The sequence below is a fragment of the Streptococcus suis YS56 genome (genome assembly GCF_000440115.1).
Lineage (GTDB): Bacteria > Bacillota > Bacilli > Lactobacillales > Streptococcaceae > Streptococcus > Streptococcus suis_L.
The window spans coordinates 1-115,343 of sequence record NZ_ALMY01000081.1 but is presented as its reverse complement, the minus strand read 5'-3'; the positions used below and the strand labels follow the sequence as shown (position 1 = coordinate 115,343).

Annotated in this window: 114 protein-coding genes, 2 pseudogenes and 1 other annotated feature (1 of these 117 running past the window's edge); of the genes and pseudogenes, 66 read left to right on the top strand and 50 right to left on the bottom strand. The window is 38.9% G+C overall.

What is annotated here, in order from left to right; genetic code table 11:
- The 6 genes from SST62_RS0110450 to lanM form a co-directional block, all read left to right on the top strand.
- Positions 1-133, top strand: partial view of an Abi family protein gene (locus SST62_RS0110450; protein WP_017768987.1) — the 3' portion only. Its footprint begins 935 nt before the window's first position; only the last 133 of its 1,068 coding nucleotides appear in the window; the start codon falls outside the window, past its left edge; it ends in the stop codon at positions 131-133.
- Between the two features lie 53 nt (positions 134-186).
- Positions 187-429, top strand: a complete 243-nt coding sequence (locus tag SST62_RS0110445; RefSeq protein ID WP_002936408.1) for a hypothetical protein — start codon at positions 187-189, stop codon at positions 427-429.
- A 341-nt stretch (positions 430-770) separates the two neighbouring features.
- Positions 771-1,130: an SAG1252 family conjugative relaxosome accessory protein gene (locus tag SST62_RS0110440; RefSeq protein ID WP_024394064.1), complete on the top strand. Its 360-nt coding sequence runs from the start codon at positions 771-773 to the stop codon at positions 1,128-1,130.
- Positions 1,131-1,139: 9 nt separating this feature from the next.
- Entirely contained in the window at positions 1,140-1,505 is a 366-nt protein-coding gene (locus SST62_RS0110435) for a MobC family plasmid mobilization relaxosome protein (RefSeq protein WP_024394063.1), read from the top strand.
- On the top strand, positions 1,492-3,357 hold the full coding sequence (locus SST62_RS0110430) for an SAG1250 family conjugative relaxase (RefSeq protein ID WP_029187300.1): 1,866 nt from the start codon (positions 1,492-1,494) through the stop codon (positions 3,355-3,357). The genes SST62_RS0110435 and SST62_RS0110430 overlap by 14 nt, the downstream gene beginning before the upstream one ends.
- 131 nt (positions 3,358-3,488) lie before the next feature.
- A complete protein-coding gene (gene lanM / locus SST62_RS0110425; protein WP_029187299.1) occupies positions 3,489-6,434 on the top strand; it encodes a type 2 lanthipeptide synthetase LanM in 2,946 nt (981 codons plus the stop codon).
- A 122-nt stretch (positions 6,435-6,556) separates the two neighbouring features.
- On the opposite strand, the pseudogene SST62_RS01000000111760 reads toward lanM, so the two are convergent.
- Positions 6,557-7,753 (bottom strand): annotated as a pseudogene (locus SST62_RS01000000111760) (IS110 family transposase).
- A gap of 420 nt (positions 7,754-8,173) precedes the next feature.
- On the opposite strand from SST62_RS01000000111760, the gene SST62_RS0110410 reads away from it, so the two are divergent.
- The 17 genes and pseudogenes from SST62_RS0110410 (at position 8,174) to SST62_RS0110330 (ending at position 25,991) form a co-directional block, all read left to right on the top strand.
- The gene (locus SST62_RS0110410; RefSeq protein ID WP_024394060.1) at positions 8,174-10,291 is read left to right on the top strand and encodes a peptidase domain-containing ABC transporter; all 2,118 of its coding nucleotides are present in this window, start codon (positions 8,174-8,176) and stop codon (positions 10,289-10,291) included.
- A gap of 1,647 nt (positions 10,292-11,938) precedes the next feature.
- On the top strand, positions 11,939-12,127 hold the full coding sequence (slmA, locus tag SST62_RS0110405) for a salivaricin M family lantibiotic (protein WP_024394059.1): 189 nt from the start codon (positions 11,939-11,941) through the stop codon (positions 12,125-12,127).
- A gap of 15 nt (positions 12,128-12,142) precedes the next feature.
- Positions 12,143-12,325 carry a salivaricin M family lantibiotic gene (slmA, locus tag SST62_RS0110400; protein WP_024394058.1) on the top strand — a complete coding sequence of 61 codons (183 nt, stop codon included), beginning with the start codon at positions 12,143-12,145 and terminating at the stop codon, positions 12,323-12,325.
- 80 nt (positions 12,326-12,405) lie between these two features.
- Positions 12,406-12,588 (top strand): salivaricin M family lantibiotic, encoded by a 183-nt coding sequence (gene slmA, locus SST62_RS1000000112450; RefSeq protein ID WP_024394057.1) that lies wholly within the window; start codon positions 12,406-12,408, stop codon positions 12,586-12,588.
- A 93-nt stretch (positions 12,589-12,681) separates the two neighbouring features.
- A complete protein-coding gene (gene slmA / locus SST62_RS0110395) occupies positions 12,682-12,858 on the top strand; it encodes a salivaricin M family lantibiotic (protein ID WP_024394056.1) in 177 nt (58 codons plus the stop codon).
- A 263-nt stretch (positions 12,859-13,121) separates the two neighbouring features.
- The gene (locus SST62_RS0110385; protein ID WP_024394055.1) at positions 13,122-13,856 is read left to right on the top strand and encodes an ABC transporter ATP-binding protein; all 735 of its coding nucleotides are present in this window, start codon (positions 13,122-13,124) and stop codon (positions 13,854-13,856) included.
- A gap of 11 nt (positions 13,857-13,867) precedes the next feature.
- Positions 13,868-15,889, top strand: a complete 2,022-nt coding sequence (locus SST62_RS0110380; RefSeq protein ID WP_029187297.1) for an FtsX-like permease family protein — start codon at positions 13,868-13,870, stop codon at positions 15,887-15,889.
- A gap of 86 nt (positions 15,890-15,975) precedes the next feature.
- Positions 15,976-17,550, top strand: coding sequence for a sensor histidine kinase (locus SST62_RS0110375; protein ID WP_024394053.1), 1,575 nt, complete (start codon positions 15,976-15,978; stop codon positions 17,548-17,550).
- Complete coding sequence (locus SST62_RS0110370) at positions 17,531-18,127, top strand: response regulator transcription factor (RefSeq protein ID WP_029187296.1); 597 nt, start codon at positions 17,531-17,533, stop codon at positions 18,125-18,127. Before SST62_RS0110375 ends, SST62_RS0110370 begins: the two co-directional genes overlap by 20 nt.
- 78 nt (positions 18,128-18,205) lie before the next feature.
- Positions 18,206-18,421 (top strand): helix-turn-helix domain-containing protein, encoded by a 216-nt coding sequence (locus SST62_RS0110365; protein ID WP_024395821.1) that lies wholly within the window; start codon positions 18,206-18,208, stop codon positions 18,419-18,421.
- 273 nt (positions 18,422-18,694) lie between these two features.
- Positions 18,695-18,835: a hypothetical protein gene (locus SST62_RS01000000111755; RefSeq protein WP_032499446.1), complete on the top strand. Its 141-nt coding sequence runs from the start codon at positions 18,695-18,697 to the stop codon at positions 18,833-18,835.
- A 98-nt stretch (positions 18,836-18,933) separates the two neighbouring features.
- Positions 18,934-20,508, top strand: coding sequence for a recombinase family protein (locus SST62_RS0110355; protein WP_029187295.1), 1,575 nt, complete (start codon positions 18,934-18,936; stop codon positions 20,506-20,508).
- Positions 20,508-22,124: a recombinase family protein gene (locus SST62_RS0110350; RefSeq protein ID WP_029187294.1), complete on the top strand. Its 1,617-nt coding sequence runs from the start codon at positions 20,508-20,510 to the stop codon at positions 22,122-22,124. Before SST62_RS0110355 ends, SST62_RS0110350 begins: the two co-directional genes overlap by 1 nt.
- Positions 22,117-23,553 (top strand): recombinase family protein, encoded by a 1,437-nt coding sequence (locus SST62_RS0110345; protein WP_029187293.1) that lies wholly within the window; start codon positions 22,117-22,119, stop codon positions 23,551-23,553. The genes SST62_RS0110350 and SST62_RS0110345 overlap by 8 nt, the downstream gene beginning before the upstream one ends.
- 109 nt (positions 23,554-23,662) lie before the next feature.
- A pseudogene (locus SST62_RS01000000111750) lies at positions 23,663-24,007 on the top strand (8-oxo-dGTP diphosphatase); the annotation flags it as partial.
- A gap of 201 nt (positions 24,008-24,208) precedes the next feature.
- Positions 24,209-25,018, top strand: a complete 810-nt coding sequence (locus SST62_RS0110335; protein WP_079267489.1) for a transporter substrate-binding domain-containing protein — start codon at positions 24,209-24,211, stop codon at positions 25,016-25,018.
- 172 nt (positions 25,019-25,190) lie between these two features.
- On the top strand, positions 25,191-25,991 hold the full coding sequence (locus tag SST62_RS0110330; protein ID WP_029187290.1) for a transporter substrate-binding domain-containing protein: 801 nt from the start codon (positions 25,191-25,193) through the stop codon (positions 25,989-25,991).
- Positions 25,992-26,118: 127 nt separating this feature from the next.
- On the opposite strand, the gene glgB is transcribed toward SST62_RS0110330, so the two are convergent.
- From glgB to SST62_RS0110305, 6 genes are all read right to left on the bottom strand, one after another.
- Positions 26,119-27,957: a 1,4-alpha-glucan branching protein GlgB gene (gene glgB, locus SST62_RS0110325; RefSeq protein WP_029187289.1), complete on the bottom strand. Its 1,839-nt coding sequence runs from the start codon at positions 27,955-27,957 to the stop codon at positions 26,119-26,121.
- A 72-nt stretch (positions 27,958-28,029) separates the two neighbouring features.
- Positions 28,030-29,475 carry a glycogen synthase GlgA gene (glgA, locus tag SST62_RS0110320; protein ID WP_024385259.1) on the bottom strand — a complete coding sequence of 482 codons (1,446 nt, stop codon included), beginning with the start codon at positions 29,473-29,475 and terminating at the stop codon, positions 28,030-28,032.
- A gap of 8 nt (positions 29,476-29,483) precedes the next feature.
- On the bottom strand, positions 29,484-30,599 hold the full coding sequence (glgD, locus tag SST62_RS0110315; protein WP_009909890.1) for a glucose-1-phosphate adenylyltransferase subunit GlgD: 1,116 nt from the start codon (positions 30,597-30,599) through the stop codon (positions 29,484-29,486).
- A 12-nt stretch (positions 30,600-30,611) separates the two neighbouring features.
- Complete coding sequence (locus SST62_RS0110310) at positions 30,612-31,739, bottom strand: glucose-1-phosphate adenylyltransferase (protein ID WP_029187288.1); 1,128 nt, start codon at positions 31,737-31,739, stop codon at positions 30,612-30,614.
- The gene (locus SST62_RS1000000113030; protein WP_266578767.1) at positions 31,726-31,854 is read right to left on the bottom strand and encodes a hypothetical protein; all 129 of its coding nucleotides are present in this window, start codon (positions 31,852-31,854) and stop codon (positions 31,726-31,728) included. Before SST62_RS1000000113030 ends, SST62_RS0110310 begins: the two co-directional genes overlap by 14 nt.
- Positions 31,855-31,902: 48 nt before the next feature.
- On the bottom strand, positions 31,903-32,814 hold the full coding sequence (locus tag SST62_RS0110305; RefSeq protein WP_029187287.1) for a LysR family transcriptional regulator: 912 nt from the start codon (positions 32,812-32,814) through the stop codon (positions 31,903-31,905).
- Positions 32,815-33,028: 214 nt separating this feature from the next.
- Between SST62_RS0110305 and SST62_RS0110300 the strand changes: the two genes are divergently transcribed.
- From SST62_RS0110300 to SST62_RS0110230, 15 genes are all read left to right on the top strand, one after another.
- Complete coding sequence (locus SST62_RS0110300) at positions 33,029-33,802, top strand: dihydroorotate dehydrogenase electron transfer subunit (RefSeq protein ID WP_029187286.1); 774 nt, start codon at positions 33,029-33,031, stop codon at positions 33,800-33,802.
- Positions 33,803-33,811: 9 nt separating this feature from the next.
- Positions 33,812-34,753, top strand: a complete 942-nt coding sequence (locus tag SST62_RS0110295) for a dihydroorotate dehydrogenase (RefSeq protein ID WP_029187285.1) — start codon at positions 33,812-33,814, stop codon at positions 34,751-34,753.
- A gap of 164 nt (positions 34,754-34,917) precedes the next feature.
- On the top strand, positions 34,918-35,613 hold the full coding sequence (pyrF, locus tag SST62_RS0110290; protein ID WP_029187284.1) for an orotidine-5'-phosphate decarboxylase: 696 nt from the start codon (positions 34,918-34,920) through the stop codon (positions 35,611-35,613).
- Positions 35,606-35,932 (top strand): inorganic diphosphatase, encoded by a 327-nt coding sequence (locus SST62_RS0110285; protein ID WP_029187283.1) that lies wholly within the window; start codon positions 35,606-35,608, stop codon positions 35,930-35,932. Before pyrF ends, SST62_RS0110285 begins: the two co-directional genes overlap by 8 nt.
- 137 nt (positions 35,933-36,069) lie before the next feature.
- Entirely contained in the window at positions 36,070-36,702 is a 633-nt protein-coding gene (pyrE, locus tag SST62_RS0110280) for an orotate phosphoribosyltransferase (protein ID WP_014637891.1), read from the top strand.
- Between the two features lie 108 nt (positions 36,703-36,810).
- Positions 36,811-37,737 carry a glycosyltransferase family 2 protein gene (locus SST62_RS0110275; protein WP_029187282.1) on the top strand — a complete coding sequence of 309 codons (927 nt, stop codon included), beginning with the start codon at positions 36,811-36,813 and terminating at the stop codon, positions 37,735-37,737.
- Positions 37,738-37,746: 9 nt separating this feature from the next.
- Complete coding sequence (locus SST62_RS0110270) at positions 37,747-38,400, top strand: uracil-DNA glycosylase (protein ID WP_002939547.1); 654 nt, start codon at positions 37,747-37,749, stop codon at positions 38,398-38,400.
- Between the two features lie 39 nt (positions 38,401-38,439).
- A complete protein-coding gene (locus tag SST62_RS0110265; protein WP_029187281.1) occupies positions 38,440-39,708 on the top strand; it encodes a dihydroorotase in 1,269 nt (422 codons plus the stop codon).
- A gap of 130 nt (positions 39,709-39,838) precedes the next feature.
- Positions 39,839-41,953, top strand: coding sequence for a cell surface ecto-5'-nucleotidase Nt5e (gene nt5e, locus SST62_RS0110260; protein ID WP_032499450.1), 2,115 nt, complete (start codon positions 39,839-39,841; stop codon positions 41,951-41,953).
- A 51-nt stretch (positions 41,954-42,004) separates the two neighbouring features.
- Positions 42,005-42,652 carry a Maf family protein gene (locus SST62_RS0110255; protein ID WP_029187279.1) on the top strand — a complete coding sequence of 216 codons (648 nt, stop codon included), beginning with the start codon at positions 42,005-42,007 and terminating at the stop codon, positions 42,650-42,652.
- Positions 42,653-42,703: 51 nt separating this feature from the next.
- The gene (locus SST62_RS0110250) at positions 42,704-43,192 is read left to right on the top strand and encodes a YkgJ family cysteine cluster protein (protein WP_002936504.1); all 489 of its coding nucleotides are present in this window, start codon (positions 42,704-42,706) and stop codon (positions 43,190-43,192) included.
- 99 nt (positions 43,193-43,291) lie between these two features.
- Positions 43,292-44,143 (top strand): ribosome biogenesis GTPase YlqF, encoded by an 852-nt coding sequence (gene ylqF, locus SST62_RS0110245; RefSeq protein ID WP_014636964.1) that lies wholly within the window; start codon positions 43,292-43,294, stop codon positions 44,141-44,143.
- Positions 44,130-44,903, top strand: coding sequence for a ribonuclease HII (locus SST62_RS0110240; RefSeq protein WP_029187278.1), 774 nt, complete (start codon positions 44,130-44,132; stop codon positions 44,901-44,903). Before ylqF ends, SST62_RS0110240 begins: the two co-directional genes overlap by 14 nt.
- Before the next feature lie 2 nt (positions 44,904-44,905).
- The gene (locus tag SST62_RS0110235; RefSeq protein WP_029187277.1) at positions 44,906-45,916 is read left to right on the top strand and encodes a YdcF family protein; all 1,011 of its coding nucleotides are present in this window, start codon (positions 44,906-44,908) and stop codon (positions 45,914-45,916) included.
- A gap of 8 nt (positions 45,917-45,924) precedes the next feature.
- Positions 45,925-47,241: a glucosyltransferase domain-containing protein gene (locus tag SST62_RS0110230; RefSeq protein WP_029187276.1), complete on the top strand. Its 1,317-nt coding sequence runs from the start codon at positions 45,925-45,927 to the stop codon at positions 47,239-47,241.
- Positions 47,242-47,617: 376 nt separating this feature from the next.
- On the opposite strand, the gene trhA is transcribed toward SST62_RS0110230, so the two are convergent.
- The 3 genes from trhA to SST62_RS0110215 all read right to left on the bottom strand — a co-directional run bounded on the left by trhA (position 47,618) and on the right by SST62_RS0110215 (position 49,112).
- Complete coding sequence (trhA, locus tag SST62_RS0110225; protein WP_029187275.1) at positions 47,618-48,268, bottom strand: PAQR family membrane homeostasis protein TrhA; 651 nt, start codon at positions 48,266-48,268, stop codon at positions 47,618-47,620.
- Positions 48,258-48,704 (bottom strand): DUF1836 domain-containing protein, encoded by a 447-nt coding sequence (locus SST62_RS0110220; RefSeq protein ID WP_029187274.1) that lies wholly within the window; start codon positions 48,702-48,704, stop codon positions 48,258-48,260. Before SST62_RS0110220 ends, trhA begins: the two co-directional genes overlap by 11 nt.
- Positions 48,705-48,800: 96 nt before the next feature.
- Positions 48,801-49,112, bottom strand: a complete 312-nt coding sequence (locus SST62_RS0110215; protein WP_029187273.1) for a rhodanese-like domain-containing protein — start codon at positions 49,110-49,112, stop codon at positions 48,801-48,803.
- 129 nt (positions 49,113-49,241) lie between these two features.
- On the opposite strand from SST62_RS0110215, the gene SST62_RS0110210 reads away from it, so the two are divergent.
- From SST62_RS0110210 to SST62_RS0110095, 23 genes are all read left to right on the top strand, one after another.
- Positions 49,242-49,853 (top strand): sugar O-acetyltransferase, encoded by a 612-nt coding sequence (locus SST62_RS0110210; protein ID WP_029187272.1) that lies wholly within the window; start codon positions 49,242-49,244, stop codon positions 49,851-49,853.
- A 144-nt stretch (positions 49,854-49,997) separates the two neighbouring features.
- Complete coding sequence (dprA, locus tag SST62_RS0110205; RefSeq protein ID WP_029187271.1) at positions 49,998-50,840, top strand: DNA-processing protein DprA; 843 nt, start codon at positions 49,998-50,000, stop codon at positions 50,838-50,840.
- A gap of 92 nt (positions 50,841-50,932) precedes the next feature.
- The gene (gene topA, locus SST62_RS0110200) at positions 50,933-53,026 is read left to right on the top strand and encodes a type I DNA topoisomerase (RefSeq protein ID WP_029187270.1); all 2,094 of its coding nucleotides are present in this window, start codon (positions 50,933-50,935) and stop codon (positions 53,024-53,026) included.
- A 137-nt stretch (positions 53,027-53,163) separates the two neighbouring features.
- Positions 53,164-53,298, top strand: a sequence feature (ribosomal protein L10 leader region).
- A gap of 26 nt (positions 53,299-53,324) precedes the next feature.
- Entirely contained in the window at positions 53,325-53,819 is a 495-nt protein-coding gene (rplJ, locus tag SST62_RS0110195; RefSeq protein WP_002936486.1) for a 50S ribosomal protein L10, read from the top strand.
- Positions 53,820-53,884: 65 nt separating this feature from the next.
- Complete coding sequence (gene rplL, locus SST62_RS0110190; protein WP_002936483.1) at positions 53,885-54,250, top strand: 50S ribosomal protein L7/L12; 366 nt, start codon at positions 53,885-53,887, stop codon at positions 54,248-54,250.
- 207 nt (positions 54,251-54,457) lie between these two features.
- Positions 54,458-55,792 carry a methylenetetrahydrofolate--tRNA-(uracil(54)-C(5))-methyltransferase (FADH(2)-oxidizing) TrmFO gene (gene trmFO, locus SST62_RS0110185; RefSeq protein ID WP_024390388.1) on the top strand — a complete coding sequence of 445 codons (1,335 nt, stop codon included), beginning with the start codon at positions 54,458-54,460 and terminating at the stop codon, positions 55,790-55,792.
- A 119-nt stretch (positions 55,793-55,911) separates the two neighbouring features.
- Positions 55,912-56,145, top strand: coding sequence for a type II toxin-antitoxin system RelB family antitoxin (gene relB / locus SST62_RS0110180; protein ID WP_029187269.1), 234 nt, complete (start codon positions 55,912-55,914; stop codon positions 56,143-56,145).
- Positions 56,138-56,416, top strand: coding sequence for a type II toxin-antitoxin system RelE family toxin (locus SST62_RS0110175; RefSeq protein WP_029187268.1), 279 nt, complete (start codon positions 56,138-56,140; stop codon positions 56,414-56,416). Before relB (SST62_RS0110180) ends, SST62_RS0110175 begins: the two co-directional genes overlap by 8 nt.
- A gap of 170 nt (positions 56,417-56,586) precedes the next feature.
- On the top strand, positions 56,587-57,411 hold the full coding sequence (locus tag SST62_RS0110170; protein WP_029187267.1) for an alpha/beta hydrolase: 825 nt from the start codon (positions 56,587-56,589) through the stop codon (positions 57,409-57,411).
- A 27-nt stretch (positions 57,412-57,438) separates the two neighbouring features.
- Complete coding sequence (locus SST62_RS0110165; protein ID WP_029187266.1) at positions 57,439-58,185, top strand: esterase family protein; 747 nt, start codon at positions 57,439-57,441, stop codon at positions 58,183-58,185.
- A gap of 17 nt (positions 58,186-58,202) precedes the next feature.
- Positions 58,203-59,369, top strand: coding sequence for an ATP-grasp domain-containing protein (locus SST62_RS0110160; protein WP_029187265.1), 1,167 nt, complete (start codon positions 58,203-58,205; stop codon positions 59,367-59,369).
- A gap of 139 nt (positions 59,370-59,508) precedes the next feature.
- On the top strand, positions 59,509-59,649 hold the full coding sequence (locus SST62_RS01000000111745) for a hypothetical protein (protein ID WP_032499444.1): 141 nt from the start codon (positions 59,509-59,511) through the stop codon (positions 59,647-59,649).
- A gap of 12 nt (positions 59,650-59,661) precedes the next feature.
- Positions 59,662-60,045, top strand: a complete 384-nt coding sequence (locus SST62_RS0110150; RefSeq protein ID WP_029187264.1) for a NisI/SpaI family lantibiotic immunity lipoprotein — start codon at positions 59,662-59,664, stop codon at positions 60,043-60,045.
- A gap of 19 nt (positions 60,046-60,064) precedes the next feature.
- Positions 60,065-60,967 (top strand): ABC transporter ATP-binding protein, encoded by a 903-nt coding sequence (locus tag SST62_RS0110145; protein ID WP_029942751.1) that lies wholly within the window; start codon positions 60,065-60,067, stop codon positions 60,965-60,967.
- 1 nt (position 60,968) lies between these two features.
- On the top strand, positions 60,969-61,715 hold the full coding sequence (locus SST62_RS0110140; protein WP_029187262.1) for an ABC transporter permease: 747 nt from the start codon (positions 60,969-60,971) through the stop codon (positions 61,713-61,715).
- Position 61,716: 1 nt separating this feature from the next.
- The gene (locus SST62_RS0110135) at positions 61,717-62,487 is read left to right on the top strand and encodes an ABC transporter permease (RefSeq protein ID WP_029187261.1); all 771 of its coding nucleotides are present in this window, start codon (positions 61,717-61,719) and stop codon (positions 62,485-62,487) included.
- A 67-nt stretch (positions 62,488-62,554) separates the two neighbouring features.
- The gene (locus SST62_RS0110130) at positions 62,555-63,307 is read left to right on the top strand and encodes an ABC transporter ATP-binding protein (protein ID WP_029187260.1); all 753 of its coding nucleotides are present in this window, start codon (positions 62,555-62,557) and stop codon (positions 63,305-63,307) included.
- On the top strand, positions 63,308-65,278 hold the full coding sequence (locus tag SST62_RS0110125; protein WP_029187259.1) for an ABC transporter permease: 1,971 nt from the start codon (positions 63,308-63,310) through the stop codon (positions 65,276-65,278).
- Between the two features lie 90 nt (positions 65,279-65,368).
- On the top strand, positions 65,369-65,620 hold the full coding sequence (relB, locus tag SST62_RS0110120; RefSeq protein WP_029173101.1) for a type II toxin-antitoxin system RelB family antitoxin: 252 nt from the start codon (positions 65,369-65,371) through the stop codon (positions 65,618-65,620).
- Positions 65,604-65,870 carry a type II toxin-antitoxin system RelE family toxin gene (locus SST62_RS0110115; protein ID WP_029187258.1) on the top strand — a complete coding sequence of 89 codons (267 nt, stop codon included), beginning with the start codon at positions 65,604-65,606 and terminating at the stop codon, positions 65,868-65,870. Before relB (SST62_RS0110120) ends, SST62_RS0110115 begins: the two co-directional genes overlap by 17 nt.
- Positions 65,871-65,911: 41 nt before the next feature.
- Positions 65,912-66,577, top strand: a complete 666-nt coding sequence (locus SST62_RS0110110; RefSeq protein WP_029187257.1) for a DNA-binding response regulator — start codon at positions 65,912-65,914, stop codon at positions 66,575-66,577.
- Entirely contained in the window at positions 66,574-67,515 is a 942-nt protein-coding gene (locus SST62_RS0110105) for a sensor histidine kinase (protein WP_029187256.1), read from the top strand. Before SST62_RS0110110 ends, SST62_RS0110105 begins: the two co-directional genes overlap by 4 nt.
- A 319-nt stretch (positions 67,516-67,834) precedes the next feature.
- The gene (locus tag SST62_RS0110095) at positions 67,835-69,307 is read left to right on the top strand and encodes a phosphoglucomutase (RefSeq protein ID WP_032499442.1); all 1,473 of its coding nucleotides are present in this window, start codon (positions 67,835-67,837) and stop codon (positions 69,305-69,307) included.
- A gap of 62 nt (positions 69,308-69,369) precedes the next feature.
- Here SST62_RS0110095 and xerS read toward each other — a convergent pair whose 3' ends face one another.
- The 6 genes from xerS to SST62_RS0110065 all read right to left on the bottom strand — a co-directional run bounded on the left by xerS (position 69,370) and on the right by SST62_RS0110065 (position 74,678).
- Positions 69,370-70,440 (bottom strand): tyrosine recombinase XerS, encoded by a 1,071-nt coding sequence (gene xerS, locus SST62_RS0110090; protein ID WP_029187254.1) that lies wholly within the window; start codon positions 70,438-70,440, stop codon positions 69,370-69,372.
- A gap of 194 nt (positions 70,441-70,634) precedes the next feature.
- The gene (locus SST62_RS01000000111740; protein WP_228376867.1) at positions 70,635-71,039 is read right to left on the bottom strand and encodes an AAA family ATPase; all 405 of its coding nucleotides are present in this window, start codon (positions 71,037-71,039) and stop codon (positions 70,635-70,637) included.
- Between the two features lie 59 nt (positions 71,040-71,098).
- The gene (locus SST62_RS0110080; protein ID WP_029187253.1) at positions 71,099-71,764 is read right to left on the bottom strand and encodes a SatD family protein; all 666 of its coding nucleotides are present in this window, start codon (positions 71,762-71,764) and stop codon (positions 71,099-71,101) included.
- Between the two features lie 193 nt (positions 71,765-71,957).
- A complete protein-coding gene (gene ffh / locus SST62_RS0110075; RefSeq protein ID WP_029176721.1) occupies positions 71,958-73,532 on the bottom strand; it encodes a signal recognition particle protein in 1,575 nt (524 codons plus the stop codon).
- A gap of 12 nt (positions 73,533-73,544) precedes the next feature.
- Positions 73,545-73,877 (bottom strand): putative DNA-binding protein, encoded by a 333-nt coding sequence (locus tag SST62_RS0110070; protein WP_002935001.1) that lies wholly within the window; start codon positions 73,875-73,877, stop codon positions 73,545-73,547.
- 102 nt (positions 73,878-73,979) lie between these two features.
- The gene (locus SST62_RS0110065; RefSeq protein ID WP_002943214.1) at positions 73,980-74,678 is read right to left on the bottom strand and encodes a GntR family transcriptional regulator; all 699 of its coding nucleotides are present in this window, start codon (positions 74,676-74,678) and stop codon (positions 73,980-73,982) included.
- Between the two features lie 275 nt (positions 74,679-74,953).
- Here SST62_RS0110065 and guaA point away from each other — a divergent pair, with 275 nt between their 5' ends.
- Positions 74,954-76,504 (top strand): glutamine-hydrolyzing GMP synthase, encoded by a 1,551-nt coding sequence (guaA, locus tag SST62_RS0110060; RefSeq protein WP_029187252.1) that lies wholly within the window; start codon positions 74,954-74,956, stop codon positions 76,502-76,504.
- A gap of 255 nt (positions 76,505-76,759) precedes the next feature.
- Here the strand turns inward: guaA and SST62_RS0110055 are convergent, their stop codons facing one another.
- The gene (locus tag SST62_RS0110055) at positions 76,760-77,449 is read right to left on the bottom strand and encodes a hypothetical protein (RefSeq protein ID WP_029187251.1); all 690 of its coding nucleotides are present in this window, start codon (positions 77,447-77,449) and stop codon (positions 76,760-76,762) included.
- 44 nt (positions 77,450-77,493) lie between these two features.
- Positions 77,494-79,887: an LPXTG cell wall anchor domain-containing protein gene (locus SST62_RS0110050; protein WP_029187250.1), complete on the bottom strand. Its 2,394-nt coding sequence runs from the start codon at positions 79,885-79,887 to the stop codon at positions 77,494-77,496.
- Between the two features lie 165 nt (positions 79,888-80,052).
- On the opposite strand from SST62_RS0110050, the gene SST62_RS0110045 reads away from it, so the two are divergent.
- Positions 80,053-80,367 (top strand): helix-turn-helix domain-containing protein, encoded by a 315-nt coding sequence (locus SST62_RS0110045; protein ID WP_029187249.1) that lies wholly within the window; start codon positions 80,053-80,055, stop codon positions 80,365-80,367.
- A gap of 80 nt (positions 80,368-80,447) precedes the next feature.
- Here SST62_RS0110045 and mcrC read toward each other — a convergent pair whose 3' ends face one another.
- Both mcrC and SST62_RS0110035 read right to left on the bottom strand, forming a co-directional pair.
- Entirely contained in the window at positions 80,448-81,497 is a 1,050-nt protein-coding gene (gene mcrC / locus SST62_RS0110040; RefSeq protein ID WP_029187248.1) for a 5-methylcytosine-specific restriction endonuclease system specificity protein McrC, read from the bottom strand.
- Entirely contained in the window at positions 81,494-83,191 is a 1,698-nt protein-coding gene (locus SST62_RS0110035; protein ID WP_029187247.1) for an AAA family ATPase, read from the bottom strand. The genes mcrC and SST62_RS0110035 overlap by 4 nt, the downstream gene beginning before the upstream one ends.
- 194 nt (positions 83,192-83,385) lie before the next feature.
- Here SST62_RS0110035 and SST62_RS0110030 point away from each other — a divergent pair, with 194 nt between their 5' ends.
- Together SST62_RS0110030 and SST62_RS0110025 are read left to right on the top strand one after the other, a co-directional pair.
- A complete protein-coding gene (locus tag SST62_RS0110030; RefSeq protein WP_029187246.1) occupies positions 83,386-84,174 on the top strand; it encodes a hypothetical protein in 789 nt (262 codons plus the stop codon).
- Between the two features lie 119 nt (positions 84,175-84,293).
- Positions 84,294-85,151 (top strand): hypothetical protein, encoded by an 858-nt coding sequence (locus SST62_RS0110025; protein WP_029752299.1) that lies wholly within the window; start codon positions 84,294-84,296, stop codon positions 85,149-85,151.
- A 28-nt stretch (positions 85,152-85,179) separates the two neighbouring features.
- On the opposite strand, the gene SST62_RS0110020 is transcribed toward SST62_RS0110025, so the two are convergent.
- The 13 genes from SST62_RS0110020 to SST62_RS0109955 all read right to left on the bottom strand — a co-directional run bounded on the left by SST62_RS0110020 (position 85,180) and on the right by SST62_RS0109955 (position 96,102).
- Positions 85,180-85,527, bottom strand: a complete 348-nt coding sequence (locus SST62_RS0110020) for an HIRAN domain-containing protein (RefSeq protein WP_024378649.1) — start codon at positions 85,525-85,527, stop codon at positions 85,180-85,182.
- Between the two features lie 21 nt (positions 85,528-85,548).
- On the bottom strand, positions 85,549-86,298 hold the full coding sequence (locus SST62_RS0110015; protein ID WP_029187245.1) for a DUF6287 domain-containing protein: 750 nt from the start codon (positions 86,296-86,298) through the stop codon (positions 85,549-85,551).
- A 16-nt stretch (positions 86,299-86,314) separates the two neighbouring features.
- Complete coding sequence (locus tag SST62_RS0110010; RefSeq protein WP_029187244.1) at positions 86,315-87,073, bottom strand: SDR family NAD(P)-dependent oxidoreductase; 759 nt, start codon at positions 87,071-87,073, stop codon at positions 86,315-86,317.
- Positions 87,074-87,175: 102 nt separating this feature from the next.
- Entirely contained in the window at positions 87,176-87,775 is a 600-nt protein-coding gene (locus SST62_RS0110005; RefSeq protein ID WP_002934990.1) for a lysozyme family protein, read from the bottom strand.
- Positions 87,776-88,750, bottom strand: a complete 975-nt coding sequence (locus tag SST62_RS0110000; protein ID WP_029187243.1) for a nucleoid-associated protein — start codon at positions 88,748-88,750, stop codon at positions 87,776-87,778.
- Complete coding sequence (glyA, locus tag SST62_RS0109995) at positions 88,750-90,009, bottom strand: serine hydroxymethyltransferase (protein WP_029187242.1); 1,260 nt, start codon at positions 90,007-90,009, stop codon at positions 88,750-88,752. Before glyA ends, SST62_RS0110000 begins: the two co-directional genes overlap by 1 nt.
- Positions 90,010-90,022: 13 nt before the next feature.
- Positions 90,023-90,454, bottom strand: a complete 432-nt coding sequence (locus SST62_RS0109990) for a GNAT family N-acetyltransferase (RefSeq protein ID WP_029187241.1) — start codon at positions 90,452-90,454, stop codon at positions 90,023-90,025.
- Between the two features lie 86 nt (positions 90,455-90,540).
- Positions 90,541-91,023, bottom strand: coding sequence for a hypothetical protein (locus SST62_RS0109985; protein ID WP_029187240.1), 483 nt, complete (start codon positions 91,021-91,023; stop codon positions 90,541-90,543).
- Between the two features lie 22 nt (positions 91,024-91,045).
- Positions 91,046-91,645: an L-threonylcarbamoyladenylate synthase gene (locus SST62_RS0109980; protein WP_029187239.1), complete on the bottom strand. Its 600-nt coding sequence runs from the start codon at positions 91,643-91,645 to the stop codon at positions 91,046-91,048.
- Positions 91,632-92,465: a peptide chain release factor N(5)-glutamine methyltransferase gene (gene prmC / locus SST62_RS0109975; protein ID WP_029187238.1), complete on the bottom strand. Its 834-nt coding sequence runs from the start codon at positions 92,463-92,465 to the stop codon at positions 91,632-91,634. Before prmC ends, SST62_RS0109980 begins: the two co-directional genes overlap by 14 nt.
- Positions 92,465-93,544 (bottom strand): peptide chain release factor 1, encoded by a 1,080-nt coding sequence (gene prfA / locus SST62_RS0109970; protein WP_015646857.1) that lies wholly within the window; start codon positions 93,542-93,544, stop codon positions 92,465-92,467. The genes prmC and prfA overlap by 1 nt, the downstream gene beginning before the upstream one ends.
- Before the next feature lie 279 nt (positions 93,545-93,823).
- Positions 93,824-94,405 (bottom strand): thymidine kinase, encoded by a 582-nt coding sequence (locus SST62_RS0109965; RefSeq protein WP_012028098.1) that lies wholly within the window; start codon positions 94,403-94,405, stop codon positions 93,824-93,826.
- 383 nt (positions 94,406-94,788) lie between these two features.
- The gene (locus tag SST62_RS0109955) at positions 94,789-96,102 is read right to left on the bottom strand and encodes an excalibur calcium-binding domain-containing protein (RefSeq protein ID WP_029187236.1); all 1,314 of its coding nucleotides are present in this window, start codon (positions 96,100-96,102) and stop codon (positions 94,789-94,791) included.
- 134 nt (positions 96,103-96,236) lie between these two features.
- On the opposite strand from SST62_RS0109955, the gene SST62_RS0109950 reads away from it, so the two are divergent.
- Positions 96,237-96,419, top strand: coding sequence for a 4-oxalocrotonate tautomerase (locus SST62_RS0109950; protein WP_002934978.1), 183 nt, complete (start codon positions 96,237-96,239; stop codon positions 96,417-96,419).
- A 49-nt stretch (positions 96,420-96,468) separates the two neighbouring features.
- On the opposite strand, the gene lepA is transcribed toward SST62_RS0109950, so the two are convergent.
- From lepA to SST62_RS0109860, 17 genes are all read right to left on the bottom strand, one after another.
- Entirely contained in the window at positions 96,469-98,301 is a 1,833-nt protein-coding gene (gene lepA, locus SST62_RS0109945; RefSeq protein WP_029187235.1) for a translation elongation factor 4, read from the bottom strand.
- Between the two features lie 281 nt (positions 98,302-98,582).
- Positions 98,583-99,254 carry an HIRAN domain-containing protein gene (locus SST62_RS0109940; protein ID WP_029187234.1) on the bottom strand — a complete coding sequence of 224 codons (672 nt, stop codon included), beginning with the start codon at positions 99,252-99,254 and terminating at the stop codon, positions 98,583-98,585.
- Positions 99,255-99,359: 105 nt separating this feature from the next.
- Complete coding sequence (ndk, locus tag SST62_RS0109935; protein ID WP_029187233.1) at positions 99,360-99,773, bottom strand: nucleoside-diphosphate kinase; 414 nt, start codon at positions 99,771-99,773, stop codon at positions 99,360-99,362.
- A 22-nt stretch (positions 99,774-99,795) separates the two neighbouring features.
- Positions 99,796-100,383 (bottom strand): ribosome biogenesis GTP-binding protein YihA/YsxC, encoded by a 588-nt coding sequence (yihA, locus tag SST62_RS0109930; RefSeq protein ID WP_029179053.1) that lies wholly within the window; start codon positions 100,381-100,383, stop codon positions 99,796-99,798.
- 53 nt (positions 100,384-100,436) lie between these two features.
- The gene (clpX, locus tag SST62_RS0109925) at positions 100,437-101,663 is read right to left on the bottom strand and encodes an ATP-dependent Clp protease ATP-binding subunit ClpX (protein ID WP_024411303.1); all 1,227 of its coding nucleotides are present in this window, start codon (positions 101,661-101,663) and stop codon (positions 100,437-100,439) included.
- A gap of 197 nt (positions 101,664-101,860) precedes the next feature.
- On the bottom strand, positions 101,861-102,373 hold the full coding sequence (locus SST62_RS0109915) for a dihydrofolate reductase (protein ID WP_024405715.1): 513 nt from the start codon (positions 102,371-102,373) through the stop codon (positions 101,861-101,863).
- A gap of 336 nt (positions 102,374-102,709) precedes the next feature.
- Positions 102,710-103,549 (bottom strand): thymidylate synthase, encoded by an 840-nt coding sequence (locus SST62_RS0109910; RefSeq protein ID WP_029187232.1) that lies wholly within the window; start codon positions 103,547-103,549, stop codon positions 102,710-102,712.
- 51 nt (positions 103,550-103,600) lie between these two features.
- Entirely contained in the window at positions 103,601-103,903 is a 303-nt protein-coding gene (locus SST62_RS0109905) for a hypothetical protein (RefSeq protein WP_029187231.1), read from the bottom strand.
- Between the two features lie 12 nt (positions 103,904-103,915).
- The gene (locus SST62_RS0109900; protein WP_029187230.1) at positions 103,916-104,194 is read right to left on the bottom strand and encodes a hypothetical protein; all 279 of its coding nucleotides are present in this window, start codon (positions 104,192-104,194) and stop codon (positions 103,916-103,918) included.
- A 124-nt stretch (positions 104,195-104,318) separates the two neighbouring features.
- Positions 104,319-105,278 carry an ROK family glucokinase gene (locus SST62_RS0109895; protein ID WP_029187229.1) on the bottom strand — a complete coding sequence of 320 codons (960 nt, stop codon included), beginning with the start codon at positions 105,276-105,278 and terminating at the stop codon, positions 104,319-104,321.
- A 91-nt stretch (positions 105,279-105,369) separates the two neighbouring features.
- Complete coding sequence (locus tag SST62_RS0109890; protein WP_029187228.1) at positions 105,370-105,705, bottom strand: hypothetical protein; 336 nt, start codon at positions 105,703-105,705, stop codon at positions 105,370-105,372.
- Positions 105,706-107,574 (bottom strand): ABC-F family ATP-binding cassette domain-containing protein, encoded by a 1,869-nt coding sequence (locus tag SST62_RS0109885; RefSeq protein WP_029187227.1) that lies wholly within the window; start codon positions 107,572-107,574, stop codon positions 105,706-105,708.
- Entirely contained in the window at positions 107,567-108,778 is a 1,212-nt protein-coding gene (locus tag SST62_RS0109880) for a CCA tRNA nucleotidyltransferase (protein ID WP_029187226.1), read from the bottom strand. Before SST62_RS0109880 ends, SST62_RS0109885 begins: the two co-directional genes overlap by 8 nt.
- On the bottom strand, positions 108,775-109,542 hold the full coding sequence (gene dapB / locus SST62_RS0109875) for a 4-hydroxy-tetrahydrodipicolinate reductase (protein ID WP_029185022.1): 768 nt from the start codon (positions 109,540-109,542) through the stop codon (positions 108,775-108,777). The genes SST62_RS0109880 and dapB overlap by 4 nt, the downstream gene beginning before the upstream one ends.
- Before the next feature lie 8 nt (positions 109,543-109,550).
- A complete protein-coding gene (locus SST62_RS0109870) occupies positions 109,551-110,393 on the bottom strand; it encodes a DegV family protein (protein ID WP_029187225.1) in 843 nt (280 codons plus the stop codon).
- 1 nt (position 110,394) lies between these two features.
- Complete coding sequence (locus SST62_RS0109865; protein ID WP_029187224.1) at positions 110,395-110,769, bottom strand: DUF1149 family protein; 375 nt, start codon at positions 110,767-110,769, stop codon at positions 110,395-110,397.
- A 149-nt stretch (positions 110,770-110,918) separates the two neighbouring features.
- Positions 110,919-115,343, bottom strand: a 4,425-nt coding sequence (locus tag SST62_RS0109860) for a ZmpA/ZmpB/ZmpC family metallo-endopeptidase (protein ID WP_029187223.1), incomplete at its 5' end; no start/stop codon positions are given.

Below are 115,343 nucleotides of genomic sequence, written 5' to 3'. Positions count from 1 at the left end.
GTCCATAGAAACTAAGAATTTTTGGAATAAAAAATTACAAAAGCTTCTGGAAGAAAGTAATCAAGAACAAGTGGATTTGAGACACTATGGTTTTCCAAAAAATTGGATGGATTTATTGGCAATAAAGATATGATAAGTGCTTAGATGGACACGGACTAAAAAATAGATTAGAACGGAGGTAAAGTATTGAATCTTATTTCAATCAAAGAATTTGTCGAATTGACTATCAATAATAATCCAGACATCAATCCCAAAGAGCTTGAAGAAACCTTGCGTGCAGTACTTGAAGAAAAAGAAGGAGGGGCAAGGTGTATGAATTGTGGATCTCCTATTTGGGTAGCAGGGAGTGCACTGGTAGGGAGCTACATGTGCTTCACGTGTCTAACAGGTGAAGCCGATGGTAGTGATGATTTTGAAGTTTTAGGTTAAGCTATTTCATTTCAGAAATTTTTCGAGAGCCAAATGGCTCTTTTTCTTTTCCTGTGATAATTTTTTCAGCTCTCTCTTGTTACACTCTATCTAGTTTTAGAAAATCAACCCTTGACTTTTTCTTGGGGGTTTGGGGGCGAAGCCACCATGTTTTCTTATCGTCGGCTGACCAACCTGTAAGGTTTGGGTTCAGCTGGCGATTAGATTTTAGGTTATTGTGGACACAATAACTGAGCTCGCAAAGACCGAACAAGGAACGAGTTAGGTCTTTCGAGGGGTGTCTGACAATGTCAGGCTGCCTCACATTGTCAGACAATGCCTGATTTGAAAGGATGGATAGAATGAAACAAGATATTAGGCTCGTTAGAAAGCAGTTTAGAATGACGAGACAAGAAGAAAAACAGATAAAAGAGATGATGAAAGATCAGCAGATAGAGAGTTTTTCAGAATTTCTTCGGCATAACCTCTTTAAAACTGATGACGATGACAAAAGTATTGAGATGTGGTTTTCCCTATGGCAATCACAAAAGTTAGAACAGGTTAGCCGTGATTTATATGAGGTACTAGTCATCGCTAAGCAAAATCATCAAGTGACTCAAGAGCATGTTTCAATCTTATTGACCTGTGTTCAGGAGTTGATTGTGGAAGTAAGCCAATCACATTCTCTAAGTCAATCATTTCGTGATAAGTATATGAGATAAGAGGTTAGTATGGAATATCGTTACAGAACCAACTTGAAAAAAGTCTTTTTAACAGATAGTGAATTAAAACAACTGAATAATCGTATTGCAGAAAGTAGGAGTAAAAATTTTTCCGAATATGCTAGAAAAGTATTGCTTAATCCAAACATGACATTTTTAACAATTGACACTTCAAATTATAAGGAACTCGTTTTTGAATTGAGAAGGATTGGAAATAACATCAATCAGATTACACGTGCGATTAACCAAAGTCATCTCATTTCTCAGGAACAACTAAAAAGTTTGAGTCAAGGGATTGACGAGATGATTTCTGAAGTTGAGAAAGAGTTTCATATGAATGTTAAAGCGCTAAAGGAGTTTCATGGTAGTCACTAAACACTTTGCGACTCATGGGAAAAAATATCGTAGACGCTTAATCAAATATATTCTCAATCCTGAGAAGACCAATAATCTTGAATTCGTTTCTGATTTTGGAATGAGTAATTACTTGGACTTTCCAACTTATGAAGAGATGGTCAAGATGTACAATATCAATTTCATCAATAATGATGAATTGTATGATTCGAGAAATGACCGTTTGGAAAGAAAACAACAAAAAATTCATGCCCATCATGTGATTCAATCTTTTTCTCCTGAGGACAGCCTCACTCCTGAAGAAATTAATCGTATTGGCTATGAAACAGTGAAAGAATTGACTGGTGGAAATTATCGCTTCATCGTAGCTACTCATACAGACAAGTTACATACCCATAATCATATACTTATCAATTCTGTTGATCTCAATTCAGATAAGAAACTCAAATGGGATTATGCCCAGGAGCGGAACTTACGGATGATTTCTGATCGTATTTCTAAAATGGCTGGTGCAAAAATTATTGAGAAGCGTTATTCCTACCGAGATTATAAAAAATATAGGGAATTTAGTCATAAGTTTGAATTGAAACAACGTCTCTATTTTTTGATGCAGCAATCTAAAGCGTTTGATGATTTTTTAGAGAAAGCAAAGCAGCTGCATGTCCAGATTGATTTTAGTCAGAAGCATAGTCGTTTTTTGATGACTGATAGAACAATGACAAAACCAATTCGAGGTCGCCAACTTAGTAAACGGGACTTATATGATGAAGAATTTTTAAGAACACATTTTGCCAAACAAGAGATTGAAAGTCGTTTAGAATTTTTATTAGAGTCTGTTCATTCACTAGAAGAATTGCATGTAAGAGCAAAAGAGTTGAATCTAACCATAGAGTTAAAACAAAAAAATGTGATTTTTACCCTAGAAGAAGATGGTCAAAAGATTACTCTAAGCCATAAAAAAGTTAGTGATAAGAAATTGTACGACATTCCATTTTTTAACCATTACTTTGAAGACAAAGAGGCAAGAGATATTCAAGCATTAGAAAATATTCAGGAAGATTATCAGACTTTTCAAGAGAAGCAGCATAAGGAGAAAGTCTCCGCAGAAGAAATCGAGGAAGCCTTCAAGAAATACAAGGAAAAACGAGATGCCGTTCATGAGTTTGAAGTTGAACTTACGGATAATCAGATTGAGAAATTAGTTGATGATGGTATCTATATCAAGGTTTCATTTGGTATCAAACAAAGTGGGCTCATCTTTATTCCCAACTATCAGTTGGATATCCTAGAAGGAGAAAATCAGAAAAAATATAAAGTTTACATTCGAGAAACGTCCTCTTACTTTGTCTATAACAAAGTAAACTCGGATAAAAATTGTTTTATCAAAGGGAGAACTTTAATCAGGCAATTGACCAACGATAGCCAAAAACTCCCTTATAGACGACCAACTTTAAAAAGTCTTCAAGAGAAGATTTCTGAAATTAATCTTATGATTGAACTGTCTAACGCAAACAAACAATACCAAGAAATCAAAGATGAGTTTGTATTAGAAATTGCAGAGCTTGATATGAAGCTGGAAGAAACACAAGAAAAAATCGCCACCTTGAACAAGATGGCAGAAGTATTTATTAATCTGAAGAGTGAGGATCACGAAAGTAAGAAATTAGCTAAGTACGACTTCTCTAAAATGAACATGACAGAATCGATAACTCTAGATCAGCTTAATAAAGACATACTGATAATGCAACAGGAATTTGATAAAGAAATTGATGAATATGAGGGATTAGCCAGAAAGTTAGAAACATTTGTAAAAGTGTTAAATATAGGAGGAACTCTTAAACTCAAACAACGAGATAATATTTCAATGGAGTAAAAAGGTTTGTTGATGACAATAAATATAAATTTTTAAAAATAGATTTCTCTCAATCTCAAAAGTGCATAGAATACTCATTATCATTACTTGAAAATTTGATAATCTTAAAGTAATTATAAGGAGGAATTACTATGTCAGCAATTACAGATAAATGGATAAAACTATTTAATAATGTCAATAATTCTCAGGAGTTAGATACATTTTTAAAGAATGTTTCAGGGAAAGGGCTCAATGAATGGGAACAACTATATAATGACTATGATGAAAGTAAAAATTTACTTATTGAAGAAGCATTAGAACAATGTGAATGGATTTTATATATTCCACAGCAAAGGCTTAAGACTAGAATTAATTGGTTAGATTTATATAAACCATTGTGTTATAAATATGTCCAAAAGATTTATAGTATTGTTGAAACTAAGAATTATATTTCTGATAAACAGACTTTTATAGAAAGTATTGAAGAATATTTTTTTGATATTTGTATGAATATCAGTTATCGTACAGTTGTCTTAGAAATTAATGATTTACGCAGAAATTCAAAACTTCTGGGGGAGAGTAGAGAGGATAGATATAAATACTATATAGATATTTTATTGCGAGATAAAGAGTATATTGTTGATTTTTATAAAAGATACCCAATGTTATATGAGGTATTAGATCAAAAATTAAAAAATATAAGTTTTTATATCCAAGAAATTTTAAATAATTTAGAAGACGACATTCAAGATATTCAGAATTATTTTAAAGTATCGGATTTACAATTATTCAAAATTAATTTTAATGCCGGTGATACTCATTCTAAAGGTAAGACAGTTTGTATATTAAATTTCAAAGATAAGGATATTGTGTATAAGCCTCGTAATATGATATTGGATGTTAATTTAAAATTATTTGCAGAAGAATTTGAAAAGACATTTGGAATCTCGGATACATTATTTATCCCTAAGACTTTAATTAAGAAAGGATATAGCTATGTAGAAATGATTGAAATTCAAGAATGTTCTACTTTAGAAGATGTTAAAATATATTTTGAAAATATGGGGAAAATTTTAGCATTTTTACATTTGTTTGGTGCAAAAGATTATCATGGAGAAAATGTATTAGCGTCCGGGAGATTTCCTTATTTAATCGATAATGAAACAATTCTTCATTTTAGCGAAAATGAGAAAATTAATACATCTGTACATAAAATGTATGACTTTGTAGCTAACTCAGTATATAGTACAGGTATTTTGCCAATGACACTATATTCAATTAATAATAACAAAGGAATGGAAATAGGTGCATTAAATTCTGGAGCAAGAAGAGAATCTCCTTATTTAACTCATAAGCTGTCTAATGTTGGCACTGATGAAATCAGAATTGAAAAAGTTTTTAAAGAGGTTGGAAGCTTTCCTAGTACTGTTAGATACGAGGGTGAGAATATCTCTTGTTCTAATTATTTACCTCAAGTTCAACAGGGATTTGAAGAGATTTATAGAATCTTTGTTGATAATAAGTCAGTTATCTCAAAAATGATTAAGAAATATTTTAATAATTGTGAAACGAGATACATTTATAGGAATACTAATATATATGTACAATTACTAGAGACAAGTCATCACCCAGAACTATTAAAAAATCGTTATGATTTTGAAATGTATTTTCTTAGATTATATGAATATGGTGATATTTCAAATGAATTTGATAGTAAAATGATTCATGATGAGATTAATCAATTGAAAAATGATGATGTTCCGATTTTTTATTCCGATTCATCTAATAATAATATTTCAAATGGAGTTAAGGAGTATATTTTATCACTTGAGGGTGAAAGTATTGTAGAGAAAATTTTAAATAGAATAAAAATAGCATCTACTTCAAACTTAGTTCGTCAGAAGAGAATCATTAATATGTCTTTTATGGGAACAGAATTATTTGTAAAAAATATTGAACCACTTAAAAGAAAAGACTTTGGAAGAGAATTATTTGTAAAAAGACTATTATCTAGTAGGTTTGAACATGATGGCGAAATTAGTTGGTTAGCAATGCTAGCTATGGATAAAAATTATGACATATCACCTATGAAGTATGATTTATATTCAGGTACAGCAGGTATTTTACTTGGAATCAATAGTTTAGAAATCAAGGAGTTAGAAGAACTTTTTTCTGGAGTAATGAAATACACTGTTAACTACATAAAGGATTTTAGTTCTGATATTACGTATCAAAATATTGGGGCTTTTACTGGAATTTATGGCTATCTATATGCATTGTGTGTATTAAAGGAGAGTAATAAAGATATTCCTTTAGAGATTGAAACATGTATCTTTGAAACCATTTTTAGAACTAAAGATATAGTTTCAAATTTAGATAATTTGGATATTATAGGTGGGATTTCTGGTATTTTAGGTGTTTTATTGAAAGTCAATAGTACATTTAAAGGAAATTTAGATATATTAAATTTAACAGATAAGTTGATGAAACTAATTGTTCAACGTCTGCTTAAAATATATGCTGAAGAAGGGGGCTGGATTTCAGAAGATCCAGGGTATGCTCACGGGAATTACGGTGTAATTGTTCAGTTATATAAATATAGTTTAAGTTTAAGTACAGATTCAAATATTAGAAAAATGATTATTCAGTGTGTACAAGACTATTTAAGGAAAGAGAGAGAGGAGCTAGATCACAATAGAGTTCTAAAATTAAGAAAAAATGCTAAATACTACTCATGGTGTAATGGTATTGTTGGTATTGTAAAAGCTAAGCATTATTTGTTAATTAATGGGTTATCAGACAAATTGTTATCTGAAGAAGTGGAATATTACAGCAAAGATATACTAACTAATGGATTAAATTTGGATAATTCAATTTGTCATGGGAATGTGGGTAATTTGGTGATTTTGGATTCAATTTTACCTGTTCAAACTAATCAATTTGAAAATGCGATACATCAGGAAAGCAATCAATATTTATTAGAAAAAATGACCTATGAAACTGATGATTGGGGTGTTTTGACAGGTGAAATGGGAATATTGATGGCTAATTATAAGGCAGGTAGAAAATGTCTTAATGAATTGCTATTATTAAATTAAGTGGTAAAAAGTTAATAGAAAGTTGATTAATTTTTAGTTGATTTTTTAGAAAAAAGGGTGCACTAAAAACACCTAGCGAAAAACGTTTTTTCGCCAGCTTATCCAAGGACATGTGCCGATAATCACTTATCTTCCATAAGCCTCCTTGGTGGCGTATAGAGTTGGCGGTTGCGTAGTAGCGCATCCACCAGACGCACAAATTTTCTAGCGGTTAAGACGATGGCTCGTTTGTGTTGATGTTTAGGAACTTCTTGATACTTCTTCATATAAAAGGTTTGATACTCACTATCATGTCGCCTCACCGAGTTGGCGGCTTCAACTAAGTAATAGCGAAGATAGCGATTGCCTCGTTTTACAAGTTCCGTATTTTGAGAGTTAGTGTTCCCAGATTGATACTGTTTCCAATTCAATCCTGCATATTTAGCGACTTGAGGATGATCTCTAAATCGCTAAATCTGTCCAATTTCAGCGATAATTCCTGCAGCGTAAACTTTACCAACACCAGGCATAGAAGATAAACACTGGTATTCGGGAATAACTTCTACCATGTCTTCAATAGCTTTATCAATATCCTTAATCATTTGTTCCAGATTTCTGATTTCTCGAGCTAATAGCCCAAGAATGACATTGACAGAATCCTGTTGGAGTTTAGAGAGACGATAAGAACCACGAATGACCGCTTGAATAGCTTTCGCTAGCTTTTCAGTAGCTTTGAATCATCCTCTTCCTAGTTTCTGGAGAAATTCTGCCAGATCTTCGAGAGCAATAGTGGCTAATTCGTCTAGGGAGTAGTCTTCTGTCATAAGAGAGATGATTGTACTAGACCAGAGATTGGTCGAGAGGTTCTCATTCTTGATTTCAGTTGATAAGGTATTGCACTTGTAGTAGATGTTCTCAATAAAGTGCTACTTGGTCTTGGTCAACTGCTCAATGAGTTGAAGCCTGGTTCTGGTCAAGTGCTGGAGCGCCATGTATTTCTCTTCCTTGAGAAAAGCAGGTGAGAATCGCTCGATACGGAAATAATCGGCAATATAGAAGGCATCAAGGGTATCATTCTTGTTTTCTTCAAAGGCTTCCCATTTCTTAATCTTATTGGGCTGTTCGACCATGACCTCAACCTTTAGAGCTTTCAAGTCGCTGTCTTCATGAAAGAACATGGCAGGGTGAAAGCTGTAGAGACTGGTGGCTTCCAAACCAATGACGATGCGTTCAAATGAATAGGAGTCATTGAGTTCAAGAATTTGTTTCTTGATTTCAGAAGCACCTACTAGGTCATTGGGAAGAGAAGCTGTAAAGGGAGTTGTTGTATCACTAAGCATGATTCAGACATCTAATTTGGTAGAGTTAACATCTAAACCGACAAAACATTTCATTTGGAAGGTCTCCTTTCATTTGTATTTGGAAAGTTTCTTGACTACTGTAAGGTTCCCCAGAAACACGTTGGACCAACAGCCTCGCATAAGAGAATTCTAATCACTAGCTCACCTGCCGCCTGTACGCTACTACGTACAGAAGTGAGCATAATGGAAACAGCTAGTGTGTTGGAAGTAGGAACAACGCTTGGGTAACAGACTTTAAAATGAAGTCTAAGCAACAAGGAGGAAAAGAAACAACCATGAGTCCATTCCATGACTCTATTGTTCTGGAAAACCTTGCAATAGTCAAGTTAACGTTTTTACAATTATTAAAAATTTGGAATTGAAAAATCCCCATAAACTTATTTTACGAGGAGGAATGTAATGAAGAGAAGAGTACCATTTATAGAACAGCATCAAAAAACAGAGTGCGGTTTATGTTGTGTAGCAATGGTATCAAGTTATTTTGATCATGAGATTTCTGTCAAAGCTTTACGTAATATTCAAGAAACCGGAAGGGATGGAACAAATTTTGGAAATTTAATTGATATATTAGAAAATATTGGATTTTCTATTAAGTCGTTTCGTTATCCTAAAGAACAAGTTGAAAATTTCTCTAAAATTTTGACTCCAGCAATTGCCTTATGGCAAAGTAAACATTTTGTAGTAATTGAGAAGGCAAATGAAAAATTTGTATGGATTGTCGATCCAGAGCTTGGTAGAATTAGATATAGTTTGGAAGAATTTTCAGAAGGTTTTTCAGAGTATCTAATCAGTATAGTAGATAGTTCACAAGTATCTAGTAGAAAGAGTAAAGAAAACTTTCAAGTAGTTTATAAACAGTTGTTAAAAACTTGGTCATATTTTATTCCATTACTTTTTTTAACACTAGGTAGTTATGGAGTAAATTTTATTTTTCCTCTATGGATGCAACAAATTTTAAACGAAGTATCGCAGGGAGTATTTATTAAACAATTCGATTTATTACTTAGATTCTTAGGTTTTGTCTCCATATATTTTATTATCATGTTGTGCCAGAGATATTTTGCAATTATATTAACAAGTACTATTGATGAGGGACTAAACAATAGTGTGATAAGTAACCTATTTAAATTACCTTATAAATTTTTTTCTACTAGAAGTAGCGGAGATTTAATCTACTCAATAAATGGTTTGTCTAGAATCAGACAGTTATTTACAAATCAGTTTATACTTGGGATTTTAGATATAGGGTTTGCTATTTGCATTTTAATCTATTTTGCTAGATTTAATTATATTATATCCTTATTAGCTATTCTATTGCTTTTTTTGAATCTTTCTATATTATTCTTGACCAAACAGAGTTTAGAACAAAGAAATAAGTCATTTATAATTTCTCAAAATGACTTACAGAATAAACAAATTGAAATGGTTTATTCTATGATGGGAATTAAAATGGAAGGTTTTGAAGACCAGACATATAAGCAGTGGAAGAGTTTATTTGATAAAAATATATATAGGTATAAATGTAGCGAAATTTTTTCAGGATTTGTGAATTCGTTATTTACTATTATCACATTTATTTCACCTTTTGTATTGCTATTTGTTTCCTTACAATCAAATAGTAGTGTTGGTATAGGAAGTGTATTTGCACTTTATTCTTTAAGTACTCTTTTATTCAGTAAAACTAATAATATTTTTGAAACAGTAGTATCATTTTATAATAGTAAAACGTTTTTAGCTAGGATAGTTGAAATTTTAGAAGAAGACATGGAGGAAAATGGACAATTAAAATTTGATTTAAAAGGTGATATTGAATTAAGAAATGTATCATTTTCATATACAAAAGATAGTAAAAAAGTTTTAGAAAATATTTCTTTAGAAATAAAACAAGGAGAGCAGGTTGCAATTGTCGGATCATCTGGTTCTGGAAAAAGCACTCTATCTAAGTTATTAATTGGTCTATATCCAGCAAGTTCAGGAAAAATATTGTTTGATAATATAGATTATGATGAATTTGAGAAAAAATACTTACGTCAACAAATTGGAATTGTGCCTCAAGATATGACGCTTTTTAATAAAACTATTCTTGAAAATATTATAGGTGATAATATTATTTCACAAGAAGAAGTAGAGGAAATTTGTAAATTAGTAAATATTCACGATGAAATCCAAAATATGCCTATGGGGTATCATACGATAGTTTCGGAGATGGGATTGAACTTGTCTGGTGGGCAACGTCAAAGAATTATTTTGGCTAGAGCATTAGTCAAGAAACCTCGAATTATGCTCTTAGATGAAGCGACAAGCTATTTAGATAATGTAAACGAAAAACAAATAATGAGAAAATTTAAAGAGCAGAATATTACTATAATTTTGATTGCACATCGTTTATCTACAATTATTGACTCTGATCAGATTTTTGTTATGGACAATGGAAAAATTTCTGAGAGAGGGACGCATAGAGAGCTATTAAATAATAGAGATGGTTTATACAGTCAACTTTATCAAATGAATTATTAATTTTAATAAAAAATCTCAAGTTTAAGTTATTTTGCATCAAATGAGTTGATTATGCTTATCATTTGTATCATACTTCCAAGAAAAGTAAGAATAATCTTATGTTTCAGAGATATGGAGTTTAATTTTATAGTATCACTTACTAACAATATTGGAAAATGTAAAAAAAATTGAAAAGAATCCTACTTCGTCAAGGATAGTGAGTGATTTACCATAACATACGAGAGAATCAAGATGGTTCTCTCTTTTTATTAGATTTCCTGCAAAACAAAATAATTATTTAGAATTTTAGAAAATTTTGCAAAACCTCATTTGTCAAATTAAGTTAGATATTTTGAAATAACTCAGAAAAACTTGGTGTAGAGTTTGGTAGTTCAAGGATTTTCTAGAAATTAGATTTCTTTTACCGATTATAGCTGATAATAATTCTTGGGAAATCTTATTGAAGGCTATCTGATTTGGAAGCCCATGTTTCCGTAGTGAGCCAGGATGTTCATTGAAGCCTCGTTAACCAAGGGGTTGTATTGACCCCAAAAAGTTGGATACTTAATAAATGCTTGCTAGACTTTAAAATCTCGGAAATCTCTGTTACAATAGTCATAAGTTTTATATCTTTCTAAGGGAATGTGGTGTTCTCCTAGGATATAGGACTTTTTTCGTTTTGTAAAGGTGTTTCCGAGATTTATTTTACACTAACTGAGAGTATACTGTCATTTGGGAGAGCGTAATCGCGTGAAACTTGTCTTAAAGAATAGCTCTGAAGGGACACTGTATCCATTATTTCTTTAACTCAAGAGAGTAGTATGTATTTTTGGTCTTTTTGACCACTTCAATACCATAGCGGTCCATCAAGCGAATCAGATACTTCAGTCCACTGACGTTGACATCAAATTGGCTACAAATCTGTGACCAACTAACTCCTTGTTTTTTTAGCTTGTATATCTCTAATTTATCCTCATGGGTCAATTGGAGATTTTTCGTTATCGGTGATTGTCTTGTATAATCTTAGCTTATGTAAATAGGCTCTTAGAACTTCTTTTTGTTAGTGTATTCTCATTGGGAAAATGTTTTAGAAGATAGGTGGTATATTTTTCTAAATCAAGCTTATGTTGCTTGGTAATTGCCAAGAGGTTCATAATGATATTTCTCTGAAAGAATAGCCAATTTTGTTAGTCAAATTGCCATAGATTAATACCTTATTCAAAATGGTTTCTATTGTTTCTTGATTGAGAGCTTGAAACAAGGTAAGTTTTAATTTAATTTTCTAATACGAACTTTAAGAACAGATTATTTTTGTTTTTCTGATAACAACGACAAGATTGTGGAATTTCCAAAGAAATACTCCATTGTGACATCAATATAGCCTCCAACTTTAGCAGTATGCTGAAGGTGTGAGAATTATGATAGATACATTGTCATAGAGCTAAATTGATTGTTCCATTTTAATTGTTCAAGCTAGCTTGACATAGATAGAAAAAGATACTTCACACGGAGTCTATTACTATATTAGAATATATAGCTAATCAATCTGTATTGTCATTTTTAAAGCGTTCAATATTATTGCACGATTTACTCATTACTAAAGCTATTTAACGATGTATACTTAGTAGTGTAAAGATGATCATCTAAAAAAAGAAAGGAGAGTTGTTTATGACTAAAGATATTCATAAACGTGAAGAAATTGATAGTCTTGATTTTGAAGTAAACGAGCAAGAGCTTTCAGGCAAATCAGGTTCAGGCTGGTTCACGGCAGTTCAATTAAGTCTAGCAGGTCGTTGCGGTCGATGGTTTACGGGTTCATTTGAATGTACTAGTAACAACGTAAGTTGTGGTAAATAAAAATAGGAGAAAACGATGGAAAACAAGAAAATGTCATCAGAGATTGATAATTTGGATTTTGAAGTAAAAGAACAAGAACTTTCGGGTAAATCAGGTTCAGGCTGGTTTACGGCAGTTCAATTAAGTCTAGCAGGTCGTTGTGGTCGATGGTTTACAGGTTCATTTGAATGTACTAGTAATCATGTAAAATGTGGTTAACTAAGGATTAGAAAATTTTATTCTGATAAATAGAGTTTGTTAAATTTACTATAAACAAGGAAAGTTTTGCGAGGGACAATATGAAAAATAAGCAATATAATTCAGAAATTGACACTTTAGACTTTGAAATTAGCACTCAAGAATTGGAAGGAACTTCTGGTGCAGGAGGCTGGTATTCAGCATTTAAAATGACTCTGGCTGGTCGCTGCGGTCGATGTTTCACATGTTCTTATGAATGTACAAGTAATAATGTTAATTGTTAATTTAGGAAGTATATATGTTTCTTGAGATGTGTAAACTTTCCTTGTTATAGTTGACAGAGATAGAGTTAAATGATAAATTATAGGAGGAACAAAATGAAAGAAAATTATGTAGAAGTTGATAGCTTGCGTCATGAAATTGACAATCAAGAACTATCAGGTAATTCCGCAGCTGGATTCAGAACTGCAGTTCGAATGACTAGTCAAGGTCGCTGTGGGTGGGCTTTCACTTTTTCTTATGAATGTACATCACCAAATGTCCGCTGTGGATAGAATGAACAAGATTGGAGGGTAAGATGGAAGGAATTATTGGAACACTTGAGTTTTATGCTCCCGTATTGATTTTAGGAGTATCCATTATTGGTGTCGTCTACGTTATGAAAAAACGGAAAGAACGGAAATGATGTATATTTAAAAAGCCATACTAGTTTATGGCTTTTTTACTTGTCTTTAGAGAGATTATGCACGAATTACTCATGATATTAAAGAACAGATTGATTATAATAGTCTTGTAAAATAGAAATGGAGGAATACTTATGTCACAATTAGTTGTAAAAAATTTAAATAAAGAGTTTGGGGAGGGAGATAGTCTAGTTCATGCTTTATCGGATGTTAATCTCTCTGTAAAGACAGGAGAATTTCTTGCTATCATGGGAGCAAGCGGCAGTGGAAAAACAACTTTGTTAAACTGTATTTCAACAATTGATAAGCCGACGTCAGGTGATATTTCCTTTGAGGGATTTGATATAATCAATGCAACAGATAATCAGTTGGCAAACTATCGCTCACAAAATATTTCCTATATCTTTCAATCTTATAATTTAGTTGAAACTTTAACAGTTTATGAGAATATTGTCTTACCGTTACAGATTCAAGGAAAAAAAGTTTCTGATTGTCATTTAAAAATAGAAAATATCCTAGAAAAATTATCAATTGGTCAATTACGAAATAAATTTCCCAATCAATTATCAGGAGGACAAAGACAGCGTGTTGCAACTGCACGTGCTCTAATTGACGAATCTAAACTGCTTATTGCAGATGAACCAACAGGTGCTTTAGATTCGGCTAACTCAGAAAATTTAATGGCTCTTCTGCAAGATATTAATCAAGATTTTGGCATTACCATTTTAATGGTGACACATGATCCAGCAGCAGCTAAGTATTCATCACGGATTATTCTGTTAAAGGATGGGCAAGTTACAGCAGATATGTACCGCCACTCTTTATCAAATGAAGAATATTTACAAGAAATTTATAAACATACACGATAAGGAGAAGTAAGATGTATCCAAAATTAATTCTTAGAAATGTTCAAAGAAATTTACAGACATACACAGTTTACTTTCTTAGTTTGACGTTAATTTATAGTCTACTCTATGCATTTAATGCTTTGCCAAATCATCCTGTCATGCAAAGTTTATCAGGTGCTAAGGAGATGATGACAACCATTATGACACAATATATGGGGCTATTATCTTACGTTGTATTGAGTACAATTGCTTTTTTAGTTGTTTACTCCACTGGTTTCGTATTAGGCCGAAGAAAACAAGAGCTAGGTCTATACGCAACATTGGGGATGAAAAAACGTCATATTGTAGGAACGCTTTTCTGTGAGACAATGGTTGTTAATCTGTTTGCTTTGCTTGCAGGATTTATTTTAGGGTTAGGAGTACTGATTGTTCTAGCACATATTGCCTCTAATTTTTTTATGGGGAATTATTTTGGTAATATGTTTTTCCTAGACATGAAATCAGTGAATTTACTAGGAATATCATATTTAGCAACAAGTGTAATTATTGGTGTGATGGACATATTTACCTTTAGAAAGCAAGCTATTATTTCTCTTATTCAAGAAAATGGTGTTAAAAGTTCTATTTTTTCGAAAGGAGAAACAAAGTGGCAAGTGCTATTATTTATCTTATCGGCACTAGTTATTTGCTTTGGATGTGTCTATCTATCAGACTATACTCATATTTCAATTCTTAGAAATTGGGGAATGTTACTTATAACACTGTTTGTACTAGTTATATTTATTTTTTACAGTACATTAAGCCATTCTTTGATCCGCTTAACTTATTCATTGCCAAATTGGTATTTCAAGAAATATAATTCATTTAAACTCAGACAACTATCTAAACAGGCAGATCGTAATTCGGTGACTATATCGGTATTATCGCTTTCCTTGACATTAGCAACTAGCTTATTGATTTTTAGTGGTAGCGCCTACAGTTCATTGAGTAATGATTTAAATAAATTTATTCCTTATGATATTGATGTGCAGATGTTTAAGGGAGAAAAATACCATTATAACAATATAGATGTAAAGAGTAAGTTAAAAGAAGATGGTTTTGACTTTTCGATTATTGATAAAGAGTTTGAGTATCCAACTTATATAAGTGAATTGACTTATAAAGATATTATTGATACAAGCAATTTATGGGATTTAGATAAAGAATTAGGAGATTCGTTCGTTAATATTGTTTCGCTTACTGATTACAATTCTTTATTAAGACTTCAAGGGAAAAAAGAAGTCAGTTTGTCAGACAATGAATTTTTAATAAATGCAAACTATAAAGGCACTAGGAAGCAGATTAGGGAATTTCTCTCTAAAAATAACGAATTGACTGTTTCCGGTGTAAAGTTAAGGTCAAGTTCTAAAAGTGCTTTGGAAAATGTTTATTTTGTTACTACAGTAGAAAATAATGATCGAGGGACATTGATCGTTCCTGATAAAGTAGCGAAAAAATTGACTGTTAACAGTTTACATTATGTAGCCTTATATAAAAAAGGGATTGATAAACGAAATGTTGAATCATTTTTAGAGAACTGGATTGAAAATTATTATTTTACGGATCAAGAAGGAAATCAATCTGATTTTGTATATCAAACAAAAGTTCGATCAGCAGAACTATATCTAGGATTTATGGGAGTCATTGTGTTAGTTCTAATTTTTGTGGGAGTTATTTTTACAGTCATCACATTGAGTATTCTGTCGTTGCAGGCTTCTACAAATGCATTAGAAAGCGTTAATGATTACAATATACTTTATTTACTAGGAAATCAAAGAAAGCAAAATAAAAAAATTATTTTTCAACAGATTCTTGCCTATTTTCTAATCCCGTTGCTAATAGCTGTTCCATTGAGTTATTCACTTAGTAACAGCTTATTAGGCTACTTTGAAAATTTCGCGAATACGACAGTTGTCATTGATGCAAAATATTTATTGTTTATGATTGGCTTATTTGCAGTTTATATCTATTTTACCTATAAAGTTTGTTTAAAGGCTAGTAATCAGACCCGATGAGTGAAAACCAGAATAGGATATTAGCTATCCTTATTCTGGTTTTGTGATATAATGATAATAAAAAATCATAGTAGGAAATTTTAAATATGAAGACGTGGTTAAAGAATATTTCTGATAACTCACTATTGTTATGGTGGATCACTTTAATAAATCATTTTATATTAATGATTTATATATACCTTCAAATTCCATTTGACTTTTCATCAACTTTTACTCAAAAATTTGCAGTTGTTTTTATTATTTTGTTGATTATTTCTACTTACATTTGTAATTTCTTAAAGTTTAAATATAGTGAATTGAAGTTGTGGCTATTACTATCGCTATTTTTAATTAGTTGGCAATTGGCTCTGAATTTGAATGTTGAACACACATTATTCCATTTTTTAGATTTACTTCATCCCATTAATTCTTTTCTATTAGTTTATAGTTCAGTATCTATTATTTTGTTAGGTAAAAAAATAGGTGAGGAACTATTTTTTGTAACTTTTATTGTTATAATTATTACAGAGATATCTTATTTTTTTAGCAAGCCCCTCTTTTTATTTTTATCTATATTTACATCATTTTTCATTTCTTACTTACCTATTATTCTGTTAATGATGTATAAAAAAGAGTTGAAATCTTTTTTAAATTACCAGAGGAAAAATTTAACCTTCCTTTCATTTTTCCTACCAGTTACTTATATTATTTTATATATTAATACGACTGATATTGGTATTTTAAACTTTTTATGGTATGTAGAAATTCTTTTGGTACTTGTTGCGTTCCACTTGAAAACAATTTATATGAGTTTTCAAAAAAAGATAGATGAGTTGAAACTATTATATATTGAGGCAAGTTTAAAAGTACTACTGGGGGTAAGTATCCTTTTGGTTACTACATTTATTATTGTAAGGCTAGACTTAAAACAAAGTTTTATTTGTTTTAATTTACTTGTGCTGATAGTTGGATTTCTAACGGAAGAATTTATTAGATTATTTAGAGGTAAGCGGCTAACGGGTGCAAAAGATTATTTAGAAGTTTTATTTTTGAAAAGAAATAAGATGGTGAAGAATTTGTTAGCTAATGAAGATATAGAGCAACAATTCGCAGAATTTCTTCATAACGAAGTATTACAAAGCGTGATGGCTATTAAAAATTTTAATAAATATGGAGAAGATGAGAAGTTTAGAACTCAGATTGGATATGTCTCAGATGAACTAGTTCAACGTATCCGAGAGAGAATGGATTATTATCAACCAATGAGTAGTGGCAATGAGGAGTTAACTAAAAAATATACATCATTAATTGATAGAATATTGAGGAGATATGAGACTATGAAAAAAGTTGAAACAGATTTTCAGTCTGATTTTTTTCTAATGGAACCGTATGATAAGATTCTTTATCGCTTTATTGAAGAGTTAGTGACCAATGCTGTTAAATATTCGTCAGGCCATATTATTTCGTTATCTCTCTCTGTATCTGACGATATTATTTATTTATCTTGTAAAAATGATTATGATATTTCTAGTAACCATCTTGGTTATGGGTTAAAGAATTTAGAAAATCGTGTCAGTGTTTTAGGTGGAACAATAGAAATTCAGACAATGGATGCTATGTTTCAAGTAGAAATCCAATTACCAATAGATAAGGAGTTATGCTATGAAAATTTTATTAATTGATGATCACAAGTTGTTTAGTCAGAGCATAAAAATGATTTTAGAGCTATCAGAAACAATTGATTATGTTGATTTAATTGAAAATTTTCAATCAGTAGATGATATTGATTATAGTCGATACGATATCATTTTGATAGATATTAATTTGACTAGTATTTATGAAACAGATGGATTAGCCTTGGCAGAAGAAATGATAAAAAAAGAACGAGGTATTAAAATCGTTATTTTAACAGGATATAGCAAAAAAATTTATGAATATCGAGCTCAGAAGATGGGAGCTTATGCTTTTATTGATAAAAGTATCGATCCAGATAAGCTTCTTACTCAATTAAAAGGTATATATAGTGGAAAAAAGTATTTTTCGGTAGAAGAAATCGTGGATATCTTGTCTGAACGAGAGATAGAAGTGTTAGAATCGGTCAGAAATGGTTTAACAATTGATGAGATTTGTGAAACCTTATTTTTAAGCAAACGGACTGTTTCGAATCATTTGGCAAATGTATTTTCAAAGCTAGGTGTTAATAATAGGCAGGAGGCAATCCATAAAGCAGAACTTTTAGGATATTTCTCTCCAGAGTAGGATTATCTGTTATGCCAATTTGGCATAAAATTTAAGATTCGTTCAAATCTTAATTATAATTTCATTAGGAGTGAACGAATGTATAGGCGACTAAGAGATTTGAGGGAGGATTCTGACTATAGTCAAGAGTTTATTTCAAATTATTTGAGTTGTAGTCAATCCTTTTATTCTAGAATAGAAAGTGGCACCAGAGAATTGCCAGTAGATATTTTGATTAAGCTTTCAAATCTTTATAGTGTGAGCACGGATTATTTGTTACATCTAACAGATTTTCGTAAAAGAATACAAAAATAGAAGTCTCTCCTTGTTTGTTCATTGACAACTGAATAAACCAAGGTGGGACTTTAATCATTTGTGGAGCAATTTAGCCTGGTACGCCGTGAGATGAGCGAGAATTATCGGCTATAAAATAGGTTGGTTACCTATCTGCCATGAGACAAATGAGGATAATGATACTTCTGAACGTTCAGGCTGCCATCGAGAAAGGACAGCGGGTGCAATCCCCATGTAGGACTTAACCAGTTCTTCCCACTGAGGTCAATATTTTGAAGTAAAGGAAAAACGTTTATGGAAAAAATACAAACAGGTGCGGAATTACCGCAGGTTGTGATTGAGGGTTATAAGGTGACGGTGCAAGTGACGAATAAGTCACTTAGTCTGACGGATATTTTAGATGATTTATTAGGTCGAAAGCTTGAAAAAATTTGAGGTTTTAGCGGACATGTTTTTAGAAATGATGTAAAATAGAGTTGTAGAACCTCAATCCTTAATCGGTAAGCACCTAAATACTGATTAAGGAGATACATATGACAAAAACCTGTATTTATTTACGCTTATCACGAGATGATGGGGATAATGTGGAAAGTAATTCCATCATCAACCAACGCTCACTTTTGAGAGATTATGCCAGAAATCATGATTTCACCATTTTAGAAGAATTTATGGATGATGGTATTAGTGGCTTAACCTTTAACCGCCCTGACTTTAACCGTATGATGGCTATGGTGAATGATAAGACAATTGATACTATTATTGTTAAGGACTTGTCACGCTTCGGTCGTGACTATATTGAGACTGGGAAATACCTTCAGCGAATTTTTCCTGCTATGGGAGTTAGGTTTATCTCGGTTAATGATCACTATGATAGTATGACTGCTGATACAAATGAAACACACTTGGTTATGCCCATTAAAAGTCTAATTAACGATAGCTACTGTCGAGACATTTCAACCAAAGTTCGAAGCACTCAAAAAGCTAAACGACAAAAGGGCGAGTTTATTGGAGCTTTTGCCCCTTATGGCTATCGCAAAGATGAAAAGCAACGGAATCATCTAGTGGTTGATGAGAATGTACGCCCTACTATTGAGAAAATCTTTACTCTTAAATTAGAGGGATATTCGTCAAACGCTATTGCAGGGTTTCTTAATCAAGCTGGGGTAGAAACGCCTCTACAACGTAAGAAAGCCTGTCAAGAAAAGATTAAAGGTTTTCATGGTCATAACTACAAGTGGGACACGAAAATGGTCAATCGTATTTTGACAAATCGTGTCTATACAGGTAGTTTGGAACAGGGGAAGCAAACCAAACTCAATTACAAGTCACAAAAGTCTGTAGCTGTGAATCCAGCAGATTGGGTACGAGTTGATGATACACATGAGGCGATTATCTCAAAAAGTACGTTTGAGCTTGCTAATAATCTCTTACTCAGAGATGTCAAACATGGGAAGAAGCTGCCTGACCTATTTGCAGGATTATTATTTTGCAGCGACTGTCAAGCTCAGCTTGTACAACGAAAGCTCCGCTACAAGGATAAAGAGACTGTTCAGTATATTTGTAGCACCTACAATAACGGAAGAGGATGTAGTCGCCATGCAGTCAAGCAAGTGATATTACTTGACTTAGTATCGACCTTTATTCATCAACATCTTGACTGGAAGTCTTATCTGATTAAAGCAGTTCCTGATTATGTTAATCAAGAACAGTTTTTGGAAGTCGATTTTACTTCTCTACTTGAGAATCGCAAGAAGTACGAACAGTTGCTCCAGTCCTTGTATTTGGATTTAGACGACGGTTTGATCAATGATACAGAATACCAAGAGTTTCAGCGATGCTATCGCCAAAAACTAAATCAAATTGAAGACACAATCATTCAAAAGAAAGAGTTAGCTCAAATCCTGTATGATAAACTTCAGGATAAGGAGAAGTGGTTAGACCAGTTGAGTACCATACAAAATAACCGAGAGCTCAATCGCCTCACTCTAGTTTCCTTGCTTGACCGCATTGTCATTCACGAAAATCAGGAGCTGACCTTGGTGTTTCATGATATGGCAGAACTCGAAGTCCTCCAGCAGTTTTCTCATCGAGAGAAGGAGGTGGTCTAATGGCACGTACCAAGAACCGCTACCGTAAGGAAACAGAAGAAGGGTTATCTCTTAAAACCTATCGAACAGGCATTTACATTCGTTTGTCGAATGAACGTACAGAAAGTTGGCGAAACAAATCGCACTCCTTAGAAACGCAAGAAAGTCTGGCTAGGAACTTTGCCAAGGAAAGGGGGCTATTTGTAACCAAGTGTTACATCGACTATGAGTATTCTGGGACAAACTTTAATCGACCTGCCTACCAGGACATGATGGAAGACCTCAAAAAAGGGATTATCAACTGTATCTTGATTCGAGACTTATCCCGCTTGGGTCGAAACTACATTGAGATGGGACGACTGATTGACAAAGTATTCCCCTTTATGGGGGTTCGCTTTATCTCAATCAATGACAATTTAGACACACTCAACGGATTAGAAGATAAGAAATCCTTTGAAGTGGAAATCAAGAATTTGGTCAACGACTTATATTCTAAGGATATTTCAAAGAAAGTTACCGCTAGTCATATTCAGAAAGCAAAGCAAGGTTATTTCATCGCTGGCTTTGCTCCCTATGGATATAAGTTAGAAAGAAGAGAGGGTGGTAATCGTTTAGTCATTGATGCACTAGTTCAACCTGTTATGGTAGATGTCTTTGAAAAGTTAATGGCAGGCCAATCTATCAACCAGGTGACAAAATACCTTAATCAGCAGAAAGTTGCTACGCCAATGGCCTATCGCCAAACAGGAGAAAGGTATAGAACAGAGAATGATACACGACAATGGCAAAGTGCGAACCTTCAGCGACTTGTTCAAAATCCTGCGTTTTATGGTAGCCTCATTCAACGTCGGCATAATAAAACTTTATCTGAAAAAGATTTTATTCAAGTAGATGATTGTCATGAGGGTTATATTACAAAAGAAGAATATCAAACCCTTCAAAAACTAATCAGGGAACGTCGTTCCATAAGAAAACAGACTCAACCTCGTACTACTAATCGTTATAAGGGGCTTATCTATGTCAAGGGGCAATCAACTCAAATGCGAAGGTACTGTAAGCATTTCTCAAATTCCAAATCAGAGTATGATTACTATTACTTTATGGAATATCTTCATGGTTCAGCACCTTCAGAGAAACAAACTGTCTATATCAGTGAACAAGCCTTAGATAAGATTGTGTTGAGCTTGGTTCAGGCAGAGATGAATCGGCTTGGCACGGTTAAAAACTTATTGCCCAAATTAGAAATGAAGAGGAATGAATATCTTAGAGATTGCCAAAAGAAAATAAAAAAATTTCAAAGGACTTTGGCTAGTCTACAAGCTGAGCAAAGCGAGCTTTATCTGAATTACCGCCTTGAGGCTCAGGAACGAGAGACTTATTTGTCTCAAAAGGCGACGATTACCTCAAAAATTGAAACCCTCTCAACAGAAATAGCCCATTATGAGGCTTTAGCGATGAAAATTGAGGAGAAACACAGTCAGCAGGTCAGTTGGGTTAAACATCTTGCTAAATGCCAAAATCAATCAGTTTTAACGGCAGAACTGCTTAATGAAGTGATAGAACGGATAGATGTTGAAGTGGATAAGTCTGTGATAGTAACTTTTACCTGCCTGATGGGAGGTGATGACCATGTCTAAAATGGCTTTATACCTTCGTCTTTCCGTCGATGAGGACGGGACAGACGAAAGTAACTCCATTACCAACCAACGCTATCTTTTGAATCAGTACCTTGATCAGTCATCAGACTTTAATCATTGGGAACGCTTGGAGTTTGTGGACGATGGTTTTTCAGGAACAAGTCTTAATCGGCCTGCTTTCCAACGCTTAATGGCTGATGTAAAGTCGGGAATTATCCGTCATATCATTGTTAAGGATTTGTCTCGTTTTATGCGTGATTATCTGGAACTAGGGAATTATTTAGAAAATATTTTCCCTTTTCTCGGAGTTCGCTTCATAGCTATAAATGACCAATATGATAGTTTGACATCTGAACAAAATGGACTGGATATTGATGTTCCGTTTAGAAACCTCCTCAATGATTTCTATGCCAAGGATGTTTCTGAAAAGGTTAAGAGTGCGATGAACAGCATGAAACGCTCGGGCAAAAACATGAGCTGGTTGCCCCCATTTGGTTATCTCAAGGATCCAGAGGACCGTTTCAAGATTATTATTGACGAGACAGTTGCACCAATTGTTCGACGGATTTTCACCTTGTATCTTGATGATAATAGTTACCAAACAATTGCTCGACTCCTGAATGAAGAACAAGTCATTACTCCAGCAGAACGAAAGATGCAAATCAGTCAGGCACGTTACGCAAAGTCACTCCGTTTAACAACTGAGCAAAAACGAAATGTTTGGAGTAGCACTACCGTTGGTCAAATTTTAAAGAATGAAGCCTATAAGGGAACTTATCTGTTTAATACTCGGACGTATGTAAGGGGGAAGCATGTTTTCAGACCAAAATCAGAGTGGGAGCGGATTGAGAACAATCACGAAGCGATTATTTCATCAGAACTATTTGAACAAGTTGCTCGATTAAAAGCTAAGAAGGTTATCCAGAAAAAACACTCTCATCCTCCGAAAATTCCTAGCATTTTAACAGGACTGATTCGTTGTGAGCATTGTGACCATTCTTTGATTGGTTCATATAACCATCAAGGTTATCAGTATTTTTCCTGTCGCTATTGTAAAGGACAGGGAGAAAAAATGAAGTCATGCCGAGCAGACAAGATTGAGCAAGCAATCAAGGAGAAACTTGGGTATGAGGAGGATAAGTCCCGCCCAAAAGCTTCTAAGACTAGAGTTCTTAGAGAGATTGAGCGATTAAAGAGACAAAAACTATCCTTTTTCCAAGACTACAAGGATAGCCTGATGACTAGGGAAGATTACATTACTAAGAAAATGGTAATAGACAAAACTGTTAGGAATTTAGAAGAACAGCTGAAAGAAGTTAATACATTTCAGTTGTTGAGTAATGATAGGTTAACAAAAGAAATAGTTAGCACTCACATTGAAAAAGTAGTTGTTGACTGCCTCGGATTTTTTACAGTTATCTATAAATAGTTGAAGAGGAGACTTGAATCGTATCAAGTCTCTTTCTTGATAGGTTGTTTTGTGATATAATTAGTCAGAAATCAAGTAAAAAAATAGTGTCAGTTACTTGACATAAGAGGGACATATTGAAGAAGGCGAGAATTTCCATGATTCGGTTGTTCGTGAGGTCTTTGAGGAGACCGGCTTGACGATTGGAAATGCACGATTAGTCGGGATAAAGCATTGGCCGGACAAGGAAGGGCAGCGCTACATTGTATTTCTCTATAAGGCAACAGAGTTTACAGGAACTATCCGATCAACTGAAGAAGGTGAAGTGCGTTGGGTCGAGAAGTCGGACCTGCCTCAGATGGATTTGGCCTATGATTTGCTAGAAATACTGAAAGTCATGGATGAGCCAGATTTGTCCGAGTTCTTTTATACTAGAAAAAATGAAGATGGAGAGTGGGATAAGAATTTTAGGTAGAAGCTAGAAATAGCTTCTTTTTTATGTTGTTTGAATAAAAATACAATAAATAAGTTGACAAATGTATAAAAATGACATAAAATGTTTTTATCTTTCAAAAAAGGAGAAAAAAATATGCATTTCACTACAATGAAAGTCCGATGTTTTATATAAAAAAACGGTATAAGTATGCACAGGATTATTTTAAAGGAGAATATGATGATGAAAAAATATATTATGACAGGCTTGGTTTTACTAGCAACGATGACCCTAAGCGCTTGTAGTGGAAATGCTACTCAAGAAGATACTTCTTTGAAGGATGTTCAGGAAAAGGGAAAACTAATTGTTGCATTAAATCCAGAATTTCCACCATTTGAGTTTAGAACACTGGTTGATGGCAAAGATACAATCGTTGGAGCTGACATTGAGCTTGCAAAAGCCATTGGGCAAGAATTGGGTGTAGAAGTCGAATTTTCAGCGATGAGTTTTGATAATGTTTTGAACAATGTCCAGTCAGGGCAATCGGATATTGCCATTTCAGGAATTTCAGCCACTGAAGAGCGTGCAAAAGTGTATGATTTTTCCATTCCTTACTACACCTCAACCAATAAAGTTATTATAAATAAAGAGGATTTTGCACAATATACATCGCTTGATTCTCTAGCTGAGGCAAATATAGGAGCACAAAAAGGTTCTATTCAAGAACAAATCGTTAAAGAACAGCTTCCGTCTTCCACGGTTATTGCTCTAGCTTCGAACGGAGAGCTGATTAATCAATTAAAATCACAGAAGGTAGAAGCAGTTATTTTTGAAGAGCCGATTGCGAAAGCCTATGTTGCCAAAAATGATGATTTGGTTATTTTAGATACTGAGATAAAAAGTAGCTATTCAGATGCCTATGCTATTGCCTTGCCAAAAGGAAGTACAGCTTTAAAGGAAAAAGTTGACTCTGTCATTACAAAACTAGTGGAATCTGGACAGATGGATCAATTTGTTCAAGAAGCCTATGAATTATCCATTGCTAACAATTAAATTTTATACAATTAAAGTGAATAAAAATAATATTTTCTTGACAAATGTATAAAAATGAATTAAAATGAGAATACATTCTGAAAAAACTGCAAGAAAATACAATGAAAATCAATAAACTTGTGTTTTTTAGAATAAGTATTTTATTAAAATAAAGAGAAGGTAGTTAGGAAATATGAAAAAAATCTTGGCATTAGTAGCAACAGTTTTAGCAGGACTGACATTGGCAGCTTGTTCTTCGACGTCATCACAATCTGCATTGGATAAAATTAAAGAAAAAGGTACATTGGTAGTGGCAACTAGTCCAGACTATGCTCCATTCGAGTTTCAGGCACTAGTTGATGGAAAGAATGAAGTTGTTGGTGCAGATATGATGTTGGCTCAAAAAATAGCCGACGAACTTGGGGTCAAGCTTGAAGTTTCAGCAATGAGTTTTGACAATGTATTGTCTAGCGTTCAAAATGGCAAAGCTGATATTGCAATTGCTGGTCTATCTTATTCGGAAGAGCGTGCAAAAGTTTTTGATTTCTCTGAAAGTTACTATCAAATTTCTGATGTCTTACTTATCAAAAAAGATAGCGCCAATTCACTCACTTCAATTGATGCTATGAGCGGGAAGACTCTTGCGGTACAAAAGGGGTCAACACAGGAAGCCTACGCACAGGAAAATATTAGTCAAGCTAACCTAATTTCTTTAACCTTGATGGGTGAAGCTGTAAATGAGCTCAAATCAGGAAAAGTTGATGCTATTTTAATGGATTCTCCAGTTGCTGCTGGTTATGTTTCACAGAATTCAGATTTAGCCGTTGCATCCGTTGAATTTCCAACGATTGATGAGAATTCGAAAGTCATTGCTTTGCCAAAAGGTAGTACAGAACTAAAAACTGCGATAGACAAGGTTATCGCAGAAGTAAAAGCAAGTGGTGAGTTTGATACTTTCCTTGAGAAAGCTGCAACATATACAAGTGTTGAATAAGAGAAACGAACAATCATCGGAAACGGTGGTTGTTTTTGCATGCAAAAAGAATGGAATAAGTGAGCCACACCCCAAAAGTTAGACAGAAAATTGGGGTCGGTTCAATACTCCATTCTCATATATTATATTATTTCACACGCTCTAGATAAAAACTGGTCAAACGTGGTACAGTAATTCTAGCTCCATTTTCATCGGGATAGAGGCTAAATGTGTCCATTGGAATAGCATTAGATGAGAAGACAAGTTTATATTCGCTGTCAGCTGGCAAATCCAAGTGTACATCAAATAGTTCTTGATCATTAAAGTTATGAATAGTCAAGATTTCTTGCTCATCACTAGTGCGAGAAAAAGCATACAGGCTTGCTTCTTCATCTATTTTTACCCAATTAAATCCTTTTTCATAGGCTTGGTAGTCATATTTCCAGAAAGCATCATGTTCTTTATAGAAAGTAGATAATGTTTTCATCATTTGATAGAAAGAATGGTGGATTGGAAATTGTAGCAGTCCCCAGTCCATTTCTGTATATTCGTGCCATTCACGGATATGACCCCATTCATTCCCCATGAAGAGTAACTTCTTTCCAGGATGGGCGAAATAAAAACTGTAGTAGACTCGAGCCAGATGGAACTTATCTTCGTAGTCGCCATTCATCTTTTCGATAATGGAATGTTTCCCATGTACAACTTCGTCATGCGAAAGTGGCAGTAGGAATTGTTCGTTTTGGTTATAGTACATGCCAAAAGTAATTTCATTTGAATGATATTTTCGATAAATAGCAGGGCGCTCCACGAATTTTAGTGTATCATTCATCCAACCTAAATCCCATTTCATATCAAATCCAATACCGCCATCCTCTAGAGAATGTGTTACTTTTGGGAAGCTTGATGAGTCTTCTGCAATCATCAGGACTCCCTTATAATCGGTATGGACCATGGCGTTGACACGTTTGATAAAGTCAATAGCGGCATGATTTATCTTATCTTCGTCTGTTTCACCACGCCAGTAAAGGAGATAAGAGAGAGCATCTACACGAATACCATCGAAATGGAAATATTCCAACCAATACTTAAGATTGGATAGAAGGAAGGAGCGTGTCAAGCCTTTGCCAAGGTCAAAATTAGCAGTCCCCCACTGGTGGTTTTCACGATCTTGTTCGTAGGAGTATTCGTATAGCCAACTACCATCAAACTGGTAGAGCCCATGAGCATCTTTACAGAAATGAAGTGGTACCCAGTCAAGAATCACTCCGATTCCTGCTTGGTGACATTGGTCAACTAAATACTTAAGTTCATCTGGTTTGCCATAGCGACTAGTTGGACTGTAGTAGCCTGTTACCTGATAGCCCCAAGACGCATCGAGAGGATGCTCGGTAATTGGCAATAATTCAATATGTGTGTAGTTATTTTCCTTGATATGTTCGATGAGAAGTGGAGTAATTTCCTTATAACTATTGAAAGCTTCTACAGGTGCTCCTCCTTCATTCTTATTAGCAAATTTTTGCTTCCACGAACCTAAGTGCACCTCGTAGATAGATACTGGCTGTTCTTTAAAATCATAGTTAACACGATGATACATCCAGAGGTCATCTTTGAATTTATAACGCGAATTGTAGGTTGTAGAGGCAGTGTCTGGACGAACTTGGCTGAAAAATGCATAAGGGTCAGCCTTATATATTTCACGCCCATCGTGTGTGATAATCAGATATTTATAATCTTCAAGGGATTTTAATCCGTCTACATAAAGTTGAAACACACCATCAATTTCACGCTCCATAGAGTGACTGCGTTGCCACTCATTAAAGTTGCCAACTAAGAATACTTCTCTGGCATTTGGGGCATAGACACGAAATTGTGTTCCGATAATTTTGTTTCCTTCTTTTATAATATGAGCACCCATTTTTTCGTAAAGAGTGGTATGCTCACCAGCATTCATATAATATAAATCTAGGTCAGTAAATTCTGTCATAGCAATCTCCATTGCCGAAAAGGAGTGGACTAGGGTCCCACTCCGATTCAGTTTATTTTTTCATCTTATTTCCTAACCACTAATTTCACGGTAGAGCCAGATGTATTTCTCTGCCGAAGCTGTCCAACTAAAATCACGCTTCATAGCTTGTTCAACCATGGCATGCCAGTCATCTGGACGATCATAGTAGGTTTGAAGGGCTAAATCATAGACTTGTCGCATATTGTAAGCGTCACGCCCTCCAAAGCTAAAACCAGTTCCTTCTTTGGTAGACATATTGTATGGTGCTACAGTATCAACCAAGCCACCTGTTTCACGCACTAGAGGGAGTGTTCCGTAATGCATTGAAATCAACTGGCTAATGCCGCATGGTTCAAACATAGAAGGCATGAGGAAGAGATCGCTTGCTGCATAAATTTGGTGGGCAAGTGGTTCATTGTAACCACGGTAGAATGCAAATTTATCAGGATAGGCGTGTTTAAAGTGATTAAAGGCATTTTCAATGTCTTCCTCACCATTGCCTAAGATAACAAATTGGACATGGGCTTGAAGAAGATGACCAAGTACCTCGGTCAAGAGATAGAACCCTTTTTGCCATGTCAAGCGAGAGACGATACCTATCAATAGGACATTCTCATCTTGTGGAAGGGCAAATTGTGCTTGCAGGGCCAGTTTATTAGCCTTTTTACTTTCAATCGTTTCAAGACTATAATTTCTCACAAGGTATTGGTCTGTTTGACTATCCCAACTATCATAGTCGATACCATTGACAATGCCAACCAAGTCATATTTGCGCAACTCTAGTACATGTTGCATGTTTTCGCCGAATTCTTCCGTTAGGATTTCGCGAGCATAAGTTTCAGAAACTGTAGTAACCTTGTCAGCGTATAGGATACCAAGCTTCATGAAGCTGATACATTCATCATGAAAACGTGCAATACCATCCAAATAGTAGCTATAGTCCATGCCAAGCGCTGACCAAAGCGCTTGTTTATGGAAAATTCCCTGAAAAGCCAAGTTATGAATAGTGAATACATGCTTGATATTGCGGAATTCTTCGCGGTAGCTATAGAAAGTACGGCAAAGGAATGGAAGGGCAGCAGTGTGCCAGTCATGTGTGTGCATGACATCCGGGAAGAAATGAAGTGCTTCTAACAGACGACATGTAGCATGTTGGAAATAGCCAAAACGCATGGCATCATCGTCATATCCATATAGTTCATCGCGTTCAAAGAAATCGCGGTGCTCAATAAAATAGAATGTTACTCCATCAACAACCTGACTGTAAACATTTGCCATAGATTGGATGTCGCCAGCTCGCACATCAAAACTTGATACGTAATCGAAATCAGAGTGATTATTTACTGCAATTTTTTTGTAGAGTGGTAGAACGACTCGGACATCTAAACCCTGTTTTACCAATTCTTTTGGCAAAGAGCCAATAACATCAGCCAATCCGCCAGTCTTGATGAACGGAAGTCCCTCGGATGCTACAAAGAGAACAGATTTTTTTGTCATGTTAGCTCCTAAATGATTTGGTGTGGTTTCAAGTATGAAGGCGAAGTTTCGCTTCCCTTGATGTCAATTGGGTGAATAATTTTAGTTGCTTTATCGATAATTGCATTTTCAATATTTGCCCCACTCTTGATTGTCACGCCATTGAGAATGATTGAGTTTTTGATAACAACGCCTTCTTCGATGATAACATCGCGGTCAATGACTGAATTTTCGACTTGACCATTGATGTTTGCCCCGTTTGAAATTAGGCTACGTTTGACCTCTGCCAATGGACCATACAAACATGGTGAGCTATCACTTGTTTGGGTATGGATTGGCCAATCATGTTTGAAGAGGAGTTTGCGGGTATCTTGGTCAATCAATTCAATTTGAGTATTGAAGTAGGAAGCAGTCGTATTGATACATGCGACATAATCACGATGTGCATAGCCCATAATCTTGTACTGGTCAACTGTATCACGTAAAATATCTTTTAACCAGTAGAGAGACGACACTTTGTTAGCACGTTTAATCAAGTCGATAAATGTAGTCCGTTTCATAATGTAGGCTTCAAGGGAAACGGGACGGTTTTTATATTTACCATGGTTTTCCTCAAAAGCTACGACACGATGGTCTTCACCAAATTTGAGAGTTTGGCAGCCGATGAAATTTTCTTTAGCATCTGAAACGTTTTTATAAAGAACGGTAATATCAGCATCCGTTGCGATATGGTCATCCATGACTTTTGAAAAATCCTGGCTATAGATAAAGTAAGATGGAGCAACTAGCACATAATCTTTTGTAGAATTTTCGATGTAGTGGATGTTTTCTGTGAAGGCATTAATATCATGACGATAGACACTATTTGGGTCTGTTGCGCTATTGAGCAAGCGAAGGGTACCGCGTTTACTGTTGATATTATAGTGTTTTCCTGTACCAACGTGCTGAATTGTTGAACGCATTTCGGCAGGCATGTACACTTGGAATTCTGTAATTCCAGAGTTTGACATATTGGATAGAGCAAAGTCAATTAGGCGATAACGACCTAAGAAACCGAAAGCTTGTACGCCACGGTGCTTCATCACATCACCAAAATGTACATTGTTTCCTTCAATATTTACAATTCCGAGAGTATTTCTTAGCATAGCAGTCCTTTCTTACTTGGTTACATTCTTGTCGATCAAGAGGATATGGTCGATGTCTCCTGTGAGTTTAACTCCGTCAGCAATTTTAATATTTTCAGCGACGATGACGTAGTCAAGCTCAACACCTTCGCCGATAATAGCACCAGGCAGGACGACAGAATTTTTTACGACGGCATTTTGGTTGACCTGTACATCTGTTGAAATAACAGAATGTTCTACTGTACCATCAATAACTGCTCCTTTATCAATATAGGCAGATTTAACAGTTGCAGTCGCACCAATGACTTGGGCAGGAGATCCCTTATCCTCTGAATAGATTCTCCATGAGCGATCAGAAAGGTCCAAATCTCCAGCGTGATCAATCAAGTCCATATTGGATTCCCAGAGGCTGTTAACGGTTCCTACGTCTTTCCAATAACCACGGAATGGATGGGCAATGAGAGTGCGACCATCTTCCAAGTATTTAGGAATGATGTCATGACCAAAGTCGTGTGAAGAAGTTTCAGATTTATCATCTTCTTGGAGATATTTTTTCAAGGTCTTCCAAGTGAAGATATAGATACCCATTGATGCCAAATTGCTCTTAGGATTTTCTGGTTTTTCTTCAAATTCTTCAATACGGTAATCTTCGTCCGTATTCATGATACCAAAACGTGAAGCTTCTTTGATTGAAACTTCGATAACCGCAATCGTGGCATCTGCTTTTTTCTGAATATGTGTATCAAGGAGTTTGTCGTAGTTCATCTTGTAGATATGATCTCCTGAAAGAATGAGGACGTATTCAGGGTCATGAAGATCGATGAAGTCAATATTTTGAGTGATTGCATCAGCTGTGCCCTTGTAAAGACCAAAACCTTCAATCTTCTCACTTGGTGGCAGGACAAAGATACCAGAACCTTGTACGTCCAAGCCCCAACGTTGAGATTGTGCAACATAAGAGTTTAATAATACAGGTTCATACTGGGTCAATACACCGACAATATCGATACCAGAGTTGGCACAGTTACTGAGGGGAAAATCAATAATACGGTATTTTCCTCCAAATGCGACCGCTGGTTTAGCGACTTTCTTTGTCAAACCTTCAAGACGAGTACCACGTCCACCAGCAAGAATCATAGCTAACATTTTATTTTGAGCCATCTAACCACTCCTTAATATATATGATATGTGTATTATAGCATAAACTATAAAAAAATGAAAGCGTTTCCTTAAAGAAAAATGAATTATTTTCATTTTTCTTTTCAACGTCTTTCATAAATGTATCATAACATATTGTATTTTGTTTGTCTATATAAAATGGTATTTATTTTTGGTCGAATTTTACCTCTTCAAGTAGGTAATTGATAAATTTTTCTCCCATGTCGGACAGCAATGCCTTTTCATGTTGGATATAGACCAATTCAATCTCATCATCAAATTCAAGTGGAATAGATACGATATTATCCCCATTAAGATTTGAATTTAAGATACCAGTCGCAATTGTATAGCCATCCAGACCAATTAAGAGATTAAAGAGGGTGGCTCGGTCGGAAACAACGATCGATTTTTTATGGTGTTCCTGTGCCAAAATCTCTTCGGCAAAGTAGAAGGAGTTATGGATACCTTGCTCATAGCTGAGATAGGGGAAATCCACTAAATCATCAAGAGTGATTGATTTCTTCTGTGCTAAAGGATTTGTCTTGCTGACAAATACGTGTGGTTTCGCAGTAAATAGATGCGTATAAGATAGGCGGTTATCGTCCAAGAGTTTTAGCAAAACATCACGGTTAAAATGGTTGAGGAAGAGCACTCCGATTTCTGAGCGGAAATTCTTAACGTCATCAATGATTTCCCAGGTCCGCGTTTCACGTAGGAAGAGTTCATAATCTTCCATTTCAGTTTCTTTCAAAAGCGAGACAAAGGCGTTGACGACAAAGGCATAGTGTTGAGAAGAGACGCTAAATAGTTGGCGTTTTGCATTCGGATTTTTATAGCGGTCTTCCAATAGTTCGGTCTGCTCAACAATTTGACGAGCGTAGGAAAGAAACTCCATGCCGTCCTTTGTCAGGGTAATGCCCTTAGAATTACGGAAAAAGATTTTAATTTTCATTTCTTTTTCCAGGTCTCGTACAGCGTTGGAAAGGCTGGGTTGGGTAATGAAGAGTTGCTTGGCAGCCTCATTCATACTGCCTGTTTCTGCAATTTTGATAATATAGTATAATTGTTGGATTCTCATACCTCTATTGTAACATGATTTGACAAATTATTCTAAAAAATGTATAATGCTGAAAATATATCCTTTAACTGAGTCCAGAGAGGCGAAGAAGGGAACGTGATAAATAGGGTAAATGTTGCCTTCTTTTCGTGTAACCTTGCTAGCCAGCAAGGTTTTTTTCTCTATATCGACTTTCTTGTTTTCTGTGTCATTGTTATATAGATTAGGAGAAAAGATGATTTTAAAAGAACAGATGTTACTGGTGGACCAAGTCCAACTAGCGCCACGAATTTTTGCTATGACCTTGCAGGGTAATATGGTCCAAGATATGAAAATGGGTCAGTTTATCCATATTCGTGTCCCAGATGATTCCATGCTCTTGCGGAGACCAATATCTATTTCCGAGATTGATAGGAATAAGTCTCAATGTCGGATTATTTACCGAGTGGAAGGTCAAGGGACGGAAGTCTTTTCGAAAATGACTGTTGGGCAGTATTTGGATGTTATGGGACCGCTTGGGAAAGGGTTTGAAGTAGACTTTCTCAAAGAAGATGACCGCATTCTCATCATTGGAGGAGGAATCGGTGTTCCTCCCTTGGTGGAAGTGGCGAAACAGGCGGCGAACCGTGGCGCCAAAGTCACGTCAATCATTGGTTTTGCCACCAAAGAGGCCGTCATTTTGGAAGAGGAACTGGCAAGCTACGGGGTGGTCTATGTCACAACGGATGATGGTTCCTATGGGCGTAAGGGGAATGTCGCAACGGTCGTTGAACAGCTGACAAACGAGTTTGCAGCCATTTACTCATGTGGGGCGCCTGCTATGATGAACTATGTTGACCAACGCTTTCAGGACCATCCTCATGCCTACATTTCACTGGAGGCTAGGATGGCTTGCGGGATGGGGGCGTGCTATGCCTGTGTTGTCAAACCTAAAGAGGGACAAGAACACGAGAACAAGCGTGTCTGCAAGGAAGGTCCAGTCTTTGCGACTGGCAGTCTGATTTTATAGGAGGTTGAAATGACAAAACGATTAGCGATTTCCTTATCAGGCTTGGACTTGAAAAATCCCATCATTCCAGCCTCTGGCTGCTTCGGTTTTGGTCAGGAGTATGCAGATTATTATGACCTTAACCAGCTTGGTTCCATTATGATTAAGGCGACTACCCGTCATCCTCGTTATGGCAATGCGACTCCCCGTGTAGCCGAGACACCAGCAGGTATGCTCAATGCCATTGGACTTCAAAATCCAGGTGTTGATGCAGTCTTATCCGAAAAATTACCATGGCTAGCGCAACATTTTCCAGATTTGCCAATCATTGCCAATGTGGCTGGCTTTTCTAATGAAGAATATGCTTATGTGTCAGGAAAAATTTCAAAGGCTCCAAACGTAAAAGCTATCGAGTTGAACATTTCCTGTCCCAATGTGGACCACGGAAATAATGGTCTCTTGATTGGACAGGTACCAGAATTAGCCTATCAAGCAGTAAAAGCAGCAGTCGAAGCCTCATCTGTCCCTGTTTACGTTAAGCTGACACCAAGTGTGGCAGACATAACCTTGTTGGCCAAGGCTGCTGAGGATGCTGGAGCGACTGGCTTGACGATGATAAATACCTTGGTTGGTATGCGATTCAATCTCAAAACTCGACAACCAATCTTGGCAAATGGTACAGGAGGAATGTCAGGTCCAGCAGTTTTTCCGGTTGCTCTCAAACTCATTCGTCAGGTTGCTCAGATGACTGATTTACCTATTATTGGTATGGGTGGTGTGGATACGGCGGACAAGGCTATAGAGATGATGGTTGCAGGAGCTTCAGCTGTAGGGGTAGGAACAGCCAACTTTACAGACCCATTTGCTTGTCCAAAGATTATTCAAGACTTGCCAAAACGCATGGAAGTTTATGGTATTGATAGTTTGGAAGGTTTACGCCGAGAAATCAGACATAGCTTGGGTAAGCGTTGACAAAGGTAAAATAAAAGAGTAATATAAAGAAAATATCTCCTTTAACTAAGTCCAGAGAGGCTAGGAAGGTGTCATGTAATAGGCTTGAAAGGTGATTTTCAAGCTGAATTCGTGCACATCCCTGACCGATTTGGCAGGGATTTTTGTGTAAATGAAAGGATTTTATGAAAGAAACAAGACCAATTATTGCCCTTGACTTTGCAGGTAAAGAAGAAGTTCAGTCTTTTCTGGAACAGTTTCCAGCAGATGAGAAACTCTATGTAAAGGTTGGAATGGAGTTGTATTATGCGGAGGGACCAGGTATTATCAATTATTTGAAAGGCTGCGGTCACAGTATTTTTCTAGATTTGAAACTGCATGATATTCCTAATACCGTCGAGTCTGCTATGAAAGTCTTGGCAAAACTCGGTGTGGATATGACCAACGTTCACGCTGCTGGTGGTGTTGAGATGATGCGGGCAGCACGAAGGGGATTGGGTAAGGATGCTGTTTTAATAGCGGTCACTCAGTTGACCTCTACCTCAGAGGAGCAGATGAGAACAGACCAGAATATACAGACTAGTTTGCAGGAAGCGGTTGTTCATTATGCTCAAAGAGCACAAGAAGCTGGTCTTGATGGGGTGGTTTGTTCAGCGCATGAGGTGGCTTTGATTAAAGATGCCACAAGTTCTGATTTTGTGTGCCTGACGCCAGGGATTCGTCCGACTGGCGGTGAAGTAGGCGATCAGAAACGAGTTATGACACCAGCAGATGCTGCTCGAATCGGTAGTGATTACATCGTAGTAGGTCGCCCGATTACGAGAGCCGACCATCCTTACCAGACCTATTTGTCTATTAAAGAGGAATGGAATCGTGAATAAGGTTTATCAGGTTATCATCGATAGACCTATCGGGTATATTGATAAATTTGGCAACCAGTACCCCATCAATTACGGCTACGTCCCAAATCTATTGGCTGGAGATGGTGAAGAGCAAGATGTTTACATCATTTCCAAAGATGTTCGGCAGCCTTTGACAGCTTTCGAGGGGAAATTGGTCACGATTATCCATCGCAGAGATGATGTTGAGGATAAATGGGTTCTGACAGGTCTTGATGAAAAACTTACCGTGACAGAAATAAAAGAGAAAACCAATTTCATTGAACAGTATTTTAATTCATGGATTGAAATGGTGGACTAGGAGAAGTCTGTAAGAATTCAACAGGGATAAATATAGTTTTTTGTAGGGTTCATAGATTGAACCAATACTTTAGGAGTGACAGGCTATTCGGCGGGATGGTCATGTTGGAATGGTACGCATTTAGAAGGAGGTCTATTATGACACTAGCAACAGAAATCGCATCACACTTATTGGATATTAAGGCAGTTCATCTGCGCCCTGAAAAGCCGTTTACATGGGCATCAGGTATCAAATCCCCTATCTATACAGATAATCGTATTACACTATCTTATCCTGAAACTCGAAATTTGATTGAAGATGGCTTTGTCCAACGCATTGAAGAGGAATTTCCTGAGGTTGAGGTGATTGCCGGAACGGCCACAGCAGGTATTCCTCATGGCGCTATCATTGCAGATCGGATGAATTTGCCATTTGCTTATATCCGTAGCAAACCAAAAGACCATGGTGCAGGGAATCAATTAGAGGGGCGCATCGTCAAGGGACAAAAAATGGTTGTCGTTGAAGACTTGATTTCTACTGGAGGGTCTGTTCTAGATGCCGTAGCAGCAGCTGAGCGTGAAGGCGCTGACGTTATTGGTGTTGTGGCAATCTTTACTTATGAATTGCCAAAGGCAGATCGTAATTTTGACAATGCTGGCGTGAAATTGGTGACGCTCAGCAATTATTCAGAGTTAATCAAGGTCGCAAAAGTACAGGGATATATCAATGCAGATGGTTTGAATCTGCTTAAAAAGTTCCGTCAAAATCAAGAAACTTGGCAGGAAGACTAGATTTAAAACGAGCCCACGCACGATTTCTGGGAACTTATCCTGTAAAATGGTATAATAGTCTCTAACGTATTTTGAGAATACAATAATTGACCGTATGAGGAGAAGAACATGATTTCAGTTATCGTGCCTTGTTTTAATGAAGAAGAGGCAATTCCCTATTTTTACGATGCTATGGAGAAAGTTCGTAAGGAGATGGGGGAACAATTTGAGTATATTTTTGTCAATGATGGTTCAAAGGATAGGACATTAACGGTTTTACGCCAATTGTCTGGTCAAGATCGAGCTGTTCGCTATCTTTCCTTTTCAAGGAATTTCGGGAAAGAAGCTGCTCTCTATGCAGGTCTACAAGCTGCGAAAGGTGAACTAGTGACTGTCATGGATGTTGATTTGCAAGATCCACCTGAAATGTTGATGGAAATGAAGGCTATGTTGGATGGAAATCCAGATTTAGATTGCGTTGGAACCCGTCGTGTCAGTCGTGATGGTGAGCCACCGATTCGAAGCTTTTTTGCAAAATTATTCTACAAATTGATGAATAAAATCAGCCAGGTCGAGGTAGTAGACGGTGCCCGTGATTTCCGTCTCATGCGTCGTCACATGGTAGATGCTATTCTATCTGTGTCTGAATACAATCGCTTTTCAAAAGGCATTTTTGCTTGGGTTGGATTCGAGACAGAATACTTGCCATATGAAAATGTTGAGAGGGTCGCTGGTGAAACTAGTTGGTCTTTCTGGAAATTGCTTTCTTATTCTATTGAAGGAATCATCAATTTTTCAGATACACCTTTGAATATTGCCTCCTATACAGGTTTCTTCACCTTCCTGTTGTCGCTAGTTCTAATGGTTTTTGTGGTTTTCAAAACCTTGGTGTTCGGAGATCCTACAATTGGCTGGCCGTCGACTATTTGTATCATCCTATTTTTGGGAGGTCTGCAGTTGATGACCATTGGTATTCTCGGTAAATATTTGGCAAAAGTTTTCTTGGAAACGAAGAAACGTCCGATTTATATTGTTAAAGAGAAAAGTTCAAACTAGGAGCAGTTTATGGAACATTCAGCTTGGCACGAATTGATAAAGGCACAGTTGCCAGAGCATTATTTTGGTAAAATCAATCAGTTTTTAGATCATGTTTATGCTGGTGGAACCATTTATCCGCCTCGTGAGAAGGTATTTGCTGCCATTCAAACAACGGATTTGGAAGAGGTTAAAGTAGTTATTTTGGGACAGGATCCCTATCACGGACCTGGTCAGGCACAGGGCTTGTCGTTTTCTGTTCCGAACTCGGTACCAGCTCCGCCATCTCTTCAAAACATCTTAAAAGAATTGACGGATGATATTGGCGTCAAACAAGATCATGATTTGACAGCCTGGGCGGAACAAGGTGTGCTTTTGCTCAATGCTTGTTTAACTGTTCCAGCAGGTCAGGCAAATGGACATGCAGGGCAAATTTGGGAGCCTTTTACGGACGCTGTTATTAAGGTGGTCAATAGCTTAGACCAGCCTGTTGTCTATATTCTTTGGGGTGCTTATGCTCGCAAGAAAAAGGCGTTGATAACCAATCCAAAACATCTGGTTATCGAATCTGCTCATCCAAGCCCTCTTTCAGCTTATAGAGGTTTCTTTGGAAGCAAGCCCTTCTCACAAGCAAATGCCTACTTGACTTCACAAGGCAGAACAGGAATTGATTGGCTTCGATAGTAGATGGTAATGGCTTTGGTACTACAAAGGAGAATATGAATGTTATTAGTGAAAAATGGTCGAGTGTTGGATCCGCAATCAGGTTTAGACAAGGTTTGCGACATCTTGATGGACGGAAGTAAGATTGTTAAGATCGCGGAGTCGATTTCTGCTGACGTTGAACAGGTGATTGATGCGACAGGATTAGTCGTTGCTCCTGGTTTGGTCGATGTTCATGTGCATTTTCGGGAGCCTGGTCAGACCCATAAAGAAGATATTCATACAGGAGCTCTTTCTGCAGCAGCGGGTGGTTTTACTTCTGTTGTCATGATGGCTAATACTAATCCGACGATTTCAAATGTTGAAACCTTAAAAGAAGTATTGGATTCCGCTAAAAAAGAAGCTATTCACATTTATAGTGTAGCAACCATTACAGATCATTTCGATGGGCAAAACCTGACCGATTTTCCTGCCTTGCTAGAAGCTGGAGCGGTGGCCTTTTCGGACGACGGTATTCCTTTGACAAATGCTGGCGTGGTTAGACAAGCTATGAAATTAGCCAAAGAGCAGGGCTGTCTCATCAGCCTGCATGAAGAAGACCCTGACCTGAATGGTGTCTTGGGACTAAACGAGCAAGTAGCTGAAAAACATTTTCATGTTTGTGGAGCAACTGGCGTAGCAGAATACAGCATGGTCGCTCGCGATGTCATGATTGCCTATGAAACGGGTGCGCGTGTTCATATCCAGCATCTATCCAAAGCCGAGTCGGTCAAGGTGGTTGAATTTGTTCAAGGTCTCGGAGCAAACGTCACGGCAGAAGTAGCCCCCCAACATTTTTCACGAACTGAGGACTTACTTCTAACAAAAGGTGCCAATGCTAAGATGAACCCTCCGCTACGATTAGAAAGTGATCGCTTGGCTGTGATTGATGGGTTGAAATCTGGTGTTATCTCTGTCATTGCGACGGATCATGCTCCTCATCACGCAGATGAGAAAAATGTAGAAGATCTCACAAAGGCCCCATCAGGAATGACAGGCTTGGAAACCTCGCTTTCACTTGGTTTGACGCATCTGGTGGAAGAAGGGCATCTGACACTCGTGCAATTGCTGGAGAAAATGACGATTAATCCAGCCAAGCTCTATGGCCTTGATGCTGGCTATCTTGCTGAAAATGGCCCAGCTGACCTTGTTATTTTTGAACCAAATGCAAATCGGTTGGTTACAGCAGATTTTGCCTCGAAGTCTGCTAATTCTCCGTTTGTTGGTGATAGTCTGAAAGGACAGGTCCTTTACACCATTGCAAATGGACAAATAGTATTTGGTAAATAGGAAATGAGCGGATTAGATAGCTAATTCGCTTATTTCGAACCTTTTTAACATGTAAGCGATTTTAATGTTTTTGTTTTTTGTTAAAAAGTGTATAATAGAGATATAAAAAATGCCGAAGAAAGGTCTATTTATGAAAAAGAAAAAAATCTTGTTGCCTGTAATGTCCACACTCTTGTTGGCTCCATTTGTTTTAGCTCAACAAGTACAAGCTGCTGAGACAACGACTGCAGCTACCACAACCAATCAGCCAGCAACGACTGATGCAACTGCTACGGTACCAGCAACGTCAGTTGAAAACGTAGCAACGGAGGAAACTGTTGTCCCTGTTGCGGAAGAAACAGTAGAGGCAGTCATTATCCACACAAACGACGTTCACGGTCGCATTCTTGAAGAAAAGAATGTCATCGGTGACGCAAAGGCTGCGGCAGTCATTGAAGAAGAACGTGCCAAAGTAGAGAATACAATTGTAGTAGATGCTGGTGATGCCTTCCAAGGACTTCCCATTTCCAACTCTACAAAAGGTGAAGACCGCGCCAATATCATGAACCAAGTCGGCTATGATGCAATGGCTGTTGGTAACCATGAATTTGACTTTGGGATGGATCAAGCAATCAAGTACAAGGAAACCTTGAACTTCCCGCTATTGAGTGCTAACACTTACGTTAATGGCGCTCGTGTTTTTGAAGCTTCAACTATCGTCGATAAAACTCCAACTGTTGTAGGTGATGAATTTGTAGTTATCGGTGTAACAACACCTGAAACTGCTACAAAAACCCATCCGAAAAATGTTGAGGGAGTAACGTTTACCGACCCAGTCACAGAAGTCAATAAAGTGATTGACGAAGTGGAAGCGCGTGCTCTAGCAGATAATCGTGTTTACAAGAACTATATCATTCTAGCTCACCTAGGTGTCGATTCAACAACACCTGTTGAATGGAGAGGCTCAACTCTTGCTGAAGCACTTTCTAAAAATAGTAAATTAGCTGGTAAACGTGTTATTGTTATCGACGGTCATTCCCACACGGTAGAAGCTACTACCTATGGGGATAATGTTACTTATAATCAAACAGGCTCTTACTTGAACAATATCGGTAAAGTAACCTTGAAATCCGATAAATTATTGGGTGAAGCTAGTTTGATTTCTGCCGCGGATACTAAAAATGTGACGCCAAATGCTAAAATTACAGCCTTGGTTGATGAAATTAAAGCAAAATATGAAGCCGAAAATGCTCAAGTAGTTATTGAAAATAACCCAGTGGAATTAAACGGAGACCGCCCAAACGTGCGTGTTCGTGAAACCAACTTGGGGAATGCAGTGACAGATGCAATCTATGCATATGGTCAAACAGGATTTTCAAACAAAACTAGCCTTGCTGTGACTAACGGTGGTGGTCTACGTGCAACAATTGCTAAGGACCAGCCTGTAACAAAAGGTGATATTATTGCTGTCTTGCCATTTGGTAACATCGTTTCCCAAATCACTGTAACTGGTCAGCAAATTTATGATATGTTTACCAAGTCTTTATCATCTACATTGCAAGTGAATCCAGAAACTGGCGAGATGCTTTTAGATGAAAATGGCATGCCGCTCTTTGAAGCTAGTGGTGGATTCCTACACATTTCAGGAGCAAATGTATTCTACGATCCAACTCTTCCTGTAGAAGAACGTGTTCTTCTTATCGGTATTCTTAATCCAGAGACTGGCGAATATGACGCCTTGGATCTTGAAAAAACGTACTATTTAGCAACAAATGACTTCCTTGCTGCTGGTGGTGACGGCTACACAATGCTTGGCGGAGCACGTGAAGAAGGTCCTTCAATGGACAGCGTCTTTGCTGAATACCTAAAGACAGCTGACTTATCAGCTTATGAGGTTGTCAACCCATATTCACGTATCATTCCTGTAAATTCAAGCATTGATACGGATGAAGATGGCTACCCAGACTTTATCGAGATTTTATTGGATACTGATCCAGAAAATCCAGCATCAAATCCAGAAACTGTTCCAGCCGAAAATACAGATTCACCATCTAATCAAGCACAAAATACTTCAGCAACGGACAAGAAGGTCCCAGTTGATTCTCCAAAAGTAGGAGATAAAAAACCAGAAGTAGCAAGTCCAGTAAAAACTACAAAAGCAGGAGTCTTGCCAAATACTGGTGACCAGATGAATCTGACGCTCAGCCTGTTTGGTTTAGGTCTTGCAGGACTGGCCATGGCAGTAGGTCGGAGAAAAGAAAACTAATCAATCATCTGAAAACAGGGTCTTCGGACTCTGTTTTTGACTGGAGGAAACATGCAAACTGTATTTCAATATCAAAAAGAGGGGGATCGTGAGCAGATTAGTTCTTACGTTCTGCTTAGCAACTCCCCACGTCGTAAACAATTATTGGGATTTTTACAACCACAAATCGCATCAGTTGAAGTGGATGAGCGTGGTATCGAAGAACATTTTATGAAACAATTCGCTACAGATGATTTTCTCACTCGAGCTGCAAAAACTTGTTGTGAAATTTCCAAAGCCAAGTCGGACATGGATTTGGTAACTGGTCATCTCTACATTTCTGCGGATACAATCGTCGTGTCAGATGGGCAAATTTTTAACAAGCCTCAAGATTTGACAGAAGCTGAAACCATATTACGTTCCTATTTTGGAAAGAGCCATCACGTTGTAACATCTGTCTGCCTACGGACAAGACACTCACTAGATGTTTTTTATACGGTTGCACAGATTGATTTTGTCGACTATTATCCAGCCCTTGAAGAGGTTATTCAATCATATATCCGTGAAAAGCAGCCACTGGATAAGGCCGGTGCCTACGGTATTCAGGAGCTGGATCCACGCTTTGTAGCAGGTATTTCTGGGGATATTCACACCATTATTGGTCTACCTGTAGCCGAAGTTTCCCGCAGGATTTTTTCTGAAGAAGGTTTTGAAAAATAGCAGAGCTCAATAGCTAGTTTGTGGTATAATAGTGGTCGAAAAGGAGAGTTTATGACCGTCGACATTGAAAGATACAAGCAATTGGCCCAGCAGAAGCAAGGAGAACATCGAAAATTTCTAGCAAATTTGAAGAAAAAAGCACCTAAAAATTTGGATAGAATTGTTCAAGATATTCATGCCGAAGTATTTTCTGAAATCGACTGTACAGAGTGTGCCAACTGTTGCAAAACGTTGGGACCGCTCTTTACAGAAGCAGATATTACCCGAATTGCCAAGCATTTACGCATGAAACTTCCAGTTTTTGAGGATATGTATTTGCGTGTGGATGAGGACGGAGATAAGGTATTTCAATCCATGCCCTGTCCCTTCCTTGGAGGCGATAATCTATGTAGTATCTATGATGCTCGTCCCAAAGCCTGTCGAGAATTTCCGCATACTGACCGCAAGAAGATTTATCAAATCAACAATTTAACAATAAAAAATACTCTGATTTGTCCCGCAGCCTATCTCTTTGTCGAAAAGTTACGGGAGAGAATTTAAGAGGAACAAGTAAGACAAAATATTGATTTTCTGCTATAATAATAAAAAAACAAGCCGTTTTTACGGCTTTTTTCAATGAATCATATTTAGGAGGACCCCATGGCAATTATTCAATGGTTTCCGGGCCATATGTCCAAGGCTCGCAGGCAGGTGCAGGAGAACATCAAGCACGTTGATTTCGTGACCATTTTGGTCGATGCTCGCCTGCCCCTATCTAGCCAAAATCCTATGCTGACCAAGATTGTCGGCGACAAGCCCAAGCTCATGATTCTCAACAAGGTCGATTTGGCAGACCCTGTTCGTACCAAAGAATGGCAGAGCTATTTTGAAGGTCAGGGCATTCGTACCCTTGCTATCAACTCAAAAGAACAAGCGACGGTGAAAAAGGTGACCGACGCAGCCAAGAGTTTGATGAAAGACAAGATTGAACGTCTCCGCGAAAGAGGGATTCAAAAAGAGACCTTGCGAACCATGATTATCGGTATTCCAAACGCTGGAAAATCAACCCTCATGAACCGTCTGGCTGGTAAGAAAATCGCCGTTGTCGGCAACAAACCAGGTGTGACCAAAGGCCAACAGTGGCTCAAGTCAAACAAGGACCTTGAAATCCTTGATACACCAGGGATTCTCTGGCCTAAGTTTGAGGATCAGGAAGTTGGACTTAAGTTGGCTCTGACTGGAGCCATTAAGGACCAACTCTTGCCTATGGATGAAGTGACTATTTTTGGTTTGGACTATTTCAAGGCCAACTACCCAGAACGCTTGCAAGAGCGGTTCAAGGGCATGGATTTGGAGCAGGAAACGCCTGAACTCATCATGGATTGGACCAAGAAACTGGGCTTCCGTGATGATTATGACCGTTTTTACAACCTCTTTGTCAAGGATGTTCGGGACGGGCGCTTGGGCACTTATACATTAGACAGGGTGAGTGACTTAGATGGCAACGATTAAGGAAGTGACTGCTCTGCTGGCTCAGGTGGACAGTATAGACAGCCCTGTCTGGGCGGACTTGGCTCAGGATGAGCGAGCAGGGGTCCAGGCTGCTATCAAGAAACGCCAAAAGGAGCTGGAAAAAGAAGCGGCAGAAGATGCTCGCTTAGAAGCTATGCTATCTTACGAAAAAGCCCTTTATGAAAATGGGGTGGAGTTAATCGCTGGTATCGACGAAGTCGGCCGGGGGCCTCTAGCAGGTCCTGTGGTGGCAGCTGCGGTTATCTTGCCCAAAGGGTGCAAAATCCGCTACCTCAACGATTCCAAGAAAATCCCCAAGTCCAAGCACGAGTCAATCTATCAAGAAGTCATGGAGCGAGCCGTGGCAGTCGGTGTGGGCGTCAAAGATGCAGCTGTCATCGACCAGGTCAACATCTACGAGGCGACCAAGTTAGCTATGCTAGAGGCTTTGGGGCAGTTGAGCCAAGAGCCTGAACACCTTTTGATAGATGCTATGAAGTTGGATACCTCCATACCGCAAACCTCTATCATCAAGGGGGATGCCAACAGCCTTTCTATCGCAGCGGCCTCTATCGTGGCCAAGGTGACGCGGGACAAGATGATGGCGGATTATGACAAGGAGTTCTCAGGCTACGGCTTCGCCAAGAATGCTGGTTATGGAACGGCAGAGCATTTGGAAGGCTTGAACAATCTAGGTATCACGCCCATTCACCGTAAGACCTTTGAGCCCATTAAGTCTATGGTAGCAGGGGGAAACTAGTCTTGACAGTCTTTTTCTGCTTATTTTTAGCGGCTATCGGTTTGTTTGCTCTCGTCTATTTCTGGGAGCGGCGGTCGATTTTTATCTCACTGTTTGCCTTGAACATCCTCGTCTGGGCCTTGGCATGGATTATCTCAACAGGCATTCTCGAAAACAATGAAATCTTACGCTTGCTGGCTATAACCATGGCGATGGTGCTTTTTTTAGCCTTGTTCAGTGGTCCATTTGTCTTGCTTTTTACACTTTATCTAAATGGATTTCAGATTTTGAAGAGAGAAGGGATTCGCTTCCATAATTTCCTATCCATGGGACTGGCGGTTGCCCTGACTTTCTATCTCTTCTTCGCTCCCTTTGTGGTTCAATCTCTTTCAGGTATCAGCTTTTTCAACATGCTGTTCGTGTATATTGGATTCTTAGTGTCCTATGCCATTTTCATCAGCATGCTCTATACCACGTCTAGCTTTGTCAACTTGGTCAATCTCTTCCCAGGCAAGCTTGATTATGTGGTGGTCTTAGGTGCTGGCTTGATTGGTGACAAGGTAACGCCACTTTTGGCTTCGCGGATTGAAAAAGGCATAGCGATCTACCAGAAACATCCTGGCAGCAAGCTCATCATGTCAGGCGGACAGGGTCCTGATGAACTCTTGGCAGAGGGGCAGGCCATGGCTAATTATGCCATGGAACAGGGTATTCCTTTGGAAGATATTGTGATAGAAAACCAATCAACCAATACCGAGGAAAACTTGAAATTTTCCTATGCCCTGATGAAACCTGGCAGTCGATTTGCCCTTGTAACCAATTACTATCACGTTTTCAGAGCTCTGCTATTGGCACGACAATTGAAAATCAAGTGTATCGGCTACGGTGCAAAAACCAAATTTTACTTTAGCCTTAATGCTTTCATTCGGGAATTTGTTGGCTATGTGGTCATGAGTCGAAAGGCGCATTTGGTATTTTTGAGCATCGTGTCAGTCCTTTATCTGATTGGAATGATTATCAGTTTAATGCATTAGGAGGAAAAATGAGATTTTTTATACGATTTAAAGACTTGATTTGGGCCTATCTCCTTCCAATATTATTTTTGGGGCACTTTATTATCTTTCCAACTGTTGGGATTGATACAGAAAATGCAATTCTTCATTATGACTATTTGTTATTTTCTTGGGAAACAATAGGACGGATTGGTCTAGTTGGTTTGAAAAAACTCTTTTTTCCAACAGGATATTCTCCAATTTTAAATAACCTAATAATGATAATAGGCCTGGGTTTCTTTTTGTACTTTGTAAGTAAAAAATTAAAAGTTCATCTTATTATATTTTCTCTAACTTTCTTATCCTTGCCGATTACTTATTTTCAGATTTATTTTCAATTACAAAATGCAGAAGTGGTTTTTACCTGTTTATTGGTAGTTTTATCTGCTTATTATTTTTCAACATCAACCAACTGGTATACTTGGTTGATTCCGATTTTAATATTTGGATTCGCCATTAGTGTTTACCAATCTTTTCTGGACTTTATAATCGCTAGCACTTCTTATTTTTTACTACAAAATAAGGATACATTGAAACCACGGTTAGTTATATTGAAACTCTTTTTAGCACCTTGTTTTAGTTTGGGGGTGTATTGGTTACTTAACCACTTATTCAATCAACAAAATGGAAATAGTGATTACCTTCATATTTTGTTTTTAAGTAAAGTATCTCTATTGGCGATTGTTATCATAGTTTTTGTTACTATTTATTTTTTATTTGAATTATTTTCGAAAAAGATAGATATGAGCAGTTTTTTTCTTAAATCTGCATTTTATTGTTCACCTTTCTTAACTTTAGCTGCTGTAGGAAATTTGCAATACCGTGCTTTATTTCCTACGTTTCCATTTGTAGTAGGTATTATCTTTTCGTCAATTTATTATGGTAAAAAGAAAAAGCTAAAACATTTCATAGAATTATCCTTGATTACTTTCACAATGATTACAGTCTTTTTGGTATATCAGAATTACCGTCAGTATCAAGACGATCGCAACTTGGCTCAAACAATTAAGAAAGCAATTCCAAACTCTGACTATCGTGTGCAATTTATTGGTAAGTATCAAGGAAATCGAATTCCATTTATTATTGCTGGAGAACCAGTTGGTAAGAGTTTCTTTTGGTGGGATCCTTTACCAAGTCAAGGACGAAGTGATAACTTTTTAAAGTTAGAAGGTGTGAACTATATTCCTTCAACAATAGAAGAGAATCAAGAAATCAGTCAACAATCTATATCATTTTATACCAATCCAAATACAAGTTGGATACAATTGGATGACGTAAAAAAAGTAGTGTATATTATTTTTGAATAGTTAGTATTATGATGAATCGAATTCAGTTTGTATACTAAGGTATTCTAATAGCAGTAGAAAAACGCATAAAACTATACGTTTCACTTATAACGATGGTTTTATGCGTTTTATTTTTTGTTTATACTGATACTCAGTTAAGTTCAAAAATAGCAAGCGTAAATTATTTATAATACGCAAAACTGTTCTATTTATGTTCGAGTTACGAATCATTAATTTTAAGCATGTTGTTTTCTTTTGAAAAAATTCAAAATCGAAACCATCTACATCTACTTTTATTGGTAGATAGCTATTTTTGATTTTAAATGAGTATGAATCACCTGCTCAAGAAATTTCAAAAGTAGCCAAGTATCAATAATCTGTGAACTCGTAACATAGGTCACAACATAAAGTAGACAATGGCGATATACTGAAGTGCTGAAGCCAGTAGGATAAAGAGATGCCAAATCATGTGGAAGTAAGGCTTTTTCTTGGCGTAGAAGAGGGCTCCAATAGTATAAGATAAACCACCAGCTAGCATCAAAATTCCGAAAACAAGTCCAGTCTTTTGCAGAATAGCTGGCAAGATAAAGACAACCAACCATCCCATAAAGAGATAGAGGAAAAGGCTGAATTTTTCATTGATTTTTTTAGCAAATATTTTGTAGAGAATACCGAAAATGGTCAATCCCCATTGCAAACCAACAATTAGATATCCCAACCAGCCACCGACCAAGGAAAGTGCTACAGGTGTGTAACTTCCAGCGATAGCAATGTAAATCATGCTGTGGTCGATAATCCTTAGGATGTATTTGTGAGTAGAAGCATAAGGCATGGAGTGGTAGATGGAGGAGGATAGGAACATGAGAAATAGGCTGATGACAAAGATGGACATGCCGACCACAGCGGTCATGTTATAATCTTGAAAAGAATGGATAGCAGTAATGGGGAGTAAGACCAACATAAGCAAGGCACCGACTGCATGGGTGACAGTATTTGCGACTTCTTCGCCAAAAGACAATTTCAGGCTTAATTTCAAACTAGGATTCATGGTGACTCCTTTCTAACTCCATGGTGAGTTGACGGGTTTTGTAATATAGTTTAACAGACTGGCAGGCATAACGAATGATGTCAGGCGTTTCATCGCTCTCCTCATTTCGCATGCAGTCAACAAAATGATTGTATAAGGTTTCAGAGTTGTTCGAGTGGAGAAGAAGATTTAAGGTCTGACTGATTTCTTGAATAGAAAAGACATTTTTTAAGATAGTCAAGGCAATCAAGCGGGCAACTTGCTGTTTTTGATATTTTTTCTTAACAGGTTTTTCAAGCTGTTTATGTTTGACGTAGTTGTTTATCATAGAGGCCGTCAAACTTTTTTGTTCCAATAGCTCTGATGAAGTGGTCGTCTGATTAACATACAGCAGAACTTGGTCCAAATATAAATCTAAATCAGGTAATTCATGCCAGTAGGGAATAGTTTGTTTCATGATTATCTACCTTCTTTTATCTAGTATCCATAACTAGATTATATAATTTTTAAAAAATAAAGTAAAGAAAAAGGGTACTTCCTTTCCGAAATACCCTCATTTCACAATCAATCCGTCCCAAGCATCCATGCCACCTGCAATATCATTTGCCTTAAATCCTTTAGATGACAGGATTTCTCTGGCCAGCTTGCTACGTTTTCCGCTCTTACAGATGAGGAGATAGTGTTGGTCGACTGGTCCATCAAATGTGGCAATCCGATCCATGGGACAATTAATAGCACCATCAATATGACCAGCTGAATATTCTTCTGGGTCACGAACGTCTAGTAATTGCACCGATTCAGTTTGTATCAACCCAAGCAATTCTGCAGTAGTCAAAGTTATAGTTTGTTCATGTTTTTCTTGCATGATTCCCTCTTTCGTTGGTTTAAATTAATAAGAACAATACCAAATCTTAGCTGGACTTGTCAAGAAGGATTGACTTTTAGAATGAGAAATCCTATGATTAGTAGTAAGAATAAAAAAAGGAGTAAATATATGCCTACAGAAAAAGAAAAGATGATAGCTGGGCAATGTTATATGGCGGCAGATGCTGAATTGAGAGAGATGCGAACCTTTGCCCGCCAACAGATGAAAAAATTTAACGAAGAATTAGATGGTCAAGCCCGTTCGGAGCAATTGAAAAATTGGTTTGGAGCTACAGGTGAGCGGATTTACATGGAGCCAAATTTCTACTGCGATTACGGAAGTAACATTCATGTCGGAGAGGATTTCTATGCTAATTTTAACTGTACTATGCTTGATGTCTGTCCGATACGAATTGGGAAAAATGCCATGCTCGGTCCCAATGTGCAATTGTTGACACCCTTGCATCCCTTGGACCCTGACGAACGCAATTCTGGTTTGGAGTACGGGGCTCCAATTACCATTGGAGATAACTTCTGGGCTGGTGGCGGTGCCATTATCTTACCAGGTGTGACCTTGGGCGATAATGTGGTTGTTGGAGCAGGAGCAGTTGTGACCAAATCTTTTGGTGATAATGTTGTTTTAGCGGGTAATCCTGCGCGTGTGATAAAAGAAATACCTCAAAAATTAAGGGGACAGCGTCACTTCTCAGAGTTCTTGTCAACATCTCAGCGCAGTGGTTGATTGGCAGATTTGTTCGTGTCTCACACTCCAAATCTGACCTAATCAACTGTGCGGGGGTGGGAAGACGAACTCTTTTTGGGGTCGAGTTCTTTCCCACTCCCATTTTTTCTTTCCTTTACGAATAATAATAGTGAGGTGAAGAAAATGAATAATTTTGAATTGTTTAAATGGAAAAAAGCAGGCTTGACCAATCTTAATGTGAATAAAGTTTTGGCCTATCAAGAAAAACATGGTAAAAAATTGACCTTACGCAATGTTGCGGTAGTGTCTGAATGTAAAAATCCAGTGCTATTTATGGAAAATTATAAGAATCTAGATACAAAAGCCTGTCGCGAGGAATTTAATAAGTATCTATCATTTTCAATTTTGGATGACATCTATCCTTTGGCACTCAAACAGATTTACAATCCGCCGGTACTTTTGTTTTATCAAGGGGATTTAGAATTGCTGGAAAAATCAAAACTAGCAGTTGTTGGTACCCGAAATGCTAGTAAAAATGGCGTTCAGTCTGTGCAGAAGATTATCAAGGAACTCAACAATCGCTTTGTCATCGTTAGCGGTTTAGCGAGAGGAATCGACACTGCAGCTCATATTGCAAGTCTGAAAAATGGAGGTCAAACCATTGCTGTAATTGGAACAGGTTTGGATAAGATCTATCCGAAAGAAAACAAGGACTTACAGACCTACATTGGCAAACACCATTTGGTGCTGACAGAGTATGAACCGGGTGCCCAGCCACTCAAATACCATTTCCCTGAACGGAATCGGATCATTGCTGGTTTGGTAGAAGGGTTAGTGGTTTGCGAGGCTAAAATGCGGTCTGGTAGCTTGATTACTTGCGAACGTGCCTTGGAAGAAGGAAGAGAAGTTTATGCCATTCCGGGTTCTATTTTAGATGGAAAATCAGATGGCTGTCATCATTTGATTCAAGAAGGCGCAAAGTGCATCACATCGGGTTTGGACATCCTTTTGGACTATCAATTTTAAAATAAGTTTTCCTATAGGAAAATAAAAATCTTGACACTGATTAAAAAATAGTATATTCTTTGTGAGGTTAAAAATAATTGTAAGGTATAAGAATGGCTACGAAATCAGTTACTAAGAAAAAAACAGCAACCAAGAAGAATCTTGTCATTGTGGAATCGCCTGCCAAGGCCAAAACGATTGAGAAGTATCTTGGTAAAAATTATAAGGTTGTTGCCTCAGTTGGCCACATTCGTGATTTGAAAAAATCAAGCATGTCCATCGACTTTGACAACAACTACGCACCAGAATACATCAACATTCGAGGTAAAGGACCACTTATCAATTCTTTGAAGAAAGAGGCTAAAAATGCCAAACAAGTCTTTCTGGCGAGTGACCCGGACCGCGAAGGTGAAGCAATTTCATGGCATTTGGCACATATTTTGGGACTAGATGAAAATGACAAAAACCGTGTTGTTTTCAATGAAATTACAAAAGATGCTGTGAAAAATGCCTTTAAGGAGCCACGTGCCATCAATCATGACTTGGTCGATGCCCAACAAGCTCGTCGTGTCTTGGACCGTATTGTAGGGTATTCCATTTCGCCAATTCTCTGGAAAAAAGTTAAAAAGGGCTTGTCGGCAGGGCGAGTACAATCTGTCGCCCTCAAGTTGATTATTGACCGTGAAAATGAAATCAACAATTTCAAACCAGAGGAATATTGGACAATTGATGCGACTTTTAAAAAAGGAAGCAAGAAATTCCAAGCTAGTTTCTATGGGCTAGACGGTAAAAAAGTCAAGGTTGAAAACAATGAGCAAGTCAAGGAGATTTTGGCACGTCTAAACGGAGACGATTTCTTGGTAGAGCAGGTGGAGCGGAAGGAACGCAAACGAAATGCACCACTTCCATATACAACCTCGACCATGCAGATGGATGCGGCCAATAAAATCAACTTCCGTACCCGTAAAACCATGATGGTTGCTCAACAGCTCTATGAAGGAGTTAGTCTCGGTACGGGCGGTACTCAAGGTTTGATTACCTATATGCGTACGGATTCAACCCGTATTAGCCCTGTTGCTCAAGCTCAGGCTGCAGAATTTATCACAGAGCGTTTTGGCGAAACCTATTCAAAACATGGTAGCAAGGTCAAAAATGCGACAGGAGCCCAGGATGCCCACGAGGCTATTCGTCCGTCAAATGTTCATTTGACACCAGAGTCTATTGCCAAGTATTTGGATAAGGACCAACTTCGTCTCTATACCTTGATTTGGAATCGATTTGTAGCTAGTCAGATGTCAGCGGCAGTCTTTGATACCATGAGTGTTCGCCTAGGGCAAAATGGTGTCATTTTCGCTGCCAATGGTAGTCAAGTAAAATTCGATGGTTACATGGCAGTCTATAATGACTCTGATAAAAATAAGATGTTGCCGGATATGGAGCAAGGAGATACAGTTGTTAGAACAACAACAAATCCTGAACAGCATTTTACTCAACCGCCTGCTCGCTATTCAGAAGCAACTTTAATCAAGACCTTAGAAGAAAATGGTGTCGGTCGCCCGTCAACCTACGCACCAACCATTGAAACCATTCAGAAACGTTATTATGTTAAGCTTGCTGCTAAGCGATTTGAACCGACAGAGTTGGGTGAGATTGTCAATAAACTCATTGTCGAATTCTTCCCAGATATCGTTAATGTCAAGTTTACAGCTGATATGGAACAGAAATTGGATGATGTAGAAATCGGGAAGGAGCAGTGGCAGAAGGTTATCGATGGTTTCTACCAACCATTTAAAGTGGAACTTTCTAAGGCTGAAGACCAGATGGAGAAGATTCAAATCAAGGATGAACCAGCTGGTTTTGATTGTGATGTTTGTGGTCATGAAATGGTCATCAAGTTAGGTCGTTTTGGAAAATTCTACGCTTGTAGCAACTTCCCAGACTGCCGCAATACCAAACAAATCACCAAGGAAATCGGTGTGACTTGTCCAGTTTGCCAAAAAGGTCAGGTGATTGAGCGCAAGAGCAAACGCAATCGTCTATTCTATGGTTGTGATCGCTACCCAGAGTGTGAATTTACTTCTTGGGACAAGCCAGTCGGACGTTCCTGTCCAAGATGTGACCACTATCTTGTTGAGAAAAAAGTTCGTGGTGGTGGCAAACAAGTTGTCTGCCCAAATGGCGACTACGAAGAAGACAAAATTAAATAAGATTAAACTGCTATTCTCAAGGGAATGGCAGTTGTTTTTCATCTTGAGAAAAAAATTGGTCCAAAAAAATTTGGAAAAAAATTTCAAAAAGTAAGAGAAAAGTCTTGCATTCTAGAAAATACTGTGTTATGATAATTGAGGTTTGAAAAAACTGACCTAAGACAGTAGGGGAGCTAGACTCATAAACATCCTACCGAGGCACAAAACGATTATTGAGATAAACGTATTTGTACTTTCGTGTCTAGGTTTAGGTGCGATTTTTTTGTGCCTAGCCCAAAATAAAAACGGAGGTAAAAAAATGAGTGAAGCTATTATCGCTAAAAAAGCGGAATTAGTAAATGCCGTTGCTGAGCAAATGAAAGCTGCAACATCTATCGTTGTTGTAGATGCTCGTGGTTTGACAGTAGAACAAGATACAGTTCTCCGTCGTAACTTGCGTGGTGCAGAAGTTGAGTACAAAGTTATCAAAAACTCAATCTTGCGTCGTGCTGCTGAGCAAGCTGGTCTTGAAGGTCTTGCAGAATTGTTTGTAGGTCCATCTGCGGTTGCATTCTCAAACGATGCAGTTGCTCCAGCTAAAACAATTTACGATTTCGCGAAAACTGCTGATGCTCTTGAAATCAAAGGTGGAGCTGTAGAAGGTAAAGTTTCTTCTAAAGAAGAAATCGAAGCACTTGCTACATTGCCAAACCGCGAAGGCATGCTTTCTATGTTGCTTTCTGTACTTCAAGCGCCAGTTCGCAACGTTGCATACGCTGTCAAAGCTGTTGCAGAAAAAGAAGACGCAGCTTAATGCGTCAGAGCGTAGCTGCTTAGTGCTACAAACTATTTAAAAACCTAAATTGGAGGAAAATCACAATGGCATTGAACATTGAAAACATTATTGCTGAAATTAAAGAAGCTACTATCCTTGAGCTTAACGACCTTGTTAAAGCTATCGAAGAAGAATTTGGTGTAACTGCGGCTGCTCCTGTAGCTGTTGCTGCAGCTGGTGGTGCTGCTGAAGAAGCTAAAGATTCATTTGACGTTGAATTGACATCTGCTGGCGACAAAAAAGTTGGCGTTATCAAAGTTGTACGTGAAATCACTGGTCTTGGTCTTAAAGAAGCTAAAGAGCTTGTTGACGGTGCACCAGCTATGGTTAAAGAAGGCGTTGCAACTGCAGAAGCTGAAGAAATCAAAGCTAAATTGGAAGAAGCAGGCGCTTCAGTTACTCTTAAATAATAGAGTTTCCAAGCAAAATGAAAACCTATCACTTGATGTGGTAGGTTTTTTCTTTGGTTCTAAATCTACTACTTCCAAACAATGAGAGTAGTTCTTTTCAATTCCGGTCATTTTTTGATATACTGGAGAGGTATAAAATTTAGAAAGGTTCTGTTTTGGGGTATTCCCAAACAGTAGTCAGATCTTCTGGCTAGAGGTATTAGTTTCATGTCTCAAACCCACATTAATGTTATCGGAGCTGGCTTGGCTGGCTCAGAAGCTGCTTATCAGATTGCCAAACGCGGCATTCCTGTCAAACTCTACGAGATGCGGGGAGTCAAGCCGACCCCTCAGCACAAGACAGACAAGTTTGCTGAGTTGGTCTGTTCCAACTCTTTCCGTGGCGATAGTTTGACCAACGCTGTCGGTCTTCTTAAGGAAGAAATGCGTCGTTTGGATTCCATTATCATGCGAGCTGGCGAGGCCCACCGTGTGCCTGCTGGCGGGGCTATGGCCATGGACCGTGAAAATTTCTCTCAAGCAGTCACAGATGAAATTCACAATCACCCGCTGATTGAAGTCATTCGTGGCGAGATTACTGAGATTCCCGAAGATGCTATTACAGTCATTGCGACGGGGCCTTTGACGTCTGATGCCTTGGCAGAAAAAATTCACGCGCTTAATGGTGGCGACGGTTTTTACTTCTACGATGCGGCAGCACCGATTGTGGACAGCTCGACCATTAACATGGACTTGGTGTATCTTAAGTCCCGTTACGACAAGGGAGAGGCTGCCTATCTCAATGCTCCGATGAATAAGGAGCAGTTCACCGCTTTCTATGAGGCCTTGATTTCAGCTGAGGAAGCACCGCTCAATTCCTTTGAAAAAGAAAAATACTTTGAAGGCTGTATGCCCATTGAGGTCATGGCCAAACGTGGCATCAAAACCATGCTCTATGGCCCAATGAAGCCAGTTGGTCTGGAATATCCAGAAGATTACAAGGGGCCTCGTGACGGCGAATACAAGACACCTTACGCCGTTGTTCAGCTCCGTCAGGACAACGCAGCAGGTAGCCTTTACAACATTGTTGGCTTCCAAACCCATCTCAAGTGGGGTGAGCAGAAGCGGGTCTTCCAGATGATTCCAGGACTTGAAAATGCTGAATTTGTCCGCTACGGAGTCATGCACCGCAATTCCTACATGGATTCACCAAACTTATTGGAACAGACCTTTGCGACCAAGAAAAATCCAAATCTATTCTTTGCAGGTCAAATGACAGGAGTTGAAGGCTATGTCGAGTCTGCTGCCTCTGGCTTAGTGGCTGGTATCAACGCTGTTCGCCGCTTCCGTGGCGAAGACCCAGTCATCTTCCCGCAGACCACAGCCATCGGAGCCCTGCCATTCTACATCACCCACACCGAAAGCAAGCACTTCCAGCCTATGAATGTCAACTTTGGTATCATCAAGGAGCTGGACGGACCGCGGATCCGCGATAAGAAGGAGCGTTATGAAGCAATAGCAGAGCGTTCCCTCAAGGACTTGGAAGAGTTTTTGGCTTACTAAGATATTTAGACTATCATCAGACACCTTCGGGTGTCTTTTGTGTTGTCTGGAAAGTTGATTGACATTTTTCCTATTTCAGACTATAATGTTTACATAGTAAACATGGAGAGGTGATAGAAATGCCAACCTTATCAAAACCGATTGCGGTGCGCTTTGACGAAGATTTGGTCCAGTTAATCGAGGAAGTGTCTGCTGGTCAGCACATGACCAAGACGGACTTCATTCGGGAAGCAGTTTTAGAAAAATTAGAAGATATGTACGATCTGGTAAAGGCAGAAAAAACCTACAAAGAGTGGGCTGACAGCGATAAGAAAACTTATAGTCACGAAGAAATGATGAAGCGCTATGGCTAAGTATCGTGTGGACTATGCCCCTAGTTTCTTCGAAGATATGGACAAGCTCGATAAGGGAACTAGTCGGCAGATTGCTAGGTGGATTGATAAGCATCTGGTGGATGTGGATTTTCCACGTTCTCCTGGAAAGTATCTGACGGGCGATTTAGCTGGCTATGTCCGCTTTCGTATTGGAAACTATCGCATTATTGCTGTGGTTGATGATGGAGAACTGGTACTCCTCAATCTTCATGTAGGACATCGCTCGGAAATTTATAAGAAGTTGAAATAATTTTGAGACACCTTCGGGTGTCTTTTGTGTTTTACTAAAGACGAGATAGTCTCAAATGGTAAGGATATTGTTCGGAAAATCAGAATAATGTAATAAAATAACTAAATTTTCTGAATATTTCAGAAAATATATGGTATAATACTAAAAACACTGTTTAGAAAGAGATGTATATGAACAAGTCCTATTTTTATTTGGATATGAAAACCCATGAATTAGATGTTCCATTCACTGGTCGAAAGCGTCGTGTCCGTGTCTTATTGCCAAAAGGGTACGAAGAAAATACGGAAACGACCTATCCAGTTGTCTACTTCCATGATGGTCAAAACGTTTTATACAGTAAAGAAGCTTTTTCTGGGCATTCATGGAAGGTCATTCCAACTGTTAAGCGAAATCCTGATATTGCCAAGATGATTATCGTAGCGATTGACAATGATGGTGCTGAACGGATGCATGAATATGCTGCTTGGAAGTTTAGTGAAATGGGAATCCCAGGCATTCAGTTCGGAGGTAAGGGAACCTTGTATGCCGAATTTGTCATGGATGTGGTGAAGCCTTTTATAGACCAGACCTATCGCACCAAGTCTGACAAGGCCCACACAGCTATGATTGGTTCATCTTTAGGAGGCAACATCACACAATTTATGGGATTGGCCTACCAAGACCAAATCGGTTGTCTTGGAGTTTTCTCATCAGCCAACTGGCTCCATCAAGAAGCGTTTGACCGTTATATTGAACGTCAAAACTTAGACAAGGACCAACGGGTCTACATCTATGTTGGAACTGAAGAGGCGGATGATACAGATAAAACGCTCATGGCAGGTAATATCAAACAGGCCTATATCAAGTCTTCACTGACTTACTATCGCCAATTGATTGCTGGTGGGGTGAATTTGGACAATATCGCCTTGGAAGTCGTTTCAGGTGCGGTTCATAATGAAGAGGCTTGGGCAGCTTATTTGCCAGATTGCTTGCGTTTTTTAAGCGAAAAGTGGTAATGTAAAGAATTAGTTAGGAGAATGAATATGCACGTAGAATTTTTAAGTCACTGGTCTGGGAATCTAGGACGAGAAATGAATCTAAATCGTTATGGTCACGCGGGGATTCCTGTTGTTGTCTTTGCCTCATCAGGCGGTTCTTACAATGAGTATGCAGATTTTGGGATGATTGAAGCTTGCCGTGGCTCTATCGAGGCAGGTCATGTTCAATTTTTCACCTTAACGAGTTACGATAGTGAAAGCTGGTTGGCTGACTGGAAATCCATTCATGATAAGGCAGAGGCTCACCGCGCCTACGAACGCTATGTGATTGAAGAAGCGATTCCATTTATCAAACATAAAACAGGCTGGTTCGATGGCATGATGACGACTGGTTGCTCAATGGGGGCCTACCATGCCTTAAACTTCTTCCTGCAACATCCAGATGTTTTCACAAAAGTCATCGCCCTTTCAGGTGTCTATGATGCTCGTTTCTTCAACAACAATCAAGACTATGGCAATGACGATGCTGTTTATCAAAACTCACCATCAGATTACATTTGGAACCAAAACGACGGCTGGTTTATTGACAAATATCGTCAAGCTGACATTATCGTCTGCACAGGTTTGGGCGATTGGGAACAGGATGGATTGGATTCATTCTTCAACCTTAAACGTGCATTTGAAGAAAAAAATATCCCAGCATGGTTTGATACATGGGGAACAGATGTGGCCCACGACTGGGTTTGGTGGAGAAAGCAAATGCCATTCTTCCTTCATTCTATCGGACTTTAAGCTAGAAAGGACTACCTATGAATTATCTCGTTATTTCACCTTTTTATCCAGAAAATTTTCAACCATTCAGCATTGAATTGGCTAAAAAAGAAGGCGTTACGGTTCTAGGTATCGGACAAGAACCGTACGATCAATTGCCTGAAGAACTTCGTAATGCTCTTACAGAATATTTCCGTGTCAATGATTTGGAAAATATTGATGAGGTCAAGCGTGCAGCTGCTTTCTTGATTTACAAGCATGGTCCAATTGACCGTGTAGAATCCCACAATGAGCATTGGCTTGAAAATGATGCCGAACTCCGTGAACAATTTAATATTTTTGGAGCAAAGCCAAGTCATCTTAAAAAGACAAAATTCAAGTCTGAAATGAAGAAATATTTCTCCAAAGCAGGGGTTCCTGTGGTTCCAGGTATGGTTGTCAAATCGGAAAAAGACATTGATAAGGCTGTTAAGACAATTGGCTTTCCAATGATTGCCAAGCCTGACAACGGTGTTGGGGCATCCGGTACCTTTAAATTAACTAAAAAAGCTGACCTAGAAGCCTTTAAAGAAGCCTGGGATGGTCAAACAGCTTATTTCTTTGAGAAATTTGTCAATTCTAGCATTATCACAACCTATGATGGATTGGTTGATAGCCAGGGTAACGTGGTCTTTGAAACAGGCCTAACCTATGTTCATACTCCGCTGGAGCTAATGTTATCTAGAAAAGATAATGCTTACTACATCGAGAAAGAACTAGATCCAAAATTAGTAAAATATGGTCGCGCGATTATCAAAGCCTTCGGTATGAAAGAGCGTTTCTTCCACATTGAATTTTTCAAAGATGGTAAGGATTATATTGCGATTGAGTACAATAACCGTATGGCAGGTGGCTTCACTGTAGAAGCTTACAACTATGCGCATTCTATCGACCTTTTCCGTGATTATGCCAATGTAGTGACAGGTGGAATAGTTGAGGAACGTCGATTTGAGCCTCAATACTGCTTGGTAGCAACGCGCCGTGACACGACTGACTATGTTCACTCAGCTGATGATATTCATCAACGATTTGCTGGCAAGATTAAGACCGTCAAACGCATGCCGGATGCCTTTGCAGAGCTTCAAGGCAATGACGCCTATCTTCTTGTGACTGAAAGCAAGGAAGAATTAGACGACATGATTGCCTTTATCGGGGAGACAAAATAGACTAGATTGAAAGATGCCAGAAATGGTGTCTTTTTTTCTTTCCTTACAAAGCTGTAAGTTTTTTAATCAGAACTGTAAGAGAGTGCAGGAGGAATATTTTCTATAATAGACTCATAAGAAATTGAAAGAAGGAAATCATATGTCATTCAAATTTTTACAAGCAAAGAGAATCGAAGAAAAGGTATTCTCAGAAAAAGAAAAGGCTGAACTCTTGGAACAAGCAGAATTTTTAGAGGAGCTAGCACTTGATTTGCAAACGATGCGATTTATGGCATACTAGAGGGAGGAAACTATGAAAAAGAAAGTATTTGGCTTGCTGGCTTTGGGCAGTATAATGCTAACCGCTTGTTCTTCCTCTTCAGCAGGCCTTAGCTTTGATGAGGGTTATCAAACTTTCCATTACAAGGGAAAAGACTATGCCGTTAGCAAAGTAGCAGTTGCCGAAGATAATATTCGAGAAACAGAAGTCAAGTTTATGGAATGGCCTGTTGTCAAAGAAGAGGGTTCAGTGAAAAAAACAGTGTCCTTGAATAATCTCTATATAACCTCCAGCAAGGAATGGGCCATCGGTGTCCAGGATGGTTATTATAAGATAGATTTAGAAGATAATATTGCTGAATCAGACCGTATCAACTATCAAGAAGTTCTTGACCAAGTTGATTTAGACAATGAATAAGAAATTAGGTATCATTATTATGCTATTAGAAATCAATCATTTAGAAAAAGTTTACAAAGATATTACTACCGTAGATATTGAAAAGATTACTGTACGAGCAGGAGAAATCTACGGCTTTCTTGGACCAAATGGTGCAGGTAAGACAACTACGATGAAAATGATTTTGTCTTTAGTTTCTCCTACTTCAGGAAAAATCTTGGTTAATGGACAAGATATCGAAAAAGACAAAACCTACCTCAGCCAAATTGGTTCTATGATTGAAGAACCTTCCTACTATCCTAATTTGACAGGTTATGAGAACCTTTTAGTATTTCAGAAAATGGTAGGATTTGATAAGGATGATATTTGGCCAACATTAGAACTCGTTGGATTAGCTGATGAAAAAAATCGAAAAAAATTAGTTAAGGCTTATTCTCTTGGCATGAAACAACGTCTAGCTTTAGCGTTTGCGCTAGTAAAAAAGCCTAAAATCTTATTATTAGACGAGCCTACTAATGGTCTTGATCCAGCAGGTATCCATGAAATTCGTGAATTGATTGTCAAGTTAGCCAAAGAAAAGGGGCTGACAGTCTTTATTTCCAGTCATATTCTTCCAGAAATTGAACACATTGCAGATCGAGTGGGTATTATCAATCATGGTCGTCTAGTTTATGAGGGAGAGATTGAAGCTATAAAATCTAACACCTGGATTGAAATTGGCGGTGATTTTTCACAAACTAACATTGTTCAGACCTTAGTTGAACTGGGAACAGTAGAGGTTTTAGGTGCATCTACTAGTCATGTTAGGCTAAGTAATATGGAAAACAGCAAGTTGGCAGATCTTGTTAGCTATCTAACAGGAAATGGCTATCGTATTTTCCGAGTAGTCAGAGAAAGCGAAACACTAGAGGACATTTTCTTGCAACTAACAAAGGAGGTGTAAGATGAAAGGTATTTATATTGAATGGTTAAAGAGTAGACGGACGAAATCTATTTCAATTGTCACTGTTTTGATGTTGGTGGCAACACTTTGGAATATTGCAACCTTTATGTCTGCTCTGTCTTCACATCCAGAGTTAAGAATGACCGGAACCCTGTTTAGTAATCAAAATGTCAATCTACTTATGCTTCCAATTGCAGTTTGTGTGTTTGCTAGTCGAATTGTAGGGAATGAACGTGAAGGGCAAACCTTTAAACTTCAGATAGCTAACGGTCAAAGCCTAACAGCTATTTTTCGTGAAAAATTTTTATTTATGGTGTTTTCCTTTAGTATTATGTCTGCTATCGAAATCTTAATAATATATCTTTTCGGAACACAGGCAGGAATTTCTATTTCTTTACAGATTATTAGTATTCAGTTTATTGGGCAGATACTTGCAATATTTTCATTGATTTGCCTTTATCTGACCTTGGCCATGATTCTTGAAAAGCAAGGGATTCTGCTAGCTCTGGGGCTTTTAGGTGGTTTTCTAGGAATTATCTTAAACCCAAAAAGTTACAGCTTTACTAGTTTACTTAATCCAATCACGGGTTCAGGAAGTCTTGCACCATATAAATATCAATTCCTTGGTGATGGAGCATTCACTTATAGTTTAGATAATCAGTTACTTGGAAAATTCGCATATTATGTCATTTACTGCTTAGTACTTTACCTTTTGTCAAGTTTAATCTTAAGAAAGAGAGGAAATTAAGATGAATGATTATTTCTTTGCTGAGTGGAAAAAAGCGAGAAAGATTCAACTATTTGTCATTGGAATTTCTTTTCTAAGTTTTTCTAGTTTTATTGGGTTGGGTGTCTATTTTGCGAATCGTGAGGTTTTAGTTGAAGGGACTCAATCTTTGGTTCTCTGGGGTCAACTGACCTTTTATAACAGTACCTTGCTTTATCCTCCTATGTTAGCCATTATTGCAGGTCTATTACTTGTTCCTGAATTTGAGCGAAAAACTCTTGACATGTTAAAGGCTAATCAAGTTTCTATGAGGAAATTATATTTAGGAAAATTAATGAGCAGTTTTCTCATTATAGTTCCAATACAACTCTTGTTGTTGCTGATTTTTATTGTTGTAGCAACAATTGGTGGTATTTCATTTGACCTTAGTTTAGCAACTCATGTTAAATGGATTGTTTTATCGCTCTTGTCTTCCTTCCCAATTATTACACTCCAATCCTATATCACTGTAAAAACACGAAATTTCAGTAAGGGAATTGGAATTGCGACGATAGGTAGTATGCTTAATTTTGTATTAATTTTTATCAATGAAAGTTTTACGAAATTTTTCCCATACTCTCAACCAATGATTGCACTTCGTAGTCGCTCGCTTGAAGATATGTCGTTGAGCGATATGATGATTTTTCTAGTAGTTAATGTCGTCTTTAGTTTGATTTTTTATTGGCTAACTGTTAAGAAATTGGAGAATAATAAATATTGTGATATTAAAGTTTTTTGTAGTTCTTCAACATAGTAGATAAAATGAAACTCAGATATAAGAAAGGCTATAAAGCTTACCAAAAAAACAATAAGGAGTAAATATGTTATTAGAAATCAATCATTTAGAAAAAGTTTACCGCACGCGCTTTTCAAAAGAGGAAACTCGTGCCTTGCAAGATGTGGATTTTAAGGTAGAAGAGGGCGAGTTTATCGCTATCATGGGGGAAAGTGGTTCTGGTAAGACGACTTTGCTCAATATTCTAGCAACCCTGGACAAGCCGACGAGGGGCTCTGTTATCTTGAATAATCAGGATATTACCAAAATCAAGGAAAGCAAGCTGGCAGATTTCCGTTTGCACAACCTAGGCTTTGTCTTCCAAGATTTTAATCTCTTGGATACCCTGTCCATCCAAGACAATATCTTTTTACCTCTGGTATTGGCCCGTACCAGCCATGAGGAAATGGAAAAACGGTTGAAAGTTTTGGCGCCAAAACTGCGGATTCAGGATTTATTGAAAAAACGTCCCTTTGAATTATCTGGTGGACAAAAGCAGCGCGTGGCCATTGCCCGTAGTTTGATTACCCAGCCACAGATTGTCCTAGCGGATGAGCCGACAGCTGCCCTAGATTACCGCAATTCGGAAGACTTGCTGAATTTGTTTGAAGACATCAACCTAGACGGACAAACCATTCTCATGGTGACTCACTCAGCTAACGCAGCCAGCCATGCCAAACGGGTTCTTTTTATCAAGGATGGTCGGATTTTCCACCAATTGTACAAGGCAGGCAAGAGCAATCAAGACTTTGCCAAGGAAATTTCGCTCAATATGTCTGCACTTTTAGGGGGTGAGTAGATGTTTTACCTCAAACTTGCTGGACAAAATATCCGAAAATCCATGGGTGTCTTTGCTCCCTTTGTTTTAGCCAGTCTGGTCCTCTTTACCTTGATTTGTTCCATGTTCTTGCTCATGCTCAGTCCAGTCATGAAAACCATGGGAACAGGTGCAGTCTCTATCGGGCTGGGTGTCGTTGTATTGACCATTTTCTCACTGATTATGGAAATATATAGCTTTAATTTCCTCATGCAACAACGGACTAGAGAGTTCGGTCTCTACAATATGCTGGGGATGAACAAGAAGAAGGTGGCCTTGGTTGCCAGCATTGAGTTGTTTTTCATCTTCCTCTTGGTCATTGTGCTAGGCTCTGCATTAGCAGGTGTATTTTCAAATGTTCTCTACTTGATTTTTGTGAATTTGACCAGTTATGGCGATCTCCACTTTAGTATTTCACCTCTGGCATTTGTGCTTACGGCCTTTCTCTTTGCGGGTATCTTCTTTATCTTGGAATTGTTGGCTATTCGGACGATTGGCAAGACCAGTCCTCTGATTTTGTTCCGAGCTAGTGAAAAAGGGGAGAAGGAGCCACGTGGGAATCTTCTCTTGGCAGCACTTGCTGTCCTTAGCCTAGGTGTTGGCTACTACCTGTCACTTTCGTCTCAATCGGAAGGTCTCGCTGTCATCTATCGTTTCTTTATTGCGGTGCTCTTTGTCATTGCGGGGACCTACTTGTTCTACATCAGCTTTATGACTTGGTATTTGAAGGCTCGGCGGAAAAACAAAGGCTATTTTTACAGGCCAGAGCATTTTATTACTACATCGCAGATGATTTTTCGGATGAAACAGCACGCAACAGGTTTGGCCAATATCACATTGCTTGCGGTCATGGCCTTTGTGACCATTGCGACAACGACGTCCCTCTATACAGGTATGGCAAATATGACCAGTGGACTTTATCCAAAGGAAACATCCATTACCTATCCTGTTGCGGATAGAAGTCAGGGTGAAAGTGCCTATCAGCAATCGGTGCTCAGCCATTTTCCAGAAAAAGCCAATGACAGTTTATCTTATCTGACCTATCAAGCTGGTCTGGTCTATGATGGTGGGAGTGAGATTGTCGTTAGTCCAGAAACCATTGCCAATCCAGACTATAGCAAGATGGCTTTTACCTATTTCATCACCCAAGATGATTTCAGGAAGTTGGGCAATGACTTGCCAGAGCTGGCTACCAATCAAGTTGCCTTTATGCTGCCTAGTGGAAAAGTACCACTTAAAATTGTTAAATTTGGGGATAAAACTTTTGAAAACGTAGTTAGTCTAGATAAGGCAATCTTCCCGGATATTACCAATACAATAGCCGCAGCTATTATGGTGGTTAAAGATGATACAGTTTTAAACGTTATTCGTGAGTACTGCGAATCATTTAAATCTCAAGGTTATCCAACCAGTCTGGACTACCGTGTCTTTACCGATTTGACCAATGAAGAAGTGCTCTCTCTTGGAGAGCAGTCTGGGGATATGTATCATATTCTGGATGAAAATGGAGAATACCTCGGAAATGTCATGCAACGTACGGATTTCAACAATATGCTCATGGGCTTCACAGGTGGTTTCCTCTTTACAGGTTTCTTGTTGGGCATTAGTTTCTTGCTAGGTGCAGCCTTGATTATCTACTACAAACAGTATTCAGAAGGGCATGAGGACAAGAAATCCTACAAGATTTTACAGGAAGTGGGCATGAGCCAGCAGGCTGTTAAGAAAACCATTAATTCTCAAACGCTTTTGGTCTTCTTCATGCCACTGGCTATGGCGACCCTGCACTTTGTCGTTGCACTTGTTATGCTTAAACAAATGCTGATGATGTTCGGAGTGGTTTCTTCTAGCATGATTTACACGGTTAGTGGTATTACATTGCTTGCAGTTGTCCTGATTTACTTTGTCATTTACAAATGGACCAGCCGAACCTATTATCGCATTATTGAACGATAGCAGAAGTCTCGCTGATGCGGGATTTCTTGCTTTTTCAGGGAAATGGTGTTACAATGGTAATACCAAAGAAATACCAGAAGAGGTGAGAAAATGGCAGCTATTACATTGAAAGTTTCTGAGCAGGACAAACTTTTTATGCAGGCTATGGCAAAGTTTGAAGGTGTGAGTTTGTCGGAACTCATTCGGACTAAAACCCTTGAGGCTCTTGAAGACGAGTACGATGCGCGTGTGGCAGACATTGCTTGGGCAGAATACCAAGAAGACTTGGCAAACGGCATTGAGCCGATTAGCTGGGAGGAAATGTTGGAAGAGTTGGGGTTGACGGATGAAGACCTGTTATAAACTTGTACCAACCAGTCGTTTTATCAAACAGTTGAAAAAGCTGGACAAATTTACTCAAAAGCAGATTACCAACTACCTGTCCAGTCATGTGACTGAAAACCCCAGACAATACGGAAAAGCCTTGACGGTCAATCGTTCTGGCCAATGGCGGTATCGTATCGGAAATTACAGGGTCATCGTCAGTATTGAAGATGATAAATTGATTGTGACTGCCCTTGAAGTCGGGCATCGAAAAGAAGTATATAAATAGAAAGCCAAGACCTGTGTCCTGGCTTTTGCAGAATGAAGAAGATGAAAAAAGAAAAGATTTATATTGTTGAAGATGATGAGATGATTGTCCAACTCATGAAGCAGCATTTGGGAAAATCTTATCAGGTAGAAAGTGTGCAGAATTTCCGTGCTGTCAGTCAGGAAGTTGCTGAAATCAAACCAGACTTGGTACTGATGGACATTAGCCTACCCTATTACAACGGTTTTTACTGGACAACGGAAATCCGTAAAACCATGACCATGCCCATTATCTTTATCTCCTCTAGTGATGATGAAATGAATGCGGTCATGGCAATGAACATGGGAGGCGATGATTTTGTATCCAAACCTTTTTCACTGGGAATTTTGGATGCCAAAATCGGTGCCTTCCTGCGTCGGGTCAATCAATTCAGCAAATCAACTGACTTGTCTATTGACCAATTCCAGCTTAGTTTGGACGGACGATTTTCAAGCGAATCGGAACAGGTTCAGCTTTCACCTACTGAAACCAAGATTTTATCCACCTTACTAGAAAGACAAGGACAGATTGCCAGCAAGGAAGAACTCTTGGAAAAACTCTGGGAAAATGAAGAATTTATTGACCAGAATACCCTCAATGTCAACATGACTCGTCTGCGTAAGAAGGTGAGTGAAGTGGGATTTGACCGTATTCATACTGTTCGTGGCGTGGGGTACCTGGTCAAATGATAGCAAAATTTATCCGAGAATACCGTAGTTTTTATTTCGCCCATCTGGTCTTGGCTGGTAGTTTTATCTTGCTCTTTTTACTTTACAAACTGCCCACCGAATTTCTGCAAAACGCTCTGCTATTGTCCCTAACCCTCTTGATCCTTCTGACTGTAGGGCTTTTCTGGGAGTTTCGCAACCGCATGAGAGCCTTGGAAGATTATGTCCATGAAGAAGCTCTGCCCCTGCTGAATAAGCCTGTGGACCTTGCCTATCTCAACTTGATTGAAGCGGAGAAGGAGGCGACGCGGGAGCAGCTCTTGGATTATAAGTCACGGGAAGAGGACTTGCAAGCCATGGTCAAAATGTGGTCCCATCAGATGAAAGTGCCTTTGGCTGCCCTGTCTTTGATGAGTCAGACTGACAACCTCAACCAGCAGGATGTCAATCACCAGCTCTTACGTTTGGACAATTATATGGCAAATCTCCTCAATTACCTCAAACTGACCAACCATGCCAGCGATTTTCGATTTGAGCAGGTAGAAGTGAGAGAAGTAGTTGTGGACTTGGTCAAAAAATACCGCAATCAGTTCTTGCAAAAAGACATTTCAGTGACCATCGATGGAAATTGGCTACTGAAAACCGACAGAAAGTGGCTCAGTTTTGCCCTATCACAGATCATCGACAACGCCCTCAAGTACAATAAGACTGGAGGTAAGGTAGCCATTGAACTGAATAAGGGAATTTCCATTTCCGATACGGGAATTGGGATTCTAGCCGAAGACATTCCACGCCTATTTGATGAGGGATTTACAGGTTTTAATGGCCGTGAACACCAAAAAGCTACAGGTTTTGGCTTGTATCTGACCAAGCGGGTCTTGAATCAGTTGGAACTAGCTATTTCCGTGGAAAGTCAACTGGAAGTTGGTACAACTGTAAGCATCACTAAAGTACAGTAAAAGCTGTGCTTTTTTCATTTTGAAACCGCTTTGAAAATATGATATACTAAATTTATACTCAATGAAAATCAAAATCAGACTAGCTCCAAAGGTTTGGGGAACCTTTGGAGGTTGGAGATAGGCGAACGTAGTTCGTTTCTACTTATGCAGATAGAACTCTGTTCCTTTTATATTTCAAGGGAACAGGCTGAAAAGATCCACTGGACCTTTTCACTCATCAAATCAAGTCAACAACGTCCGCTTTTGATTTTCGAAGAGTATTAGTTTGAATTAGGAGGTTACTACGTCCCACCATCACGTACTACAAAACGGATCAGATATTCGCGGTATTGCCATCGCTACAGACGAATATGCTGTCAATCTCACTCCACAAGCCACCAAGGAAGTGGTGCGCGGACTGATTCATTGGCTGACCCAGAAGCCAGAACTAGCGCAGACCTATCAAAAAGGCCAATTGACTATCGGTATCGGTCGAGATAGCCGTCTCAGCGGTCCAGATTTGGTTTCAGCCTTTACAGAAGAAGCCGTTCGTCTGGGCGTTCAGCTGATTGACTTTGGCATGGCTACCACGCCAGCCCTCTTCATGAGCACCCAGTACCCGCAGTTCAAGTGCCACGCTGGTGTCATGATTACCGCCAGCCATCTGCCTTATTACTTCAACGGCATTAAGATTTTTTCGGAAAATAGCGGAGCAGAACATGAAGATATTGACTTCATCCTCTCGCATAGTGAAGACTTGCCAGCTTCTTCCCTTGGAAGTGTCACCAGTGCAGACCTGATTACGCCTTATGCCCAAGACCTCGTAGGCAAAATTCGCTCAGCCTGTGACGGACAAGAAAAACCACTGACAGGTCTTAATATCATCGTCGATGCTGGAAATGGTGCGGGTGGATTCTTTGCTGAGAAAGTGTTGGCAGAGCTGGGAGCAGATACCACAGGCTCACAATTCCTAGACCCAGACGGCACCTTCCCAAACCATGTTCCAAACCCTGATAACAAGGAAGCGATGGAAAGCATTCGCCAGGCTGTCTTGAAGCAAGGCGCAGACCTTGGTATTATCTTCGATACCGACGTTGACCGTGCCGCCCTAGTCACCAAGTCAGGAGAAATTCTCAATCGTAACAACCTGATTGCCGTTCTTAGCCAGATTGTCCTAGCTGAACATCCAGGAACCAGCATTGTGACCAATTCCCCAACAACTGAACACCTTAAAGTCTTTATAGAAAGCCTGGGCGGCAAACAAATTCGCTATATCTCAGGCTACCGCAATGTCATCAACCGTGCTATTTTAGCCAACCAAGAGGGAGTTGATTGCCAGTTGGCTATCGAAACCTCTGGACATGCTGCCTTTAAGGAAAATTACTTCCTTGATGACGGAACCTATGTGGCGGCTAAGATTCTCATGCTTTTACCAAAACTGCAAGCGGAAGGCAAGTCCTTGGACGACTTAATTGCCCAGCTTAAACAACCGCTGGAAACCCAAGAAGTGCGTTTCAAACTAGAAGCGGTAGACTATCGCGCACTGGGTGAACAGGTCATTGCTGACCTCCGCCAAACCAACCTAGAAGGCTTTGCTTTTAACCCAGAAAACGAAGAAGGAGTGCGGTTTGACCTGACCGAACCTTATGGTGACGGCTGGCTCTTGCTCCGTATGAGCCTCCACGAGCCACTCTTGGTCTTGCAGGTGGAGAATGACCAGACTGGCTATATTCCTGCCGTTTTACGCACCTTCTCAGCCTTTTTGGACCAGTACCCAGCTGTCAATCAGGACAAATTGAAAGAATTGCTATAATTGAAAACACGAGTAAGCTCAAACTTACTCGTGTTATTTTACATAATTTATTTTACGCAACATCACAACTGATCCAGTGCATTTTTCTGCTCATCGTTAACGATATGGGTATAGAGGTCGGTTACCTGGGTATTGGCGTGGCCCAGCTGATGACTGACCAGAACTTGCGACTTGGTGGCGTCGTAGAGCCGTGTTGCCAGCGTGTGACGGAGTTTGTGTGGTGTCACACGTATCTTGAAGTCCGCAGAGTACTTGGCCACCATTTTTTCGATAGAAGAAGCGTCGATACGATTGGGCAGCCCACGGTATTCGGACAGAAAGAAGGCTGTATCCGTTTTTTCAGCCTTGTAGCGTTGCTGACGGATGCTCATATAGGCTTCCAGATAGGGCTTAGCAAACCCAGCCACATTGACCGAGTCCCGCTTCCCCCCCTTACGGGTTACTTCAATAATCATCAAATTGAGGTTGACATCTCGAAGATCCAAATTCACCGCCTCTGACAGACGGACACCAGAAGCCAAGAGAAGTGCCAGAATCGCCAAATCCCGCTCCTTATTTTTTTGGAAGGATGAGAGGGCACGTTTGGATAACTTTACTTGGTATTCTTTATCAACATAGTCCAAGAACTCCATCGTTTCATCGCCCAAAAAGAGCTTCTGCTTGATATTCTCTGCCCGAGCCGCCAAGGTTTCCTTCTTCTTCTTGGTGGATACCTTCTTCATGACGTTGCGGTAGAAGTAGGGCTCGCCCTGCTCATTTTCCACTTCTTCGGTTAAATACTTGAAGAGACTAGAAAGGGCCGAGAGGGTACGGTTAATGGTGGTCTGCGACACACCATTCTGCGTGGTATTGGCGTTCAGCAAGGGACGTTCCCGCAGATAAAGAATAAAGGCCTCCATATCTTTCTTGGTCAGATGTTCCAGAACATCCAGCGGAATGTCAGCAATTCGTTCGACAGCGACTAAATCTGAATCCTGTAACCACTCAAAAAAACGACGGTATTCTTTCAAGTATTCATACAAGGTTGTAAAACTGTAAGGCACAGACAACTTGGACTGATAATATTCCAAGACATACCAAGGCATAATTTCTTTCAGCTGATCAATTTTTTCCAATAATAACTCGCGTCTCATCATTTTCTCCTGATTTTAGCTATATGAGTAGTATAGCATAATCTTATATAAGTTTCAAGAAAATTATAGTTTTTCGGAAAGATGTGGATGTAGTTTTTTCATTAGAATCTCCTTCGCAACCTCTTCTGGCTTCAAATTGTCTGTGTTTAACCTGTGGCCCCGGAATATGACTTTCAAAAGCTTTTAAACAAACATCAATATGCCCTTTTGGCCCAGAAGTTGTCTTCATTGACTCGATTATCTAAACGTTCTAAAATGGTTGTTTTGTCAGCTAACAAAATATACTGTTCCAAAGGAATCTTATCCTTTATCAATTGCTGAATGATCTCCTGATAATATTCTGTCTTATAGATTGTCATGGGAATAATAATAATCTTATCAGTTTTAGTCGCTAAATCAAATACTATTTTATAAGTACTCTGTCGCCAAACGGAATAATCTTGAAAATCTTCAGGACATACAGTCTGAGGTAATTGATGTTGTAAGAAATTACCTAGTAACTCGGGATCATAGAGATATGAGTTTTCTATTCGTTTGTGTAATTTATTTGCTAAAGTAGTCTTTCCGACACCGAATGGGCCGTTTAGCCAAATAATCATATGGTATTCCTTTCTATTTTTACAAAAAAATTTACACAATATAAATTATGTAAACAAAATTAGCTTCTTTGACTGAGCTGCAGGATTAAATCCATAGCTGTTTTTCGATTTCGGAAATAAAGTTTTATTCCACTCGATTTTAAGCGTTTGGTAAAGGCGCTTTGACTCAGTTTCATTTTCTCAGCAATTGGCTTTTGTGTGAATTCTTCTTGATAGATTTTTTTGGAGATTAAGGTCTCAAACAGATCCGTTTGCGAACGATTCCAGGTAGCTTTGATGAAATCGCTAGAAGTTAGCAAGGGGTTAATCACACGATCGATTTGCTTGTATTCAGATGAAAATGCAATTTTGCTGGTGCCATAGTCATGGTTGTCGTGAATGAAGTCAATAGCCTTGCGTGCTTCCCAATAAGCTGGACCATCTGCTCCAATACTTAGCTTGGGATCGATAGCTGTTAGAATCTCACCCAAGCCAATTCCAAATCGAATCTCCACCTCATCACGAAAAGCTAGTTGGATTTGGTCAATTATTAAAAAAATATAAGGGTTAGGCTTGCATAAGGCTTGAAATTCATCTCCCTTTGTAATGGTAAATGGCGATGCGAAGTCCTGAGCGAAGGAATGATTGATTCTATTTAGCTGCTGTTTTAGCCTTTCTTGAATACTAGAGCGGTTTGAAGTCTGTTTTGAATTGACAATATCTCCTATTATTGCGATATAATTCATAACTTGTCCTCTGATTTCTATTATATTTCCATTATAACGGACAATATAAAAATTGTCCACTAAAAAGGACATTTTTGAATATTTCCGTTATAATGGAAAGTGTTGGGGTTCAAAAATCATTTTTCCTGCTTTGCTACTTCTATTTTATAGCGCTGTATCTTACTTCTTCGAATAAAAAGTAAAAAAGAAGAGATTATTTTCTCTTCTTTTTGGCTTTCTTGATTTTATTGGCTTGGCGCTTCATGGCTTGTTTCATAGCAAACTCACCAATTTTACCTTTCAAACCGCCTCCAAACATTTGGGACATGTCTGGCATACCAGCCCCGCCCATCAGTTGGCTCATATCAGGCATGCCTGCACCGCCCATCATATCTTCCAGAGCAGACATATCCATACCGTTCATGTTTGGTATGTTTTTAGGGAGATTATTTGGGTTGATTCCCATTTGTTTCATCATTTTGTTCATGTCGCCTGACATGACACCCTGCATCATGGTTTTCGCTTGGTTGAAATCCTTGATAAATTTATTGACTTCGACAAAGCTATTTCCAGAACCGTTAGCAATACGACGACGACGGCTAGGTGTTAACAAATCAGGATTTTCACGTTCAGCTGGCGTCATAGAGGATACAATTGCTCGTTTTCGTGCAATTTCACGCTCGTCAACTTTCAAGTTGGCAAGGGCTGGGTTACCAGCCATACCTGGAATCATCTTCAGCAGGTCTTCCATTGGTCCCATATTCTGAACTTGGTCCAGCTGATCAATGAAATCGTTGAAATCAAAGGTATTCTCACGCATTTTTTCAGCGAGTTCTAGTGATTTCTTCTCATCGTATTCTTTGCTGGCTTTTTCAATCAAGGTCAGCATGTCACCCATGCCCAAAATACGCGAGGACATACGGTCTGGGTGGAAGGTTTCAATATCTGTGATTTTTTCACCAGTACCGGTGAATTTGATTGGCTGACCAGTAATGTGACGGACAGACAAGGCTGCACCACCACGTGTATCGCCGTCAATCTTGGTCAAAATCACACCAGTAATAGCCAGTTGATCATTGAACTCACGCGCAACGTTGGCAGCTTCCTGACCAATCATAGCATCGACGACCAAGAGGATTTCGTTTGGCTGAGCAAACTCTTTGATTTCTCTCAATTCGGCCATAAGGGCTTGGTCAATCTGCAAACGACCGGCCGTATCGATCAGAACGTAGTCATTATGATTAGCTTTGGCTTGTTCTAAACCTTGGCGTACAATCTCCAGTGCAGGGACTTGATTGCCCAACTCGAATACAGGTACATCAATTTGTTGACCAAGGGTCTTCAACTGGTCAATGGCAGCTGGACGATAAATATCGGCAGCAATCAAGAGTGGGCGGGCATTCTCTTCCTGCTTGAGTTTATTAGCCAACTTACCTGTGAAGGTCGTTTTACCAGCCCCCTGCAATCCAGCCATCATAATGATAGTTGGAATTTTTGGTGATTTGATAATTTCTGAAGTTTCAGAACCTAATACAGCCGTCAATTCCTCATCAACGATTTTGATGATTTGTTGAGCAGGGTTCAGAGTGTCAATAACTTCATGACCAATGGCACGTTCACGTACTTTCTTGATGAAATCTTTTACAACTGGAAGAGCAACGTCGGCTTCTAGTAAGGCCAGACGAATTTCCTTGGTTGCTTCCTGAATATCACTCTCAGAAATTTTTCCCTTACGACGCAGATTTTTAAAAACATTCTGTAAACGTTCCGTTAAGCTTTCAAAAGCCATATACTTCTCCTCTTACTCTCTATTATCAATACTGGTTAGAATGGCGATTTTCTCCTTCAAATAAGCATCTTCTGGATACTTGTTCAGTATTTCGTCGAAAATCTGGCTACGCACTACATAGTCAGAATACATATGTAGTTTCATCTCGTAGTCTTCCAGTAATTTTTCTGTTCGTTTAATGTTATCATAGACCGCCTGACGGCTAACTTGAAATTCCTCAGCAATCTCAGCCAAACTATAATCATCGGCATAATAGAGCTCGATGTAGTTCATTTGCTTGTCTGTTAGCAAGGCAGCATAGAATTCAAATAAGGCATTCATTCGGTTGGTTTTTTCAATTTCCATAAACTTTATTATATCAAAAATTCCATATTTTATAAATAAGAAAATCCGTCATCACTAAAGATTACGGATTTTTAAAAAAAGTTTTACATAATTATTTTTATGTTAATTGTTTTCTAAATAGAATTCGAAACGTTCTCCAACATACTGACTATTTACAAATTCAAATGCTTGACCATCCTCGAGATAAGATACCTGTTTTAGTGCGAGAATAGCCTGGTTTTTAGAAATTTGTAAATATTGAGCCACTTTTTCATTGGCTAAACGCGCAAAAATGGTTTGTTTGCTCGTTCCAATTCGATAACCATTGTCCATAAGTGTTTTAAAGAAATGGTTGGTAACATCTTCTTTGGGGACATTTTTTATCAAGCGTTCAGGAATGCTGGCAACCTCATACACGACTGGAACATTATCTGCATAGCGGACCCGCTCCATTCGAATAACATACTCGCCACGGGATAAACCTAACTGTTCAACTTCTTTTTCATTAGGTTTGGTTCGTGTATAGGACAATAATTTGCTGCTTGGCGTCTTTCCTTGGAGTTGTACTAATTCAGTAAAGGAAGTCGTGCCTCGCATCTTTTCTTGAACCCGTGTACTGGCGACATAAGTACCGGAACCAATCTTGCGTTGTAGAATACCTTCTTCCACTAAAAGTGTGATTCCTTGACGGAGCGTCATACGAGAAACACCAAATTCATCTGCTAAATCGCGTTCACTTGGTAAACGTTGACCAATTTTCCAGATTCCGTTATCGATTTGTTCCTTAATTTTATCGTGAATTGTGATATATGCTGCTTTCATTTATCTAGCCTTTCCCTTCTTTCTAGTTTACCAAAAATAAAGGCGTTTGGCTAATTCAGGCCACACTCTATTGGTAAAATTCTCCTAGGCAAACAATGAAGTCAGATTACCTAAAATAAAGTGAGTAAAAACAATAAAAATACGAACACTAACATTTTTATTATCACTCATAGTTTGCAAAACAGATATTTAACAAATAAAATTTGGAAAATGTTCGCTTTTATGTTAAACTAACTACTAGTATTTGAATTATTTTCAAAACGAAAGGGAAAAACATGACAAAACAAGATGTCCAAAAAATTATTGTATTGGATTATGGTAGCCAGTACAACCAACTTATTTCACGTCGAATTCGTGAATTTGGTGTCTTTTCAGAATTGAAAAATCACAAAATTACTGCTGAAGAGGTTCGTGCCATCAATCCGATCGGTATCGTACTTTCAGGTGGTCCAAACTCTGTTTACGCTGAAAATGCCTTCGATATTGATCCTGAAATCTTTGAATTAGGTATTCCAATCTTGGGTATTTGCTACGGCATGCAGTTGATCACTCATAAGTTGGGTGGTAAGGTTGTACCTGCTGGTGAGGCTGGAAACCGTGAATATGGTCAATCAAATCTACAATTGAAAGCTGAATCAGCCTTGTTTGCTGGAACGCCAGAAGAGCAATTGGTTCTCATGAGTCACGGGGATGCTGTAACTGAAATCCCTGCTGATTTCCATCTGGTTGGCCTCTCTGCTGACTGCCCTTTTGCTGCTATTGAAAACACAGAACGCCGTATCTACGGTATTCAGTTCCACCCAGAAGTTCGTCATTCGGTTTATGGAAATGATATTTTGAAAAACTTTGCATTTGATATCTGTGGAGCCAAAGGCGACTGGACAATGGAAAACTTCATTGAAACAGAAATCGAAAAAATCCGCCAGACTGTTGGAGACAAGAAAGTCTTGCTTGGTTTGTCAGGCGGTGTCGATTCTTCTGTTGTTGGGGTCCTGCTCCAACGTGCTATCGGTGATCAATTGACCTGTATCTTCGTTGACCACGGACTTCTTCGTAAAAATGAAGGTGATCAGGTTATGGAGATGTTGGGTGGCAAGTTCGGTCTTAATATTATTCGCGTTGATGCTGCTAAGCGTTTCTTGGATTTACTTGCTGGCGTATCTGACCCTGAGAAAAAACGTAAAATCATCGGTAATGAATTTGTTTACGTATTTGACGACGAAGCAAGCAAGTTGACCGATGTGGAATTCTTGGCTCAAGGAACGCTCTATACCGACATTATCGAATCTGGAACGGATACTGCAGAGACAATCAAATCTCACCACAACGTTGGTGGTCTGCCAGAAGATATGCAGTTCAAGTTGATTGAACCGCTCAATACTCTCTTTAAGGATGAAGTTCGCGCCCTCGGTACTGCTCTTGGTATGCCGGATGAAGTTGTGTGGCGCCAACCATTCCCAGGACCAGGCCTTGCCATTCGTGTCATGGGTGAAATCACTGAGGAAAAACTTAAAACCGTTCGCGAATCTGACGCTATCTTGCGTGAGGAAATTGCAAAAGCGGGTCTTGACCGCGATGTGTGGCAATATTTCACGGTTAATACTGGTGTCCGCTCTGTAGGTGTCATGGGTGATGGTCGTACCTACGACTACACCATCGCCATCCGTGCCATCACTTCTGTTGATGGAATGACAGCTGACTTTGCCAAACTACCTTGGGACGTTCTTCAAAAAATCTCTGTCCGCATCGTAAACGAAGTAGACCACGTCAACCGCATCGTCTATGATATAACAAGTAAACCACCAGCAACCGTTGAATGGGAATAATATATAAGAGTAACTTTAGCTAAGAATCCTTGATTTAACAGCATTCTAACTCCTGTACAAAGCATTTAAATGAGATAAATTGGTTTGAACTGTCTCCAAATTGTCTCCAAACGAAGCCCAACCTTGAGCTTCGTTTTTTATCTATTACTCGTAGCAAAAAGAGATAGTGATGCTTATTATTCACTATCTCTTAATTTTAAGTTCAATTGTTTTATCTAATCTTAAGAAGTTCAAAATTCTGTTTCACCACATTACTTAGAATAATGAATCAATAGATGACCTAATCTTTGCTGTTTCAAGTAATTGGATTGTTTGCATAACAGATTGGTAGCGTACATTATTTTGAATTGAACGAAGACTATCTTTCATCATAGCTTGGTTATATTCCACATTGTCTCGATGCTTCTCTTCCGATAATAAATTGGCAGCTTCTTTAAAATTATCTGCTCTAAAGTTTTCCAAATAGCTATAAAGTAGATAAAGGTCATTCATATTGAAATAGGTAGACGGAATAATACTTTTATATTCAAGAAATTGTTTATCTTTTAGTAGCTCTCTTCCTTTTTGACGATATGCATTTGACTCGTCGTTTGTTTCCGCTTTTACAAATTCTCTTTTTGCAAAATACTTAAAAACAAAATTTATCATAGCTAAGATAGGTGAAAACAGTGCCCAAAATACTACATAGATTAATAAAAATTGAAAGATTGTGTGCATCCCAAGTGCATATTTTCCTTGGAGAGCACCTAATACAATACAAAATAAAATAAAAATTGCAAGAGCTTTGTTATACCAAGAACGAAGCTTTATATAATTTCCTGTAATTTTATTAGCTGCTCTATCTTGCACCCTTAAAATAGCATCGTCTAAATCTTTTACGGCTTTCAGAACTTGAAAACTATACCCCAACATTTCCATGAGTTCTTCTTTAGAATAGGTATTCATAAATTTATCTCCTCACACTCACAATATTGTAAATCAGTTCCATTTTACCCATGTCTACGTCTTCTTGCACCTGCAAGACCTAGACCTGCTAAGACAACTCCAATGACCATCAAAACGATATTATCCTCTGAGCCTGTATTTGGCAATGTATGAGCACGTTCAACACGTGAATAAGTTACTTTTTCTCCAGTAGCAGTTTGTTGAACAGTAATTCCTGCCTGTGGCTTATAAACTGTCGGAGTGACAACTGTCTTTTCATTATCAATATTGTCAATAACATCCAAATCTTGACCTTTATCACCATCTTTCGGTACTTTCACATCTGTTGTTTGTGACTCTTCTGATGGTTTGCTGAACAAATCATTGAAGTCTACCGCTGGCAATGCTGGTGCTGTTGGTGCATCTTTTGGTGTTGCTGTTACTTCATCTTCAGTAATCACTGTGTTGAATTCTTCTTGCAAGGCAAACAAGGTTGCAAGACGGTCTGCTTCAGCTTGTGATGCTTCTGCTTTCGCTACCAATTCAGCAAGCAATGCGCTTGACTCGTCTTTCGCCACTTCAGCGTCGCTTAAGCGCGCTTTCGCAGCTTCCAAGTCAGCAAGCAATTGGTCTTGATTTGCAAGCAATGATTTCAATTCAGCGACTTTGGTCTTAGCTGTTACCAAGTCAGCTTGTGCGTCTGTAAGTTCACCCTTAGCTGTTTCCAAGTTCGCAAGAGCTTCTTCTTGTGATGCGAGAGCTTGACGCAACGCCGCATTTGCTGTTTTAGCCGTTGCACTTGCATTGTCAAATGCCATTTGTGCTTCTGCAATTGCAGCTGTACGTTTCGCATTTGTAAGAGTAATATCAGTCTTCGCTTGCTCCAATGTAGCAAGAGCTGATACGGCTTGATTCAATGCGTCAGATGCAAGTGACTGTTGTGCAAGCAAGGCTGATTTCTCAACTTCAAGGGCAACAACGGCGTCTTTAAGCGCTTGACTGTTGTCGACTACTGTAGTTGTGACATAGTTAAAGGTACGTTTTGGCAAGAATTTCAAACGCTCACCGTTGTAAGTTTGTGTCAACTTACCATCAACTGTTGATTGTTGGAAAAGAATAGTGCGGGCATCATCATCAGATAAAAGTGCAAAGTATTGGCTAGTGCCATCCGTTGCCATACCTACTGCGAGATTACCCGTAGCATACGTTAAAAGATGGTCACGGTGACCAAAATCCACGGTCATATTATCATATTCACTGAACCACCCTAACACTAAGTTATAGGCTATTTCTGCGTGTGATAATGATTTAGACTTATTGTCAGCCGAACTCGTCAAACTGTAATTATCTTTGGCAATTGATTCAAAATATTTAGTAAACCCGTTTTCATTCATGTTTACTTTATTACCCTCGGTGTGAGAGAAATGAGTTACCAGTTCTTGTGCACGTGCATTAGCGATGTCAACGAGATTGTCTGTTACTTTCAATGCGATATCTTCTTGAGTCTTACCATAACGAGGTGTCAATGTAATGCCATTGATTCGACGCAATTCATTAATGATATTCACCACTTCTTCCGATACAGCTTTCGCATCAAATGTGTAAGTGAATGAACCTGTTTCAGCTAATTCTTTAGCTTGTTCAGCTGTCAATACAACTGTTTTGGTGTCTTCACCATCAAAAATGACGGTTTCGTGTTGACGTGCATATACATTATCACCCAAAACATCTTCAAGGTCTTTATCTGCAGCTGTGTGTTCAACATAATTGCTTGATGCAACGGTTTCAGTAACTGTAGTTGGTTTGTAGTTATCAACCGCTTCTTGTGCTGTTGCAATTTTACTGTCAGTTGCAGTAATTTCGACGGCTGTTTTAGCTACTTCAGCTTCTTTTTCCGCAATAGTGCTCTTAGTTTCAGCAATTTGCGCGTCTACACTTTCAGCAGTGACTACTGGTTGTGCTTTTGCGTCTTCCAAAGTAGCTGATGCTTGAGCTTCAACGGCATTTGCTGTGTCAGCAGATGTTTGAGCGCTTGCTACTTCAGCATTCGCGGAGTCTACAACTTCTTGAGCCGTATCGACAGCCGTTTGAGCTTGTGCAACTGCTTCTGTTTGAGTAGCTACTTCAGCCTCCGCTGCTGGAAGAGCTTCTTGTGCTGTAGATGCTTGTGCGGCGGCTTCAGTCAATGTTTCTACTGCTTGAGTTTCCGTAGCAAGTGTTTGGCTAGCTGCTGTATCAACAGCTGTTTGAGCTTCAACAGCTTTTGTGTCGGCAGATGCGACTTCTTGTGCTTGTTCCACTTGTTCAGCAGAAATAGTCGTTGGTGTTGTTACGACTGTTTCCGTAGATTCAGCCACTGGAGTGATTACTTCATCAGCCTTCACCTGAAGATTTGTAGCAGATGCCCCAAGGGCAACGGTTAAAGCAAGTGAATTTACAACTTTTCTTTGTGTTCTCATATGATTCCCCTTTTTTAATGTAAACAAAAAATATTTGTTTAAGACTATTATAGCACACAAATTTGGTCTGTAGACTAATTTATTTATTATTTTTAGTATAAAAACTAGTTATATTAGTTTTCATTTCCTCGTATCATTTATATAGTAGTGAGGAAGTGAAAACAAATGACATTAAAACAATATATCGGTACTCGAGTTCGACAAATACGAAAAGAGAAAAATCTGAGTCAACAACTGTTAAGTGAAAAAGCAGAGGTCGGAATAGATTATATTTCCAATCTCGAAACAAAAGGTTCAAATATAAAAGTTGATACACTTGAAAAAATCATTTCTGCTCTTGAAATTGAAGTGTCTGATTTTTTCCAAGTAGTAGATTCAACCACAAATTACAATGTTTTGAACGAGTTAAACAAACTTCCGACAAAGAAACGTGAAGAACTGGAAGAAATCATTCTACTGATGATAAAATCTCTCCAATAAGGATAGAAAAGTACAAAAAAGGCTTTAGCTAGTATTTATATGCTAACTAAGGCCTTTTGTTTTCTAGCTTAAAACTCTAACTAGTACCGTTTGGGAGGGGATAGAAAATGCGATGTAATGATGTCATCCAGTTGTTCAGCAATACTTGCAAACTGCAGGTTTAAGTCCAAATTTTTGACACTAATCTGGTTTCCATGCATTTGGTAGACCTGATTAGGTTGAATATCTATATCGGTTTTAGCGTATAGAAGCATTCCTGCTACTGTATCGTTTGAATCTGACAGGCGATAAGCCTGATTTTTCACATAGGTAAAAATTTGGTATAGATTATTTGAATGGAGTGTGCGCTTATCAAAGCGAATCTGTGTGTTACTAGAATAATATTTAGCATCAATAATCAATATAGTATCTTTATATTTGAGGTAAATATCACTCTGCATGATGGGGAGCATTTCTCCAAAACCATCATCTAGTGCCCAAGGTATCTGAGAGGCGGTAACCTGTATTTTGGGATAATGCTTTTTATAATATCCAAGAATGAACTTCTCATATAGCAAGGATTCCCTCCGCTCATCAAGAAAATTCATCAATTTCTTATTCCCCTCCCTCTCTGTATGAATTAATCCATTCACTACCAAATAGCAGATTGACATTAGTAATTGATACGACTGATTGTTTCGATTATATTGTAAATTCCAATTGATTGAGTGTAGATTAATTTTTGAGACTTCTCCAAAGAAAACTAAGAGTTTTCTCAATTTCTTTTTCCTGTCCCTGCTTATATCAGCTTTTAGCAGTATCTCAATGCTTGCTTTGATAATGCGATTCATTGTACTGTCAAGAGAAAAATCATCGTATTGGCAAACAAGTTGCTTTCTACGCCAATTCGGAGGTGTTAAAGATTCAGCGATATGTATTTTACCTTTAAGTGCCGAGAGTGACTCGGTTTGAGAACGATACTCTCGACCAAGTCCTCTTTTCACCTGTATCGAGAGGCTGATTATCATTATTTCCGCCAGTAGATCTGCAGCATTTTTAAATTCTTCGGTAGCAATCCGTTTATATTCCTGCTTATGAAGGATTTTGAATGCGTAGGATAGCATATAGTAGATATTTTGGACAGGTATCACTGGATGGTACTCCTTAACTTACTACTCCAATCATGAATTTTTGTCGGTTCATCAAACCAATATTCTTTCAAGAGGGGAATCAGTTCATATTCAACAATGGCTTCTAGCAAACCTTGGTCCAGTACTTCTGCCGATAAACCGCAGAAGTAACTATGCCCAATACAGAAGCTATCTCCCAGTACTTCCTCTGTTGAAATGGCCTGATTTAGCTTTTCTACACAGGAAATGAGTCTATCGAATTTTTCGTTTTTCAGATTTGTTTGATAATCTTTGAATCCCGCAGTTGAAAAACCTGGCTTGATGTCAAAGAAGGCAAAGCGTCGTCTCAGTGCATAATCAAGTAGGGCTAAACTCCTATCTGCGGTATTCATCATGCCGATGATATATAGATTTTCTGGAATTGAGAATTGCTCATCCGAGTAGAGGAGCTGTAAAGACTTGCCTCGTTTGTCATTTTCTATCAGCATAAACAATTCACCAAAAATTTTGCTCAAATTTCCCCTGTTTATTTCATCAATAATAAAGAAATAATCATGACCCTTGTCAGACTCTGCTTTTTTGCAGAAAGTATAGAATGCTCCTCTTCTCAGCTCAAAGCCACTTATCGAAGGCCTAAAGCCCATGATGAAGTCCTCGTAGGAATAGCTTTGGTGAAACTGAATTGTCATGACCTTTTCTAAATCTGGTTTACCCATTAATGAAAATGCTAGGCGTTCTGCAACAAACGTCTTTCCAACTCCTGGCGCTCCTTGTAAGATGATATTCTTTTTCATTTGGAGTATGGAGGTTAATTGATCATACTCTTCTTCTGTCATATAGACTTCTGATAGGAAGTGATTTTTCGTATAGCTATCTTCTACTACCTCTTCACTACCTATCTCGTTTCCAGTATCAGCTTCATCAGCCAGTGGAGAAATTGCTCCAGCACTTCTTTCCTTCTCTTCTTGATTGATCTGTTTAGAGTATTTCCAAGCCATGGATGATAAATCTTTAAAATCTTTCAGTTTGCTCTCTGCACTGTTTAAATAATGATGCATAGAGTCCGAGATATAAAAATAATCATCGGCAGAAATTTTTGGCTTCATCTTTGGTAGTTTTTTGATGACATCAGTAGGAATCTCCCCAGATTCGTATACATACCACTTATTTCTGCTATCTAAGTTCAAGAAAAAGTCAGGAGCAATCCAATACAAGGCCATCGTAATCTTGCTGTTGCCATTTCCTTTCTTGTTTATAGCCAAATCAAAATAGTGTGAAAATTTTTCTTTCTTCTCAGCCGTAGGCTCCTTGCTATAGGTCAAAGCAGCAATAAAAAGTTCCCATAAGTCATCAATATCTTTCTCATCACGATCTCCGATAAAGTAATAGAAAGTCGCATTCTGATTCATCAGTACTGGTATGCTTTCAAAAGAGGATGGGATTTCCGTTTGGAGGTTGAATAATTCTGCTATAGCTGTCAGAATTTTAATGCGATTCTCCTCTTTTATTTGCTTATTGAAGAGTCCAAATATCGTAAAAGGATCAATATCTATCAGTTGATTGTCCTTTTCTAACGTGGGCATATGTATCTTGGTTTTGGTATAGATAGCTTTTACTTTCTCAACCAGCTCTGCTCTATTATCTTTATAGTCTAGTAATTTCCAAGCAAATTCCTTATAAAAGTTTACCCAATTGAATTGATATTGTTCATCCATAGTATCCTCCAACGGTGTTGTATCTACACCTATTAAATTATGAGTTCGAATTACCTATATTTTATCATTAAACATTCCTGTCGTAAACTTAGAATTTATATACTTGTGTAACCGTTTAATGTGGTACCATAAAATAGTTGCTTTTTATATTTTTATATGATAATATATGGATGAAAACGTTTTAGAAAGGTGTGATGGCTGTGTTGAAATACTCGAAAGTGCTGTTACTTGTCTTGCTTATTGCCACTGGTCTATCTTGTATCGGAATCTACTGGCTCGGAAAAGAGCAAAATAGACTATTAAATGAGCAGTGGCATGCCTTGAACATACGCATTATTAATGATCTAGGAACAAAAATTGATGCCATTGGTGGTCCGCAAAATCCGCGTATCATTGGATTCTTTCAGCGAGATGACACTACTGCTATCAGCCAGCGGATTGGTACAGCTTCTGAGGAGGAACTGAAAATAGCTAAACCTGACAATCTATTCCAGAAAGAGTGGATTGTTCTCTATCCTCAAACGCGTAGCAGTCCCTTTGAAAATACTTCTGCCTATGCAGTAATGAAAACCAGTATCAAGGCTGACTGGCTCCATGTGACTACTTCGTCAGAGACGGAATTAGATATTTTTTATGAGAAGGCAGATGAAAGCTTGTTGACCTTGGAAGACTTGGTGCAAGACAAGGAAAGTTTTCGTGCTACACTAAAAACAATCCTAGTTTCAGCTAAAAATGAGGCTGAAATTCAAGTTCAAAAAGATATTTTAGAAATGTTCGAGAGTGATGATTGGTCTGCTATTCCCTTTGCTTACACTGAAAAATCTCTGATATTGGAGAAAGCTGTCATTTCAATTTCTGCATTTGTAGATAGTCTAAATCCCTACTATTTTTCAGAACAAACCCTTGCAGATTTGCATTTATCAGAAGAATCGCGCCAGGCTTTAGAAGATTCGGTAGATAAGACAATCATCACCTATCCTTGAATAAACGGTGGGAGTGGGAAAGTCGTCATGGATGTCTTTCCCAGTTTCTTTACATTTTTGTTTAACAAATTAAACGTTTTTTTGTGGATTTGAAAAATATTTTTTGTTATACTTGTGTTATGAAAACATCAACACTTGGAAAGTTACTAGAATTACCAAATTTTCACCACTTCTACACCGTTCCAATTAGAGAAAATACGGAGTCTTCTGGAAATTATATAATTGTTTTTGAACAGGACAAGCAACCTGTATTTGTTGATTTGAAAAATGAGACTGGTCACACTCGTGAGGTACGCTTTGCCAGTCATTTTGACAGCGCCGGTCTTCTGGTTGGATTGGGAGCCATTCCTATCAATTATTGGCCTACCTGCCAGATTCTTGGTGTGAAGAAAAATAATAATCGACGAGGACTTAGTCTATCTAGTCTGATGGATGGTTATGGACGTCTACCTATTTTTAAGGAAATGGCAGAGCGTTATAGAGCGCGTGGACAATCAACCATTTATGACCCCTACCGTTATTCGTATACTATTGATGAGAAAAAGGTTATTAAGGATAATCAATTAACCCTTATTCCAAAGAAAGAATACGAAAAGATAAAAGATTTTCATCCTTTTTTGCAAACAAAGCATGGAAATGTTTATGCAGTTCCTTGTTTCTATCAAGACAGAAAACGAAATCAGATAACAAAAATCTATATTATGGGCTGGTACTTTTATGAGAAGCAATTAAAAATATCTTGGAAACCTTCTCATTCTCGTAAAAGCCGCTGGCGTTCTTCGCTTGTTTCAGTTGATAAATTATCGGACCGCTTCTTCTTTCAAGGAGAATTGTATAAAAAAGGAACCTATCCAGTGTTCCTTGAAGACCTCACAATAAAAAATAAGGCCTACCAACATCGCCTGGATAGGGAGTTTGCAGCCTTTTTAAGTATTATTGAAGAACAAAAACGGAGGGCACAGCTCCGTGTTAAGTAGAAAATGGTTAGGTTGGTAAATTACCGACCTAACCATTTTTACGATTATCTTTTAGTTTTACAACGACTCGAAACTGGCGATCAGGATGATTTTCTGTATTGGACATCTGAATACGTGCCTCTAGAATATCGCCGTGTCCAAAATAGATTAACCGACTGATTAGTGAGTTTTTATCCGATGGGATATATCCTAACTTTGTGCCCTGATAAAAGATTGCTACAGCTTCTGAGTCATGTGGGTTTGAAGGCTCTCCGACTAGCTGAACAGGTGTTCCTGGTTTGAGTTGGTCGATTACATCTAGTCCATCATAGTAGGCAAAGGCTGCCAAATGAAAATCTTGAACATTGCGTGTTGGTTCAAATGATGTGAATGTCATGTCTAACCTCCTAGAGAATCATTATGGTTGATAAACAATTTGATAATCTGCATTGATAATGACACCGTTTTGGTAAATAGTATAACGGGCATTATCATCGCCTTCCAAAATATTATAAGGAATAGATTCGGTGCGCGTGTAGTTACCTTCAATGACGCGCCAATTGTTTTCGCCTAAAATTGAGTTGGCATAATCAATCGTTTTTGGCCCACTATCCAACTGGATGCCTGTTTCAGTATTTTTTAATGGGTCTATACCGCTAGTGGCTGAATTGGTCAAGCGATAATAAACATCTACTACGTCTGCTGCTATTTCTTGGCTTATTACAATCATTCTATCGCGCGTAGAGTCAGTAGTGTCTGTCTCAGTTGTATTCGCTTGTGTTCCTTTGGGAATCATTAATAGTGTTACATCGCCAATCGTTGCGTCTACATAGCCTGTTTCAAAAATTCCATCAGTTATTTTTCCGCGGCCAAGTAAGGACTGGCTATCTGCTACTAATCCTTTGCTATTGAAGACTAGTGAATTTCCTTGACTATTTTGCCAGGTGCCTAGTATACTGTCGTAATTGCCTTGCATTAGAGCATCTATATCCATAGAACTAAGAGAAATCTCACGTTGGATTGTTGATGAAGTGCTTGTATTGGCATTAGAAACCTGGGTATCAGCAGTTGAGGTACTTGCGGAACTGCCCTTCTTTTCAGTTTGACAGGCAGAAAGTGACATGATAGTGAGCAAGCCAAGAGCGAGTGCTAAATATTTTCTTTTCATTCTAGCTATCTCCCCTCTAATCTCTATGAATAGTAAAGCCAGTTGCCTGCTTGGTTGCCATAATGGTCATATCAGAAATCTGCACGTGTGCAGGTTGATTTGCAACAAATAGCGTACAGTTGGCAATATCATTTGCTTGAAGAGCATCGATTCCCTGATAGACTGTCGCTGCTCTCTCTTTATCTCCATGAAAACGGACTTGGCTAAAATCAGTCTCAACGATACCGGGTTGTAACGTAGTTACCTTGATATTTTTATCAATCGTGTCAATACGGATCCCGTCTGAAAGCACCTTGACAGCTGATTTGGTTGCAGCATAGACAGCAGCTCCTGCATAGGCGTAAATACCGGCCGTTGATCCAATATTGATAATATGACCCTCATTATTTTCAACCATTTGTGGCAATAACTGACGTGTTACAGTTAGTAATCCTTTAATATTGGTATCAATCATTGTCATCATGTCAGTCAAATCATAGTCTTGAAATTTGTCCAATCCCAATGCCAGGCCAGCATTGTTTACCAAAATATGAATTTGTCCAACTTCTTCTATGATTTTTTGGCAATTTACAATCGTTTGTTCCATATTCGTAACATCAAATGAATGAACTGATACCTGAACATGGTATTGTTTTTCAATATCTTGCTTAATTTCTTCTAGTTTGTCCAATCTTCGTCCTGTAATGATGATATTATCACCATTAGCAGCAAACACATAAGCGATTGCTTTGCCAATGCCACTACTTGCACCTGTAATCAATACATTTCGTTTCATCACTCTGTCTCCTATTCTCTTTATTATACTACAATTTTACCTAGTTTGTAAAAATGCTGTAGTTAAAAAAACTCATCAGATTTCCGATGAGTTTGATAGGTATTAAAATAAATTAATGAGGCGCATCAGGTGCATATTAAAACGAACCTGTCTAGCATAGTAGATATTTCCACCATTTACATATAACTTCCCACCATTTAGCAAAGCCAAGGGGTGAAAATAGGTATACGTTTCTTCTGTAGTATTCCCTAAGCTTGGTGCTACTACTGTTCTGGAGTATTCTTTCGCTAAAGAGAGTGTATGTTCTCCACCATGCTCAGCAATATAGTCAATATAGGCTGGACCGAAATTATACGCCTGAACTGCTGTCCAAACCTCTACTCCTTTTTCCTCAGCCAACCGTAGGTTTTCTGTCAGGTAGATAATTCCTTGCCGGATACTCTCTCTACTATCCGTGATGGTGTTAGCATAGCCAGTAGCGGACTCACTTGATTGCATGACATCTGCTTCTTGTCCCTTGGTTTCTGTGTAAATCATTGCTAGGACTAGTTCTTCATTAGCTGGTGTATCGTTTTCTGCCAATACTTCTTGTACCATAGTTTGATAGGTCATCACTTGCTTTACTGCACTGTAGGTTTGATAGAATTTGTAACCGAGAAAAATCAGCAAAAGAAGTATCAGCGTACGTATCAGTTTTTTCATTTACTTGCTCTTTATGTCTTCAATATTTTTGATAAGAATAGAATAGGTTCCGTTATCATTTTGAATAAACTCAACCGATTCTGCATCCTCATAGATTGCATTTGGCACAATCAACTCAATTCCGTTTGATAAAGATAGCTTCTGATTTTCAAATTTCTTAAGTTGACGGCTACTATCAATTTCATCGAAGGAAATCTTATCAGGTATGACCTCTTTCAGTTGATCGACGAAATTTAAACGAGCAGTCAGGTTGTTATCGAATAACTGATCAGCCAATTTTTCAGGTGAAAGCTCGTTATCTTCTTCCAAATTGTTGAAAATAGCTGACTTGACTTTCGATTGAAATTGAAAATCACCTTGATGGAAATTATCAGCAATCTTCTGTGCAGTTTGCTCTACTGCTTTGATTGATTTTTTTGCAGAAATAGCTGGTGTAACTTGCAGAAGATTATCTGAGAAATAATTGAGGAAGGCTCCGTTGTGTTTTATTCTTTTCTCAATCAAATGATACTTACGCGTCTGAAGATTGACAATCAAGGCCTCATCTGGAGCCGACCCTGCCCCTGGTAAATTATTTTGAGTGATTTTTAGCGGGCTATCGCTTTCCAGACCAACGTGGGCGAGATTTTCACGCAGTGAGATTCTCAAAAAGGCAAAATGTTCAACACCGTTTCGTTCAAACTCTATAAAAATGAGGTCATTGGTTTTTAAATTCTCAGAAATTGAAAATTCTTCTTTCCATAGATTAGCAATCTTGACAGAGTTTGTCAGTAGGTCACCATCTAAATAGTCAAGAAAAGGATTGTCGGGGTTAAATTGTCCTGTTTTTGCTTCATCAGAAAAGACACGTTCAATCTTTTTACGCAAATATTCTTCTATTTTGGGGCTAACAGTCAAAAGCTGGTCGGCAAGGACCAGCTCTGTATCATCAGGACTAAATTGATGTATGATGGCTTTTTTTACAAATATATCCATTATAAACCTTCGTAAAGTGGGAATTGATCTGTCAAAGCACGCACTTCTTGACGGACTTCCTCAAGAGCGGTTTCATTTTCTGCATTTTCAAGTGCTTTGATAGTTAGTTGTGCAACCTTGCGAGCTTCCTCTACTCCAAAACCGCGAGCGGTAATGGCCGCAGAGCCAATACGGATACCGCTTGTTTTGAATGGTGAGAGTTTTTCGTAAGGAATTGAATTTTTATTGAGAGTAATATTTACTTCATCCAAGAGATGCTGAGCAACTTTACCGTTTTCAACGACCTTTGTCACGTCAACTAGGAAGAGATGGTTGTCTGTTCCTCCTGTGATGACTTTAAAGTTAGGGTTTGCAAGGAAGACTTCAGCCATGGCCTTGCTGTTTTCAATCACTTTTTGAGCATAGTCTTTGAAAGCTGGGTCCAAAACTTCTTTGAAAGATACGGCTTTTGCAGCAATAACATGCTCTAATGGACCACCTTGGATGCCTGGGAAGATGGCGGAGTTGATTTTCTTGATGAGCTCTTCATCATTGGTCAAAATCAAACCACCACGAGGTCCACGAAGTGTTTTGTGAGTTGTTGTTGTTGTGATATGAGCGTGTGGAACTGGGTTTGGATGGAGACCAGCAGCTACAAGACCAGCAATATGGGCCATGTCCACCATCAATTTTGCACCAACTGCATCAGCAATTTCACGGAATTTAGCAAAGTCAATTGTACGTGCATAGGCTGAAGCACCTGCTACAATCAATTTTGGCTGTACTTCTTTTGCTTGTTTTAAAATTGCATCGTAATCAAGCAAGCCAGTTTCTTCATCAACATTGTAAGCGACAAAGTTGTAAGTTTGTCCTGAGAAGCTAACGGATGCACCGTGAGTCAAGTGACCACCTGCAGCTAAGTCCATCCCCATAACAGTGTCTCCTGGCTCAATCAAGGCCATGTAGGCAGCACAATTGGCCTGGCTTCCTGAGTGTGGCTGAACGTTAGCAAATTTTGCGCCGAATATTTCTTTAGCACGTTCAATAGCTAAACTTTCAACTACGTCAACGCATTCCGTACCGCCATAGTAACGACGACCTGGGTAACCTTCTGCGTATTTATTGGTCAAAATAGAACCTTGAGCTGCCATAACAGCTTTAGAAACAACGTTTTCAGACGCAATCAATTCGATATTATTTTGTTGGCGTTTTTCTTCAGCTTGGATAGCTTCCCAAACTTCTTTGTCGAAATCTTTGTAGTCAACTTTGTCAAAAATCATGTGCGGTACTCCTTTATAAGTGCTTGATAAAGCGATATTGTAATTTGTCAGATTCATATCCCAAATGCTCGTTAAAACGATGGGCTTGTTTACGGTGTTCAGCTGAATTGAGGCGAATGAAAGATAGTCCTTTGTCTATAGCTAGTTTTTCAACTGCTTGTAACAATTTTGAACCAATTCCCTTGCCTTGGCATTCTGAAAGAACAGCCAATCCCAGAATATTAAGACCACGATTTGAATACAGACTTTCATAGATTTGAGCATGAATATAGCCTGATACTTGACCAGTTTCATCGTCCTCAAAAACCAAGATAATATGTCCATTAGTCTCTGAACAACGTTTAAATTGTATTTCTGTTTGCTCAAGAGGAACATCGTAGCCCAAGACTTGTGCATTTATTTCTCTAATCGCTGACAAATCTGCATACTCAATATTTCGAATCATGTCGTAATCCTCGAATTCCGTAGCATGAATTACTTCCTAAATTTTTTGTAGTCAACTTTGTCAATAATTATGTACGGTAATCCTGTCTATTTCTTTGTATTATTGATGCCTAAAATTGTTAAACCAATGGCCAGACTTCCAACTATAAAGTAACCAGCTGTATTTAGCAATTTTCCTAACCACTCTTTATTTTTAGAATCTAGTGAGTCAAGTTTTTCAATAATATCTTGCATTTCGGACAAGTAATATTTCTTTTCTTCAAAAGTTAGATGTTCATCTTCTAACATTCTTTCCAAAATATTCAATTTTTGTTTACAGGCTTCGAAAATAGCTTTTTGCGTTACTTCGTTGCTCTCCATAGCCTTGTCAACAACAATTTGAAATTCTTTAATAGAGGTCTTGGCTCCATTAATAAACTCTGGAAATTGTGCTACTATTGCTTTAGCAACTTCTGGATCAACTTCAGCAAGTTTTGAATTTAATTCAAGAATATCTTCTTTAGAAAATTCTCTAAAGTTAACTTTATTAAATCTTTTAAGTAGTGCCTTTTCTTGTTTATTATATTCCATAAAGTCAATCCTCCAAAAAATTTTACTCAAATTCTATTTCAGGGACAGCAGCTTGGATCTCTTCCCGGCTGATACTGCCTTGTCGGAGAATTCTAGCTTTTGGTCCTGAAAGATCTAAGATGGTTGAATCAATTCCAGTCAAGGCCTCGTCATCGGCTATCCCTTCCAATTTTTCAGAGAATTGTGATAGGACTTTGGTAAACTCTTTACCACTTTCTTGTCCTGAAACATTAGCTGATGGTCCGATTAAGGGACCCGTTTCCGCAATCAAACGAAGGGTTTTTTCGTGTTTTGGTAGACGAAATCCAACAGTATCCAGGCCAGAATTAACCCAAAAAGGAACATTGGCGTTCGCTTTCAGGATAATCGTTAGCGGTCCTGGCATAAATCTATTATACAGTTTTTCTAGATAATGAGGGGGATTTTGACTGAAAAAATAAATATCGTTCAGATTTGAGACATTTAAGTTCATGGCCTTGTCCCTAGGGCGCTGTTTCAACTGATAGACACGATTGACCGCTTCTTCATTTAAGGCTTGAGCAAAGAGTCCGTAAACTGTCTCAGTCGGCAAAACCACGGCTCCACCATTTTCAAGGATTGTCCGGAGTTTATCCATTGTCATCCGCCACAACCTTTCTATCCTGACCAAATTGGTCTTTGAGGACTCGGATTCGTTTTTCGGGGAAATGCAGAGCGAGCAAGTCGGTTAGGTCTTGCCCTTGCTTGTAGCCAATTTCAAAGTAGAGTTTCCCATCCTCTTTCAAAAAGGCCCCTGCTTGCTCCGCAATTTGTCTATAGATAGCCAGACCATCTTCTTCCGCAAATAAGGCCAGATGTGGCTCTGAAGTCAATACATTGAGTCCAACTTCGTCTGTGTCATCCGGCGAGATGTAGGGAGGATTGGAAACAATGATGTCATATTGCCCATTCACTGCTTGCAAGACATCCGATTCTAGAAAGTGAACAGAGACTTGGTTGGTTCTTGCATTTTCCTGAGCCACTGCTAAGGCATCCTCAGAAATATCCACCGCTACTACTTCCCAATCAGGTCTAGCTTTTGCAAGGGAAATAGCTATGGCACCGCTTCCTGTACCGATGTCTAATATACGCAAACCTGCTCCGCTATTTTCCTGCAAAATCAAATCGACTAATTCTTCCGTTTCAGGTCTTGGAATCAAGACTCGCTCATCTACCGTGAACTCCAAGCCATGAAAATCAGCCTTGCCGATAATGTACTGGGCAGGTCGGTGCTGGGAAAGTTGCTGAAAAATCGCATCAATCTCTTCTTTGTCGGTCGGTGTGACTTCCTGACGGAGCAGGAGAAGAAATTCCGTAAAGTTCAATCCCTTTAAGCCACGAAAGGTGAAGGACAGGGATTCTGCCTCTTCACCGATTGCGACTAATTGTTCTTCGTATGCTGCAAATAATTGAGCGTAATTCATTATTTGTTAAGCTCTTCTAGTTTTTGCGTCTGATCGTAAAGCACAAGAGCATCTACGACTTCGTCCATCTTACCTGACAAAATGGTATCCAGCTTTTGCAAGGTCAAGCCGATACGGTGGTCTGTCACGCGGTTTTGTGGGAAGTTGTAAGTACGGATACGCTCTGAACGGTCACCTGTACCGATGGTTGATTTGCGCTCTGCGTCTTGCTCATCTTGGGCAATCTGTGCAAAGTGGTCCGCAACCCGGGCACGGATGATCTTCATGGCCTTTTCACGGTTTTTCTGCTGGGTCCGTTCTTCCTGCATCTCTACCTTGATGTTGGTTGGCAAGTGCACGATACGCACGGCAGTCGCAACCTTGTTGACGTTCTGTCCACCAGCACCAGATGCGTGGTAAATATCGACACGAAGATCTTTTGGATCGATGTCATATTCTACTTCTTCCACTTCTGGCATGATGAGAACGGTTGCTGTTGAGGTGTGGACACGACCTTGGCTTTCTGTCACAGGGACACGTTGGACACGATGAGCTCCTGATTCATACTTAAGTTTTGAATATACAGATTGACCAGAGACCATGGCAACCACTTCCTTGATACCGCCGACACCATTGTAAGAAGCCTCCATGACTTCAAAACGCCAGCCTTGACCTTCTGCATACTTTTGGTACATGGTCAAAAGGTCACCAGCAAAGAGGGCAGCTTCATCACCACCTGCGGCACCACGGATTTCCAAGATGATGTTTTTGTCATCGTTAGGGTCTTTTGGTAAAAGAAGGATTTTCAGCTTTTCTTCGTAAGCCTCTTTGTCAGCTTTAGCTTGTTTGAGTTCTTCCTTAGCCATTTCCTCCAAGTCAGCATCCCCAGAAGATTCTTTAATCATCTCTTCTGCATCGACAATGTTTTGAAGTACAGTCTTATATTCACGGTAGGCTGTTACTGTATCACGAGTCGCAGCTTCTTCCTTAGACAACTCCATAAAACGCTTGGTATCGCTGACCACATCGGGGTCAGACAACAATTCACCAAGTTCCTCATAGCGGTCCTCCACCGCCTGTAATTGATCGTAGATGTTCATAATTATAAGATATTAAGGGCGTTAAACGAACAAAGCAAAAATAGGAGTTTTGACGAAGGACGAAAGCGTCCTAGGAAAAACTATCTTTTTTGCACAGTTCGTAGCCCGTATTCAATTCCTTTCTAAATATTTGACCGAACACACTTCCAGTTAGCTTGTAGGGCGTGTTCATTTCCTTTCTGTTATTTGTAGGTCATGAAAATTGGCACAGAGTCATAGGCAAATTCAGTTCTATACAGATGCTCAGTTTACAGCCGCTTCTCATTTCATTTTCAAAAATTAGGGTAAATCTTTAATTTCTGGTGAAAAATAATGTTTGCGACAGACAGGAATGTAGGTTTCATTGCCACCAATTTGGATTTGTTCTCCTTCATAAGTAGGTTTTCCATCCTGCGTTCTCAAAACCATTGTCGCTTTTTTAGAACAATATTGGCAGATTGTTTTGATTTCATCTAATTTATCAGCCAATAAGAGCAAATGTTGGGAACCTTCAAACAGTTCATTTCGGAAATCATTTTTAAGACCGAAAGCCATAACGGGTACATCTAATTCATCGACTACGCGAGCAAGTGCGTAGACATGATGACGTCGAAGAAATTGTGCTTCATCAATGAGAACACAGTAAGGACGCGGTTCCATTTTTTCAATAAAACCAAAGATATCCATATCATCGTCAATCGCCACTGCATCTCTTCTCATGCCTATACGACTGGATACAACACCAAATGCATCACGAGTATCAAGTGCAGATGTCATGATAACAACAGGTTTTCCTTGTTCTTCATAGTTGTGGGCAACCTTCAAAATCTCAATGGTTTTTCCTGAGTTCATTGTCCCATATTTATAATATAATTGAGCCACTTTTCTCTTTCCAATCTTAAATTTTCACTCCCTCCATTTTATCATAAAATGGTCCTTATGGAAATAGAAAAACAAGCCCGTTTTGAGCTTGTTTGATATTAAGACCAGGGGAATGATAAGAAATTTCCGACACACTCAAAAATGATTTTAGCTACCTTTGGTTTCCACTTGTAGAGCATAACACATCCATAGATTAAGCTTAGAAAGGAAAAGGTAATCAATAAAGGTCCTTCCCATATACTCTTGGCAAAAACAGTTGCCACTAGATATAAAGATAATCCAGAGACTAGGAACGATAAAATCATACGGTATTTATAGGCCATGAGCAACCCCTCCTTATAAGGGCAGTATAGCACATAATGTAAACGTTGTCAACGATTTTCTTACTCACACCCAACTCCATCTCCATCACGGTCTAAATGACTACCGTAACCTGGTTCTCCACGATAGATTGGTGCAGCTCCTGCTTGTCTAACTGCCTTACAATTTGGATAATATGTGTTTTGAGATGGTGTAGCAGCAAATTGCTGAACTTGGCTTTGTGCTTCTGCTTCTGCAACTTTTTTCGCTTCGGCGGCAAGACGTTCTTCCTCCTCTTTACGTGCTTTCTCAGCAATAGCTTTTTCAGCGTTCCAATATTTGATAATGACTTTGCTATCTTTTTTGATGACCTTATCGTTCATCTCGTTAAAAGATTTTCCATCAATCTCGACCGCAATGATTTGTCCATTTTTAGCAATTTCATTGGTCTCTGTTGCTACTTCAGATACTTGAGAAAAACCACCGTCAGTAAACAATTTTTTAGTATCTGCAGCTGTTTTCATTGAAATGGATGATGGCAGTTCAGCGAAGCTAGAGAAATCGTAGTAGGTGATTACAATGGGGGTTGATTTTTTGCTGATAATCTCCTGTTTGGTGGGCAACTGAAGCTCTGCGCCACCTAGACTAATTTTTTGAATTTTTTCGTGCTTTGCTTTATCCTTGTCTGCAACAGCAGTCCACTTGATATCTGTAAATCCTGCTGTTGTTAGCTGTTTTTCGAGCTCTGGTTTTGTTTTAGTCTCTGCTAGATTTTCTGGTAGTTTGATGTTATCTTTGCTAACGTCAAAATAGGTTAATGTAACAGGGAGACTAGTAGAGTAAAAATGATTGGATTGATAGGTGTGATTTCCGATTTGAAGGCGATCAATCTTATCTTTTTTGTCCGCATTGCCTTCTTCTACTAGCAGAACAGGAGTTAGTTCGACTTGTTTAAAACCTGAATCTTTCAGCTCTTTCTCGACATCTGCTAAATTTTTAGAAGCTGGTAGTTTGAATTCAACGGCATCTTTTTTGGGAACATGGTAGGAGATTGTAATTGGGATATTTTTTAAAGCCCGTCCTTCCTTCCAATCTTCTCCGTCAACAGAGACGAGTTCGACAAGATCGCTCTCCCCTATTTTTCCAAATTCTAAATCAGTAATTTCCACCCCCTGAATATTTTTAAAACCTGCTTCTTGAAGATGTTTTACGACTGTTACATACTGTTGTCCATAAAGGTCATCTTTTTTCGGAAGCTCAGCAGTCATTAATTGTGAACCGATAAATGTTGTAAGTAGGACACCGCCAGTTATTCCTGTTGTTTTCCGATTAAGAAACTTTCTAGATTTTTTTATTGACGTTTCGCTAACTATCTGAGTTGCTTTTTTCTTAAACATAAATCATTCTCCTTATTGTTGATCGCGATATTATTATAACAAAATATAAATATATTTTGCAACATCTTATGAAAATATCCTTGGAGAATCATAAAAACTATGGTACAATAAACGAAAAATAAAGGAGGAAATATATGCCGTTTGTACGTATTGATTTGTTTGAAGGACGCACAGAAGAACAAAAGATTGCCTTAGCACGTGAAGTTACCGAAGTTGTATCTCGTAATACTAATGCGCCAAAAGAAGCCATTCATGTCTTCATCAATGATATGCCTGAAGGGACTTACTACCCACAAGGTGAAATGAAACGTAAATAAGAGAAAACACTCTTGCAACAAAATGCAGGAGTGTTTCTTTGTATTAAGTTTATTTCTTATCGTCTTCATCCATGCTGAGGACGCTGAGGAAGGCTTCTTGTGGAACTTCGACAGAGCCGATGGCTTTCATCCGTTTCTTACCGGCTTTTTGTTTTTCTAGGAGTTTACGTTTACGGGAAACGTCACCACCATAACACTTGGCCAAAACGTTTTTGCGAAGGGCCTTAATATCACTACGGGCAACGATTTTCTGACCGATAGCTGCCTGAATAGGCACTTCAAATTGCTGACGAGGGATGATTTTCTTGAGTTTGTCCACGATAATTTTCCCTCGTTCATAGGCAAATTCCTTGTGGACGATAAAGCTGAGAGCATCGACCTTATCCCCATTGAGGAGAATATCCATTTTCACCAACTTGGATGAACGGTATTCAGAAATCTCATAGTCGAAGCTGGCATAACCACGAGTGGATGACTTAAGCTTGTCAAAGAAGTCAAAGACAATCTCCGCAAGTGGAATTTGGTAGATAACATTGACACGGTTATCATCAATATAATCCATAGTCACAAAGTCACCACGTTTCCGCTGAGCCAATTCCATGACTGCACCGACGTATTCCTGCGGTACCATAATTTGCGCTTTAACGTAAGGTTCTTCGATAGTAGCAATCTTGGTTGGGTCAGGAAACTCTGACGGGTTGGCTACATCAATCATTTCTCCGTCTGTCATGTTGACATGGTAGACTACCGACGGTGCTGTCATGATGAGGTCAATGTTAAACTCCCGCTCAATCCGTTCTTGGATAACATCCATGTGCAAGAGCCCCAAGAATCCACATCGGAAACCGAATCCGAGAGCCTGTGAAGTTTCTGGCTCAAACTGTAAGCTAGCATCATTGAGTTGGAGTTTTTCCAAGGCTTCACGTAGATCATTGTACTTGTTGGAATCGATTGGATAGATACCTGCAAAGACCATTGGGTTCATCTGCTTGTAGCCTGCTAGTGGCTCGCTGGCAGGATTTTCCGCCAAGGTCACTGTATCACCGACACGGGTATCAGCTACAGTCTTGATAGAAGCTGCGATATAGCCAACATCTCCAACTGCTAGGAAATCACGACCAATGGCTTTTGGTGTGAAAATTCCGACTTCTGTTACATCAAAGGTCTTGCCATTGCTCATCATCTGGATGGTATCACCTGGCTTCACGACACCATTGACGATACGAACTTGGAGGATAACCCCACGATAAGGGTCATAGACAGAGTCAAAAATCAATGCTTGCAAAGGAGCTTCGACATCACCAGTCGGTGCTGGAACCTTCTCGACAATCTGCTCCAAGATCTCCTCGATACCAATACCTGCCTTAGCTGATGTTGGCACTGCTTCTGAAGCATCCAAACCAATCACATCTTCGATTTCCTGACGAACACGCTCTGGGTCTGCTGCTGGCAGGTCAATCTTGTTAATGATTGGCAAGATTTCCAAATCATTGTCCAAGGCTAGATAAACGTTAGCCAAGGTCTGTGCTTCAATCCCTTGAGCAGCATCCACCACCAGAATCGCACCCTCACAGGCAGCCAACGAACGTGATACTTCATAGGTAAAGTCAACGTGTCCTGGTGTGTCAATCAAGTGGAAAATGTATGTCTCTCCATCTTTAGCTGTATAGTTGAGTTCGATTGCGTTCAGTTTAATGGTGATACCACGCTCACGCTCCAAATCCATACTATCCAGCAACTGAGCTTGCATTTCACGGCTGGAAACTGTTTCCGTCTTCTCAAGAATACGGTCAGCCAAGGTTGATTTACCATGGTCGATGTGGGCAATAATGGAGAAATTACGAATTTTCTCCTGTCGTTTTTTCAAATCTTCTAAATTCATGTTTCTTCCTCTACAAGGGTATTACTCCTCATTATATCAGATTTAGTGATAATTTTCCATAAGAAAAACACCTAGAAATATAGGTTGTTGTCACGAGTAAATTCCCAAAGTAAGTTCTAGTCGGTCATAAAATAAGACTGAAACAAGGAATTGTTGTTTGATTAAAGGTATGGAACCATTAATTTTTGATATATAAATTCCAGTTAATATATCAAAGAGTTAATTTCTGATTTTATTACTTGTCCCACATAAACTCGATATATTTTTAATGAATTTAATAATTACAATTTTTCATCATTTAAAACGTAAATTGTCAGTTCGTAATAAGCACGATAACCTTTAGCATAACTCCCTTGTCTTTCCATATCTACTGACAAGTTCAACTTTTCCCCTCTATCGATTAGTCGGGAGACTTCCTCAGAAGCAGTTTTAGGGATATAGCCAACAAAATAACCACATACAAGTACTTTAACTGCATTTGGGTCATACTTATTATCTGGCTCACGAACTAACTTAACATCTGTAGTTTCTCCGCCGTACGTCAGACATCTTAACACCCTCATTGGCTCAAAACGATCTTCCCTATATTGCGTACCTGCTACATAAAAATGCGAAAAATATTTGTACTTAGCAATGAATTCTCTATTTTTATTGATAGCCTCCTCTATAGAATCAATCTCATTTTTATAATGGCTCATCAATCCATCACATCTATCCGATTGGAAATATGATGTTACTACATACATGAAACAAAGAAATACCATAATAACAAGAAACATCCCTTTGAATACAATGACAGAGAAGAACAGCATCGTTATAGCAAAAATCACCCAATTTTTACATTGTTTTTTCTTAGTACGCAAGTTCTCAATCTCCAAAAATATTTCTTCAATCTTTTGTTCCTTTTGAGAAATTTCTGCTTTAATATTGCTAATGGTTTCTCCTCGACTCATGGTGAATAACCTCTCTATTATTGATTTTTTTCATTATACCACTAATCAGTTTTTTCACCAATTTATCAAAAAGAAAAACACCTAGAAAACTAGGTGTCTGCTCTGCTATTTCCCCAGCCAAAGACCGATCTCGCGTTCGGCTGCTTCTGCACTATCTGAACCATGAACGACATTTGCCACAATTCCCTCAACAGGCGCTATCGCAAAATCTCCACGAATAGTCCCAGGTAGGGCGTTTACTGGATTGGTAGCTCCCATCATATCTCGCCAAGATTTGATAACTTCTGGCCCTTCTATAATGCCAGCTATCATCGGCCCGCTCGTCATATATTGTACTAATTGCGGGAAGAAAGGTTTATCTGTCAAATGATCATAATGTTGACTGATTAGCTCCTCTGTTGCTGTAACCATTTTTAAATCTCGGATTTGAAATCCCCTGCATTCGATACGTGAAAGAATTTGTCCCGCAAGTCCACGCTTAAGAGCATCTGGTTTGATGATGAAGAAAGTACGTTCCATGATTTTTCTCCTGAACTGTTTATTAGATATTACTTAAGATAGCATCCCATGCCTGATCGTATCCGTGACGAGTCTCAGAAGAAAAGATAACGAATTGATCATTTTTATCAAAATCCAATTTCTTTTTAATCATCGATTCGTGCTTATTCCACTTTCCTCGTGGGATTTTATCAGCCTTCGTTGCCACAATAATAACAGGAATTTCATAATATTTCAAGAAATCATACATTTGAACATCATCTGCTGATGGCTCATGACGCATGTCTACTAAACTCACCACAACACGTAGATTTTCTCGTGTCGTCAAATACTCTTCAATCATTTTGCCCCACTTAGCACGCTCAGTTTTGGATACTTTAGCATAGCCATAACCTGGAACATCTACGAATCGAATCTTATCATCTATATTATAAAAATTGAGTTGTTGAGTCTTTCCTGGTTTTCCTGACGTACGTGCAAGATTTTTTCTTCCTAGAAGAGTATTGATAAATGAGGACTTTCCAACGTTAGATCGCCCGGCAAGGGCAATTTCTGGAATGTCATCGCTAGGATACTGGGCTTTTGAAACAGCACTGAGCAAAATCTCAGCATTATGTGTGTTGATTTCCATTTTATACCTTTCATAAATAAGGGTAGAAATCAATCAGTTTCTACCCTTTATTTTTAAGCAGTTTCTAGTAAAGGCTTTTCCTTACCGTCTACTGCTGCTTTTGTTACACGAACACGTTTAACGTTATCTTGGCCTGGCACCTCAAACATGACATCCAACATCGTTTCTTCAATGATGGAACGAAGTCCACGAGCGCCAGTCTTACGTTCAATTGCTTTTTCTGCAATTGCTAACAAGGCATCCTCATCAAAGTCAAGCTCCACGTCATCATAAGACAAGAGTGTCTGGTATTGTTTTACAAGAGCATTCTTCGGTTCCGTCAAAATGCGTACCAAATCCTCTGTTGTCAATTGGTCCAAAGCTGCAAATACAGGCAAGCGACCAATCAACTCTGGAATGATACCGAATTTTTGAATATCGTCTGCAATGATATGTTGCATGTATGATTCTTTTTCATCAATAGCACGATTATTATGACCAAAACCGATGATTTTTTCACCGAGACGCTGTTTGACGATTTCTTCGATACCATCAAATGCACCGCCAACGATGAACAGGATATTTTTGGTGTCCACGTGAATCATTTCTTGGTTTGGATGTTTGCGTCCGCCTTGTGGTGGTACGCTGGCCACAGTTCCCTCGATAATTTTTAGGAGAGCTTGCTGGACACCTTCACCAGATACATCGCGGGTAATGGACACATTTTCACCTTTTTTGGCAATTTTATCAATTTCATCCACATAGATAATTCCTCTTTCTGCACGGTCGATGTTAAAGTCTGCAGCCTGCAAAAGTTTGAGGAGGATATTTTCTACGTCTTCACCAACATAACCCGCCTCAGTAAGAGCGGTCGCATCAGCAATAGCAAACGGGACATTCAAACTTTTAGCCAAGGTTTGAGCCAAGAATGTCTTACCAGAACCTGTTGGACCAATCATGAGAATGTTTGATTTCTGTAAATCAACATCATTTTCATCGCGACTATCTTGGAAATTGATACGTTTGTAATGGTTGTAGACAGCGACAGCCAAGGCACGTTTAGCACGATCTTGTCCAATGACATAATTGTTTAAAATATCGAGCAATTCCTGTGGCTTTGGCGTATCGGCTAAGTCTGTCAAAACTTCTTCTGCCAGTTCTTCACGAATGATTTCTTGAGCTAACTCCACACACTCATTACAAATGAAAACATTGTTTCCTGCAATAATTTTTTTAACTTCTTCTTGATTTTTTCCGCAAAATGAGCAATAGATTAGCTCATGTGTATGCTTAACAGCCATGTGTTTCCTCTTTCATATCTCTTATCTAAATAAAAATCCATAAATGGCATGAATACTATTGACCAGATTGGTAAAAGCATTCAGTAAAAATAAAATTGCTAAACCAAAACGTTTCTTCCGAAAGGCTTGAATCGCACAAAGAACACAAATCCCACAGAGAAATGCTGTAAATAAACCGAATAAACTTCTCTCCATGCCTAACCATCTCTTCTTTCATAGGTTTTTATTGTAAAATCATACGGGTTTTTCTCGTCTTTTGGACGTAAATTGGCGCTTTGTAGCTGAAATTTCTCCATAGGAAATGCTTTCGGAAAATACACATCGCCATTAAATTGACCGTGAATATCTGTCACTATTAATGTTTCAATGTAAGGTGCAAAGGCAGTAAAAATTTGTCCCCCACCAATCACAAATAGTGTCTGCTCCTGTTTGTTATACCAATCTAGGACATCTTCCACACTGTGTAAAATGGTAACACGTTCACTCTCTAGTTGATAGGTTTTATCCGTTGTCAAAACGATGGTGTGACGATTGGGAAGAGCACGTTTACCCATGCCGTCGAAGGTTATACGTCCCATCACCATCGTGTGACCTGTTGTCGTTTCTTTGAAATGAGCTAAGTCAGCTGGTAATGACCAAGGAAGTCTATCACCTTTTCCAATCAATCCATTTTCATCTTGAGCCCAAATGGCAACAATCTTTTTAGTCATTTTCTCTCACTTTCCGTCCTATCATTCTATCAAAAAAACATGAAAAATGCACTTACCAAGTAGGTCTAGTGCAAATTTTTATCATGCTGAAACTATCACCGACTCCTCAGAGATAGGGGAGATTCCGAGATTCGTAGAATGTGAATCTCACTGGTGCTGGAAAGCCCCCTCATCTTAAAACGCCAAGTCAAATTTGAGTTGCGGTTTAACTGGCTTCGACAGTCTGAGTATAGACTGTTGAAGGTTGGAAGTGAAACAGGTCGGGAAACTGTTTCAGCCTGAGCCTAAAAATAAAGAAGCGAGGTAAAAGAACGAAGTTCTTCACTGCTAATCCAGTTAAATTGCTAGATCGAATTTTAACTGCGGCTTAACCGGCTCATAGTCCACCAACTCAAAATCTTCTGCTTTAATATCAAAAAAGTTTGTTCCGTCTGGGACGTTCAAGACCAAACGAGGCTCTACTTCAGATGGTGTACGGCGGAGCAATTCTTCAGCTTGTTCAAACTGATTATCATAGATGTGAAGATTGTTGATGAAATAGAAAAACTTCCCAACCTTCCAGCCAAAATGTTTAGCAATCATCATCTGAAGGGCTACATACTGCATAGCGTTGATATGATGGGCTACTAGCATATCATTTGACCGCTGAGTTAGAGTTGCATCCAGGTAAATCTCCCCATCCACTCGTCGAACGTCAAACATAGTCTGAAAGGCACATGGCAAGAGACCTGCAGATTGGTCAAACGCTTCATAATCCCACAAAGAAATCACATTGCGGCGATTCCATGGATTTTCCTCCAATTGCTTGAGGATTTTTGAAATAATGTCATGTTTTTTCACAATAGCACCGTAACGTTCACCGATTGTGCCAGTTCCCTCAACTTCCCAATCATTCCAATACTGGACACCGTATTTTTCCTGTAAAACCGACAAATCATTGGTCTGGTCTTGGTAAATCCAGAGAATTTCTTTGATGGCCGACTTAATTGGAATAGGTCTAAGTGTTGTAATAGGAAACTCGCCCTTAGACAAATCATATTCAGCAAAGGCACCTGTAACGTACTTGGAATTGGCAATATTTCCATCCTTGTAACGAGGGCGAGCATTTTCTGAAAAAACGCCCTCTTCCATAATCTTACGAATGTTTTCTTTAAAAATACTATCTGCTTTAGTCATGAGTTTAGTATAGCATGTTCTGATAAAAAACTCCAGTTTGCACTGGAGTTCTCATTTATATAGCAAGGGGTAGAGGTTGAGCTGGAACAAACCAGCGAGGGCAGTTACTAGACTGAACAGTATAAAATACAAGGCAACCAAGAGAACACTCAACAATATCTGACGAACATTTTTAGTGTAAATAGCCGTTGGTAAACTAGCGAGACCAAAAAAGGGAATGATGAAAAATGTTAGTTTGAAATTCACATTTACAATATCAAACCATTGGCCTATTTGTAAAAATAGCAAGACCATGAGAAAAGTTGCAAGGCTGTACAAAACTAAATTTAACCGTTTTAATAGTGTCATATTCATTAGAAACTCCTTCTAGGGACCAAAGAAAACATAGCCCAGTCCAAATATCAAGGGGAAGGAAATAATCAATAGAATACTGGTAATGCCCGTCCAAAGTTTTTTATAGTAAATCGACAAGATGAGAATCAATGCCCCTAGCAAAGGCAAAATCATCATGGTCGCCACGTTTCCCCAACTAGACGGGAAGAACCAATCACGAATCCAGTTATCAAGGAAAAAGGCAGATAGCAAAATCAACAAACCAAGTATTGTCAGATAATCCGTTACTTTTGACATATTTACTTGTTTCATGGACCAACACTCCTTTCTCTTTACACTTTCATTGTACGCTTTTTCACCACCTTTTTCAATATATGTATATAAAGAAATTGTGACAGCGGATTTAAAAAAAGCAGAGTTCCCTCTGCTTTAGATATTATTTCAAGACGAGTGATGCAGCACCTAAGACACCTGCATCATTGCCACGTGTTGCCAAAACAATTTGTGTGCTTTCCTTGATTTGTGGGAAGCTGTTCTCAGCAAAGACCTTGCGAACACCATCCAATAAGAACTCTCCTGCTGCTGACACACCGCCACCCAGAACGATGTAGGCAGGATTGAGGACTGCAGCAATGTTTGCACAAGCAACACCTAGGCATTCTGAGAAGTGACGGTAGACAATCAAAGCCAAATCATCGCCTTCTTTTGCCAAATCAAAGACATCCTTAGCCGTTACATCTTGGCCATCATCAATCATTTGTTTCAGTTTTGCATCGCCAGCGTATTGATCAGCATAGCGTCGGCTGAGGTTAACAATACCTGTCGCAGAAGCCACAGTTTCCAAGCACCCTTTTTTACCACAAGTACAAGCAAATGGCTCATCAAAGTCAACTGTGATATGGCCCAATTCACCACCAGCACCTTTGACACCACGAATGAGATTGCCAGCAGCGATGACGCCACCGCCAACACCAGTTCCAAGGGTCATAAAGACAACGTTTGGATTGTTGTTTCCAGCACCAACCCATTGCTCACCGAGGGCTGCTACGTTGGCATCATTGTCGATGAAAAATGGCAGACCAAGGGCAGCCTCAAACTGTTCTTTGACCAACTGCAAGGTTTTCCAGTTAAGGTTATAGGCACCGATAACAGTACCAGCTTCGCTATCAACCACACCGGGAGACCCCATACCAACACCCAAGAAATCATCCTTTGTCAAACCATGAGTTTCAAAGCGGTGTAGAATGCTCTCAATAATATCAGGAACAATGTGACTTCCTTCATCCAAAATATTTGTCTTGATAGACCATTTTTCTTGAATCTCGCCATCAGTCGTCAGAATTGCCAACTTAACAGATGTACCACCCAAGTCAATACCAATAATTTTTTTAGACATAATCATCACCTCAAATGTATTTTCTTTATTATATCACAATGCAAAGGTTTGCGTAAAGCCTTTTCATAAATTTGTAAGTATAAATAATGCCCTATCTAAAAAGATAGAGCAAAATTAAAAATTGAATATGCAAGATAAAGCGACCGACAGAAAAGAGCATGGCAACCGTAAAATTACTACCTTCTTTCGTTCCGTTATAGAGAAATAGAGTAGAAATAAAGGTAAATCCTAGAGCAAACCCCACCATCTGAAGAGCATGATAGGCTTGGCTGTAAAAATAGAGCGTGACAGCCAGCAAGAGCATGGATAAAACCGTTAACACCAAGCGTAAAGCATTCATCTTTTTGGTCTTAAAATAGCTAAACAAAGCCGCTCCCAAGGTCACCAAGAGATAGATGACCATATATGACATGACAAGAACTTTCATCTAGCCCTCCAACTCGCTCAGATACTCATAGCGTTCATATTTTTCCAAGAGCAGATCGTTTTTCTCATCCAATTCCTTCTGCAAATCGGACAATTTTGAAAAATCACTGCCACAGGTTAGCATTTCCGCCTCGATTTCCGCAATCCGCTCCTCCAAGCCAGCAATATCCTCTTCGATGGTCGCCCATTCCTGCTTCTCAAAGTAGGACATCCGCTTCTTGTTCTCTTTGACCTTCTCGGTTTTCTCCTTTGGTTTTTCCAAGGAAATGGCAGAGCTGGAAGCCAGAAAAGCCTTCTCATCCAGATAGTCTGTGTAGTTGCCAAAGAAAGTCTCAATACCCTTATCTTCGAAAGCCAAGATTTTATTGGCAACCTTGTCTAGGAAATAACGGTCGTGACTAACGGTAATGACTGGACCAGTAAAGCTCTGCAAGAAATGTTCCAAGACTGTCAGAGTCGCTATGTCCAAGTCGTTGGTCGGCTCATCTAGTAAGAGAACATTTGGTCTTTCCAAGAGAATTTTCAGCAGGTAAAGTCGCTTCTTCTCCCCACCAGACAATTTTTCAATCAGGGTACCATGGGTGTTACGTGGAAAGAGGAATTGCTCCAAGAGTTCTGCGATAGAAACCATACCAGATGTCGTTTTAGCTTCTTCTGCCACTTCCTGCAAGAAATTGATGACCCGCTTGCTTTCGTCCAAGCCCTTGATGGTCTGAGAAAAATAACCGATACGGATAGTTTCACCAATATCTACCTTACCACTGTCTGCATGCAAATCACCTGCGATTAGATTGAGTAAGGTAGATTTTCCTTTACCATTATCACCGACAATACCGATGCGGTCCTTGTTTTGAATGAGCAGGTTAAAGTCTTTTAAAATGGGCTTGTCAGGATAGGAAAAGCTGACATGTTCAAAATTGATGACTTTTTTACCAATACGAGAGGTTTCAAAATTGATTTCCAGCTCGCTATCGTCTATCTTGTTGGCTAAATCGCCTTTGAGGTCATGGAAACGATTGATACGAGCCTGCTGCTTGGTTGCACGAGCTTGCGGTTGTCTGCGCATCCAAGCCAGCTCTTGTTTGTAGAGCTGCTCTTTCTTATGGCAAAGGGCGGCATCTCGCTCGTCCTGTTCTGCCTTCAAGCGAACATAGTCCTGGTAATTTCCCTGATATTCGGTTAAGCTGGCGCGGTCTAATTCAAAAATCCGTGTCGCCACATTGTCCAAGAAATAGCGATCGTGGGTAATAAAGAGAACAGACTTTTTAGTATTTTTCAAGAAAGTCGTCAACCATTCAATGGTATCAATATCCAGATGGTTAGTCGGTTCATCCAGCAAGAGCAAGTCAGCATTGCCAAGGAGGACTTGGGCCAACTGAACCCGTCTACGCAAACCGCCAGATAACTCCGCAACTGTCTTGTTGAGGTCTGTCAGACCCAGTTTAGACAAGACGGTCTTGACCTGGCTTTCAATCTCCCAAGCATTGAGAGAATCCATCTCTGCCATGACTTTCTCCAGTCTTGCTTGACTGGTTTCATCGTAATGAGATAAGAGCAGCTCGTAGTCACGAATCAGCTGGGTTTCACGGAGGTCAGAAGAAAGAACGGTGTCTAAAACCGTCTTACTTTCATCAAAGTCAGGTTCCTGGGTCAGGTAAGAAATTTTGTAGGCATTCTTGCTTTGGAAAGGTGACACGTCTCCATCAAAACCGATGCGACCTGACAGAACATCCAACAAAGTCGTCTTTCCTGTACCATTGACCCCGATAATCCCGATACGGTCGCCTTGGTGGATGATAAATGAAAGGCCTGCAAAAACTGTCTTGTCACCGACAGACTTGGTCAGGTGTTCAACGATAAAATCACTCATTCACTAAAATTCCTTTCACAAATGTCATAATCACTTGCTCTTCGTTTGCCAGCTGCCCTTCCACAATCTGGAATTCCACCTCTTTGAGTAGTTCTCCCAATACTGGACCTGGTTTGAGATCAAATGCCTTCATCAGATGTCCTCCATTGACCACAATTTCATGCTTGTCGTGGATAGTCAAGGCTTGGTCAATCTTGTCAATTGCTGCAAAATCCGTAGTCAAACCTTGTGCTTGACGGAGTTCTTCTACTAAGTACAAAAATTCTTTGCCATACTTGAAACAGATTTGCTTGGTTACTGGACCTGCTTGGCGGAGTTGATAAATCTCTACCAACTTCACAACAGTGCGTTGAAAATCATTGCTGGTTTTCCATTTTTTCAGGAAGGACTTGATGTTCTCGATACCTAAACAGACAAAGAGCATGGCCCAAGCTTGTTCAGAAGTCGAAAATCGGAAATCCTCTACCAAACTGGTCAGCATGGTTTCAAGTTTTTCTCCCTTTTCTGCTAGATCAGGCAAGAAATTGTAAGCCTTGGAGTCAATCATAGCGCGCAAGCCTTTTCGCCAAAAATCTGCCATCAAGAGTTTATCAAACTCGATAAAACTGCGCTCCACGGAGATTTTTTCCAAGAGCGGTGCGGTTTCAACCATAGCTGTAAATGTCGTCGGCTCAATCTCAAAGTCCAAGGTCGCCGCAAAGCGAAATCCACGCATGATACGGAGGGCATCTTCGTTGAAACGCTCAGCCGGTATGCCTACAGCCCGTAGGGTGCGGTTTTCCAAGTCGGTCATCCCATCAAAAAGGTCCACGATTTGAGCCTCTTCATCCAGGGCAAAGGCATTGACTGTGAAGTCGCGGCGCTTGAGATCCTCTTCTAAGGAACGCACAAAAGAAACCTGGCTCGGTCTGCGGAAGTCCACATACTCCTCCTCCGTCCGAAAGGTCGTGATTTCATACTCTTTGCTGCCTTCTAAGACCAAGACCGTCCCATGCTCAATCCCCACATCAATGGTACGCGGGAAAATCTGCTTGGTTTCCTGAGGGTAGCTGGATGTCGCAATATCGACATCATGAATAGGTCTGCCCAAAATAGCATCCCGTACGGAGCCGCCAACAAAATAAGCCTCGAAGCCAGCTGCTTTAATTTTCTCTAAAATCGGCAAAGCCTCCTGAAACTCAGAAGGCAGATTGTTTAATTTCATAATAAGTGTTCCAAACCATAAACGAGTTGTGAGCGTTTGACAACCTCTTTAATGCCGAGGTTGACACCGCCCATAAAGGAAATGCGATCGTAAGAATCATGACGAATGGTCAATCCTTCTCCCTGTGCCCCAAAAATCACTTCCTGATGGGCAACAAGGCCTGGCAAGCGTACTGAGTGGATACGGAAGCCGTCAAATTCTGCCCCACGAGCTCCAGCAATCAGTTCTTCTTCATCTGCTGCACCTTGAGCCTGTGACTGACGGACTTGGGAAATGAGTTCTGCTGTCTTAACAGCTGTTCCGCTCGGAGCATCCTTCTTCTTGTCATGGTGTAATTCAATGATTTCAAGATTTGGGAAATACTTGGCTGCCTGAGCCGCGAATTGCATGAGCAAGATTGCTCCGATCGCAAAGTTAGGAGCAATCAAGCCTCCCAAGCCCTTCTCAGCAGACAAGGCGGTTAATTCTTCGATTTCTTCTGGGGTAAAGCCCGTTGTACCAACCACAGGTGCGAAGCCATTTTCCAAGGCAAAACGGGTGTTTTCATAGGCAAATTTTGGCGTTGTAAAATCCACCCAGACATCCGCTTCTAGGCTGGCAACTTCTTCTTTGGTCTTGAAAACAGGAACACCGTCCACTTCTGCTTCTGTCGCAAATGGATCCACCAAGGCCGCGAGACTAAGTGCTGCGTCACCCTTGACCATTTCAACAGCCGTTGAGCCCATTTTCCCTTTAAATCCTGCGATAATTACCTTAATTGTCATGAAAACTCCTATTCAATAATGGGAGAAATACCAAAGGCCACAGCCCCTTCTCCCAAGTGTGTACCGATGACTGAACCAAATGACACGATTGGTAAATCGCTGCCGACACCTGCTTCTTCCAATTGCTGTTTAAAGTTTTCAGCCTTTTCAGGCGCATTGGCATGAATAATAGCAATCTGATATTGTCCTTCATTGGTTTGTTCTTGGAGAATTTCGATTAAACGCTTAATGGCTTTCTTCTCCGTCCGAACTTTTTCATAAACCTCGATCTTACCCTCACCTGTAAAATACAGAATCGGTTTGATGCTCAAGAGATTGCCAAGCAATGCCGCACCATTGGACAAGCGACCACCTTTTACCAAATGATTGAGGTCATCAACCATGATAAAGGCAGTTGTCTTGCCAATTTCTTGCTCCAACTTGCCAGTAATTTCTTCAAAACCTAATCCTGCATCAGCCCATTTAAGGACATTCTCCACCATCATGCCCAAAGGTGCTGAGGTGATTTTTGTATCTGGAAAGGCAATGGTTAATCCTTCAAATTCATCAGCCAAATACTGAATATTTTGATAAAAACCTGAAATACCTGATGATAAAAACAAACCTAACGCGTGCGTGTAGCCTTTATCTTTCAAGCCTCCAAGAATTTCTTCCAATTCCATCAAACTTGGTTGACTGGTTTTTGGCAATTCTTTTGAAGAGGCCATTTTTTGATAAAATTCCTCAACCGTCAAATTTTGTCCTTCAATAAAGTCTTGACCATCAATGTGGACTGGAATATTTAAGACAAACAAGTCCTCATGTTCTATCCCTAAAACAGCTGATGAGTCAGTAATAACTGCTAATTTCATATTAAAACTCCAAATTTACCCCTGGTGCATCAAAAGCGATTTCTGTGACATCATAGGTCATGCGTTTTAGCATATCCAATAGCGGCTCAACTAAGGTTCGTTTTTCTTCATCAGTAAATTCAGTCGGTTCATTAACATAACGTCCCTGTAGATGAACAGCTTGGCTCATAGCACCTGAGATTACAAAATGATTCAAAACAATGATAAAACGTAAAATAGTAATCATTGACGTTTTATTTTCTTCCTCATTGCGTTCAAGTAGTTGGAAATCAACATTTAATTTGGTTTCTGGCACCCCGTTTTCCTTTTCCCAGGCATGATTACGTGCATCAAAGTGATACTGATTGACAAATTCTTTTTCGCGAACGATTTCCATTTCTAAATTCTCCTAAAAACAATACTATGGTAATTATACCATAATTTAGTAGATAGTTGGAAAAAATAAAAGGAAGAAGCTGAAAATACAATCATTCCAACTTCTTCCTAAAAGAGCCAAGTAGACTAAGAAACATAACTAGATCTAGATCAGTCAGTAAATATCGAAGATGTGAAGCTATCTGTCAAACCGACATAGGCTTTCAAAATAGCGTCTTTCAAACTTTGGCGATTAAATCCTGCTTGCTTATTCTTAGCGGCCTGATAATCTTTATCGACAGCATCCGCCATCAGCCTGCTCAGCGTTTCAACATTATCTATTGTTTCAGTCTGACCATTGAAGCTAATCGTGACGGCCCTCAGTCTATCTTTCTTATCCCAGCGTTCCTTGTACATAGCTTTTTTGAAACTTGCATAGTCAGTATAGTGATTAACAAATAGTTTTTCAAAAATAAACTGATCAGATAGTGGACGGCCTGCCGCCTCTGCTTCTGCTTTTAGCTTATCTGTTGCATATGGAATAAAACCATCTTCCCACCCTTTTGCCGCTAGTAGCTCCAAGGCTGTCTTACGGAATTGTAAACCACCAACAGTACCTTGATTATTTTGTAATCCTGCATAGATCGGATAATAGAGAGGTACGAAATAGTAGTTCTTCAAATTTTCACGCAAATAGTCTTGCTCTGGTAACAGTGATGTTTTGGCAACTAGGGCATGGTCAATGGCATCATTGATAGTCGCAATGTTCAAGTTAGCCAGTTCCTCATTACTCAATTTCCTAATACGGTCATGTGCATTTTGATAGCCAAGGGACTGACCAACAGTTGCTTCATTGGCTGGGACCAACTCTATCTTGTTAAAGAAGTAAGGATAAGCCTCTTTCCCCTTGGCAGCAATAGCTTGGATTTCGACCGCATCCAAGAGGTAGGTAACATCAAAGAGCCCTTTTAGATAGGTTTGCAAATCCTCTTTTGTTTGGAAACGACTATTTGAAACATTGTGTGGAGTATTTGGACTATGTTCATTCATGAAATTAAATCCATAGTAATAAATCCCCCCACCAGCTGATGACTGCAACAAGCCCATAGCATAGGATTCTGCATCTTGACCAGGACGACGCTTATGACCGTCCAACATGATGGTTTCATCATAGTTATGGATCAATTCATGGCTCATGGTCGAATCTCCTAAATCAGATAGCATATCTCGATTGGAGAATTTAACAAAGGTTTCTGTGTCTGAAAAGGCGCTATCAGTCGATTTTCTATGCCATTCATTCAAGGCACCTGCTAACTCCTGTACATAGCGGTATTCCTGGTCATACTTATCTGCCCAACGACGTTTATCAGTTTGGTCTTCAAATGCATTTGAATCCTTGATCCAATAGCCATCCCAAATTTCAGTTGAGCGTTGGATAAACTTGTCTCTCAGATGAGAATCTGCCATCTGATACCACATATCCAAGAAGTCACCCAAGCGTTTGGCATGTTTTGGTATCAGACCTGTCTGTACCGACTGGACATGTTGGTAATATTGGTCAGGATTGGTCTTTTTCAAAGCTGTATCCACATATCTTCCATAACCACCAAAGGCTACTGTAGCCATAGAACTCAAGACAAAAATATCATCTTTTTCCTTGATATTCAGCAGTGGCAAATAGTATTTTTCATAGCGTGGAATACGTCCCAAATGGCTGTATAGACTGGTGTCAATGCTCGAGTTTACATTTGATGGAATTTCATAAACAAAGGCATTGGTCGCTTCTTTGAACCACTTCCTTGAATCAACTTCTCCCAAGAATAATTTCTTATTGTATTCCAAGAAATCACGAACTGTTCCGAGTTGACCAGATAAATGCCCAAAGCGTTCCTTATGAATAGCTGCATTATTGGCAAGTGTTAATCTGTCAAAATACATATTTTCATAGCCATTTTGTGAAACATAATACACATCCGTATCCTTGATTATCTTTTCTGTAAAGGACTTCAACCACTCAAGAGTATCAAGTTGACGACTATAAAAATCTGCATGATGGAGCACAATATTCTTGATGTTGGTATCTCCGTATGTAATACCGTATAGCCTATTGAGGTAGGCAAGTGCAAACATGATTTTTTCTTTGTCTGCCAAGAATTCGTTTTTAATGACATCCCTGACAGCCTTGCTTGTGGTATCAACCACCTGTCTATTTGCCAACAAACCTTTGATATGGCCCTTGAGATTGGCTTTGACTTCTGCAAAGGATTCATCTAAATACAAGTCTTTTAATTTGGCTTGTTTATCAGATGTTTGGATATGCAAGATGTTAGCCATCTTTTCGCTGTAAAGTTCAACCTGTGAAAATGCCGCTACTAGATCATCGATGAGGCTGGATTCCAGAGATAGTAACTGTTCCGGTGTATAGAGGAGTTGTTCGCCTAAACGATATTCCACAACCTTGGTGTTGCCATACTCACCCTTAAACACTAGGGGTAGTATTTCTGAAGTTCCGTCTTCAAAATGGATCAGCAATTTATTCAAGGAAGCATGTTGATCATAGAGATTTGTTACTATGCCATCCTCAGTCAAGGTAAGAACAGATTGGATAGGTTTGCTGTAGAGGTTGCTTGTTTCATCAATCAAGTTCCCATATTTAACAATCGTATTCCGATCATAGAAAGGCAACAACTTAGCAGTGTTTTCATAGGCAGTTCTTCGTTCAGCCTGAGCATTTTGAACCTGGTTATAATCGATGGTCTGCACTGAATTCGACTGACTGTCGGTAGTTTCCTGTCCTGTCGTGGTTGGTGCTGTTGGAATTCCCCATGCCTTGATTTTCTCTAATACGGCTTCTTGAGAAAGGCTTGTAGACTGAATAGCAGGATTTGGTTGCCCTGCTGCATTATTCTCGACAGTATGAATATTTGTTAGCACTGATCCATATGTAGTATATAGATTTTGACCCGAAGCGATGATCCCGCCATTTGTGACAGATGCACCTGTTGCTATATTATTCAAGAAAGACATTCTAGCTAAGCCAACCACACCACCTGTATCAGCAGGGGCGCTGGCTTCTATTTTACCTGTAACATAGACATTTGTCATGATCGGTTGCTGGGTTAGCATTATCATCTCCGCTGTTACGCCACCGATTTTTTGTCCGCGTCCACTTGCAGTTTTAGCATCAATCGCAACAGTAGCCCGCACCTTATCAATGGTTGAACTATTTAAAATCCCTGTAACTCCACCCATATAATAAGCTTCATGACTTGCTGTATTTCTTAGGTTGACATTAACAATGGAATTACTAATGGTCGTGCCGTTTGTGGCGTTATAGACAATGCCAGCAATATTTTGTTTGGCAGTAATATTTCCTGAAATAGAAACCTTATCGATGATAGACTTGTCTGATTTTTTAGCTAGAGCAGCTACTTCCGTTTGCTCGTTTGAAATCGCCACGTCTTTTAAGGAGATGTTTTCTACCCTAGCGTTCTTGAGCGTACTGAAAAGTGGTCTATCCAACTGCAAAATAGAATAAGTTTTGTGGTCACCCAGGCTCTTCAGACTACCAGTAAATTCTTTGGTAATGTAGGTGTCCGTTGAAACCGACTTATCAACTACCATATCTGCAGCTAGATAGTAGGTTCCACTAGGATTGTTATTGATGGCATCTACTAATTCACTAAATTTACTGTAGGCACCCTCTTGTAAAACGAGCTTATCAACTGTAAAGGTATGGTGTTCATCGAAACTATGATTGTTCTGATTAAATTTCACTAATTTTGGATGAATAATGCTCACCTTAATGCCATTGATATCATTCTCAAAGTTATCGACAGGGAGGTAAATATCTTTATTGTTTACAGTAGCAATTTTAACAAGATAATTTTCTGTAGAAGTTGGAAGATTGCTCAAGGCTGTAACTCTTGTTTTTTCTCCATTTTCATCCACCTGATATAGCTCAATACTCTTGTAGTCTCGTAATTCCAGTAATTTATTTTCTAGTTCAAATTTTTCTGTAGGAAGTACCTCTTCAATATCTTCGTTGCCTAAATGGTAAGTAAATCTTGTTTTAACAGTATATTCAGTATTTAGCAATAATTCTGTAAAACGAACCTTATCTAACTCATCTTTAGCTTGAATAGCGATTTCTGTGACTAATTCATCACCCTTATGTAGAGAAACTACAGCCTGAACAAATGTGGAGTCCGTGTCTGTCAAAGTATAGCTTAGTTCCACAATCTTATCATCTACATTCTCTTTCAGCATTGCTACGTCTAACTCTGGTTTGATTTTAGCAGGTGCTTCTGGCTGTTGTGGTGAATCAGATGAAGAATCACTTGGGACGGTAGAGTCTGCTGGCTGATTAGGATTAACTCCCTCTGATGCCGAAGTAACTGGTGTTTCTGAGTCATTTGGAGTATCGGAAGCTGGTTCGCCTGACGTACTTGATTCGGTTGTTGAATCGGATTGGTCAGAAATAGGACTTTCTTCTGTAGTTGGAGATTCAGGAACAGTTGATTCCGTTGAAGATGAAGATTGACCCGACTCAGATTCTTTTTCTGGGGTTGAAGAAGCTGGAACTTCTGACTCCGA

What these genes read in the sequence shown, in the direction of transcription:
- SST62_RS0110440 (WP_024394064.1), top strand. Translation starts at nt 771, where the DNA reads ATGAAACAAGATATTAGGCTCGTTAGAAAGCAGTTTAGAATGACGAGA.
- SST62_RS0110435 (WP_024394063.1), top strand. Translation starts at nt 1,140, where the DNA reads ATGGAATATCGTTACAGAACCAACTTGAAAAAAGTCTTTTTAACAGAT.
- SST62_RS0110430 (WP_029187300.1), top strand. Translation starts at nt 1,492, where the DNA reads ATGGTAGTCACTAAACACTTTGCGACTCATGGGAAAAAATATCGTAGA.
- lanM (WP_029187299.1), top strand. Translation starts at nt 3,489, where the DNA reads ATGTCAGCAATTACAGATAAATGGATAAAACTATTTAATAATGTCAAT.
- SST62_RS0110410 (WP_024394060.1), top strand. Translation starts at nt 8,174, where the DNA reads ATGAAGAGAAGAGTACCATTTATAGAACAGCATCAAAAAACAGAGTGC.
- slmA (WP_024394059.1), top strand. Translation starts at nt 11,939, where the DNA reads ATGACTAAAGATATTCATAAACGTGAAGAAATTGATAGTCTTGATTTT.
- slmA (WP_024394058.1), top strand. Translation starts at nt 12,143, where the DNA reads ATGGAAAACAAGAAAATGTCATCAGAGATTGATAATTTGGATTTTGAA.
- slmA (WP_024394057.1), top strand. Translation starts at nt 12,406, where the DNA reads ATGAAAAATAAGCAATATAATTCAGAAATTGACACTTTAGACTTTGAA.
- slmA (WP_024394056.1), top strand. Translation starts at nt 12,682, where the DNA reads ATGAAAGAAAATTATGTAGAAGTTGATAGCTTGCGTCATGAAATTGAC.
- SST62_RS0110385 (WP_024394055.1), top strand. Translation starts at nt 13,122, where the DNA reads ATGTCACAATTAGTTGTAAAAAATTTAAATAAAGAGTTTGGGGAGGGA.
- SST62_RS0110380 (WP_029187297.1), top strand. Translation starts at nt 13,868, where the DNA reads ATGTATCCAAAATTAATTCTTAGAAATGTTCAAAGAAATTTACAGACA.
- SST62_RS0110375 (WP_024394053.1), top strand. Translation starts at nt 15,976, where the DNA reads ATGAAGACGTGGTTAAAGAATATTTCTGATAACTCACTATTGTTATGG.
- SST62_RS0110370 (WP_029187296.1), top strand. Translation starts at nt 17,531, where the DNA reads ATGAAAATTTTATTAATTGATGATCACAAGTTGTTTAGTCAGAGCATA.
- SST62_RS0110365 (WP_024395821.1), top strand. Translation starts at nt 18,206, where the DNA reads ATGTATAGGCGACTAAGAGATTTGAGGGAGGATTCTGACTATAGTCAA.
- SST62_RS01000000111755 (WP_032499446.1), top strand. Translation starts at nt 18,695, where the DNA reads ATGGAAAAAATACAAACAGGTGCGGAATTACCGCAGGTTGTGATTGAG.
- SST62_RS0110355 (WP_029187295.1), top strand. Translation starts at nt 18,934, where the DNA reads ATGACAAAAACCTGTATTTATTTACGCTTATCACGAGATGATGGGGAT.
- SST62_RS0110350 (WP_029187294.1), top strand. Translation starts at nt 20,508, where the DNA reads ATGGCACGTACCAAGAACCGCTACCGTAAGGAAACAGAAGAAGGGTTA.
- SST62_RS0110345 (WP_029187293.1), top strand. Translation starts at nt 22,117, where the DNA reads ATGTCTAAAATGGCTTTATACCTTCGTCTTTCCGTCGATGAGGACGGG.
- SST62_RS0110335 (WP_079267489.1), top strand. Translation starts at nt 24,209, where the DNA reads ATGAAAAAATATATTATGACAGGCTTGGTTTTACTAGCAACGATGACC.
- SST62_RS0110330 (WP_029187290.1), top strand. Translation starts at nt 25,191, where the DNA reads ATGAAAAAAATCTTGGCATTAGTAGCAACAGTTTTAGCAGGACTGACA.
- glgB (WP_029187289.1), bottom strand. Translation starts at nt 27,957, where the DNA reads ATGACAGAATTTACTGACCTAGATTTATATTATATGAATGCTGGTGAG.
- glgA (WP_024385259.1), bottom strand. Translation starts at nt 29,475, where the DNA reads ATGACAAAAAAATCTGTTCTCTTTGTAGCATCCGAGGGACTTCCGTTC.
- glgD (WP_009909890.1), bottom strand. Translation starts at nt 30,599, where the DNA reads ATGCTAAGAAATACTCTCGGAATTGTAAATATTGAAGGAAACAATGTA.
- SST62_RS0110310 (WP_029187288.1), bottom strand. Translation starts at nt 31,739, where the DNA reads ATGGCTCAAAATAAAATGTTAGCTATGATTCTTGCTGGTGGACGTGGT.
- SST62_RS1000000113030 (WP_266578767.1), bottom strand. Translation starts at nt 31,854, where the DNA reads ATGAAAGACGTTGAAAAGAAAAATGAAAATAATTCATTTTTCTTTAAG.
- SST62_RS0110305 (WP_029187287.1), bottom strand. Translation starts at nt 32,814, where the DNA reads ATGAGAATCCAACAATTATACTATATTATCAAAATTGCAGAAACAGGC.
- SST62_RS0110300 (WP_029187286.1), top strand. Translation starts at nt 33,029, where the DNA reads ATGATTTTAAAAGAACAGATGTTACTGGTGGACCAAGTCCAACTAGCG.
- SST62_RS0110295 (WP_029187285.1), top strand. Translation starts at nt 33,812, where the DNA reads ATGACAAAACGATTAGCGATTTCCTTATCAGGCTTGGACTTGAAAAAT.
- pyrF (WP_029187284.1), top strand. Translation starts at nt 34,918, where the DNA reads ATGAAAGAAACAAGACCAATTATTGCCCTTGACTTTGCAGGTAAAGAA.
- pyrE (WP_014637891.1), top strand. Translation starts at nt 36,070, where the DNA reads ATGACACTAGCAACAGAAATCGCATCACACTTATTGGATATTAAGGCA.
- SST62_RS0110275 (WP_029187282.1), top strand. Translation starts at nt 36,811, where the DNA reads ATGATTTCAGTTATCGTGCCTTGTTTTAATGAAGAAGAGGCAATTCCC.
- SST62_RS0110270 (WP_002939547.1), top strand. Translation starts at nt 37,747, where the DNA reads ATGGAACATTCAGCTTGGCACGAATTGATAAAGGCACAGTTGCCAGAG.
- SST62_RS0110265 (WP_029187281.1), top strand. Translation starts at nt 38,440, where the DNA reads ATGTTATTAGTGAAAAATGGTCGAGTGTTGGATCCGCAATCAGGTTTA.
- nt5e (WP_032499450.1), top strand. Translation starts at nt 39,839, where the DNA reads ATGAAAAAGAAAAAAATCTTGTTGCCTGTAATGTCCACACTCTTGTTG.
- SST62_RS0110255 (WP_029187279.1), top strand. Translation starts at nt 42,005, where the DNA reads ATGCAAACTGTATTTCAATATCAAAAAGAGGGGGATCGTGAGCAGATT.
- SST62_RS0110250 (WP_002936504.1), top strand. Translation starts at nt 42,704, where the DNA reads ATGACCGTCGACATTGAAAGATACAAGCAATTGGCCCAGCAGAAGCAA.
- ylqF (WP_014636964.1), top strand. Translation starts at nt 43,292, where the DNA reads ATGGCAATTATTCAATGGTTTCCGGGCCATATGTCCAAGGCTCGCAGG.
- SST62_RS0110240 (WP_029187278.1), top strand. Translation starts at nt 44,130, where the DNA reads ATGGCAACGATTAAGGAAGTGACTGCTCTGCTGGCTCAGGTGGACAGT.
- SST62_RS0110230 (WP_029187276.1), top strand. Translation starts at nt 45,925, where the DNA reads ATGAGATTTTTTATACGATTTAAAGACTTGATTTGGGCCTATCTCCTT.
- trhA (WP_029187275.1), bottom strand. Translation starts at nt 48,268, where the DNA reads ATGAATCCTAGTTTGAAATTAAGCCTGAAATTGTCTTTTGGCGAAGAA.
- SST62_RS0110220 (WP_029187274.1), bottom strand. Translation starts at nt 48,704, where the DNA reads ATGAAACAAACTATTCCCTACTGGCATGAATTACCTGATTTAGATTTA.
- SST62_RS0110215 (WP_029187273.1), bottom strand. Translation starts at nt 49,112, where the DNA reads ATGCAAGAAAAACATGAACAAACTATAACTTTGACTACTGCAGAATTG.
- SST62_RS0110210 (WP_029187272.1), top strand. Translation starts at nt 49,242, where the DNA reads ATGCCTACAGAAAAAGAAAAGATGATAGCTGGGCAATGTTATATGGCG.
- dprA (WP_029187271.1), top strand. Translation starts at nt 49,998, where the DNA reads ATGAATAATTTTGAATTGTTTAAATGGAAAAAAGCAGGCTTGACCAAT.
- topA (WP_029187270.1), top strand. Translation starts at nt 50,933, where the DNA reads ATGGCTACGAAATCAGTTACTAAGAAAAAAACAGCAACCAAGAAGAAT.
- rplJ (WP_002936486.1), top strand. Translation starts at nt 53,325, where the DNA reads ATGAGTGAAGCTATTATCGCTAAAAAAGCGGAATTAGTAAATGCCGTT.
- rplL (WP_002936483.1), top strand. Translation starts at nt 53,885, where the DNA reads ATGGCATTGAACATTGAAAACATTATTGCTGAAATTAAAGAAGCTACT.
- trmFO (WP_024390388.1), top strand. Translation starts at nt 54,458, where the DNA reads ATGTCTCAAACCCACATTAATGTTATCGGAGCTGGCTTGGCTGGCTCA.
- relB (WP_029187269.1), top strand. Translation starts at nt 55,912, where the DNA reads ATGCCAACCTTATCAAAACCGATTGCGGTGCGCTTTGACGAAGATTTG.
- SST62_RS0110175 (WP_029187268.1), top strand. Translation starts at nt 56,138, where the DNA reads ATGGCTAAGTATCGTGTGGACTATGCCCCTAGTTTCTTCGAAGATATG.
- SST62_RS0110170 (WP_029187267.1), top strand. Translation starts at nt 56,587, where the DNA reads ATGAACAAGTCCTATTTTTATTTGGATATGAAAACCCATGAATTAGAT.
- SST62_RS0110165 (WP_029187266.1), top strand. Translation starts at nt 57,439, where the DNA reads ATGCACGTAGAATTTTTAAGTCACTGGTCTGGGAATCTAGGACGAGAA.
- SST62_RS0110160 (WP_029187265.1), top strand. Translation starts at nt 58,203, where the DNA reads ATGAATTATCTCGTTATTTCACCTTTTTATCCAGAAAATTTTCAACCA.
- SST62_RS01000000111745 (WP_032499444.1), top strand. Translation starts at nt 59,509, where the DNA reads ATGTCATTCAAATTTTTACAAGCAAAGAGAATCGAAGAAAAGGTATTC.
- SST62_RS0110150 (WP_029187264.1), top strand. Translation starts at nt 59,662, where the DNA reads ATGAAAAAGAAAGTATTTGGCTTGCTGGCTTTGGGCAGTATAATGCTA.
- SST62_RS0110145 (WP_029942751.1), top strand. Translation starts at nt 60,065, where the DNA reads ATGCTATTAGAAATCAATCATTTAGAAAAAGTTTACAAAGATATTACT.
- SST62_RS0110140 (WP_029187262.1), top strand. Translation starts at nt 60,969, where the DNA reads ATGAAAGGTATTTATATTGAATGGTTAAAGAGTAGACGGACGAAATCT.
- SST62_RS0110135 (WP_029187261.1), top strand. Translation starts at nt 61,717, where the DNA reads ATGAATGATTATTTCTTTGCTGAGTGGAAAAAAGCGAGAAAGATTCAA.
- SST62_RS0110130 (WP_029187260.1), top strand. Translation starts at nt 62,555, where the DNA reads ATGTTATTAGAAATCAATCATTTAGAAAAAGTTTACCGCACGCGCTTT.
- SST62_RS0110125 (WP_029187259.1), top strand. Translation starts at nt 63,308, where the DNA reads ATGTTTTACCTCAAACTTGCTGGACAAAATATCCGAAAATCCATGGGT.
- relB (WP_029173101.1), top strand. Translation starts at nt 65,369, where the DNA reads ATGGCAGCTATTACATTGAAAGTTTCTGAGCAGGACAAACTTTTTATG.
- SST62_RS0110115 (WP_029187258.1), top strand. Translation starts at nt 65,604, where the DNA reads ATGAAGACCTGTTATAAACTTGTACCAACCAGTCGTTTTATCAAACAG.
- SST62_RS0110110 (WP_029187257.1), top strand. Translation starts at nt 65,912, where the DNA reads ATGAAAAAAGAAAAGATTTATATTGTTGAAGATGATGAGATGATTGTC.
- SST62_RS0110105 (WP_029187256.1), top strand. Translation starts at nt 66,574, where the DNA reads ATGATAGCAAAATTTATCCGAGAATACCGTAGTTTTTATTTCGCCCAT.
- xerS (WP_029187254.1), bottom strand. Translation starts at nt 70,440, where the DNA reads ATGAGACGCGAGTTATTATTGGAAAAAATTGATCAGCTGAAAGAAATT.
- SST62_RS01000000111740 (WP_228376867.1), bottom strand. Translation starts at nt 71,039, where the DNA reads ATGATTATTTGGCTAAACGGCCCATTCGGTGTCGGAAAGACTACTTTA.
- SST62_RS0110080 (WP_029187253.1), bottom strand. Translation starts at nt 71,764, where the DNA reads ATGAATTATATCGCAATAATAGGAGATATTGTCAATTCAAAACAGACT.
- ffh (WP_029176721.1), bottom strand. Translation starts at nt 73,532, where the DNA reads ATGGCTTTTGAAAGCTTAACGGAACGTTTACAGAATGTTTTTAAAAAT.
- SST62_RS0110070 (WP_002935001.1), bottom strand. Translation starts at nt 73,877, where the DNA reads ATGGAAATTGAAAAAACCAACCGAATGAATGCCTTATTTGAATTCTAT.
- SST62_RS0110065 (WP_002943214.1), bottom strand. Translation starts at nt 74,678, where the DNA reads ATGAAAGCAGCATATATCACAATTCACGATAAAATTAAGGAACAAATC.
- guaA (WP_029187252.1), top strand. Translation starts at nt 74,954, where the DNA reads ATGACAAAACAAGATGTCCAAAAAATTATTGTATTGGATTATGGTAGC.
- SST62_RS0110055 (WP_029187251.1), bottom strand. Translation starts at nt 77,449, where the DNA reads ATGAATACCTATTCTAAAGAAGAACTCATGGAAATGTTGGGGTATAGT.
- SST62_RS0110050 (WP_029187250.1), bottom strand. Translation starts at nt 79,887, where the DNA reads ATGAGAACACAAAGAAAAGTTGTAAATTCACTTGCTTTAACCGTTGCC.
- SST62_RS0110045 (WP_029187249.1), top strand. Translation starts at nt 80,053, where the DNA reads ATGACATTAAAACAATATATCGGTACTCGAGTTCGACAAATACGAAAA.
- SST62_RS0110035 (WP_029187247.1), bottom strand. Translation starts at nt 83,191, where the DNA reads ATGGATGAACAATATCAATTCAATTGGGTAAACTTTTATAAGGAATTT.
- SST62_RS0110030 (WP_029187246.1), top strand. Translation starts at nt 83,386, where the DNA reads ATGGCTGTGTTGAAATACTCGAAAGTGCTGTTACTTGTCTTGCTTATT.
- SST62_RS0110025 (WP_029752299.1), top strand. Translation starts at nt 84,294, where the DNA reads ATGAAAACATCAACACTTGGAAAGTTACTAGAATTACCAAATTTTCAC.
- SST62_RS0110020 (WP_024378649.1), bottom strand. Translation starts at nt 85,527, where the DNA reads ATGACATTCACATCATTTGAACCAACACGCAATGTTCAAGATTTTCAT.
- SST62_RS0110015 (WP_029187245.1), bottom strand. Translation starts at nt 86,298, where the DNA reads ATGAAAAGAAAATATTTAGCACTCGCTCTTGGCTTGCTCACTATCATG.
- SST62_RS0110010 (WP_029187244.1), bottom strand. Translation starts at nt 87,073, where the DNA reads ATGAAACGAAATGTATTGATTACAGGTGCAAGTAGTGGCATTGGCAAA.
- SST62_RS0110005 (WP_002934990.1), bottom strand. Translation starts at nt 87,775, where the DNA reads ATGAAAAAACTGATACGTACGCTGATACTTCTTTTGCTGATTTTTCTC.
- SST62_RS0110000 (WP_029187243.1), bottom strand. Translation starts at nt 88,750, where the DNA reads ATGGATATATTTGTAAAAAAAGCCATCATACATCAATTTAGTCCTGAT.
- glyA (WP_029187242.1), bottom strand. Translation starts at nt 90,009, where the DNA reads ATGATTTTTGACAAAGTTGACTACAAAGATTTCGACAAAGAAGTTTGG.
- SST62_RS0109990 (WP_029187241.1), bottom strand. Translation starts at nt 90,454, where the DNA reads ATGATTCGAAATATTGAGTATGCAGATTTGTCAGCGATTAGAGAAATA.
- SST62_RS0109985 (WP_029187240.1), bottom strand. Translation starts at nt 91,023, where the DNA reads ATGGAATATAATAAACAAGAAAAGGCACTACTTAAAAGATTTAATAAA.
- SST62_RS0109980 (WP_029187239.1), bottom strand. Translation starts at nt 91,645, where the DNA reads ATGACAATGGATAAACTCCGGACAATCCTTGAAAATGGTGGAGCCGTG.
- prmC (WP_029187238.1), bottom strand. Translation starts at nt 92,465, where the DNA reads ATGAATTACGCTCAATTATTTGCAGCATACGAAGAACAATTAGTCGCA.
- prfA (WP_015646857.1), bottom strand. Translation starts at nt 93,544, where the DNA reads ATGAACATCTACGATCAATTACAGGCGGTGGAGGACCGCTATGAGGAA.
- SST62_RS0109955 (WP_029187236.1), bottom strand. Translation starts at nt 96,102, where the DNA reads ATGTTTAAGAAAAAAGCAACTCAGATAGTTAGCGAAACGTCAATAAAA.
- SST62_RS0109950 (WP_002934978.1), top strand. Translation starts at nt 96,237, where the DNA reads ATGCCGTTTGTACGTATTGATTTGTTTGAAGGACGCACAGAAGAACAA.
- lepA (WP_029187235.1), bottom strand. Translation starts at nt 98,301, where the DNA reads ATGAATTTAGAAGATTTGAAAAAACGACAGGAGAAAATTCGTAATTTC.
- SST62_RS0109940 (WP_029187234.1), bottom strand. Translation starts at nt 99,254, where the DNA reads ATGAGTCGAGGAGAAACCATTAGCAATATTAAAGCAGAAATTTCTCAA.
- ndk (WP_029187233.1), bottom strand. Translation starts at nt 99,773, where the DNA reads ATGGAACGTACTTTCTTCATCATCAAACCAGATGCTCTTAAGCGTGGA.
- yihA (WP_029179053.1), bottom strand. Translation starts at nt 100,383, where the DNA reads ATGGAAATCAACACACATAATGCTGAGATTTTGCTCAGTGCTGTTTCA.
- clpX (WP_024411303.1), bottom strand. Translation starts at nt 101,663, where the DNA reads ATGGCTGTTAAGCATACACATGAGCTAATCTATTGCTCATTTTGCGGA.
- SST62_RS0109915 (WP_024405715.1), bottom strand. Translation starts at nt 102,373, where the DNA reads ATGACTAAAAAGATTGTTGCCATTTGGGCTCAAGATGAAAATGGATTG.
- SST62_RS0109910 (WP_029187232.1), bottom strand. Translation starts at nt 103,549, where the DNA reads ATGACTAAAGCAGATAGTATTTTTAAAGAAAACATTCGTAAGATTATG.
- SST62_RS0109905 (WP_029187231.1), bottom strand. Translation starts at nt 103,903, where the DNA reads ATGAATATGACACTATTAAAACGGTTAAATTTAGTTTTGTACAGCCTT.
- SST62_RS0109900 (WP_029187230.1), bottom strand. Translation starts at nt 104,194, where the DNA reads ATGAAACAAGTAAATATGTCAAAAGTAACGGATTATCTGACAATACTT.
- SST62_RS0109895 (WP_029187229.1), bottom strand. Translation starts at nt 105,278, where the DNA reads ATGTCTAAAAAAATTATTGGTATTGACTTGGGTGGTACATCTGTTAAG.
- SST62_RS0109890 (WP_029187228.1), bottom strand. Translation starts at nt 105,705, where the DNA reads ATGAAAGTTCTTGTCATGTCATATATGGTCATCTATCTCTTGGTGACC.
- SST62_RS0109885 (WP_029187227.1), bottom strand. Translation starts at nt 107,574, where the DNA reads ATGAGTGATTTTATCGTTGAACACCTGACCAAGTCTGTCGGTGACAAG.
- SST62_RS0109880 (WP_029187226.1), bottom strand. Translation starts at nt 108,778, where the DNA reads ATGAAATTAAACAATCTGCCTTCTGAGTTTCAGGAGGCTTTGCCGATT.
- dapB (WP_029185022.1), bottom strand. Translation starts at nt 109,542, where the DNA reads ATGACAATTAAGGTAATTATCGCAGGATTTAAAGGGAAAATGGGCTCA.
- SST62_RS0109870 (WP_029187225.1), bottom strand. Translation starts at nt 110,393, where the DNA reads ATGAAATTAGCAGTTATTACTGACTCATCAGCTGTTTTAGGGATAGAA.
- SST62_RS0109865 (WP_029187224.1), bottom strand. Translation starts at nt 110,769, where the DNA reads ATGGAAATCGTTCGCGAAAAAGAATTTGTCAATCAGTATCACTTTGAT.